General features: G+C 58.6%; 110 protein-coding genes, 4 tRNA genes and 1 rRNA gene (1 of these 115 only partly in view). 34 read left to right on the forward strand and 81 right to left on the reverse strand.

From position 1 onward, the window contains the following. Positions 1 to 846: the 5' portion of a UDP-N-acetylmuramate:L-alanyl-gamma-D-glutamyl-meso-diaminopimelate ligase gene (mpl, locus tag BBI10_RS10120; RefSeq protein WP_065988389.1), read on the reverse strand. It extends 504 nt beyond the left edge of the window; only the first 846 of its 1350 coding nucleotides appear in the window; the start codon lies at positions 844 to 846; its stop codon lies off the left edge, out of view. A gap of 485 nt (positions 847 to 1331) precedes the next feature. Continuing rightward, on the reverse strand, positions 1332 to 3236 hold the full coding sequence (locus tag BBI10_RS10125; protein WP_065988390.1) for a sigma-54-dependent Fis family transcriptional regulator: 1905 nt from the start codon (positions 3234 to 3236) through the stop codon (positions 1332 to 1334). Between the two features lie 313 nt (positions 3237 to 3549). Between BBI10_RS10125 and exaC the strand changes: the two genes are divergently transcribed. From exaC to BBI10_RS26560, 10 genes are all read left to right on the forward strand, one after another. Continuing rightward, positions 3550 to 5070: an acetaldehyde dehydrogenase ExaC gene (exaC, locus tag BBI10_RS10130; RefSeq protein ID WP_065988391.1), complete on the forward strand. Its 1521-nt coding sequence runs from the start codon at positions 3550 to 3552 to the stop codon at positions 5068 to 5070. Positions 5071 to 5438: 368 nt separating this feature from the next. Then, the gene (locus tag BBI10_RS10135; protein ID WP_065988392.1) at positions 5439 to 6086 is read left to right on the forward strand and encodes a DedA family protein; all 648 of its coding nucleotides are present in this window, start codon (positions 5439 to 5441) and stop codon (positions 6084 to 6086) included. A 4-nt stretch (positions 6087 to 6090) separates the two neighbouring features. Then, on the forward strand, positions 6091 to 6909 hold the full coding sequence (locus BBI10_RS10140) for a zinc-dependent peptidase (protein ID WP_065988393.1): 819 nt from the start codon (positions 6091 to 6093) through the stop codon (positions 6907 to 6909). A gap of 107 nt (positions 6910 to 7016) precedes the next feature. Then, entirely contained in the window at positions 7017 to 7544 is a 528-nt protein-coding gene (gene ppa / locus BBI10_RS10145) for an inorganic diphosphatase (RefSeq protein WP_065988394.1), read from the forward strand. A 440-nt stretch (positions 7545 to 7984) separates the two neighbouring features. Further along, complete coding sequence (locus BBI10_RS10150) at positions 7985 to 8707, forward strand: LexA family transcriptional regulator (protein WP_065988395.1); 723 nt, start codon at positions 7985 to 7987, stop codon at positions 8705 to 8707. A gap of 420 nt (positions 8708 to 9127) precedes the next feature. Further along, a complete protein-coding gene (locus BBI10_RS10155; protein ID WP_065988396.1) occupies positions 9128 to 11209 on the forward strand; it encodes a hypothetical protein in 2082 nt (693 codons plus the stop codon). 443 nt (positions 11210 to 11652) lie between these two features. Beyond that, positions 11653 to 12582 carry a PIN domain-containing protein gene (locus BBI10_RS10165; protein ID WP_065988398.1) on the forward strand — a complete coding sequence of 310 codons (930 nt, stop codon included), beginning with the start codon at positions 11653 to 11655 and terminating at the stop codon, positions 12580 to 12582. After that, entirely contained in the window at positions 12579 to 14993 is a 2415-nt protein-coding gene (locus BBI10_RS10170; protein WP_065988399.1) for a hypothetical protein, read from the forward strand. The genes BBI10_RS10165 and BBI10_RS10170 overlap by 4 nt, the downstream gene beginning before the upstream one ends. A 197-nt stretch (positions 14994 to 15190) precedes the next feature. Further along, the gene (locus BBI10_RS10175; protein ID WP_065988400.1) at positions 15191 to 16141 is read left to right on the forward strand and encodes a HamA C-terminal domain-containing protein; all 951 of its coding nucleotides are present in this window, start codon (positions 15191 to 15193) and stop codon (positions 16139 to 16141) included. Further along, positions 16138 to 16734, forward strand: a complete 597-nt coding sequence (locus BBI10_RS26560) for a hypothetical protein (RefSeq protein WP_244160337.1) — start codon at positions 16138 to 16140, stop codon at positions 16732 to 16734. Before BBI10_RS10175 ends, BBI10_RS26560 begins: the two co-directional genes overlap by 4 nt. On the opposite strand, the gene BBI10_RS28570 is transcribed toward BBI10_RS26560, so the two are convergent. From BBI10_RS28570 to BBI10_RS10200, 4 genes are all read right to left on the reverse strand, one after another. Then, positions 16700 to 16993 carry a recombinase family protein gene (locus BBI10_RS28570; RefSeq protein WP_065988401.1) on the reverse strand — a complete coding sequence of 98 codons (294 nt, stop codon included), beginning with the start codon at positions 16991 to 16993 and terminating at the stop codon, positions 16700 to 16702. The two genes, BBI10_RS26560 and BBI10_RS28570, sit on opposite strands and share 35 nt — an antisense overlap. Continuing rightward, a complete protein-coding gene (locus tag BBI10_RS10190; protein WP_065988402.1) occupies positions 16990 to 17235 on the reverse strand; it encodes an AlpA family transcriptional regulator in 246 nt (81 codons plus the stop codon). The genes BBI10_RS28570 and BBI10_RS10190 overlap by 4 nt, the downstream gene beginning before the upstream one ends. 92 nt (positions 17236 to 17327) lie before the next feature. Next, entirely contained in the window at positions 17328 to 17975 is a 648-nt protein-coding gene (locus BBI10_RS10195; RefSeq protein ID WP_141695150.1) for a hypothetical protein, read from the reverse strand. Between the two features lie 40 nt (positions 17976 to 18015). Then, positions 18016 to 19251, reverse strand: coding sequence for a tyrosine-type recombinase/integrase (locus tag BBI10_RS10200; protein WP_065988404.1), 1236 nt, complete (start codon positions 19249 to 19251; stop codon positions 18016 to 18018). Positions 19252 to 19570: 319 nt separating this feature from the next. On the opposite strand from BBI10_RS10200, the gene BBI10_RS10205 reads away from it, so the two are divergent. The 3 genes from BBI10_RS10205 to BBI10_RS10215 are packed head-to-tail and all read left to right on the forward strand — an operon-like array spanning position 19571 to position 21368. Next, complete coding sequence (locus BBI10_RS10205; RefSeq protein WP_065988405.1) at positions 19571 to 20080, forward strand: TIR domain-containing protein; 510 nt, start codon at positions 19571 to 19573, stop codon at positions 20078 to 20080. Continuing rightward, complete coding sequence (locus BBI10_RS10210) at positions 20080 to 20931, forward strand: macro domain-containing protein (protein WP_065988406.1); 852 nt, start codon at positions 20080 to 20082, stop codon at positions 20929 to 20931. The genes BBI10_RS10205 and BBI10_RS10210 overlap by 1 nt, the downstream gene beginning before the upstream one ends. Next, positions 20928 to 21368 (forward strand): HIT family protein, encoded by a 441-nt coding sequence (locus BBI10_RS10215; RefSeq protein WP_065988407.1) that lies wholly within the window; start codon positions 20928 to 20930, stop codon positions 21366 to 21368. The genes BBI10_RS10210 and BBI10_RS10215 overlap by 4 nt, the downstream gene beginning before the upstream one ends. 547 nt (positions 21369 to 21915) lie before the next feature. Here BBI10_RS10215 and BBI10_RS10220 read toward each other — a convergent pair. The 9 genes from BBI10_RS10220 to BBI10_RS10260 all read right to left on the reverse strand — a co-directional run bounded on the left by BBI10_RS10220 (position 21916) and on the right by BBI10_RS10260 (position 30277). Beyond that, positions 21916 to 22275 (reverse strand): hypothetical protein, encoded by a 360-nt coding sequence (locus tag BBI10_RS10220; RefSeq protein ID WP_065988408.1) that lies wholly within the window; start codon positions 22273 to 22275, stop codon positions 21916 to 21918. 40 nt (positions 22276 to 22315) lie between these two features. Beyond that, on the reverse strand, positions 22316 to 22681 hold the full coding sequence (locus tag BBI10_RS10225) for a hypothetical protein (RefSeq protein ID WP_065988409.1): 366 nt from the start codon (positions 22679 to 22681) through the stop codon (positions 22316 to 22318). A gap of 36 nt (positions 22682 to 22717) precedes the next feature. Then, positions 22718 to 23830, reverse strand: coding sequence for an endonuclease NucS domain-containing protein (locus BBI10_RS10230; protein ID WP_065988410.1), 1113 nt, complete (start codon positions 23828 to 23830; stop codon positions 22718 to 22720). A 260-nt stretch (positions 23831 to 24090) separates the two neighbouring features. Further along, positions 24091 to 25146 (reverse strand): ADP-ribosylglycohydrolase family protein, encoded by a 1056-nt coding sequence (locus tag BBI10_RS10235; protein WP_065988411.1) that lies wholly within the window; start codon positions 25144 to 25146, stop codon positions 24091 to 24093. Between the two features lie 107 nt (positions 25147 to 25253). Further along, positions 25254 to 25949 carry a DUF6933 domain-containing protein gene (locus tag BBI10_RS10240; RefSeq protein ID WP_065988412.1) on the reverse strand — a complete coding sequence of 232 codons (696 nt, stop codon included), beginning with the start codon at positions 25947 to 25949 and terminating at the stop codon, positions 25254 to 25256. A gap of 46 nt (positions 25950 to 25995) precedes the next feature. Next, positions 25996 to 26877, reverse strand: coding sequence for a LysR family transcriptional regulator (locus tag BBI10_RS10245; RefSeq protein WP_065988413.1), 882 nt, complete (start codon positions 26875 to 26877; stop codon positions 25996 to 25998). Positions 26878 to 26935: 58 nt separating this feature from the next. Continuing rightward, positions 26936 to 27688, reverse strand: a complete 753-nt coding sequence (locus BBI10_RS10250) for a maleate cis-trans isomerase family protein (protein ID WP_065988414.1) — start codon at positions 27686 to 27688, stop codon at positions 26936 to 26938. Positions 27689 to 27815: 127 nt separating this feature from the next. Continuing rightward, the gene (locus BBI10_RS10255) at positions 27816 to 29201 is read right to left on the reverse strand and encodes an MFS transporter (protein WP_065988415.1); all 1386 of its coding nucleotides are present in this window, start codon (positions 29199 to 29201) and stop codon (positions 27816 to 27818) included. A gap of 134 nt (positions 29202 to 29335) precedes the next feature. Next, complete coding sequence (locus BBI10_RS10260; protein WP_065988416.1) at positions 29336 to 30277, reverse strand: LysR family transcriptional regulator; 942 nt, start codon at positions 30275 to 30277, stop codon at positions 29336 to 29338. 121 nt (positions 30278 to 30398) lie between these two features. On the opposite strand from BBI10_RS10260, the gene BBI10_RS10265 reads away from it, so the two are divergent. Together BBI10_RS10265 and BBI10_RS10270 are read left to right on the forward strand one after the other, a co-directional pair. After that, a complete protein-coding gene (locus BBI10_RS10265; protein ID WP_065988417.1) occupies positions 30399 to 31574 on the forward strand; it encodes a fumarylacetoacetate hydrolase family protein in 1176 nt (391 codons plus the stop codon). A gap of 47 nt (positions 31575 to 31621) precedes the next feature. Next, positions 31622 to 33406, forward strand: coding sequence for an IlvD/Edd family dehydratase (locus BBI10_RS10270; RefSeq protein WP_065988418.1), 1785 nt, complete (start codon positions 31622 to 31624; stop codon positions 33404 to 33406). Between the two features lie 203 nt (positions 33407 to 33609). Here BBI10_RS10270 and BBI10_RS10275 read toward each other — a convergent pair whose 3' ends face one another. Then, on the reverse strand, positions 33610 to 34515 hold the full coding sequence (locus BBI10_RS10275; protein ID WP_065988419.1) for a LysR family transcriptional regulator: 906 nt from the start codon (positions 34513 to 34515) through the stop codon (positions 33610 to 33612). A 116-nt stretch (positions 34516 to 34631) separates the two neighbouring features. Between BBI10_RS10275 and BBI10_RS10280 the strand changes: the two genes are divergently transcribed. The 6 genes from BBI10_RS10280 (at position 34632) to BBI10_RS10305 (ending at position 42287) form a co-directional block, all read left to right on the forward strand. After that, positions 34632 to 35639: a zinc-binding alcohol dehydrogenase family protein gene (locus BBI10_RS10280; protein WP_065988420.1), complete on the forward strand. Its 1008-nt coding sequence runs from the start codon at positions 34632 to 34634 to the stop codon at positions 35637 to 35639. Between the two features lie 69 nt (positions 35640 to 35708). Then, complete coding sequence (locus BBI10_RS10285) at positions 35709 to 36878, forward strand: L-dopachrome tautomerase-related protein (RefSeq protein ID WP_432213746.1); 1170 nt, start codon at positions 35709 to 35711, stop codon at positions 36876 to 36878. Positions 36879 to 37162: 284 nt separating this feature from the next. Further along, complete coding sequence (locus tag BBI10_RS10290) at positions 37163 to 37405, forward strand: exodeoxyribonuclease VII small subunit (protein WP_062384761.1); 243 nt, start codon at positions 37163 to 37165, stop codon at positions 37403 to 37405. Further along, on the forward strand, positions 37402 to 38289 hold the full coding sequence (gene ispA / locus BBI10_RS10295) for a (2E,6E)-farnesyl diphosphate synthase (protein WP_065988422.1): 888 nt from the start codon (positions 37402 to 37404) through the stop codon (positions 38287 to 38289). The genes BBI10_RS10290 and ispA overlap by 4 nt, the downstream gene beginning before the upstream one ends. A gap of 158 nt (positions 38290 to 38447) precedes the next feature. Continuing rightward, a complete protein-coding gene (gene dxs, locus BBI10_RS10300) occupies positions 38448 to 40337 on the forward strand; it encodes a 1-deoxy-D-xylulose-5-phosphate synthase (protein ID WP_065988423.1) in 1890 nt (629 codons plus the stop codon). Positions 40338 to 40403: 66 nt separating this feature from the next. Continuing rightward, positions 40404 to 42287 carry a TonB-dependent receptor domain-containing protein gene (locus BBI10_RS10305; RefSeq protein ID WP_065988481.1) on the forward strand — a complete coding sequence of 628 codons (1884 nt, stop codon included), beginning with the start codon at positions 40404 to 40406 and terminating at the stop codon, positions 42285 to 42287. 17 nt (positions 42288 to 42304) lie between these two features. Here the strand turns inward: BBI10_RS10305 and BBI10_RS10310 are convergent, their stop codons facing one another. From BBI10_RS10310 to nrdR, 11 genes are all read right to left on the reverse strand, one after another. Beyond that, on the reverse strand, positions 42305 to 43102 hold the full coding sequence (locus BBI10_RS10310) for a cobalamin-binding protein (RefSeq protein ID WP_065988424.1): 798 nt from the start codon (positions 43100 to 43102) through the stop codon (positions 42305 to 42307). A gap of 46 nt (positions 43103 to 43148) precedes the next feature. Further along, complete coding sequence (ribA, locus tag BBI10_RS10315) at positions 43149 to 43766, reverse strand: GTP cyclohydrolase II (RefSeq protein ID WP_065988425.1); 618 nt, start codon at positions 43764 to 43766, stop codon at positions 43149 to 43151. A 106-nt stretch (positions 43767 to 43872) separates the two neighbouring features. Continuing rightward, the gene (locus BBI10_RS10320) at positions 43873 to 44664 is read right to left on the reverse strand and encodes a substrate-binding periplasmic protein (RefSeq protein ID WP_065988426.1); all 792 of its coding nucleotides are present in this window, start codon (positions 44662 to 44664) and stop codon (positions 43873 to 43875) included. 11 nt (positions 44665 to 44675) lie between these two features. Then, complete coding sequence (locus tag BBI10_RS10325; RefSeq protein ID WP_065988427.1) at positions 44676 to 45185, reverse strand: phosphatidylglycerophosphatase A family protein; 510 nt, start codon at positions 45183 to 45185, stop codon at positions 44676 to 44678. Then, positions 45182 to 46147, reverse strand: coding sequence for a thiamine-phosphate kinase (gene thiL / locus BBI10_RS10330; protein ID WP_065988428.1), 966 nt, complete (start codon positions 46145 to 46147; stop codon positions 45182 to 45184). Before thiL ends, BBI10_RS10325 begins: the two co-directional genes overlap by 4 nt. A 37-nt stretch (positions 46148 to 46184) precedes the next feature. Next, complete coding sequence (gene nusB / locus BBI10_RS10335; RefSeq protein WP_065988429.1) at positions 46185 to 46685, reverse strand: transcription antitermination factor NusB; 501 nt, start codon at positions 46683 to 46685, stop codon at positions 46185 to 46187. Further along, positions 46682 to 47158, reverse strand: coding sequence for a 6,7-dimethyl-8-ribityllumazine synthase (ribH, locus tag BBI10_RS10340; RefSeq protein ID WP_037017809.1), 477 nt, complete (start codon positions 47156 to 47158; stop codon positions 46682 to 46684). The genes nusB and ribH overlap by 4 nt, the downstream gene beginning before the upstream one ends. Positions 47159 to 47306: 148 nt before the next feature. Next, entirely contained in the window at positions 47307 to 48398 is a 1092-nt protein-coding gene (gene ribBA / locus BBI10_RS10345; RefSeq protein ID WP_065988430.1) for a bifunctional 3,4-dihydroxy-2-butanone-4-phosphate synthase/GTP cyclohydrolase II, read from the reverse strand. A 17-nt stretch (positions 48399 to 48415) separates the two neighbouring features. Continuing rightward, positions 48416 to 49087 carry a riboflavin synthase gene (locus tag BBI10_RS10350; protein ID WP_065988431.1) on the reverse strand — a complete coding sequence of 224 codons (672 nt, stop codon included), beginning with the start codon at positions 49085 to 49087 and terminating at the stop codon, positions 48416 to 48418. A 46-nt stretch (positions 49088 to 49133) separates the two neighbouring features. Then, positions 49134 to 50273, reverse strand: coding sequence for a bifunctional diaminohydroxyphosphoribosylaminopyrimidine deaminase/5-amino-6-(5-phosphoribosylamino)uracil reductase RibD (gene ribD / locus BBI10_RS10355; protein WP_065988432.1), 1140 nt, complete (start codon positions 50271 to 50273; stop codon positions 49134 to 49136). A 2-nt stretch (positions 50274 to 50275) separates the two neighbouring features. Then, on the reverse strand, positions 50276 to 50740 hold the full coding sequence (gene nrdR, locus BBI10_RS10360; protein ID WP_065988433.1) for a transcriptional regulator NrdR: 465 nt from the start codon (positions 50738 to 50740) through the stop codon (positions 50276 to 50278). A 174-nt stretch (positions 50741 to 50914) separates the two neighbouring features. Here nrdR and BBI10_RS10365 point away from each other — a divergent pair, with 174 nt between their 5' ends. The 3 genes from BBI10_RS10365 to trxA all read left to right on the forward strand — a co-directional run bounded on the left by BBI10_RS10365 (position 50915) and on the right by trxA (position 52996). Next, on the forward strand, positions 50915 to 51367 hold the full coding sequence (locus BBI10_RS10365; protein WP_065988434.1) for a hypothetical protein: 453 nt from the start codon (positions 50915 to 50917) through the stop codon (positions 51365 to 51367). Next, positions 51364 to 52020, forward strand: a complete 657-nt coding sequence (locus BBI10_RS10370; RefSeq protein ID WP_065988435.1) for a class I SAM-dependent methyltransferase — start codon at positions 51364 to 51366, stop codon at positions 52018 to 52020. Before BBI10_RS10365 ends, BBI10_RS10370 begins: the two co-directional genes overlap by 4 nt. Positions 52021 to 52123: 103 nt before the next feature. Next, the gene (gene trxA / locus BBI10_RS10375) at positions 52124 to 52996 is read left to right on the forward strand and encodes a thioredoxin (RefSeq protein WP_065988436.1); all 873 of its coding nucleotides are present in this window, start codon (positions 52124 to 52126) and stop codon (positions 52994 to 52996) included. Between the two features lie 88 nt (positions 52997 to 53084). Here the strand turns inward: trxA and BBI10_RS10380 are convergent, their stop codons facing one another. Continuing rightward, positions 53085 to 53438, reverse strand: a complete 354-nt coding sequence (locus BBI10_RS10380; RefSeq protein WP_065988437.1) for a hypothetical protein — start codon at positions 53436 to 53438, stop codon at positions 53085 to 53087. Positions 53439 to 53620: 182 nt separating this feature from the next. Between BBI10_RS10380 and BBI10_RS10385 the strand changes: the two genes are divergently transcribed. From BBI10_RS10385 to BBI10_RS10405, 5 genes are all read left to right on the forward strand, one after another. Further along, positions 53621 to 54199 carry a DUF2796 domain-containing protein gene (locus BBI10_RS10385; RefSeq protein ID WP_065988438.1) on the forward strand — a complete coding sequence of 193 codons (579 nt, stop codon included), beginning with the start codon at positions 53621 to 53623 and terminating at the stop codon, positions 54197 to 54199. Positions 54200 to 54262: 63 nt separating this feature from the next. Beyond that, positions 54263 to 54973: an ABC transporter ATP-binding protein gene (locus tag BBI10_RS10390; RefSeq protein ID WP_065988439.1), complete on the forward strand. Its 711-nt coding sequence runs from the start codon at positions 54263 to 54265 to the stop codon at positions 54971 to 54973. 1 nt (position 54974) lies between these two features. Then, entirely contained in the window at positions 54975 to 56240 is a 1266-nt protein-coding gene (locus BBI10_RS10395) for an ABC transporter permease (RefSeq protein ID WP_065988440.1), read from the forward strand. Positions 56241 to 56256: 16 nt separating this feature from the next. Continuing rightward, positions 56257 to 56772, forward strand: a complete 516-nt coding sequence (locus BBI10_RS10400) for a DUF3299 domain-containing protein (protein WP_083233080.1) — start codon at positions 56257 to 56259, stop codon at positions 56770 to 56772. A gap of 113 nt (positions 56773 to 56885) precedes the next feature. Next, positions 56886 to 57572, forward strand: a complete 687-nt coding sequence (locus BBI10_RS10405; protein WP_065988442.1) for an OmpW/AlkL family protein — start codon at positions 56886 to 56888, stop codon at positions 57570 to 57572. Positions 57573 to 57638: 66 nt separating this feature from the next. On the opposite strand, the gene BBI10_RS10410 is transcribed toward BBI10_RS10405, so the two are convergent. Together BBI10_RS10410 and BBI10_RS10415 are read right to left on the reverse strand one after the other, a co-directional pair. Continuing rightward, positions 57639 to 58568 (reverse strand): NAD-dependent epimerase/dehydratase family protein, encoded by a 930-nt coding sequence (locus BBI10_RS10410; protein ID WP_065988443.1) that lies wholly within the window; start codon positions 58566 to 58568, stop codon positions 57639 to 57641. Further along, positions 58561 to 59445, reverse strand: a complete 885-nt coding sequence (locus BBI10_RS10415) for a sugar nucleotide-binding protein (protein WP_065988444.1) — start codon at positions 59443 to 59445, stop codon at positions 58561 to 58563. The genes BBI10_RS10410 and BBI10_RS10415 overlap by 8 nt, the downstream gene beginning before the upstream one ends. Positions 59446 to 59636: 191 nt before the next feature. On the opposite strand from BBI10_RS10415, the gene BBI10_RS10420 reads away from it, so the two are divergent. After that, positions 59637 to 63950, forward strand: a complete 4314-nt coding sequence (locus tag BBI10_RS10420) for a DNA glycosylase AlkZ-like family protein (RefSeq protein WP_065988445.1) — start codon at positions 59637 to 59639, stop codon at positions 63948 to 63950. 3 nt (positions 63951 to 63953) lie between these two features. Here the strand turns inward: BBI10_RS10420 and BBI10_RS10425 are convergent, their stop codons facing one another. Continuing rightward, positions 63954 to 66071 carry a mechanosensitive ion channel family protein gene (locus tag BBI10_RS10425; protein ID WP_432213747.1) on the reverse strand — a complete coding sequence of 706 codons (2118 nt, stop codon included), beginning with the start codon at positions 66069 to 66071 and terminating at the stop codon, positions 63954 to 63956. A gap of 253 nt (positions 66072 to 66324) precedes the next feature. Between BBI10_RS10425 and BBI10_RS10430 the strand changes: the two genes are divergently transcribed. The 3 genes from BBI10_RS10430 to BBI10_RS10440 are packed head-to-tail and all read left to right on the forward strand — an operon-like array spanning position 66325 to position 69844. Continuing rightward, positions 66325 to 68679 carry an FdhF/YdeP family oxidoreductase gene (locus BBI10_RS10430; protein ID WP_065988447.1) on the forward strand — a complete coding sequence of 785 codons (2355 nt, stop codon included), beginning with the start codon at positions 66325 to 66327 and terminating at the stop codon, positions 68677 to 68679. 57 nt (positions 68680 to 68736) lie between these two features. Continuing rightward, the gene (locus BBI10_RS10435) at positions 68737 to 69315 is read left to right on the forward strand and encodes a TetR/AcrR family transcriptional regulator (protein WP_065988448.1); all 579 of its coding nucleotides are present in this window, start codon (positions 68737 to 68739) and stop codon (positions 69313 to 69315) included. A 49-nt stretch (positions 69316 to 69364) separates the two neighbouring features. Continuing rightward, complete coding sequence (locus BBI10_RS10440) at positions 69365 to 69844, forward strand: DUF1348 family protein (RefSeq protein WP_065988449.1); 480 nt, start codon at positions 69365 to 69367, stop codon at positions 69842 to 69844. A gap of 91 nt (positions 69845 to 69935) precedes the next feature. Here the strand turns inward: BBI10_RS10440 and BBI10_RS10445 are convergent, their stop codons facing one another. After that, complete coding sequence (locus tag BBI10_RS10445; protein ID WP_037017756.1) at positions 69936 to 70475, reverse strand: single-stranded DNA-binding protein; 540 nt, start codon at positions 70473 to 70475, stop codon at positions 69936 to 69938. A gap of 9 nt (positions 70476 to 70484) precedes the next feature. Further along, on the reverse strand, positions 70485 to 71879 hold the full coding sequence (locus BBI10_RS10450; protein WP_065988450.1) for an MFS transporter: 1395 nt from the start codon (positions 71877 to 71879) through the stop codon (positions 70485 to 70487). 189 nt (positions 71880 to 72068) lie between these two features. On the opposite strand from BBI10_RS10450, the gene uvrA reads away from it, so the two are divergent. After that, a complete protein-coding gene (gene uvrA / locus BBI10_RS10455) occupies positions 72069 to 74903 on the forward strand; it encodes an excinuclease ABC subunit UvrA (RefSeq protein WP_065988451.1) in 2835 nt (944 codons plus the stop codon). 72 nt (positions 74904 to 74975) lie between these two features. Here the strand turns inward: uvrA and bfr are convergent, their stop codons facing one another. From bfr to rrf, 48 genes are all read right to left on the reverse strand, one after another. Further along, entirely contained in the window at positions 74976 to 75440 is a 465-nt protein-coding gene (gene bfr / locus BBI10_RS10460) for a bacterioferritin (RefSeq protein WP_065988452.1), read from the reverse strand. Between the two features lie 252 nt (positions 75441 to 75692). Further along, complete coding sequence (rplQ, locus tag BBI10_RS10465) at positions 75693 to 76079, reverse strand: 50S ribosomal protein L17 (RefSeq protein WP_065988453.1); 387 nt, start codon at positions 76077 to 76079, stop codon at positions 75693 to 75695. Positions 76080 to 76121: 42 nt separating this feature from the next. Then, positions 76122 to 77123, reverse strand: a complete 1002-nt coding sequence (locus BBI10_RS10470; RefSeq protein WP_007970428.1) for a DNA-directed RNA polymerase subunit alpha — start codon at positions 77121 to 77123, stop codon at positions 76122 to 76124. Between the two features lie 22 nt (positions 77124 to 77145). Next, positions 77146 to 77766 carry a 30S ribosomal protein S4 gene (gene rpsD / locus BBI10_RS10475; RefSeq protein WP_037017742.1) on the reverse strand — a complete coding sequence of 207 codons (621 nt, stop codon included), beginning with the start codon at positions 77764 to 77766 and terminating at the stop codon, positions 77146 to 77148. A gap of 18 nt (positions 77767 to 77784) precedes the next feature. Further along, positions 77785 to 78174, reverse strand: a complete 390-nt coding sequence (rpsK, locus tag BBI10_RS10480) for a 30S ribosomal protein S11 (protein WP_002555466.1) — start codon at positions 78172 to 78174, stop codon at positions 77785 to 77787. 30 nt (positions 78175 to 78204) lie between these two features. Further along, positions 78205 to 78561, reverse strand: a complete 357-nt coding sequence (rpsM, locus tag BBI10_RS10485; RefSeq protein ID WP_037017739.1) for a 30S ribosomal protein S13 — start codon at positions 78559 to 78561, stop codon at positions 78205 to 78207. A gap of 131 nt (positions 78562 to 78692) precedes the next feature. Further along, on the reverse strand, positions 78693 to 78809 hold the full coding sequence (gene rpmJ / locus BBI10_RS26570; protein ID WP_083233077.1) for a 50S ribosomal protein L36: 117 nt from the start codon (positions 78807 to 78809) through the stop codon (positions 78693 to 78695). A 28-nt stretch (positions 78810 to 78837) separates the two neighbouring features. Further along, positions 78838 to 80169, reverse strand: a complete 1332-nt coding sequence (gene secY / locus BBI10_RS10490; protein ID WP_065988454.1) for a preprotein translocase subunit SecY — start codon at positions 80167 to 80169, stop codon at positions 78838 to 78840. Beyond that, the gene (gene rplO / locus BBI10_RS10495) at positions 80170 to 80601 is read right to left on the reverse strand and encodes a 50S ribosomal protein L15 (RefSeq protein WP_037017733.1); all 432 of its coding nucleotides are present in this window, start codon (positions 80599 to 80601) and stop codon (positions 80170 to 80172) included. 3 nt (positions 80602 to 80604) lie between these two features. Further along, positions 80605 to 80781 (reverse strand): 50S ribosomal protein L30, encoded by a 177-nt coding sequence (gene rpmD / locus BBI10_RS10500; protein ID WP_028621547.1) that lies wholly within the window; start codon positions 80779 to 80781, stop codon positions 80605 to 80607. Between the two features lie 2 nt (positions 80782 to 80783). Continuing rightward, the gene (rpsE, locus tag BBI10_RS10505; RefSeq protein ID WP_037017729.1) at positions 80784 to 81284 is read right to left on the reverse strand and encodes a 30S ribosomal protein S5; all 501 of its coding nucleotides are present in this window, start codon (positions 81282 to 81284) and stop codon (positions 80784 to 80786) included. A 3-nt stretch (positions 81285 to 81287) separates the two neighbouring features. Continuing rightward, complete coding sequence (gene rplR, locus BBI10_RS10510; protein ID WP_065988455.1) at positions 81288 to 81638, reverse strand: 50S ribosomal protein L18; 351 nt, start codon at positions 81636 to 81638, stop codon at positions 81288 to 81290. Positions 81639 to 81648: 10 nt separating this feature from the next. Next, complete coding sequence (gene rplF, locus BBI10_RS10515) at positions 81649 to 82182, reverse strand: 50S ribosomal protein L6 (protein ID WP_065988456.1); 534 nt, start codon at positions 82180 to 82182, stop codon at positions 81649 to 81651. Positions 82183 to 82195: 13 nt separating this feature from the next. Beyond that, positions 82196 to 82588, reverse strand: a complete 393-nt coding sequence (gene rpsH / locus BBI10_RS10520; protein WP_037017722.1) for a 30S ribosomal protein S8 — start codon at positions 82586 to 82588, stop codon at positions 82196 to 82198. A gap of 214 nt (positions 82589 to 82802) precedes the next feature. Then, positions 82803 to 83108 (reverse strand): 30S ribosomal protein S14, encoded by a 306-nt coding sequence (gene rpsN, locus BBI10_RS10525; RefSeq protein WP_003186042.1) that lies wholly within the window; start codon positions 83106 to 83108, stop codon positions 82803 to 82805. A gap of 13 nt (positions 83109 to 83121) precedes the next feature. Further along, positions 83122 to 83661 carry a 50S ribosomal protein L5 gene (gene rplE, locus BBI10_RS10530; protein ID WP_037017720.1) on the reverse strand — a complete coding sequence of 180 codons (540 nt, stop codon included), beginning with the start codon at positions 83659 to 83661 and terminating at the stop codon, positions 83122 to 83124. 20 nt (positions 83662 to 83681) lie between these two features. Further along, positions 83682 to 83996 carry a 50S ribosomal protein L24 gene (gene rplX / locus BBI10_RS10535; protein ID WP_002555478.1) on the reverse strand — a complete coding sequence of 105 codons (315 nt, stop codon included), beginning with the start codon at positions 83994 to 83996 and terminating at the stop codon, positions 83682 to 83684. Positions 83997 to 84007: 11 nt separating this feature from the next. Then, positions 84008 to 84376: a 50S ribosomal protein L14 gene (gene rplN, locus BBI10_RS10540; RefSeq protein WP_002555479.1), complete on the reverse strand. Its 369-nt coding sequence runs from the start codon at positions 84374 to 84376 to the stop codon at positions 84008 to 84010. A gap of 23 nt (positions 84377 to 84399) precedes the next feature. Beyond that, positions 84400 to 84666: a 30S ribosomal protein S17 gene (rpsQ, locus tag BBI10_RS10545; protein WP_003194644.1), complete on the reverse strand. Its 267-nt coding sequence runs from the start codon at positions 84664 to 84666 to the stop codon at positions 84400 to 84402. A 2-nt stretch (positions 84667 to 84668) separates the two neighbouring features. After that, positions 84669 to 84860, reverse strand: coding sequence for a 50S ribosomal protein L29 (rpmC, locus tag BBI10_RS10550; RefSeq protein WP_002555481.1), 192 nt, complete (start codon positions 84858 to 84860; stop codon positions 84669 to 84671). Then, positions 84860 to 85273 carry a 50S ribosomal protein L16 gene (gene rplP, locus BBI10_RS10555; protein WP_003186052.1) on the reverse strand — a complete coding sequence of 138 codons (414 nt, stop codon included), beginning with the start codon at positions 85271 to 85273 and terminating at the stop codon, positions 84860 to 84862. The genes rpmC and rplP overlap by 1 nt, the downstream gene beginning before the upstream one ends. A 12-nt stretch (positions 85274 to 85285) precedes the next feature. After that, entirely contained in the window at positions 85286 to 85972 is a 687-nt protein-coding gene (rpsC, locus tag BBI10_RS10560; RefSeq protein ID WP_003176422.1) for a 30S ribosomal protein S3, read from the reverse strand. A 13-nt stretch (positions 85973 to 85985) separates the two neighbouring features. Beyond that, entirely contained in the window at positions 85986 to 86318 is a 333-nt protein-coding gene (gene rplV / locus BBI10_RS10565; RefSeq protein ID WP_003103908.1) for a 50S ribosomal protein L22, read from the reverse strand. A 13-nt stretch (positions 86319 to 86331) separates the two neighbouring features. Then, on the reverse strand, positions 86332 to 86607 hold the full coding sequence (gene rpsS, locus BBI10_RS10570) for a 30S ribosomal protein S19 (RefSeq protein ID WP_002555486.1): 276 nt from the start codon (positions 86605 to 86607) through the stop codon (positions 86332 to 86334). A 16-nt stretch (positions 86608 to 86623) separates the two neighbouring features. Continuing rightward, entirely contained in the window at positions 86624 to 87448 is an 825-nt protein-coding gene (gene rplB, locus BBI10_RS10575) for a 50S ribosomal protein L2 (protein ID WP_003176423.1), read from the reverse strand. 14 nt (positions 87449 to 87462) lie between these two features. Next, complete coding sequence (gene rplW / locus BBI10_RS10580) at positions 87463 to 87762, reverse strand: 50S ribosomal protein L23 (RefSeq protein WP_065988457.1); 300 nt, start codon at positions 87760 to 87762, stop codon at positions 87463 to 87465. Continuing rightward, positions 87759 to 88361, reverse strand: coding sequence for a 50S ribosomal protein L4 (gene rplD / locus BBI10_RS10585; protein ID WP_065988458.1), 603 nt, complete (start codon positions 88359 to 88361; stop codon positions 87759 to 87761). Before rplD ends, rplW begins: the two co-directional genes overlap by 4 nt. Positions 88362 to 88373: 12 nt before the next feature. Next, a complete protein-coding gene (gene rplC / locus BBI10_RS10590; RefSeq protein ID WP_065988459.1) occupies positions 88374 to 89009 on the reverse strand; it encodes a 50S ribosomal protein L3 in 636 nt (211 codons plus the stop codon). Positions 89010 to 89090: 81 nt separating this feature from the next. After that, positions 89091 to 89402, reverse strand: coding sequence for a 30S ribosomal protein S10 (rpsJ, locus tag BBI10_RS10595; protein WP_003186070.1), 312 nt, complete (start codon positions 89400 to 89402; stop codon positions 89091 to 89093). A gap of 139 nt (positions 89403 to 89541) precedes the next feature. After that, positions 89542 to 90735: an elongation factor Tu gene (tuf, locus tag BBI10_RS10600; protein WP_024646116.1), complete on the reverse strand. Its 1194-nt coding sequence runs from the start codon at positions 90733 to 90735 to the stop codon at positions 89542 to 89544. 31 nt (positions 90736 to 90766) lie between these two features. Continuing rightward, complete coding sequence (gene fusA / locus BBI10_RS10605; protein ID WP_065988460.1) at positions 90767 to 92872, reverse strand: elongation factor G; 2106 nt, start codon at positions 92870 to 92872, stop codon at positions 90767 to 90769. Between the two features lie 30 nt (positions 92873 to 92902). Continuing rightward, positions 92903 to 93373, reverse strand: a complete 471-nt coding sequence (gene rpsG, locus BBI10_RS10610; protein ID WP_002555493.1) for a 30S ribosomal protein S7 — start codon at positions 93371 to 93373, stop codon at positions 92903 to 92905. Positions 93374 to 93490: 117 nt separating this feature from the next. Continuing rightward, positions 93491 to 93862, reverse strand: a complete 372-nt coding sequence (gene rpsL, locus BBI10_RS10615) for a 30S ribosomal protein S12 (RefSeq protein WP_002555494.1) — start codon at positions 93860 to 93862, stop codon at positions 93491 to 93493. A gap of 200 nt (positions 93863 to 94062) precedes the next feature. Further along, on the reverse strand, positions 94063 to 98262 hold the full coding sequence (gene rpoC / locus BBI10_RS10620) for a DNA-directed RNA polymerase subunit beta' (protein ID WP_065988461.1): 4200 nt from the start codon (positions 98260 to 98262) through the stop codon (positions 94063 to 94065). 63 nt (positions 98263 to 98325) lie between these two features. After that, positions 98326 to 102399, reverse strand: coding sequence for a DNA-directed RNA polymerase subunit beta (gene rpoB / locus BBI10_RS10625; RefSeq protein ID WP_065988462.1), 4074 nt, complete (start codon positions 102397 to 102399; stop codon positions 98326 to 98328). Positions 102400 to 102620: 221 nt separating this feature from the next. Continuing rightward, on the reverse strand, positions 102621 to 102986 hold the full coding sequence (gene rplL, locus BBI10_RS10630; protein WP_019409897.1) for a 50S ribosomal protein L7/L12: 366 nt from the start codon (positions 102984 to 102986) through the stop codon (positions 102621 to 102623). Positions 102987 to 103064: 78 nt separating this feature from the next. After that, positions 103065 to 103565, reverse strand: a complete 501-nt coding sequence (rplJ, locus tag BBI10_RS10635) for a 50S ribosomal protein L10 (protein ID WP_065988463.1) — start codon at positions 103563 to 103565, stop codon at positions 103065 to 103067. A gap of 197 nt (positions 103566 to 103762) precedes the next feature. Continuing rightward, positions 103763 to 104458 carry a 50S ribosomal protein L1 gene (gene rplA / locus BBI10_RS10640; protein WP_065988464.1) on the reverse strand — a complete coding sequence of 232 codons (696 nt, stop codon included), beginning with the start codon at positions 104456 to 104458 and terminating at the stop codon, positions 103763 to 103765. Continuing rightward, positions 104458 to 104889 carry a 50S ribosomal protein L11 gene (gene rplK / locus BBI10_RS10645; protein ID WP_037017696.1) on the reverse strand — a complete coding sequence of 144 codons (432 nt, stop codon included), beginning with the start codon at positions 104887 to 104889 and terminating at the stop codon, positions 104458 to 104460. Before rplK ends, rplA begins: the two co-directional genes overlap by 1 nt. Positions 104890 to 105008: 119 nt before the next feature. Beyond that, complete coding sequence (nusG, locus tag BBI10_RS10650) at positions 105009 to 105542, reverse strand: transcription termination/antitermination protein NusG (RefSeq protein ID WP_003317113.1); 534 nt, start codon at positions 105540 to 105542, stop codon at positions 105009 to 105011. Positions 105543 to 105551: 9 nt separating this feature from the next. Beyond that, on the reverse strand, positions 105552 to 105920 hold the full coding sequence (gene secE, locus BBI10_RS10655) for a preprotein translocase subunit SecE (RefSeq protein ID WP_037017694.1): 369 nt from the start codon (positions 105918 to 105920) through the stop codon (positions 105552 to 105554). Positions 105921 to 105964: 44 nt separating this feature from the next. Further along, positions 105965 to 106040, reverse strand: a tRNA-Trp gene (locus tag BBI10_RS10660). A 174-nt stretch (positions 106041 to 106214) separates the two neighbouring features. Next, a tRNA-Thr gene (locus BBI10_RS10665) sits at positions 106215 to 106290 on the reverse strand. Positions 106291 to 106316: 26 nt separating this feature from the next. Then, positions 106317 to 106390 (reverse strand) — tRNA-Gly (locus BBI10_RS10670). A 27-nt stretch (positions 106391 to 106417) separates the two neighbouring features. Then, positions 106418 to 106502, reverse strand: a tRNA-Tyr gene (locus BBI10_RS10675). Between the two features lie 142 nt (positions 106503 to 106644). Further along, positions 106645 to 107082: a hypothetical protein gene (locus BBI10_RS10680; protein ID WP_065988482.1), complete on the reverse strand. Its 438-nt coding sequence runs from the start codon at positions 107080 to 107082 to the stop codon at positions 106645 to 106647. 57 nt (positions 107083 to 107139) lie between these two features. Then, entirely contained in the window at positions 107140 to 108096 is a 957-nt protein-coding gene (gene birA, locus BBI10_RS10685; RefSeq protein ID WP_065988465.1) for a bifunctional biotin--[acetyl-CoA-carboxylase] ligase/biotin operon repressor BirA, read from the reverse strand. Between the two features lie 191 nt (positions 108097 to 108287). Further along, a 5S ribosomal RNA gene (gene rrf, locus BBI10_RS10690) occupies positions 108288 to 108392 on the reverse strand; the annotation flags it as partial.

Raw genomic sequence — 108392 nt, forward strand, 5'->3', positions numbered from 1 at the left:
CGCCACGTTGTGCTGGCCGGTCATGCCCCAATCGACGACGCCTTGGACCGCACCTTCGAAAATCACTTCGAATTTTGAACCGTCTTCGCTGAGCAGGTTCGCCTGCCATTGACCGCCCTCTCCGGTGGTCTGCACCGGCGTCCAGCAGCCCATTTGAATCACGCGCTCAAGTGCGGGCTCGGTGGTCGGGTGGATGACCAGGCCTTCGCTCGGGATGGTGCGCACAAGGTGGTGGAACTGCCGTTCGATGGCCGGGAGATCGGGGAAGATGTCGGCGTGATCGAATTCCAGGTTGTTGAGGATGGCGGTGCGCGGGCCGTAATGGACGAACTTGGAGCGCTTGTCGAAGAAGGCGCTGTCGTATTCATCCGCCTCGACGACGAAGAATGGCGTTTCGCCCAGGCGCGCCGAGACATCGAAGTTCTGCGGCACGCCGCCAATCAGGAAGCCCGGGGCCATGCCAGCGTGTTCCAGCACCCAGGCGAGCATGCTGCTGGTGGTGGTTTTGCCATGGGTGCCGGCGACGGCCAGCACCCAGCGACCGCGAAGGACGTGATCGGCCAGCCACTGAGGCCCGGAAACGTAGGGCAGGCCCTTGTTCAGGACATGCTCGACCGCAGGGTTGCCGCGCGACATGGCGTTGCCGACCACCACCAGATCCGGTGCCGGCTCGAGGTGCGAAGGGTCGTAACCCTGCATCAACTGAATGCCCTGCGCTTCGAGCTGCGTGCTCATCGGCGGGTAGACGTTGGCATCGGAGCCCGTGACTTTATGGCCCAGATCCTTGGCGAGCACCGCCAGCGAACCCATGAACGTGCCGCAGATACCCAGAATATGAATGTGCATGACCGACCTCTTAGAACATGGGCCGCAGGTTAGCGTAGAAGGCAGTGGATGCGCACGGGGGAATTGAGGGTGCTCGATCAGACTGGTTGAAGGGTGGTTGAAGGGGACTGATTTATTTACAACGCTTCACCGTAAATTAATCTGTCCCCGCTTCAGACAGTGCCCCCTGCGGTGTAACGCCTGGCGCCTTCCCGGCTAAAGCCGGTCCCACTAATTGACCGCGATCCCCCTGTAGCACCGGCTTTAGCCGGGAAGACGTCAGATCGCACACTGCAGAATTGATGGCGCTCACCCCGGGGGTTGAAGAGGGTTGAAGGGGACTGATTTATTTACAACGCTTCACCGTAAATTAATCTGTCCCCGTTTCAGACAGTGCCCCCTGCGGTGTGACGCCTGGCGCCTTCCCGGCTAAAGCCGGTCCTACAGGGGACCGTATGCACACGCAGAATTCCGAGCATTCACACCGGTTTCATCCACTCAGAACCTCAGCGGTTGATCCCATGCTTGCGCAGCTTTCTGTACAGCGTATTGCGGCTCACCCCCAGCTCCCGGGCGGCGTGGGTCATGTGCCAGCGCTGGGTGTCCAGGGTGGCGATGAGCGCTGCGCGTTCGGCGTCGTCCAGCGGCGAGTGGACCTCATCGGGCTTTGTCGGCGCACTCACCTGCCGAATCGCCGCCGGCAGATCTTCATAACCAATCCGCCCCTCATCACACAGCGCCGCCAGGGTCCGCAGCACGTTGCGCATCTGCCGCACGTTGCCGGGCCAGTTGAAGTCGAGCAGCGCCTGCCTCGCCTTCGCCTCAATCACAATCGAAAGCCCATCCGCCTCTTGCTTCAGCAACAACTCCAGCAACTGCGCCTTATCACTCCGCTCTCTCAACGGCGGCAAGGCGATTTCCAAGCCATTAAGCCGATAAAACAAATCCTCACGAAAGCTGCCGTCCTCCACCCGCTCCAGCAAATTCCGGTGGGTCGCGCTGATCAGTCGTACATCCACCGCTTGCGGCTCGCCGCCAATCGGCACCACCAGCCGGTCTTCCAGTACGCGCAGTAAACGGGTCTGCAAGGCCACCGGCATGTCGCCGATCTCATCCAGAAACAACGTACCGCCATCGGCCTGCTGCAACTTGCCCCGCATGCCCTCCTTGCGCGCACCGGTAAAGCTGCCGCCGCGATAACCGAACAGCTCGCTCTCGATCAGGCTTTCCGGAATGGCCGCGCAGTTCAGCGCCACGAACGGCTTGGCGGAGCGCTGACTCGCCTGATGCACTGCCTTGGCAAACGCCTCCTTGCCAGAGCCGGTTTCACCGTTGATCAGCAACGGCACGTCGCGCTCGAATACCTTCAGCGCCCTGCGGAAATCAGTTTGCAGCGACGCATCGCCCAGGCAGATGTCGTGCGAAGAAAACGGCACAGCCAACGTGCTGACCACCGGCGCAACAAGGCCCTTCAGCTCGGCACGCGATTGCCCACGCAATACGGCGAAGAATCCCCGCCCGTCCCGCGTGCGCAGCGGCCAACTGGCGGCGGCGTCCGGCGAAGCGCGGCTCAGCAGTTCATCCAGCGAGCAGTCAAATATCGATTCCACGCCCTGGCCCACCAGATCGTCACGGCTCAAGCCCAGCAGATTCAGCGCGCTCTGGTTCAGCGCACTGACGCGGCCCTCGCCGTCTAACGCCAACAGCCCCTCGCTGAACAAACCGACTGCACCGGCCTGAAGATGAAAACGCAGGAGCCACTGACCGTCGAAATGACGCAGGAAATAGCTGCTTTCGATCATCTTCGCCGACAGATTCACCAGCGCCATGGTGTGAAACTGGCTCTGGCGGGACACGTCGTGGCGGGCCGAAGAAACGTCCAGCACCGCAAGCAGATCGCCATGGGGATCGAACACCGGGCTCGCCGAACAAGTGAGGCCGGTGTGACGGCCGCGAAAATGCTCGTCGCGATGGATCGTCACCGACTGACGCTCGACCAGGCAGGTGCCGATGCCGTTGGTGCCCTCTCGCGCCTCGCTCCAGTCGGCGCCCAGCCAGAGGCCGGCGCGCTCAAAAATCCGTCGATCCCCTGGCTCGGTCACGCAGTTGAGGATGATCCCGCGCGCATCAGTCAGGAGCACCGCACTGCCGCCGGCAAGCTGACGGTGCAGGCTGTTCATCTCGTCGCCGGCGATGGTGAGGACTTGCTGCAACTGCTCGCGACTCTCCAGCACGCGCGCATGCTCCAGCACGGTGGGCGCCATCGCTTGCGCGGGGTCGAGGTGGTAATCCTCAAGGCAGCGCAGCCATGAACGCGCAATAGACGGGTCGGTAGCAAGGTGATGGGGGGCTTTGCCTTGGGCAACGGTCAGCACTTGTTCGGCGTGACGCGTCAGGTGATTGCTGTGCATTTTTATTGTTCATCCTGAGCCAGGGCTCTGCGGAGGATTTGCCGATCAGCATCCTCCTCGCCCGGACTCATTGCAATGCTGCGAAAGGCGGGGTCCGCCAAGCTGTCACGCAAAGGGTACAAAGTGTCACCCTTGCCGCCCCGCCGTTGATACACCACTCGGGCATGACCACAGGATTCATCGACAAAACCCCGATAAACCGGGGACCGGACGGCAGTGGCCCGCGCTTTGCTCTACGCTCTAACCATGCGACCTAGTCATGCGCCGCAACGCGTTATCCCCAGACAATCACAAGAGCAAGGAGATATTCACCATGCGTTATGCCCACCCCGGTACTGAAGGCTCAATCGTTACCTTCAAGACCCAGTACGGCAACTACATCGGTGGCGAATTCGTGCCGCCGGTCAAAGGCCAATACTTCGAAAACATTTCGCCGATCACCGGCAAGCTGATCGCAGAATTCCCTCGCTCCACCGCCGAAGACATCGACAAAGCGCTCGACGCCGCCCATGCCGCGGCCGATGCGTGGGGTAAAACCTCGGTGCAGGAACGCTCGCTGACCCTGCTGAAAATCGCTGACCGCATCGAACAGAACCTGGAATTGCTGGCCGTCACCGAGACCTGGGATAACGGCAAAGCCGTGCGCGAAACCCTCAACGCGGACATCCCCCTGGCAGTCGACCACTTCCGTTATTTCGCCGGCGTGCTGCGTGCCCAGGAAGGCTCCGCTGCGGAGATCGACGGCAACACCGTGGCGTATCACATTCACGAGCCGCTGGGCGTGGTCGGGCAGATCATCCCGTGGAACTTCCCGCTGCTGATGGCCGCCTGGAAACTCGCGCCCGCCCTCGCCGCCGGTAACTGCATCGTCCTCAAACCCGCCGAGCAAACGCCGCTGGGCATCACCGTGCTGATGGAGCTGATCGGCGATCTGCTGCCCAAAGGCGTGCTCAACGTGGTGCAGGGTTATGGCCGCGAAGCCGGTGAAGCGCTGGCCAGCAGCAAGCGTATCGCCAAGATCGCTTTCACCGGTTCGACGCCGGTGGGTTCGCACATCATGAAACTGGCGGCCGACAGCATCATTCCGTCCACCGTGGAACTGGGCGGCAAGTCGCCGAACATCTTCTTCGAAGACATCATGCAGGCCGAGCCGGAGTTCATCGACAAAGCCGCTGAAGGCGTGGTGCTGGCGTTCTTCAACCAGGGCGAAGTCTGCACCTGCCCGTCCCGCTGCCTGGTTCAGGAATCGATCTACCCGCAGTTCATGGAAGTGGTGATGAAGAAGGTCCTGAAGATCCAGCGCGGCGATCCGCTGGACACCGACACCATGGTGGGTGCGCAGGCGTCGCAGCAGCAGTTTGACAAGATTCTTTCGTACCTCGAAATTGCTCAGGGCGAAGGCGCCGAGCTGCTGACCGGTGGCAAGGTCGAGAAGCTCGAAGGCTCGCTGGCGACCGGCTATTACATCCAGCCGACCCTGCTGAAAGGCAACAACAAGATGCGCGTCTTCCAGGAAGAAATCTTCGGCCCGGTGGTGAGCGTGACCACCTTCAAGGACGAAGCGGAAGCCCTGGCCATCGCGAACGACACCGAATTCGGCCTGGGTGCCGGCGTCTGGACCCGCGATATCAACCGCGCCTATCGCGTGGGCCGCGCAATTAAGGCCGGTCGCGTGTGGACCAACTGCTATCACTTGTACCCGGCCCATGCTGCCTTCGGCGGCTACAAGAAATCCGGCGTCGGCCGCGAAACCCACAAGGTCGCGCTCGAGCACTATCAGCAGACCAAGAACCTGCTGGTGAGCTACGACATCAACCCGCTGGGCTTCTTTTGATTTAGCGTAAACGAGCGACAAGCAACGGCCTCTTCGGAGGCCGTTTTTGTTGGCAGATAGCGACTATGCACCCTGTAGGAGCGTGGCTTGTCCCGCGATCTCGCGCGCAGCGGCAGCAATCCGGCCAATGCGGGCTATCCATAATCGCGCGGCGGCAGGTTTACGACTGCTTCGCAGCCGATCGCGGGACAAGCCACGCTCCTACCGGTTCGTACCCGCCGTTGACACGTAGCAGACGCAAACCCTGCGGGAGTGAAAGGGGGCGGCATGTCGAGCGCCATAATTGCATTGCATGCCTCTATAATGCCGCGCACATTTCCCCTCTTCGCCCCGCACGACCCGGATCGGGTCTCAAAACCAGGTGCCTAATGGATTTCAATCCGCTTGATCTTATTCTTCATCTCGACGTTTACCTCGACCTGCTTGTGACCCAATACGGCACCTGGGTGTACGCGATCCTGTTCCTGGTGATCTTTTGCGAAACCGGCCTGGTGGTCATGCCTTTCCTGCCAGGCGATTCGCTGCTGTTCATCGCGGGCGCCGTCGCGGCCGGTGGCGGCATGGACCCGGTGTTGCTGGCGTGCCTGCTGATGGCGGCGGCGATACTCGGCGACAGCACCAACTACATCATCGGCCGCACGGCCGGCGACAAGCTGTTCAGCAATCCAAATTCGAAAATCTTCCGTCGCGATTACCTGACCAAAACCCAGGAATTCTATGGTCGCCACGGCGGCAAGACCGTCACCCTCGCGCGCTTCCTGCCGATCATCCGCACCTTCGCCCCCTTCGTGGCCGGTCTTGGCCGCATGCCTTACCTGCGCTTTCTCGGGTTCAGCGTGCTGGGCTCGGTGCTGTGGGTCGGCGGGCTGGTCACTCTGGGCTTCTTCTTCGGCAATATCCCGTTCATCAAGAAGAACCTCACGCTGCTGGTGCTGGCGATCATTCTGATCTCGCTGCTGCCGATGATCATCGGTCTGATCCGCAGCCGCGCAGGTCGCTCCGCCGAGGCGCGCTGAAGCCATGTGGTCGTTCCGGGAATGGCGCAAACGGCGCACGCTGGCCCGCCATCCGGTCGATCCGCAGGTGTGGGAACGCGTACGCCAGCGCCTGCCGATACTCGACGGTCTGAGCGCTGACGAAGACCGTTACCTGCTCGACAGTTGCGTGTTGTTCCTGCAGGCCAAACACCTCACCGCGCTGGAAGGCGTGGAGCTGGATGATGAATCGCGGCTGTTTCTGGCTGCTCAGGCGCAGCTGCCGTTGCTCGCTCTGGGCGATCTGAACTGGTACCAGGGTTTTCACGAAATCATCCTCTACGGCGACGATTTCATCAGCCCGCAACGCTATCGCGACGCCAGCGGTATCGAGCATGAATGGGACGGCGAGCACAGCGGCGAAGCGTGGTCCCAGGGCCCGGTGATTCTGGCCTGGCCCGGTGTGCTGACCAGTGGCGGATGGGAAGCCTATAACCTGGTGATCCACGAACTGGCGCACAAGCTGGACATGCTCAACGGCGAGGCGAACGGCCTGCCGCCGCTGCACCCCGACATGCGTGTCAGTGACTGGGCCAGCGCCATGCAGAGCGCGTACGACGATCTCAACCGGCAACTCGACGCCAACCCGGACGCCGAGACGGCCATCGATCCGTATGCCGCAGAAAACCCCGCCGAGTTTTTCGCGGTCATCAGCGAATACTTCTTCAGCGCCCCCGATTTGCTCGTCGAGCCCTATCCCGCCGTCTACGGGCAGCTGAAAGCGTTCTATCGGCAGGATCCGTTGGCGCGGCTGACGGCACTTCAGCACGACAACCCTGTCTATCAGGCTCAACACGACGCCTGAAGCCCGCCGTCACGCATGGCAACGCTTCAGGAATGTGCCTATAATCCGGGCCACTTTTTGGCGTTGCATGCCAGATTCTGAATGGTCAACCAAGGGGGCAAAGCCCAATGAGCTACAGCAAGATTCCGGCCGGTAAAGACCTGCCGAATGACATCTACGTCGCAATCGAGATCCCGGCCAACCACGCGCCGATCAAGTACGAAATCGACAAAGAAAGCGACTGCCTTTTCGTTGACCGTTTCATGGCCACCCCGATGTTCTACCCGGCCAACTACGGTTTCATCCCCAACACTCTGGCTGACGACGGCGACCCCCTCGACGTGCTGGTCGTGACCCCTTATCCGGTCACCCCGGGTTCCGTGATTCGCGCCCGTCCGGTCGGCGTGCTGAACATGACCGACGACGGCGGCGGCGATGCCAAAGTCATCGCAGTCCCCCACGACAAGCTGTCCCAGCTGTATGTGGACGTGAAGGAATACACCGATCTGCCACCTCTGCTGATCCAGCAGATCGAGCACTTCTTCGCGAACTACAAAGACCTCGAAAAAGGCAAATGGGTGAAGATCGAAGGTTGGGCTGGCGCTGACGCCGCTCGCGAAGCGATCACCAAATCGGTAGCGGCCTACAAGGGCTGATCCGGTTGCGCCCCGCCGAAGCGCTTGCCGCTTCGACGGGGCCACCTTTTACCCGCACGTCCCCGCCTCCTGCTTTTTGCCCCCCCTCCTCCGTACATCCCGCTTTTTTTTCGTCCTCTGTCGTTACGCAAATGTTTAAAACTCGCCTCGTGCACACAGAGTGTTTAATTGCGTCGTATGATTTTCTTCTTTGAACACGATCGGGCGTTTGAAACTTCTCTGGCAGCCGCTTTAATCAGGCCCCTGTGCCCGTTAATCGCCCAAGCCCAAGAAGGACAACGGTTTCAGCCATTGTTGACGCAAACGAAAACAGTGAAAGAAACGGCCTACAAAAACAGCCGAACGTTGTAATCCTTACATTCACGCCCAGGCATGACGGCGTGCTCATTTGAACACTTCGTTCATTTAAACGAGCTTCAACCCGCCGTAAACTTCGGCCCATGAATACATCAGGTGATCGACTGCGCGGCCTTTTGCGAGAGTGCCATCTCTCCGCAACAGACTTTGCCGCCAACCGAAAGGTTACGCCGCAACACGTGAACAACTGGTTCAAGCGCGGCATCCCCATGGCGCGCATTGAAGAAGTCGCCGAACTGCTGAGCGTCAACGCGCGCTGGCTGCGCAGCGGCGAGGGACCCAAGCACCCTGGACACGATCGGGACACTGGCCAGAAGGCAGAGACTCAACCACCCCGGCCCGAGCGAAACGTACGCGAAGAACTGGAAATGCCGGTCTACACCGAACTGGAGACGCGAAGCTCCGGCCGGACCGCGGTGGGCGAAATCCACAACCACAAAGTGCGCTTGTCCCGGCGCGTGCTGGAAACTATGGACGTGGAGCTGCACAACGCGATCTGCGTGGCGATGGTCGGCAACAGCATGGCGGACAAGATCCAGGACGGTTCGCTGATCGGTATTGATCGCGGGCGCTTGCAGATCATCGATGGCGAAATGTACGCCCTCGAGCACGACGGCATGCTGCGGGTGAAATACCTGTATCGCCTGCCGGGCGGCGGGTTGCGTCTGCGCAGCCACAATTGCGCCGAGTACCCGGACGAGATTTTCAGCGCCGAGCAGGTGCAGGCGCAGCACATTCAGATCCTGGGCTGGATCTTCTGGTGGTCGACGCTCAACAACCGCCGCCATCCGGCAACGTTGCGGTGAGGCTAGGAATGAGCGTGTTTCGGAACTGGGCAGACGCGAACAACATGGGTATCCTGCACGCCTTCGTTTCAGCACCCGTCGGCCACACGCGGATGGGTGATCGACCTGGCACCGTCTCCGTGACCTGCCCGGTCTACCTTACAAGCGCCTCCTTGCAGCGCGCACTTTTGCGGACGGGTGCGGTTAGCCAAAAACTAATCAAACCCGTCACCGAGAAGCCGGCCACAAGCCGGCTTTTTAATGCCTGAACGCCACGCGGTTAGGGACCTCCGACACTAAAGCCGCGCCAGCCCATACACCAGCCCATACGTACCAGGACCATTAGAGATAGCTCGGAATGAGTCATCACAAAGAATCGGACCATGTAAGATTGCGCTGCCCCTAGACGGCAGGAACTCGCCGCCCTCATCAGGACAGGACATGGACCTCACGACCTTTCGACAGATTGTTGACCGCTCTCCTCCGGCCATTATGGCCTGCCAAGAAAACCTTCAGCACCTCTACGATTATGTAGGGCTTGAGCACGGTTCAAGCTATACACGCTCCGCTGTATCCAACGCCTTGTACGCCAGAATTCGCGATTGCTTCACCTCCGGCCACGCTGAAGTTTGGCGAGCCTGCCAATCATTACGGACAGATCTCATTCGAGAGCACACACTCTTGAATGCTCCACTCGATCCTTACTTTGAGGTCCTTGAGCATCTCCGAGATGCGGTGCGCACTGACGACAATTCGCGCACCACAATCGAAGGCGACTGGGATACCGCAGTTCGGACCGCATTCGACCATGTGCAGATCCAGAGCTGGGGATCAGAGAACCGCAGAATGACCTATGCCCGTGAGTTCATGGTGGCAGAAGCGGCGCGCGCGCTACGTGATGCGGGATACTCAATTCTTTTCGAGCCGGGAAAATTAGGCTTCGGACCAGAATCTGAAACGGCCCTTGTCGCCAATATTGAACAGTTGGTCTCCTCCATGGGCGGAGTCAATGTGGCACGCCGAATCTTCGCAGACATATCGAAGGACTTTGATCCTGAGCAACAGCGTTATCACATTGTCCGGAGGATTTCTGCAACGGGAGAAGGCCAGCCACAGGTGCCCTGGGGTTATCTGCTCCAGTTAGCTGCCAAACATATTCAGGGTCGTAAGCCCTACATTACGACTGATGCTCACTGGCACAAGCTGCGCGCCTTTGCTCAGGCCTACGCTGCGGTCATCAATGTGCAGCCTTATGCACCAACGTTCTACGGCACGATGGATGCCGTTGATCTTGTACCATACCTACAAGAGATGGCGCTCTACGACACTCTATTTCGCATACCACAAATGCGACCGTCGGATGTCGTTAAGATCGCTCGTGGCATGCTCGGATGGTTTGACTTGAGCGAACCAACCAAGGGAGGCTGGTCAGTAAACCAAGTCCTAGAGGTCATTGGATACTTGCTAAGTCCATCCCTTGATGCACGAGGCCCTATCTTCATAACAGAGACCGAGATCCGACGCGGTTGCCCAGACACTCCGTCAAACGTCGTTGCGAAGATTCTGGATGATGTGTTGAGCCACCCATGTACCGGAGCAAACAAAAACTTCTCACTCCCCACTGATGCGCCAACCTCAGCCCAAAAGAGTTCAGGCCAAGATTTTTTCCTCCGTCCGCTGATTCGCTCTTCCGGCCGGCAATTTATATTGCTAGATCGCTCAGTCTGTGCACCAGCTTGCTTGGAGGCGCTACTGACACAGCTACGCGCTGATATGAAAGACCTTGATGAGAAGATTGGCTTATCTATTGAGGATTTCCTGAAGAGCGAGTTTACATCGCACGGGATTTGCTCCAAAGGTGGTGACTACGACTCCGGAGGGAAGCATGGCGAATGCGATCTTGCGCTGGAAACAGACGAAACGATAATTTTTGCTGAGATCAAGAAGAAGCCACTAACACGAAAAGCCAAAGCGGGCTCTGATGCACATATTCTATTGGATCTCGCTGGAAGCCTTCTTGCCGCTCAGGCTCAGGCCGGATGGCATGAGGTGCGCCTACGCAAGGACGGGCACCTGCACCTCGAGAGCAAGGGGGCGATTTCCTGCATTGATCTGAACGAGCGAGAGGTTGAACGGGTAGCAGTCACTCTCTTGGACTTCGGCAGCTTCCAGGATCGAATCTTACTCAAGCAATTCCTAGAAGGAACGTTGAACGCGACCTTCACTCCGTCCGACGCAAACCTTAAAAAGGGCTTTCAACGAATCAACGAGGCGCTAGCGGAAATTCGCGAGCAATTGATTGAGCTCCGTTCAGGCGGGAGCGACGTTAGACAACCCTTCTTCCACTGCTGGTTCCTCAGTGTGCCCCAACTGTTGGTACTCTTGGACAATGTTACCGACAGCGCCGGTTTCAGGCAGGCGTTATGGAGCTGCCGGCATGTCGCAACAGGTAGCTCCGATCTATATTTCGACCTGTCCTACATGAAGCGTCTTAGAAAGGAAACAACCGCACCCATCAACTGACCCTTAGCGCCCGCAGCCAAGCCTGTCGCCACAATCGATAGAGCCGAAGCAGGATCTCTACTCAGGGCTGCATAGTCTTTTCTATCAGCCCAAATCAACTCACGCGCCGGTCAGAGTGACCGTTGGCTTGCTACTGCTTCTGCAACAGCACGAAGGGATCAACACCAAGAGCTTCTCTATAAATCGCGACCAGGCTCGAATCTGCCTCGAGCTTGGTTGTTGCTCCTTCTCTAGCCCCTCCTTCCCCTGCCGGCCATAGCTGCTTGGCATGCCGACTCCGCCAGGCGCTACACGCCAGCAATGTCAATCGCTTCACCAGCGACCTCATGAGTCACTCCTAACCAGCTTACGGAGACTGCTCCATGAGCTATCTTCTTGACTCGAGCGACCTCGGGACGACCTAATATCGACTATCTACCTCTTCCTAGCTGACCTCATCGACCATGGATGTCTTCCACCTCATCATCGACACCAGCATGCTGCGCAGGCTTCACTTCCAGCACCCAGACTTCAACCGCCTTCTACAGCAGTCCCAGATGGGAAAGCTGAAAATTTACATTCCGCGCATTGTCTTGGAGGAGGAAAGGACCGCCCAGCTTGAGAAGCATTTGCTGATGATCGAGGAAATAAGGACGAGATACGCAAAACTGCAGCGTGGCATGCAAGGCTTGCTGGTGCAGGGTCTAGCGGAGGCTCATATCGAACTGTGGAGTGCTTTAGACGTCGAGCAGAACTCAAGAGCGACTTTCAGTCATTTCGTGGCGCTCAACAAAATCGAGGTAATTGAGATCTCCAAGGATCAAGCAGCCAATGCGTGGGACAGGTACTTCAAAGTAGAACCGCCGTTCAATCCGAAGGAGGAACGCGAGGCCCGACGCAAGGACATACCCGATTCTTGGATTCTTGAAGCAGGAATTGAGGTCAAGGCCAGAAATGGCCAGCATTGTGCACTGGTCGGCGATAACAAGCTCACCAATGCCTTTGAGAAGGAAGGCTTAAGGGTTTACCAAGATGTACAGACACTCCTTGATGACATTGAGCAAGCCACCGCTATCGCACCCATACAGCGTCCTATTGTTGAGGAGGCGCCTGTCCCTCTCGATCAGCTCCGCAGCCTGGAATTTAAGGATCTAGACGTTATCATATTGGGATTGATTGAGACGCTCGATATTCCCCACAAGGAGGCGCTTTTTTCCGCACTTGAGGCGGCAGGTTTTAAGCGCGATATCGCTGAACATGAAGCACGCACGCTGGTGCTATCCGGCAGACTCAAAGATGCCGACACACACTTCATACCCACAAGCCGAGCTTTAGCCAGGCAGGCGGCGGCGACGGATACGGTAACCAATGTGCTACTGAGGATCATGGGATGAGCAACTCTGAGTTGCGCCTAGCGGCGCTTTCAAAGCTCGTAGACATCAAGTCCGAAGCCGTCGATCAACGCCTAAGCGACGAGTTCAATCGCATAGAGGCGTCGCTCCAGCAGAGCAGTGATTACGACGAGCTAGCGGGGTCTCTGAAGGTACTCGCGGTATTGGTCCCTAGGTTTCACATGGTGACGCTGCCATTATTACAGGCCTTTGTGCGCTCAGTACCGAACCGGACATTGACGCAGGATGGATCACCGATCTCCGGCAGCAGGATTCGCTACCGCTCTGCTGAGAGCTTGACTCGTGAGGCCATCGAAGTCGCCGAAAAAGTTCGCTACCTGCACACTGAACAGGTAGTGGATTTCCTGCTAGAGATGTCGCAGGTCGCTGATAAGGAGACTAACGCCAAGGCCGCTCGAGCGCTAGAGTCGCTCGCGACATTCGACTTGGACGTATTCTACGGAGATAGCCCCCTGGGCGCAGAGCCTCAGGCGCGCATGGTCGCTCACCTCGACGCACTCCGAAACGATGCCTTGATGACCAACGCAAACGTCATCCTGCGAGTGCTTGCCATAGTGCTCTCGCCAACCATGGAAGGGACATCCTGGTCGTACCAAAGCGTCACGATCCGGCGTGGCTCAATTGCGAGCTATGGCGGCGTTGCCGACATGCGCCTCGCTGCCATCTGCCTGACTCAGCGAATTTTCGGGCTCGACACCTCCGTCGAACACCGTAAGCAGGCTCTGCTGACTCTGAATTCAGCAACGCGACGTGAAGGCCCCGTTGACCACGCCGAAACCTCTGCCATGTTCGAGCGGGACGCGATTATGGTGCTTGAGTTCATGCTCAGCCTGGTCGGGACTGAGACGCTGCCCTTGGTACAAAAAATAGAGCACCTAGCTTACTGGGACTATTACCATGGAGCTTCTCAAGCAATCAAAAACAAAGCGTTGGAGATACGTGGTGCTATCGCTGAGCACGCTGAGTACCAAGTCTACAAGCAGCTCATCGGCTTTGAGGGCATTTTCGGGGACTGGGAAGAGCTGAAACGCTCTGAGCAAGCCTGGGACTATAGCGATAACAAGCGGCGAGCGGCTGCCCGTCAATATCTCTCGGAAATCAATGAGGCCAGCTATACCATGTGGCGTGATCGGATCTTAGAGTTCTCGAAGACCCGATCGAACGACCTGGCGATGTTTCCGGTTTACTACGACTTTTTGGAGTCCATCGGGAAGGAGAGATCCGATCTTGCGATGGAACTTCTCATTGACCACGAAGAGGTCATGGCTCCCTTTCTCATCGCACTGATGAGTGGCCTCTGGGCCAGTACGACGCCGAACCATCTTGAGGCAGTCGTGAAGCGTTGGATTGAAGCCGGAAAGCACCTGACCAGTATCGCCAAGTCATTGTATAAGGCGGGGGTTCCACGGCTAGAGGTGCTGACGGAGGTTGCCGGTCGCGCTGCTGCGCTCGATGACAAGAGAGCCATGACCCAGGTTATGGGCGTGGCAGCGAGCCTTTATGCCGAAGGTGAGATGGGCGCCAAGTCTATCTTCATGCACACCCTGCGAGAGCTTGTTAAGCGCGATGACGCCAGTTGGGCTAGCGAAATCTGGTTCAGCCGGGACTTCAAAGCGCTGCTTAGCACAATGGAGCAGAGTGAACGCGCTGAGGTGCTAGCCTCTTTGACCGCGCTGCCAGAGCTGGACTATCAGGCTGAGGACATACTCTACGAAATTGGGAAGCACGATCTCCAAGCCCTTATCGACTTTTTGATTGGCCGCCTGAAACACGCTCGAATGCTAGCCAAGCGAAAGCGTGAGACCAATGACAGCAGTCAAGATAGGTTTGAAGCCATTCCCTTCCAGCTCACCAAGCTGGACGAGCTGCTTGCGCAGGCGCCAGCGGCACTTCTGACGGCTATTCGAGTCGACTTCGACTTGGAAGATCGTTACATGTTCAGCTACCGCGGAGCGCGAACTGTCAAATCGGTATTCCCGGAGTTTACGACCACGCTGGAAGAGCCGATTCTGAAGTACGTCAAGACGAGTAATGATGACGACATTGAGTTTGTCATTGGAATCCTGCGCGTCTATGAAGGCTCGCCCGCAATCTTGGATGTTTGCAAGGAGATCATCAAAGCAGTGCCTGAACACTCTAGGACTTGGAATGAAATTGCTGCCGCGATCGAGTCCACGGGCGTCGTTAGCGGCGAGTACGGCATGGTCGAAGCATATAACAGCAAACTGCAGCAGGTGTCTTGCTGGATGAGCGACGAGAACGAGCAAGTCCGGAGTTTTTCCAGGTGGCTTACAGAAGGCCTCCAGAGTCTGATTGAAAAGGAAAGTCAGCGCGCAGATCGAAGCTTAGAGCTTCGCAAATACCAATACGGCAGCGACCCAAAAGAGGACTGAGAGTGGCTCAAGGCAGCTGAAAAACCTGCCGATCTAGTGATAAGGCAGTGAATGTGCCAGAGGCGGCGACTCGAATGATCTCAAACTGGTTTTAAGTGTTTGTGCGCTAGCGAGTCCGTGGACTAAGGAAGCGCGGGCGGTTACATTTGCTGCTAATACCCGTCTGAAGGCAGCCGGGTAGCTGCCATGGAGGCCACTTGTCAACCATCACTCCGATCGATCTCGAATCTGCTCTTACAGGAGATCCAGAAGCGCTTGAGGTTCACCTTGAGCTCGTAGAACGTGACGTGCTCATTGACGGACATTTAGTCAAGATTCACTGCCACTGCCTTTCGGTGGATGGTAACGGCCGTGTTCAACCACGTCGGTTAGCAGAGTTCATGCGGAACGCCGTTGCTGATTATGCGATCCCGCGCTCGAAGCTCGCTGAGGCGAAAGCGCGAGACCTTAGGTTCAACAGCACCGAGGCAGTCACCGAGCTCGTTGAGCGGGCCAAGCGCTCGTTTACTGATTTGACGAACACCGGCGAAGGTGGAGAGATGCTGCTGTTTCTGCTGGCGGAGCGTTTCCTCAAGCTGCCACAGATTCTCTGCAAGATGGATCTCAAGACGGATAATCGTATGCACTATCACGGCGCGGATGGAGTGTATGCGGGTGTGACACCAGAAGGTATCTTGAAACTCTACTGGGGCGAATCGAAAGTTTATGGGGATGCGAGTTCTGCGATTCGCGACTGTTTCAATTCCCTCGCCCCCTTCCTGATCGAGGCCGAACACGAAGAGGCGGAACGGGAAAGTGATCTGATACTCCTGAGTGACAAGGCTGACCTAAGTAATCCAGCACTCACCGATGCGCTCAAAAAGTATTTTGATAAGTCGTCGGTTATGTCTAAACGGGTCCAGTATTGCGGTGTCGCCCTTGTGGGCTTCGACGTACCGTTCTATCCCAAAGGAGATGCGAAAGGGGTTGCGGAAGAGATCGTTAAGGCATCCCGCGCGGAACTGACTAATTGGAGTAAAAGCATCGGGAATCGGCTTAAGCTTGAGAAGCTTGAGCAGATGGAAATTGAGGTGCTCTGCGTACCTCTGCCGTCGGCCGAAGGTTTCCGCGCCGCATTCCTCAAGGCGATGGGGATTAAGGACGAATGAGCCTCGCCAACCTCCAATCGTGGCTTCTCCAAGAAGGTATTCGGGAAGATCTCGATGCGGTCACTCGATTCACCGTGCGCAACGAACTCGATAATTTGGCGTTCGACCTTTCCACATCGACAGCTTCGGTTATTGATTGGCCCAGGTTGTTACTCGCTGGTAGCATTTTGGCGCGATCCGATCAAAGGGGCGATCAAGAAGCAGCGCTCCGAATTGCAACTGCTGCAATTTCATTGACGGACGATCAGGGACTCAAAGACGCAGGTGCGGTACTTTTGGGCAAGCTCTCAAACTTCCGGGCTATGGCATTAGCCACTGATCGGGGCTTGGTGGAATCCGGCCTTGAAGGACGGTTGGGTGTTGCTTTGCGCCTCGAAGCTCAGCGTCGTGAAATGGACCGTTCCATCCTTGTGCAATCTAGCGGCGCCTGGCTACAAGTAAATGACTTTCAGCAACGCTTTTGGATCAATGCGGCCGGTGACCGCTGGCTTTCAGCATCAGCACCTACTGCCTCTGGCAAGACGTTTCTTGTACTTCAGTGGCTGATCGACCAAGTGATTACGGGCGAGACTCGGGTACCGTCACCCCCGTAGACTCAAGCGCTTGCAAAGCCGTAAGCAACTCTGCGGCGCTTGATCCTAGGTGACTGACTAACGAAACAATCAATACGTCTCCCTCTCTCGCAAACCTGAGTAGCTCAACAAAGCCAGGTCGCTCAAGTGCCGCAACAGATGCCATCGATGTCATGTCTGCAAACCATTGGACAGCATGATGAGAGTCCCCGATAACCTCAAATTGAGGCATGGCTTCTTCGCCGTCCGTACCAACAAAGAAATAGGCAAGCGTCTTCATAGCACCCCTCCTATTGCCTGAACACTGCACGAGGAAGCGCCAGCAATGCGATCCTCGACCCACCTCTCGACTGCGAGGGAGTCCCAGCCCACAGCCCTTGGGCCCAGCTGAATTGATCTTGGGAAACGGGCTTGATTCATGAGGTTGTATATGTGAGCCCGCTTGAATCCAGTGCGGAACTCCACGTCTGGGAGTCGCAAAATACGGCGGCTCGGTGATGACTCGTTTGTAGAGATACTCATTGCTTGCTCCTTGGCGCTAATTGGCCGTGTTTGGAAGCTGCAATGTAGTGAGAGGACCGGGCTCCAAGATCCAATTGAGGTAAGGCAAAACCTCATTTGGTAGGATCAGGCACGATGGAAATAGCTGCCATGTCGAAAAACTTCTTAATAGTCCCCTTTGAAGGTAGCGCAACCCTTGCTAGTGGCGCTGCTGTACTCAGCACTTCGTAAGCAGCATAAGGCTTTCCGACATTCAAACCTGCAAGGTGTGCCAGTACCGCGATTATGGCGCTAACGCTCGCCTTTTCTTTGGTGTTCAGATCGTAAGTCTCAGGGATCACACCATTTATGATTTCCGCCAGCGCAGCGATATCGGATGGTCTGAATGCCAGATCACCACTTTTCACATCTACGAGCGCGTGCCATACCCGAGTCACCTCCTCAAAGCTGTCATCGTCTCGAAAAACAGGGCCGGCTAGCGTGAGAGAAACCGGGACACCGGCCTGAGCTAATCGGACAGGTTGGATGTCGAGGATTTTTTGGACGCCGGCCTCCCAAACGGATTCAGGTTCATCGCCAGGCTCCCCGGAAACCTGTGTTAACCCTTGCGCTCCTATGAGCCTACTGTATGCAGTGCAGTGTCCTTGCTCACACTGACTTAGTAGGTCCTCTTCTGTCATGGGGAGCTTTGTCATTGCCCTGAGGTTTTCCAGAGCTTGGGTTACGGTGAGAAATGATAGATGTGCGTGATCTGGGCGCATGGCGTCTCTCGTCAATTAAGTTGGGGATTGGAGGATCGCTTCAATTAGCAAAGGCTTGATGTTCGGCAGTCGGCATCGTTGAGGCGTAATTAGCCCAGTCCTGCATGAGACCACGCCGCTTTTCAAGAAAGTCAGTCCGAGAGTATGCCCCCTCGGTTTGATTGCGCTCGTCATGCGCCAGCGCCATCTCACAGACCTCCCGAGAATGACCCGTGTTTTCCGCAGCCCAATCCCGGAATGTTGATCGAAACCCATGACGGGTAATGTCAGCGTGCTTCATTCGATGCAAAAGTGTACGCACAGCATTGGCATGCATGACACCGCTCTTGCCTCTCCCAGGAAAAAGGAATGAGCTGCCCTCAATTCGCGGGATTTTGGCGAGCATCTTCATGACCTGCTCGGAGAGTGGGATTGCAAATGCCTTCCGCGCCTTCATGCGTTCAGCCGACAGCAACCAGATCTTAGAATCAAAATCGAACTCCTCCCAACATGCAAACCGGATCATGTGAGCCCGCGCACCAGTCAATATCATTAGCTGAGCAGCAAACGATGGGAGGGTGTCATCCTTCCGGAGATTCGCCATCAACGCGGGCAGCTCCGACCACTTCATAGCGGCAAAATGCTGGCGCTGCCGGGCCGTTTTCTTCGCATCTCTGGAGAGGAGATGCTCCAAGTTCCCCCGCCAACGCGCTGGATTCTCCCCCGCTCGCAAGCCGCGCGCTTTTGCAGCATCGAGCACCTGCTCGATTTGCCCCCGAACCTCGTCCCCCGTGCGAGTTTTTTCACCCCATATAGGATTCAAAATCTTTTGCAGATGGCCCACCTCGACCGCCTCAGCAGGAAGGTCACCGATCAATGGAAACGCATATTTCTCCATTTTTCGTACCCACCCCTTTCGCCACTTCTCTGAGTGATTTCCGCTATGCGCTTGGTGGTAATCAAGAGCAAGGCTTTTGAACGAATGACGCTTGGCCTCAGCAGCCCGCGCTACAGCTCTGATAGTTTCGCGTGCGACCTCTCGCTCCGATAGCGGGTCTGCGCCTGTATTCAATACTCGGCGTGCCTCAAGAGCATTTGCACGAGCATCAGGCAGGCCGATGTCTGGATAAGACCCCAGCCCCATATCACGGGACTTGCCGTTCCACTTGTAGCGAAAGATCCAGCTTCCCTTGCCATCAACGTTGTACTTGAAATACAGGTTTCCTCCGTCACCGGCGTAGCCTCGTTTACCGGATTTCAACAACCCGGCGATTCCCTTGACTGTCAGCTTAACCATATATCCACCAGAGGCTCAGCCCATACTCGGGCCCATACCAAGAACGGTAGATGATGTTGGCGGGCACTGGCAAGCAATAGACGTAAATAAGCACCAAAGCCTCTATTTACAGGCATGTTATGCGGCGCCTCCAGATGATTGCAGACTTTGATGGACGCTAGAAAAGCCGCCCACAAGCCGGCTTTTTAACTTCCCATGAATACGTCGAACCGCTAATCCACGCGGCGCCTCCGCGCGCGCGTCAATCGGCAATCAATGGAATGAGCGCTTTGATCAACGAAGCAGACAACCGCCTCCGCTTTACTACAGGAAGTTCATCATGAGTTATCGCAACAAGACTTACATCGCCTTCGCCAGTGAAGACATCAAGCATTACTGGCTGATGAAAGCCTGGAAACAGAACGAGAGAATCGACTTCGACTTTTTCAATGCCCATGACTTGTTCGAAGCACGGGACAGCAGTTCGCCCGAGACCATCAAACGCCGACTGCGCGAGCGCCTCAACAACACCAAACAAGTCATCTTTCTGGGCAGCGAAGATGGCCGTCGCAAAGGCGGCGACGGGGATTCTTTTCTTGCTTATGAAATCGAGGTGGTTCTCGAACTCGATCTTCCTATTGTCATCGCCAATCTCTGCCAGAGCAGAAACATCGTCATGGATAACATTCCCCAGCCGCTGATCGATCAAAAACACTTCAACGTTTCGGTGTCTTTCCAGCCCAAAATCATTCAGTACGCGCTGGACAACTACGTCGAAGGCTACGCGAAGAGCGAGATGCAGGGTCCCCATCGGTATGTCGGGAGAATCTACAACGAGCTGGGCATGTGATGGCCATTCTTCAGGATATGCGGACGTGGCGCTTCTGGCGCCACTTTCTGGTGGCGTTGTTCGCCTGCGTCGGCGGACTGTCGACGATCATGCAGACCTTCAACGTCATTTACCCCGGTAGCCACGCAATGGAAGGCTTCGGCATCCTGATAGCGATCATCGTGGCGTCTGTTTCCGTTGCGCTTTTCAAAGCATGGCCGCGCCCGATTGCCGAGGAATACAACGCGCCGAAAACGCGGATCACCATCGTGCCCGGCGACCTTCTTAAGGAAGACGGCCATCTGGTGATCGGCACCAATGACACCTTCGACACGGAAACGCCGAACATCATTGCCACCTCCAGTCTGCAGGGCCAGGCATTGCAGGTGCTCTACGGCGGCGACCTGAAAGAACTTGATCGTCATCTGGACGACGCCCTGGTCAACACGCCCTGCGTCGGCACACTCAACAAGCCAGGGAAGCACGTGCAATACGGCGTCGGCACCATCGCCACGCTCAAGCACGCGCACCGGCTGATCTTCTTCCTGGCCTACTGCGAAATGGACGCCCAGAACGTCGCGCGCTCCACGCCAGACAAAGTGTGGAAAGGCTTGCTCGCGCTGTGGGCCGAAGTGTCCCGACGCGGCAACGGCGGGACGATCTCTATCCCGGTGATCGGCGGCGGACAGGCGCGACTGTCCAGCGTGCTGCCCGCCCAGGACGCCATCCGCTTCACCCTGCTGTCATTCATGTTCGCCTCCCGCAACTCGAAGGTCTGCGACGAACTGCGCATCGTCGTGCGCCCCGACGACTATCGAAAACTTGATCGTCTGGAGCTGCAGTCCTTCCTCTCGTCATTGAGGTCATCATGAGCGCGAACACCAGCCTGGACATGCCGGACAACTCCGACTGTGCGTTCTGCGCGTACCTGAAAGGCAAACGGCCCTACACCATCCTCTCCTGCACAACGCACACCGCGACTTTCGTGACCCGCGAACAACGGGGTCATCCGCACGTGCTGGTGCTGCCCCAACGCCACGTGCCTTCGTTGCTGGAAATGACCGACGAGGAAGTGGCGGCGGTGGCGGTTGAAGTGCGCAATGCGGCGAGGCTGATTGAAAAGGCGTATGGGAAAGCCGGGATTGCGGTCTGGCAGAACAACGGCGTGCCGGCGGGACAGGCGATCGGGCATGTGCACTTTCATGTGGCGGGGACGCTGGAGGGCGGGGGGACGGAGTTTGGGGAGGTGCAGGAGATCTCGGTGATGGAGACGGATGAGATTGCGCGGCGGTTGCTGGAGGCGAGATAGGCCATCGCCGCAGCGTCGGCCACTTTCATTGCCGCGCACTTTTGAACACGCCCCAGAACAGCGATTTTGCGTTCCACGCGTCGTGGATCAAACCAAGGAAAATGAAGGGCTATGGATCTTTCAGTGTTGCGTGGGCCCGGTTCGGATCTGTTGGCCTGTTTGGGCAGCAGCCTGCTGCCCAATTGTCTTGGGCTTACTTAGAAACCCCGCGCAGGGGCGTCAACGGCTCCATGCTAGGGGAGTGCGAACTCGAAAACCATGAAGCAGTCTCACAGCCACCTTCTCACCTCTCATTCGGTGGAGTACACGTGCTGTTTGCGCGAGAAAAATCGGTTATCTCGCGCCACCTGAAAAGCATCTTTGACAGCAGCGAGTTGCAACGTCAGGCAGTTGTTGCAAAAAAGGCAACAACTGTCGCTGACTGCTGGTGATTCTGAAGATTTTGAAGTCGGCTGGGTTGGATACAGGCGACTACCGTAGCACTTCTTGACCCGCGAAGCGTTGCGACAGACGATCCAGTAGAGGCTTGAGGATGCATATCTCCCAATCAGAATCCGAAAAGTTTTTTTCTTCGGGTTTTGATTTCGCCGTCGAGCAATGCGCATACGGTGGTCAGGAATACATACAAATCGCCTTCGAAGTAGTCTTCGGCGAAGGAAGTATCTTGACCAAATGGAGGGTCGACGTACTCCAACCCTTCGGGCGTCATATGCCTTCGGATATAGACTTTTATTTGCCTTTTGAACAAGATCGCATGCAGCAAATCCAGAAAGCCGTCGCCGATGTATTCGCTGACTATCTGGGGCAGCGTGAGGGGTTCGAATTCTGTCTTTTCCTCCTCGGTTAGAAACTCGCCTACGGCATCGCCGACAGAAAACATGAATCCAGATAGGTATGTGTATCGCATATTCAGCCTTGGATAAATAAATAGCCTGTCAACGGCACGATTAGAGCCGAAGGAGCCTTCCTCGCCTCACCTTGATTTCGGCATCCAGCAAGACCAAGACGCTAGACAGGAAATCGTAAAGATCACCTTCAAAATAGTCTTCTGCGAAGGACGTTTCCTGGCCGAACGGAGGGTACACATACGCCAACCCGTCATCGGTCATGTATCGTCTAATGTAGGACCTAATCTGCCGCTTCAGAATTACGGCGTGGACAAGCTCCACGATCCCGCCTTTACCAAAAGATTTTCTTACGATCTCTGGAAGATTAAGCGGTTGGAACGCTGCCTTTTCTTCAGCTAATAAAAATTCGCCAACGCCTTCGCCGACCTCGTACATAAAGCTGTGCAGATGCATGTAGCTACTCATGAGCCGCCTCATAAGACCGATTCAGCAGCAACCCAGTTAACGGGACTCACCACTGCCCAGGCCGCCCTCATCACACCTTTGAAAAAAGGTTTTCAATCGCTCTACCGTCCATCGCCACTTCGGGGTACTAGGACGGCATATGGTGTTCTGGTTACCAAAAAATCCAACCTCGCGCACGGCTTGCGAAAGCGGGACCGTCTGCAACCATTCAACGCCAACGAAGTATTCGCACCGTTCCAGGTCATCGAAAAATTCAACGTGATAACTGCCGCGTGTCGCCGCTTCCAGTACCGGGACATCAACGCCGTCCCTCATGACTGTAAACGCGCTGGCCGGAGCCGCGGCGGCGATGACCCGGCATACACCGACGTAACCTTGCTGCGGAACGTTTATCCAAATGCGGTCGCCTGGTGCAAGTACGCGCAAGGTTTTGCTGTACCAACTTCCGCCGCCACCAGAGATGAATCCGAATTCGATAGCGTCATCCCACGAGCGCGCCGTTGATACCCCGTAGGAGCAATAAAACTCACCATTCCACGGTTCGTTTTGAGACTCGCCCGTTGATGCTGCATTGACCTGAGTCTGCGCAGGATCGAGCAGCCACGACCGACTGAGCAGTTGACGCTCGCCAGCCTGAAAGATCTGGAAGCACAGGACGTTGATCGGGATGTCTCGCTCGCTTAGATAGGAAACGATGCGCTCGCTGCTTGCATCCAGTTCTGTGGCGACAATGATCAACTGATGGCTGTTGTTCAGATCGCCTTCACCCAGCATGCGCCCAAATCGCTGACGGAAGTCATCGCCCAAGCTGCGTCCCGGCCGGAAACGTTTGTAGATCAATTCGATTTCGTCGCTGCGTAACTTTTCAATCCAGACGGCGTAATCAAGCGCCTGTGCAACGACCTCACGAGGAGTACGATCCCGTTTGAGCTCAATCAGCACTAGCGCACCGTCCGGAGCAACTGCAAGCAGGTCGATTCTTCCGCCCATGCCGGTACTTTCTTGCCGTCCGATGAGCATCCACTCGTCCGAGAGGATGTCCGGCGCACTCACGATCATCTCTTCGAGAAACTGCTCGCTTGGCAACCTACTCGGTATGAGTTTGGCGGGCGCAGCATCTACGGTCCAAATATCCGTTTTGATGGGCAAAGTCAGATCCTTCTGTATTGAAAAAAAACGCTTGAGCTACTTCGTTGAGGAACTACCGAGGGTACCGGCGATTGGCCTTATTTCGCCAATACATGTTTGAAAAAACAGTCCCCTGCCGAGCGTATGATACCGAGGCACAGCATTCGGAATCCGCTAGCCAGGCAAAAGAATGTGAGGCTTGTAGAGCGCTCACATTTGGTCAGCAGGCCGCTGACCAAATTGATTGCCTTGCCGTAGCTGACCCGTTCAATTGGCACCACTCAACCCCCCGGATACCGCTCCCAAATCTCGTCATCAAACTCCCCGCCATAAACCGTAAACACCCTCGGCACCCGCTCTATATCCTCCGCCACCGCCTCAATCACCCCACGCAACTCAAGCGGCGCAAGCCAGCGATCCGGGATCGCTTCAACGCCGTGCTGAATACCCAGCAAATGCCCGGCAATCAGCCCGGTGCTGTCACTGTCCCCGCTGTGGTTCACGGCATTGATCACGCCGTCTTCAAACGATGTCGCAGTCAGTGCGCACCAGATGCCAATGGCCAAGGCTTCCTCCGCGATCCATCCGCCGCCCAGTTCGTCGATCCGCTCGGGGGCTGGGCGGTGGCCTTCGTAGCTAAAGAAGAGCACGCGCTCGACGATCGCTCGGGTTTCCTCCATTCCAGGTTTGTCCCCGTGCTCGGCCAGGCTTTTGGCAATGGCGTCATCCAGACTGTCCTGGCGGTCGACGATGCGCTGGAGAATGTCGGCGAAAAGACCGCCCGCCATGTAGCCCGTCGGGTGACCGTGGGTCAGACGGCCGGAGTCAGCGGCGACGTCGAAGGCGTTGCGGAAGAATGCGCACGGCGCAACGCGCATGACGGCGCCGCAGCCTTTGCTGTCGTTTTGGGCGAAGGAGCCAAATTCCGTACTGGCCTTCAATGCGCTGAGACAGGTGAGGCCCGGCGCGCGGCGGGACCACAACTCGCGCTCCTTCACCAGCCAGCCATCCAGGCTGACGCTTGTGATGGCAGGCGAGTAGTCCTGAGTCATCAACCAGCGCAGCAAAGCGTGGTGAATGACGCCGGGTATGTGGCAAATACCGCGGGAGATACCGCGCACATGGGCGCGCAGCAGGCCTTCAGCGGTGAAGAGCATCATTTGCGTGTCGTCGGTGATGGCGCCCACGCGGCCGTAAGCCGGGGCGAAATCGACGATGCCACGCGCACCGAATGTCGCGTGGATGTCGTTCCATTTGAGAAATTCAACCGGCGCACCCAGCGCATCGCCCACCGCGCCGCCGAGCAGGCAGCCTTTGATCCGTTCAAGTCTGTTCATCTGTGCTTCCTTACACTGGCTGCATCATGGTTTTGAGCGATTCGAGCGTTCTTTCAAATGGCTCAACATAGGCTCTTCTTGCACGCGAAGGCCTGATCTTCTATGTGTTAATCCTCAAATTCAGGCCCAGGATCGTGCTCACGTCGACGTGACCTCCAGCTCTTATACCCCTCCGAAATCTCCACCTCGGTCATCACCATTCCGAACCTCGGAAAAGCCTGCTTCAGCTCCAGCTCAGCCGGAATGAAGTAATCCCCGCCCCTGATTGTTCGAAACATCCCGTTGGGCACCTCACCGAAAGCGATGAGATCCGGCGACTCAACTGGCAGCCCTTCTCCTTCGTAGGCATCGTATGCAGCCATGTAGAGCACATCATTGATATGCGCCTGAACGCTTCGGTCGCTACGCTTGAAAAAATGTACGGGTTGGAGGCTTTCTTCCCACACGTCGACGTGTCGCTGGAGCTCAGCCTGAGGCGGAATTTGCCCGCGAACATTACCCGCCAACACAAGCATTTCAAGAAGGTATCGAGCGTTGAACTGCTGCAGAAAACCCTGCACGTCGTTGGGTTTCAGACCCACAAACATCATCGCGTAGCGCGTGTCGACTTTCATGGCGAGCAGGACATGGGTCCTGCCGAATTTGGTGACGTGCAGTTGCCAGCGATCCACTCGCTCGTGGGCTGCGCTGTCCGCTTCCAGCGATTGGGCAGCGGCGGCGGGCTGCACAGCGCTGATGATTTTGCCCTTCACTTTCTTGGAGAAGAAATCAGCGGCGTGCTGGGTGCAATCAAAAATCAGCATGTCATAGGGTCCGTTCGGCGATGGTCGAGGATACCGGCGATCAACCTCACCCCGCCAACACATGCCGCAAAAACAACGCCCCCGCCACCGACAACCCTTCCCGCGACCTCACGCAAACGTTGAGTTCGCGACTGGCCCATTCCTCTTCCAGCTGAACCACTTTCGCACCGTCCATGCGGTAAATCCCTACGCTGCCCTCGGGCATGACGCCGATGCCGACGCCTGCCTGAACCATCAGGCTCAAAGCGTCATAGCTGGCGACCTCCATGCGGATTCTCAGGGAGCGGCCGAGGTCATTGGCGGCTTTGATCAGCTGGAAATTCAGGTGGGTGCCGCTGCGCAGGGCGACGTATTCGTGGTCGAGGGTGTCGCTGAAACGAACAGATTCGCGGCCTGCCAGCGGGTGGTCGTTGGGCACGATCAATACGAGGCGATCAGTGCGGAACGGGAAGACCTCGATGTCGGCGCCATGGGGCAAGCGCGTGAATATGCCGATCTCGGCGCGGTTTTCGGCGACGGCTTTGGTGATCGCCAGGCTTTGTTGTTCTTCGAGGACGATGTTGATGAGCGGGTACAGCGCCATGAACGACTTGATCAAGCCGGGCATGAATTGGGTGATCGCGGAGATGTTCGCCAGCACGTGCACCGAGCCGCGCGTGCCGTTGGAGTAGTCGCGCATCTGCAGGACGATGTCGTTAAGGTTGTTCAGTGCGCTGCGGGCCATGAACAACAGCGACAGGCCGGCGTCGGTCGGCGTGATGCCTTTATTGGTGCGGGTGAGCAGTCGCGAGTCGAGCAGCTCTTCCAGTTCGCTGAGCCGCTTGCTGACGGCCGCCGCCGCGATGTGTTCGCGCTTGGCAGCGGCAGCGATGGTGCCTTCTTCGACGACGCTGACGAAGAGGCGCAGCGAGACAGGGTCGAGTTTCATGTGGGGTACCGGGCGTGCTGGCCTGAGTGGCCGCCATAGTACCCCGTCAGGCATCGCCTCAGAACGCGCCGGATAACAGATGGCCGGCGTTGGGAACCTGCGCTGTAAGGCCGAGGGTTTTAAGCATCTGGTAGACGGTCGCCACGGACGCGGACAGCACCGGCTTATCCAGCCGATCCTGTACGATCTGGATGGCGGGCAGCGACGGCATCTGCACGCAGCACGACAGCACGACGCCATCGGCTTGCCCGATGTTGAGCCGGTCGGCGTGGGAAACCAGATCCATCGGGTCGAGGCGACCGACTTGCAGGTTGTCGGAGACTTCCAGGCTGATGGCGTCCACCACCTCGATTCCGGCCGCTTCGATGTAGTCGATGACCTGTTGGGTGAGTGGCTTCATGTAGGGCGTGATGATCGACACTTTCTTGTAGTTGAGCATCTGCAGGCTGTCGATCAGCGCGCCGGCCGAGCTGAGCACCGGTGCGTCGGAGGCGTTGGTGGCGACGGTTTTGCTCAAGCGCTCCTGGGAGACTTTATGGTAGCCGGCGCCTTGGCACATGATTGCCACCAGGCAGGCATACGCCATGACATCGACCCGCGCATCGCTCAACTCAAGGGCGCAGCGGTCGCTGTCGATGTCCATCTTCTTCAGTTCTTCGGGGCTGACTTTCATCATGCGCATGCGGGAAGAATGGAAGGTGAAGCGCTCGTCAGGAAACAGGGCGTACCGCGACGTGAGCATTGCCGGGATCTCGGTTTCCATGGTGGTGTTGGAGCTGGGGACGATCTGGCCAATCCGGAAATTTCTCACAAGGTCTTCTCCATTTCGCCGGCGGCGAGGTCATGTGCGACCGATGCTAGGAGTGACCGTGAGCGGCGTATATCAGGCAATGACGAGCCTGCCATCGCGGCTGGCGATGGCAGGCCCTGATTCTCGTCTACGCGTGAGAAAGCACCTCGCCCCGCGCAGGCGCTTCGGCTTTGTGATTGCCCAGCATCGCCCGTGGGATCGACAGAATCAGTCCGGCGCTGATGAACAAGCAGGCGCCCAGCACGTAGGTGCCGTTGTTGATGTTGCCGGTGAGGTTCTCGGCGACGGCGGTGATCATCGAACCGGTGAAGCCTGACAGGTTGCCGATGGCGTTGATCATGCCGATCCCCGCAGCGGCCGCGACGCCGGACAGCACGGTGCCCGGGAGGGTCCAGTAGATCGGCATCAGGCTCAGCACGCCGGACGCGGACACGCTGAGGAAGATGATCGACAGCACCACGTTGCTGGCGAAGTAGGCGCTGAGGATCAAGCCGATGCCGCCGATGATCGCCGGAATCGCTGCGTGCCACCGGCGCTCGCCGGTCTTGTTGGAGTGCCGCGCGTTGAGGGTCATGGCGATCACGGCGATGCCATAGGGAATGGCCGTCAGCAGGCCAATGTCCATCGGGTTGGAGACGCCGGCGCTTTTGATGATTGATGGCATCCAGAACGCCAGCCCGTAGAACCCGGTGTTGAACGTCAGCAGGATCAGCACCAGCAGCCACACGCGTCCGTTGAAAAACACCTCGCGCAAATTCGTCGCCTTGCCTTTGCTGTCATTCTCCAGATTGGCCTTGAGCATGGCCTTTTCCTGAGGCGACAGCCATTTGGCCGCGTCGATGTTATTGGCCATGAACGCCAGCACCACGAATGCCATCACCACCGAAGGCAGGCCTTCGATGATCAGCAGCCACTGCCAGCCGGCCATGCCGTTGACGCCCTGCATTCGGGTCATCAACCAGCCGGAAATCACACCGCCCAGCGTCAGACTGATGGGCATCGCCATGAGGAAACCTGCCATCACCCGGCTTTGCCGACGGGTAGGAAACCAGTAGTTGAGGTAAAGGATGACGCCGGGAAAGAAGCCTGCCTCACAGATGCCGAGCAAAAAGCGCAGCACGTAGAACATGGTTTCCGACTCGATGTGGAAAAACTTCGCCAGCGGCACGGTAAACGCGACGGCCATGGACACGATGGCCCACGTGAGCATGATCCGGGCGATCCAGAACCTTGCGCCGAAGCGATGCAGCAACAGGTTGCTCGGGACTTCGAAGAGGAAATAGCCCCAGAAGAACATGCTCGCGCCGAGGGCATAGATGGTGTTGCTGAATTGCAGGTCGTTGAGCATGTCCAGCTTGGCGAAGCCGATGTTCACGCGATCGAGATACGCCGCCATGTAACACAGGAGCAGGACGGGAAGGATGCGAAGGATGACTTTGCGGTAGGTGCGGTCTTCAAAGCTGGCGTGCCCGGGACCCGAGGACTCGGGCAGGCGCTGGGAAACGGTTTCCATGGTGGGACCTCCAGGCACTCGAGGGCGCCTGTATTGTTGTTATGTGAGGGTCGAAACACGGGCCGATGTTACTGACAACGGCATTGATTAGGATAATGACTTGTTTCCATTGATTGATAACGCCGCGTTATCGCCTATTGATGGGCCAGCCGCGCATTTGCCAGCAGGATCTCGGCAAACTCCGATGCAGCTCCGAGTAACGGCTCACCACGGCGGGTGAGAATTCCATAATCCTGGGGCGCCAGTTTCAGCGGCGTATTCAGCACTTTCAGCAAGCCGGAATCCAGATGCGGCTGCGCCATCGAGGCGGGCAACATGGCGATCATCGGCCCTGCCTGCAGCACCTGGAGAAAGGTCTGCATGGAGATGGTGTCGATGGTGTTCTTTGGGGTGGGGATGCCGGCTTTGGCGAAGGCCTGCTCCATCCGTGCGCGAATGGGCGTGCCCAGCGGATACAGAATCCATGGCCAGTTTCCGAGCGCTTGCAGCGGCGTCTGCGGCAATTCGATCAGCGGGTGACGACTGTTGACGACCATGCAGAATGGCTCCGGCGCCAGCGCCTGAAAGTCATACACCTGCTGTTGGTTTTCGTTGGTGTAGCGCGCCACCGCGAGATCAAGCTTCTTGTCGTCGAGCATTTCCATTAAATGGTCGCTGGTCTGCTCAACCACCTCGATCGACAGCAGCGGCCAGCGCGCTTTCAACTGCACGATGGCTTCCGGCAGCACCACCGCGGTCGCCGCGAAGATCGCCCCCACCTTCAGGAAACCATGCCCGCCCTCGCGCAGACTGCTGATCTGATCAACGAACTTGCTCGCGTCGTTCAGGGCGATCTGCGCATAGCGCACCACGTGTTCACCGAGGGCGGTCGGCGGCATGTTCCGCGGCAGACGCTCGAACACATCAAAACCCAGCAGCCGCTCGATCTCGCGCAGCATTTTGCTCACCGCCGGTTGGCTGAGGTTCATGTGTTGCGCCGCCGCGTGCATGTTGCGAGTGCGCGCGAGGGTTTCGATGAGCACCAGATGCTTGAACTTGAGCCAGTTACAGACCGTGGAAAATGAAATGTCCGACATGAGCGCGGCCTCAATAAGCGATAACCCAATGTTATCGATTCTTGAGCAGATGTCATTGGAGTTTATCGACGGCGCTGATTAGGGTCGTTGATAAATCATAAAAAGCGTTGAGGACTTCACCATGCCGATTCAGCTCACTCCCGAAAACACCCTCCCCGCCGACGGCCTGAATGGCACGCTGATCGGCCGCGCCTGGGTGCCCGGTAAAGTTGGCGGCCCGTCGCCCGTGGTGGTGCGCAGCGACGGGGTGTTCGATCTTTCGTCGAGCTTCGCCACGTTGAGCGACTTGCTGGAGGTCGACTCGCCATTGGCCGCCGTTCGCGAAGCCCAGGGTACGCGCGTCGCCAGTCTCGAAGAATTGCTGGCGAATTCGACCGCAACGCCCGATCCGAACAAACCACACTTGCTGGCACCGGCGGACCTGCAAGTGATCAAGGCCGCCGGCGTCACCTTCGCGGCGAGCATGATCGAACGGGTGATCGAGGAACAAGCGGCGGGCGACCCGGCCAAGGCGGAGAGCGTGCGCGCCATCGTGCAGAACGCGATTGGCGACAACCTGCGCAACATCAAACCGGGCTCCGAACAAGCCCGCACACTCAAGGCGCTGCTGATCGAGCAAGGCATGTGGTCGCAGTACCTTGAAGTCGGCATCGGCCCGGACGCCGAGATTTTCACCAAAGCGCCGGTGCTGGCGGCAGTGGGCAGCGGCAGCCAGGTGGGCATTCATCCGAAATCCGAGTGGAATAACCCCGAGCCGGAAGTGGTGCTGGCGGTGAACAGCCGCGGGCACATCCACGGCGCGACCTTGGGTAACGACGTCAATCTGCGTGACTTCGAAGGCCGCAGCGCGCTGCTGCTGAGCAAGGCAAAGGACAATAACGCCTCGTGCTCCATCGGCCCGTTCATTCGGCTGTTCGACGAAACCTTCTCCCTGGACGACGTGCGCAACTGCGTGGTCGATCTGCAGGTAAAAGGCGATGACGGCTACGTGATGAAAGGCTCAAGCTCGATGTCGCAGATCAGCCGCGATCCGGCCGACATTGCTGGACAGGCGCTCAACGCCAACCATCAATACCCGGACGGCTTCCTGCTGTTTCTCGGTACCCTCTTCGCCCCGACCGCCGACCGTGACCATGCCGGCGGTGGTTTCACCCACAAGTTGGGCGATCAGGTCAGTATCAGCAGCAGCCTGCTCGGCGGGCTGCACAATGAGGTGACCCACAGCAGTGACGCGGCGCCGTGGAGGTTCGGCGTCGGCGCGTTGATACGCAATCTTGCCGTGCGCGGTTTGTTGTAACGCTGAACACCTACGCAGCACACCTAATTCCAAGAGAGACCCGAACCATGTCCGACACGCCGAAACGCCCCCTTCGCAGCCAGCAATGGTTCGATGATCCGGAACACGCTGACATGACGGCGCTGTACGTCGAGCGCTACATGAACTACGGCCTGACCCGCGAGGAGCTGCAATCGGGCCGACCGATCATCGGCATCGCCCAGACGGGTTCTGATCTGGCGCCCTGCAACCGTCATCACCTTGAGCTCGCCCAGCGGGTCAAAGCCGGCATCCGCGATGCGGGCGGCATTCCGATGGAGTTTCCGGTGCACCCGATGGCCGAGCAGACGCGCCGGCCGACCGCGGCCCTGGACCGAAACCTGGCGTACCTCGGGCTGGTGGAAATTCTTCACGGCTACCCGCTGGATGGTGTGGTTCTGACCACCGGTTGCGACAAAACCACGCCGGCCTGCCTGATGGCAGCGGCGACCACCGACCTGCCGGCCATCGTGTTGTCCGGCGGGCCGATGCTCGACGGTCGTCACAAGGGCGAATTGATCGGTTCCGGCACGGTGCTGTGGCACGCGCGGAATTTAATGGCGGCCGGCGAGATTAATTACGAAGGCTTCATGGAAATGACCACCGCCGCGTCGCCGTCGGTCGGCCACTGCAACACCATGGGCACGGCGCTTTCGATGAACGCGCTGGCCGAAGCACTGGGCATGTCGCTGCCCGGCTGCGCGAGCATTCCGGCGGCGTACCGCGAGCGCGGGCAGATGGCGTACATGACCGGCAAGCGCATCTGCGATCTGGTCCGCGAAGACGTGCGCCCATCGCAGATCATGACCCGCGAAGCTTTTGAAAACGCGATCGCGGTCGCTTCGGCGTTGGGTGCTTCGAGCAACTGCCCGCCGCACCTGATCGCCATCGCCCGGCATATGGGCGTCGAGTTGAGCCTCGACGACTGGCAGCGCATCGGCGAAGACGTGCCGTTGCTGGTCAATTGCATGCCGGCCGGGAAGTATCTGGGCGAAGGCTTCCACCGCGCAGGCGGCGTGCCGGCGGTGATGCACGAGCTACAGAAGGCCGGCAAGCTGCATGAAGACTGCGGCACGGTCTCCGGCAAAACCATCGGTGACATCGTGCGCAACGCCGTCGCCCACGACACCGACGTGATTCGTCCGTACGAAGCCCCGCTCAAACACCGCGCGGGCTTTATCGTGTTGAGCGGCAATTTTTTCGACAGCGCGATCATGAAGATGTCGGTGGTGGGCGAGGCCTTCCGTAAAACGTATCTGTCCGAGCCGGGCGCCGAGAACAGCTTCGAGGCGCGGGCCATTGTGTTCGAGGGCCCGGAGGACTACCACGCGCGGATCAACGATCCTTCGCTGGAAATCGACGAGCGCTGCATTCTGGTGATCCGTGGCGCTGGCACGGTCGGTTATCCCGGCAGCGCCGAGGTGGTGAACATGGCGCCGCCGTCTGCGCTGATCAAACAAGGCATCGATTCGCTGCCGTGCCTGGGCGATGGCCGGCAGAGCGGCACCTCGGCCAGCCCTTCGATCCTGAATATGTCGCCAGAAGCAGCGGTGGGCGGTGGCCTGGCGCTGCTGAAAACCAACGACCGGCTGCGCGTGGATTTGAATAACCGCAGCGTCAACGTGCTGGTCAGCGACGAGGAAATGGCCGCACGCCGCGCGCTGTTCGAGCCGAAGATGCCGGCCTCGCAAACCCCGTGGCAGGAGCTGTATCGGCAGTTGGTGGGGCAATTATCCACCGGCGGATGCCTGGAGCCGGCGACGTTGCATTTGCGGGTGATTGCACGCAGCGGCGAGCCGCGGCATTCGCATTGAGCAGCCGCGCGCGTCTTGTAGGAGCGTGGCTTGTCCCGCGATCGGCGACGAAGTCGTCGCAAAACCTGTCATCTCGGTGTGGAAGGTTTCCCGAGGTAGTCAATTTACGGCTGCTTTGCAGCCGATCGCGGGACAAGCCACGCTCCTACAGGGACATCATTGTGCCGAGAGTTGCGCCATGGACGCAGAGGGTTGGACAGCACTCACAACAACGCCGGCAACCCCTTTTCCATGCCGGCAAGGCGGTTTTTCAACAGCGAGTGCAGCTGTTGCACCGCCGGGGAAAACTGTTTGCGGTGCGGGCAGACCAGGTTGAGCGGGGTTGGCTCGCCCGGGTAATCCGGCAGCAACAGTTCCAGCCGCCCGGCGCGCACGTCCTCGCAGACATCCAGCCACGACTTGTACGCCACACCCTGCCCCGCCACCACCCAGCGTCTCACCAGATCAGCGTCATCGGTGAGCAACGGGCCTGACACCGAGAACACCCGGCCACCGAGCCGCCATTTGTCGTACACCCGCCCCGCCAGGGTGAACAGCAAGCACTCATGGCGCAGCAAGTCGTCGGAGACCACGGGTCGGCCCTTGCGCGCCAGATACTCGGGCGATGCCACCAGCACTCGGCGATTCCACGGCGCCAGCGCCAACGCGATGTAGTTAGCGTCTTCGATCACGCCGTAGCGAATCGCAACGTCCACCGGATCGCGAAACAGATCGGCCACTTGATCGGAGATAAACAGGCGCAGATTCAGCGCGGGGTGCTGACTGCGAAAATCCGTCAGCCAGGGCAGCAGCATGTTTCGCCCCAGATCCGAAGGCGCCGCCACTTGCAGCGTACCTTGCAGCTCAGCGCTTTCCCGCTGCAGCTTTTCCCGGCCATCCCGTAAGGCATCGAGCACCGTCTGGGCGGTCGGCAGGTACTGCTCGCCTTCAGCGGTGAGGCGCAGGCTGCGCGTCGAACGGGCAAACAGGCGGATATCCAGCTCTCGTTCGAGGCGCTTGATGGCCGCGGCGACTTGCCCCGGCAACAGATCCACCTCCCGCGCAGCATTGGAAAAGCTACCCAGCGCGGCGGTGCGGACGAAGAGGGTCAGGTCGTCGATGCGGATCATTTTCACTCCAGCCGTGAAAGTGTTGCCGGATTCTGCGGGTTTTTCTGCCCAACGAACAAGAACAAGATGGGTCCAACGTTTCAGCCACCTTTTGTCCACTGACTAGAGAGATCGCCATGAAAGCCATCGCCTTCACCCAGCACGGTCTGCCCATTGAAGACCCCAACGCGCTGCTGGACATGGACCTGCCCAAGCCAACGCCCGGCCCTCGGGATTTGCTGGTCGAAGTCAAAGCGATTTCGGTGAACCCGGTCGACACCAAAATCCGCGCTGGCTCTGCCGTCACCGAACCCAAAGTGGTTGGCTGGGACGCCGTCGGCGTCGTTCGCGAAACGGGAAGGGACGTCACGCTGTTCAAAGCCGGGGACGAAGTGTTCTACGCCGGCTCCATCGCCCGTCCGGGCAGCTACAGCGAATTCCACCTCGTCGACGAGCGCATCGTCGGGCACAAACCCAAGAGCCTCGACAACGCCCACGCCGCCGCGCTGCCGCTGACCTCGATCACCGCCTGGGAATTGCTCTTTGACCGTCTGGGCGTTAAAGAAGGCGGCGGCGAAGGTGACAGCCTGTTGATCATCGGTGCCGGTGGTGGCGTCGGGTCAATTCTGGTGCAACTGGCCCGCCAACTGACCAAACTGACCGTGATCGGTACAGCGTCCCGTCCGGAAACCCGCGAATGGGTCGAAAGCCTGGGCGCCCACCACGTCATCGATCACAGCCAGCCGCTGGTCGAGCAACTGAATCAGATCGGCGTCGGTCAGGTGAGCCATGTCGCCAGCCTGACCCACACTGATTCGTACTTCACGCAGCTGATTGAGGCGTTGAAACCACAGGGCCAGTTGGCGCTGATCGATGACCCGAAATCCCTCGACGTCGTCCCGATGAAACGCAAGGCCCTGTCGCTGCACTGGGAACTGATGTTCACCCGCTCGCTCTACGAAACCCCGGACATGATCGCCCAGCATGAGCTGCTCAATCGCGTCGCCGACCTGATTGACCAGGGCGTGCTGAAGACCACCCTCGGTGAGCACTTCGGCGCGATCAACGCCGAAAACCTGCGCCGCGCCCACGCCGTGATCGAGAGCGGCAAGGCCAAGGGCAAGATCGTTCTCGAAGGTTTCTAACCCTGTCCATTTTTTGAAGGGCCTGCTGCGGCAGGCCGGGAGCCGTTTGTGTCCATGAAGCAGAACATGATGTTGTCAGCGCTGGCCCTGTCAGTCGCTTTGATCAGCCAGACCGGCATCGCAGCCACGACCGCCACCGCACTACCCGCCAATGCACCGGCGGAGAAAACCATCGGTCAGCTTGAGCAGGTGTTCACCTTTCACGACGCCATGCCCACCGGCGTGACCGTGACGGAAACCGGGCGCATCTTCGTCAACTACCCGCACTGGGGCGACGACGTGCCGTTTACCGTAGGCGAAATCCGTGACGGCAAGGGCGTCGCCTACCCCGATGCAGCCATCAACAAAGAAGACCCAAAAGACCCGGCCAAAGGGCTGATCAGCGTGCAGAGCGTGGTCGCCGACGGTCAGGGCCGCGTCTGGCTGCTGGACACTGCCGCCCCGAATTTCGCCGCGCCTAAAGCCGGCGGCGCCAAGCTGGTGGCGGTTGATCTGGCCAGTAACAAGGTGGTCAAAACCCTGGTCTTCCCGGCCAACGTCATCCTGCCGAGCACCTACGTCAACGACATGCGTTTTGATTTCCGCGCTGGCAAGGAAGGCACGGTTTACGTGACAGATTCGTCGGTCTCCGGGCCCGGCGCGATCATCGTCATGGACATCGCCAGCGGCAAGGCGACCCGTCGTTTGAGCGGCGCGAAATCCACGTCGGCCGACCCTGACTTCAAGCCGGTGGTCGAAGGCCAGGCCGCCCTGGTCACCAAAGGTCCGGATGGCAAGCCGAAAACCATGGCCGTTGCGTCTGATGGCATCGCGCTGTCCCCTGACGGCAAGACGCTGTATTTCAGCGCGCTTTCCAGCCGCCACCTGTATGCGGTGCCCACCACCATGCTGCGTGATGCCAACGTCAGCGAGGCTCAACTGAACGGAGCGGTCAAAGACCTCGGCGAAAAAGGCGCGTCCGACGGCCTGGAAGCAGACGCCAACGGCGCGGTCTACGCCGGCGACTACGAGCACAACGGCATCCGCAAACGCCTGGCGGACGGCAGCTGGCAGACCATCGTTCACGACCCTCGCGTGCTGTGGCCGGACACGTTGTCGGTGGGGCCGGACGGGTATCTGTATTTCACCGCCAACCAGCTGCAGCGCCAGGCCGGTTTCCACGATGGCAAGGACCTGCGCGAAAAGCCCTACAGCCTGCTTCGGGTGAAGATCGACGCCGCGCCTGCGCCGACGCGCTGATCGTGCAGGCATAGTCAGTCGCGCGAAAGCGCAGATCCTGTAGGAGTGAGCTTGCTCGCGAAGACGGTATTTCAGCCGCAGAAGATTGAGCCGATGTGCGGCCCCCTTCGCGAGCAAGCTCGACTCCCACACGTCCATCATCTGCGGCCAACATCCGCGAGGCTGATGCAATTCTTGTGGGAGTGATGCACTGCAAGCCGTCACCTGCGTATCCCTTCTCATTTGCCCCGATGCGTGCGCTCTGCTAGTGTCGCGCCGGTTTAACGTCTACCGGGATAGCCGCCATGGCCCGCAAGAAAGCTGCACTGGATTTCGAACAGTCCCTCACGGATTTGCAAACGCTCGTCGAGCGTCTGGAGAACGGTGAGCTGTCGCTGGAAGACTCACTGACCGCCTTCGAACAAGGCATCCGCCTGACACGCGAGTGCCAGAGCGCACTGGCCCAGGCCGAGCAGAAGGTGCAGGTCTTGCTGGAGCGCGACGGCGAACTGGCCGAAGAGCCGTTCGACGCGGAACAGCCGGAATGATCGCGGCGTATCAGGCACTCAGCCAGGCTCGCGTAAATGCGGCGCTGGAGACGCTGTTCGATGCGCCCGCTCCTGAATTGACCCGCCTTTACGCCGCCATGCGCTACAGCGTCACCAATGGCGGCAAGCGCGTGCGCCCGCTGCTGGTCTACGCCGCCTGCGAAGCCTTGGGCGGCAACGCCGAGCACGCCAACGGCGCAGCCTGCGCCGTCGAATTGATCCACGCGTATTCGCTGGTGCACGACGACCTGCCGGCCATGGACGACGACGATTTGCGTCGCGGCCTGCCCACGACCCACAAAGCCTTCGACGAAGCCTGCGCGATTCTCGCCGGCGATGGTCTGCAGACCCTGGCTTTCAGCGTACTGAGCGATAACGCACTGACCCCACAGAACGCCGAGACCCGGCTGAAGATGGTCGCCACCCTCGCCCGTGCATCCGGCCCTGCCGGCATGGTCGGCGGACAGGCCATTGATCTCGGCTCTGTCGGACTCAAGCTCGACCAGACGGCGCTGGAATTCATGCACCGGCACAAGACCGGCGCACTGATCGAAGCCAGCGTCAGGCTCGGCGCCTTGGCCAGCGGCAACGCAACCCAGGTCCAGCTCGATTCGCTGCAGATTTACGCCCGCGCCATCGGCCTGGCCTTTCAGGTGCAGGACGACATTCTCGACGTCGAGAGCGATACCGCCACGCTGGGCAAACGCCAGGGCGCCGATATCGCCCGGGACAAGCCGACCTACCCCGCGCTGCTGGGCCTGGAAGAAGCCAAACATTACGCACTTGAGTTGCGCGACCAGGCCCTCGTGGCCCTGCGACCGTACGACGCATCGGCCGAACCCTTGCGAGCCTTGGCGCGTTATATCGTCGAACGCCGCAACTGAGCGCAGGTCATAAAACTTACCGGGTGTCGGCAGCCTTGCTGCCGCTGCCTGATTTCGCCGGCAATCGTTGCCCCTGAACATCCCGTTGCTGCACATCGTGCGCAGCCGGCAATGCATCAGGTAAACTGCCGCCTCTTTTACTTATAACGATTCGCCTGATGCCCACGACGTTCAAAGAGATTCCCCGCGAGCGCCCGTCCACGCCCCTGCTTGACAAGGCAGTGACGCCGGACGGCCTGCGCCGCTTAGGTGAAGCAGAGCTTGAAGCCCTGGCTGACGAACTGCGCCTGGAGCTGCTCTACACCGTCGGCCAGACCGGCGGCCATTTCGGCGCCGGCCTCGGCGTCATCGAACTGACCGTGGCCTTGCACTACGTCTTCGATACCCCCGACGACCGGCTGGTCTGGGACGTCGGTCACCAAGCGTACCCGCACAAAATCCTCACGGGTCGTCGCGAACACATGTCGACCCTGCGCCAGAAAGGCGGAGTGGCGGCATTCCCGCGTCGCAGCGAGAGTGAATACGACACCTTTGGCGTCGGTCACTCCAGCACCTCCATCAGCGCCGCGCTGGGCATGGCGATCGCCTCCCGGCTGCAAGGCAGTGAGCGCAAGTCCATTGCCGTGATCGGCGACGGCGCACTGACCGCCGGCATGGCCTTCGAAGCGCTGAACCACGCCCCCGAAGTCAGCGCCGACATGCTGGTGATCCTCAACGACAACGACATGTCGATCTCGCGCAACGTTGGCGGGCTGTCGAATTATCTGGCGAAAATCCTCTCAAGCCGCACTTACACGAGCATGCGCGAAGGCAGCAAGAAAGTACTGTCGCGTCTGCCCGGCGCGTGGGAAATCGCCCGTCGTACCGAGGAATATGCCAAAGGCATGCTGGTCCCCGGCACGTTGTTCGAAGAGCTCGGCTGGAACTACATCGGTCCGATCGACGGACACGACTTGCCTATCCTGATCGCCACCCTGCGCAACATGCGTGACCTCAAGGGTCCGCAGTTCCTGCACGTGGTCACCAAGAAAGGCAAAGGCTTCGCGCCGGCCGAGGTCGATCCAATCGGCTATCACGCGATCACCAAGCTTGACCCGCTGAACGCACCTGTCGTGCCCAAAAAAGCCGGCGGCCCCAAGTATTCCGGCGTGTTCGGCCAGTGGCTGTGCGACATGGCCGAAGCGGATGAGCGTCTGGTCGGTATCACGCCTGCCATGAAAGAAGGTTCGGATCTGGTCGCGTTCAGCGAACGTTTCCCGGAGCGCTATTTCGACGTCGCCATCGCCGAGCAGCACGCGGTGACGCTGGCAGCGGGCATGGCCTGCGAAGGCGCCAAGCCGGTAGTGGCGATTTACTCTACGTTCCTGCAGCGCGGTTACGACCAGCTGATTCATGACGTCGCCGTGCAGAATCTGGACGTGCTGTTCGCCATCGATCGCGCTGGGCTGGTGGGCGAAGACGGCCCGACCCACGCCGGCAGTTTCGATCTGTCGTACCTGCGTTGCATCCCCGGCATGCTGGTCATGACGCCGAGCGATGAAAACGAGCTGCGCAAGATGCTCACCACCGGCCACCTGTTCAAAGGCCCCGCAGCCGTGCGTTACCCGCGCGGCAACGGTCCCAATGCCGTGATCGAGAGCCGTCTCGAACCGCTGGAAATCGGCAAGGGTGTGGTTCGCCGTCAAGGCAGCAAAGTCGCCATGCTGGTGTTCGGCGTGCAGTTGACCGAAGCGCTAATCGTGGCGGAGAAGCTTGATGCGACCGTGGTCGACATGCGCTTCGTCAAACCGCTGGACGAGTCACTGGTGCGCGAAATGGCCGGCAGCCACGACCTGCTCGTGACGATCGAAGAAAACGCCATCATGGGTGGCGCGGGCGCGGCGGTCAGCGAGTTCCTGGCGCGGGAGAACATTCTCAAGTCGGTCCTGCACCTGGGCCTGCCGGATGTGTACGTCGAGCACGCCAAACCAGCGCAGATGCTGGCTGAGTGCGGGCTGGATGTCGCTGGCATCGAAGCGTCGATCAACCAGCGCCTGTTGAAGATGTAGCCTCTCGCAAGCGTGACCGAGGTGCAGTCCACCCCGGTCATGCCTGCAAGTTATGCGATCAATCAAATGACCCTTTCCCGTCTTGCCCTCGCCTTCTCCCTGATCCCCGCCACGCAGGTCTTTGCCGATCAGCCTGATCGCGAACGCGCCCTGAAGCTGGACAGTGTGCTGATCAGCAGCAATCGTCAGGTCGAACAGCGGGACGCCAGCAGTGCGGCGAACACCGTGTTCACTCGCGCTGACATCGAGCGGCTGCAACCGAGTAGCGTCACTGACCTGCTGAGTCGTGTCCCCGGTGTGCAAGTGGCGCCCAGCGGCGGCCGGGGCAGTTTGCCGGGGATTTTCATTCGCGGGACCAAGGCTGCGCAGAGTCTGGTGTTGGTCGATGGCCAGCGCATTGCCAATGCCACGTCGGCGGACAGCAACCTGCAATACCTCGACGTCGAGCAGATCGAGCGCGTGGAAGTGCTGCGCGGTTCACGTTCGGTCATCTACGGCGCGGACGCCATTGGCGGGGTGATTCAGATATTCACCCGACGAGGCGCCGAGCAAGGGCTGCAAGCTCGGCTGCATACGGGTTTCGGCAATCGCGGCACGCAGCAGCAGAGCCTCGGTCTGTCGGGCGGCGACCAGCAAACGCGTTTCAACCTCAGTACCAGTTTGGATGAAACGGCAGGCATCAACCGTACCGGCCCGTCCTTCGCCAGCGATGACGACCACGACGCCTACCGCAATAAATCCCTGAGCCTGAACCTCAGCCACTGGCTCAACGACGACGTGGAAGTGGGTCTCAACGCGCTGGATAACCGGGGCAAGACCGAGTTCGACAACCCGTTCGGTCTGTTCGACCCGGTCACGCTCAACACCGTGGGTCAGCAGCAATACAGCAAGTTTGAGCTGAGCAGCCTCGGCACTTACGTCGACGCCCGCATCAACCAGACCTGGAAAACCCGTCTGGAACTGGGCCATAGCGAGAACCGCGAGAAGACGCTGGATAAGCTGAGCGACGATCACTACGTGTTCAACACCTACCGCGACTCGGTCAATTGGCAGAACGACCTGACGCTGGACGAGCGCAACAGCCTGACGCTGGGGGGCGACTGGTACGAGGACCGTGTCAACAGCAGCACGGCGTTCGAAGAGGACAGCCGCTGGAACCGCGCGGTGTTCGTTCAGCACCGTTTCAAAAGCGAGCATTTCTCCACCGAGCTGGGGCTGCGCCATGATCAGAATGAGCAGTTCGGCAGCCAGAACACCTGGAGCGGCACGCTCACCGTTCCGCTCAATGACGCCAACGACGTGCTGCTTTCCTACAGCGAAGGCTTCCGCGCGCCGACATTCAATGACCTGTATTACCCGGATTTCAGCAACGCGAATCTCAAGCCCGAGCACTCCAAAAGCTACGAGCTGCAATGGCGCAGTCGTCTGAGCGAAACCGCCCGTCTTGAGGCTTCGCTCTATCGCACCGACCTGCAGGACGCGATCGCCCTCGACAGCGACTTTCGCCCCCAGAACATCGGCTCGGCACGGATCAATGGTTTCGAAGGGTCACTTGAGCAGCAACTGTTCGGCTGGACCGGCAAGCTTGGGGCGTCGGTCATCGACCCGCGTGACCGAGACACTGGGCACACGCTCAACCGTCGCGCTCGCCGCACCCTGAATCTCGATATTGATCGGCAGTTTGATCGGCTCGGCGTCGGCGCCAGCTGGCAGGCCGTCAGTGACAGCTACAACGACGAGGCCAACACCCAGCATGTCGGAGGTTATTCGTTGTTCGGTTTGCGCAGCAGTTGGAAGGCCAGCGACGACGTGAAGCTGGAGTTCAAGCTGGATAACGCCTTGGACAAACGTTACAGTCGCACGCTGTACAGCTTCGATGGCAGCAATTACGGCTATCGCGAAGAGGGCCGGACGTGGATGTTTGGCGTGACCTGGACGCCGACGCTGTAAATGTATAGCCGCCTGATTTAGCGATCTGGCGCGATCACGCTGCACACTTTCGCCACCGCGCCCACCATTTGCCCGCTGGCTCGTTCGAGGCCTTTGTCGGGCACGGCAAGCAGGCGGCCGGCTTTCACCGCCTTCAACTGCGACCAAGTCTTCCATCCTGGCAACAACACGGCATCACTGGCCAGAATCACGTCCGGGTCGCGCTGCAGCACTGACTCGAGACTGACCTGAGGCGCAGGCAGTTTGAGGTCATCAAAGACGCTGCGTGCGCCGCACACGGTCAGTGCATCGCTGATGATCTGCCCCCCGCCTACCGTATAGAGCGGCTGATCCCACACTTGGTAAAAGACTTTCAAAGGGGCATCGCGTCGATACCGCTCACGCAACGCGGCCAATCGCTCACGGAAGTCCTTCGCTGCCTGTCGTCCACGGTCAGCGCGGCCAAGGCGCTCACCCATCTGTTCGATCTGATCAGCCAGCTCGTTCAGCGTGTGAGGCTCAGCGGTGTAGGTGGGAATGTTGAGGCGCTTCAACTGATCGCGCTGGGCCGCGCTGACGCTGCCGGGCCATAGCAGCAAAAGATCGGGCTGCAAACTGAGCAGGCGCTCGATGTCGAGCTGCCCGTATCGGCCCACCGAAGGCAGGCCCGCGACCTTCTCCGGGCGCGGGCCGCCATCGAGCACGCCGACCAACAGATCGGCAGCATCCAGTTCGATAACGATTTCGGTAAGAGAGGGTGCGAGGCTGACGACCCGCTGTGCAGCGCCGGCCTGAAAAGCGATCAGCAACAGCAGGCAGGCACTCAGTGGGCGCATCAAGCGCGTCGAGCCTGCGCAAGACCACGGCGCAGGCTGCCGCGTGTCATGCCGGGTCGACTTCGCTCTGATGCTCGTTGCCCATCATATGACCCAGCTTGCCGGCCTTGGTCGCCAGATAGAGCTTGTTGTGCGGGTTGTGGCCGGTGTGCAGCGGCACGCGCTCGGCGACGGTGATGCCCATGTCGGTCAGCGCTTTGACCTTGCGCGGATTATTGGTCATCAAACGCAGAGACTTGATGCCCAGGTGCTCAAGCATCGGCAGGCAAATGCCGTAATCGCGCTGGTCAGCGGCGAAGCCCAGGCGCTCGTTGGCTTCAACGGTGTCGGCACCGCCGTCCTGCAATTCATACGCGCGGATCTTGTTCATCAAACCAATGCCGCGGCCTTCCTGGCGCAGGTACAACAGCACGCCACGGCCTTCGGCGGCGATGGCGCGCAACGCCGCGTCAAGCTGGGAACCGCAATCGCAGCGCTGACTGAACAGCGCATCACCCGTCAGGCATTCGGAATGCACACGGCCGAGCACCGGGGCGCCATCGGATACATCGCCCAAGGTCAGCACGACATGCTCGCGACCGTTTTCCTGCTCGAGAAAGCCATTCATCTTGAAAGTGGCAAAGGGGGTAGGCAGCTTGGAAGCCGCGACAAATACGACGGGCACCGGGTGCTCCTGATCAGTATGAGGGCTGGAAATTCGCAACATTGTAACAGCAGGTTCCGACAGACGCTTAGGCTGAATTGTGAGCCAATCAGATCAACTCGTTTGATCAGTGGCTCTCGCCAGCGCGGGACTGAGCATCGCCTGAATCGAATGGATACGCATGCTTCCAGCGCGCGAAGATCGGCCGCAGCTTGCCGCTGCGCACCAGATCGCTCATCCGCACGTCAAACAGATCCCGCAGCGCATGGCCTCGGGGAGTATCCGCGAAGCCGAGATACAGAGGAATGGCAGTGAGGTAGGTCAGTCGATAGCGCTGCGGGTCGCTGGTTTGCGCGAGGATGAAGTCCATCTCCGGCTTGGCATCGATGTACAGATCCGCGCGCCCATATTCAAGCATCGGCACAATGTGGTCACGCCGGGCGACTTCGTTGAAGTGCATCACGTTGGGCAGATAGTGCTGATACTCGTAGCCGCGGACCCAGGCCAGACGATATTTGCCCAGCGTCTGTAGCGAAGGGGGCGGCTTTGACGCCAGACCCAGAGTGTAGATTTCGTCTGTGTCGTAGTGCCACTTTGAATAAAGCGCGCCCTCGACCTCACCCTTGTAGGCGGCAATCCAGGCATCGGCCTCGCCGCGCTGCACCAGCCCGACCGCGCGGGTGTAGGGCTCGATGCGCTGCTCGACCTTGACGCCAGCCGGCTCGAAGATCTCCCGCATCAGGTCCCAACCCAGCCCCGTGCCGTCGGTTTCGGTGTAGCGAATCCAGTGCTCGCTCACCAGCAGGATGTCGGAGGGTTTGTCAAACATCGGTGCAATGGTTGCAGCGCCGGCAGTCGCCCACACACTCGTCATCATCAACGCCAGACTCAGCAGCCATACCCCGCCTGAACGCCTCATGAGCGCAGCCCCTACATCACGGCCCACAACCAGACCAGCCCTTGCATCGCCAGCCATGCGAACACACCGGCCAGCACATCATCGAGCATGATGCCGACGCCCCCGTGCACGTGCTTGTCGATCCAGTGGATGGGCCAGGGCTTGAGGATGTCGAAAAAGCGGAACACCAGGAAACCCACCAGCAGCCAGACCCAGCCTTCGGGCACCAGCCACAGGGTGATCCACATGCCGACCATCTCGTCCCAGACGATGCCTTCGTGGTCGTGGACGCGCAGATCGTCGGCCACCTTGCCGCACAGCCAGAAGCCGAACAGCATGGTCAGGCCGAGCATCAGCCAATAGCCCCAGTCCGGCAGCATTTGCCACAACGGGATGAACGGTACGGCGACCATCGAGCCCCAGGTGCCGGGCGCTTTGGGGAGTGTGCCTGAGCCGAAACCGAAGGCCAGGAAATGCCACGGATTGGTCCATACCGACGGGGGAACGTTTTCCGCCGGGACCTGATTAGGATGATCTGTCACCGTGTCTCCTGAAAATGTTGATAGCCCCGAGTCAACGGGGTGACGTCCTGCCCAAGTGCGTCAACCAGCGCCACGCCGTGGCCTTCGACCACTCGACCCAGAACGAAAACAGGCAAGTCGGCAGCCTGCAGTTCAGCCAGCCATGATGGCGGCAACGTGAAAGCCAGTCTGTAGTCATCGCCCCCACTGAGCGCGGCATTCAACGCCGCGTCAGGCCCGAAAAACGTCAGCAGCGCGTCAGACATCGGCACTTTCTCGCGCTCCACCAGCAAACGCACGCCCGATGCCGCTGCGATGTGTCCACAGTCGGCGAGCAGTCCGTCGGAGATGTCCAGCGCCGCGCTGGCCCGGCCGCGTAACGCAATGCCCAACTCGAACTGCGGCTGCGGCGACCAGTAACGCGCCAGCAAGGCCTGAGTGGTAGACGCCTCGGTGCTGCGCTGGTTCAACACCAACGGCAGCGCCCCGGCCGCGTCGCCCAGCGGACCGCCCACGCACAACAAATCGCCAGGCCGCGCGCCGCTTCGGGTCAAGGCCTGCCCGGTCGGGACTGTGCCGAAGACGGTGAGGGTCAGGCTCAAGGGACCGCGCGTCGTGTCGCCACCGATCAGGCGCAGGCCGCAGCTCTGGGCCATGGTATTCAAACCACGGGCGAACGCTTCCAGCCAGTCGGCGGAAACCTGCGGCAGGGTCAGGGCAAGGGTGAATGCGAGGGGACTGGCGCCCATGGCGGCCAGGTCGCTGGCCGACACGCCGAGTGCGCGCTGGCCAAGCAGGAAAGGATCGCAGCCGTCGGGGAAATGCACCCCGGCGACCAGCGTGTCAGTGGAGATGGCGAGTTGCTCGCCAGCGGCCACCGACAACAGGGCGCAGTCGTCGCCGATCCCCAAGGCAACGCCTTCGCCGGGCTGCGCGCAGGGCGCAGCGGCAAAGTAATTGCGGATCAGCTCGAACTCGCCCATGGCGGAGACGCTCAGGTTCTGGAGAAACCCAGAAGCCTCAGCGCTTGTGCGCCTTCACTTCGACTTCGCGCAGACGCGGAGCCAGCTTGTCGAGCACGCCGTTGACGAACTTGTGGCCGTCGGTCGAACCGTAGACTTTCGCCAGCTCGATGCCTTCGTTGATGACCACACGGTACGGCACGTCGATGCGCTCCAGCAGCTCCCAGGTCGACAGACGCAGGACAGCGAGTTCAACAGGGTCCAGCTCTTCGATGGTCAGGTCCAGACAAGGCGCCAGCGCCGCGTCGATCTTGTCCTGATTGGCCGGGACACCGTGAAGGATGTCGTGGAAATAGCTCGCATCGACGGAGGTGAAGTCGTTGTCGACGCGGAATTGGGCTTCGATTTCGTTCAACGACTGGCCAGCCATGTGGCGCTGGTAAAGGGCTTGCATCGCCATCTGGCGAGCTGCGCGGCGCTTTTCGCTTTTGGAGGGCTTGCCGGCGTCTGCCGCACGTGGATCACGCGGGTTGAACTGATCGCTTTCGTCGTTAATCACTTGGCCTCCAACTGCGCCAACAGGCTGACCATCTCAATGGCGGACAGCGCAGCTTCGGCGCCTTTATTACCGGCCTTGGTGCCGGAACGCTCGATCGCCTGCTCGATGGAATCAACAGTCAGGACGCCGAAGGCGACCGGCACGCCGAACTCCATGGACACCTGGGACAGGCCCTTGGTGCATTCGCCAGCAACGTATTCGAAGTGCGGGGTGCCGCCACGAATGACGGCGCCGAGCGCGATGATGGCAGCAAATTCGCTGCGTTGAGCGACCTTCTGCACAACCAGCGGGATTTCGAACGCGCCCGGTGCGCGGATGATGGTGATGTCGCTTTCGCTCACGCCATGGCGAACCAGGGCATCAACGGCACCGCTGACGAGGCTTTCGACGACGAAGCTGTTGAAGCGGCCAACCACCAGGGCATAGCGACCTTGGGGGGCGATGAAGGTACCTTCGATGGTCTTCAGGGTCATTCGGCTGAGTCTCGTGTTCTCGTATTAAAGAGCATGAAAGCGCGCATAGGGCGCGCGCTTTCAGGGATTTTAGGCCACGAATCGGGCGACTGCCGGGACAAAAACCACCAACGGCTGAATGCTGTCGGGGCCTGTCACCTGCCGGCCTTTATTCGGAGGGCACGTATTCTACAACTTCCAGATCGAAACCGGATATCGCATTGAACTTCATTGGTGAACTCATCAAGCGCATTTTGCGCACGCCGAGGTCACGAAGGATCTGCGAACCGGCACCGACGGTGCTGTAAGTGGTCGGCGTCTTGATCGGTGTGCCGCCGGCGGTTTCACGCACATGGGCCAGAACCGTGTCGCCATCGAGCGGGTGACCGAGCAGCAGCACCACGCCGCTGCCAGCCTCGGCCACAGTCTTCATGGCAGCGCGCAGGCTCCAGCGGCCGGGCTGTCTGACCATCAACAGGTCGCGCAGCGGGTCCATGTTGTGCACGCGAACCAACGTGGCTTCTTCTGCGCAGATCTTGCCCAGCGTCAGCGCCAGGTGGACATCGCCTTCAACGGAATCGCGGTAGGTCACCAGATTGAAATGGCCCAGTTCGCTGTCGAGGGGCTGTTCGGCAATCCGCTGAACGGTACGTTCGTGGATCATCCGGTAATGGATCAGGTCGGCGATGGTGCCGATCTTGATGTTGTGCTCGGCTGCGAAAGCTTCCAGCTCCGTGCGACGGGACATGGTGCCGTCGTCGTTCATGACTTCACAGATCACGCCGGTCGGCTCAAAACCGGCCATCCGCGCCAGATCGCAGGCTGCTTCGGTATGGCCTGCGCGGGACAGTGTGCCGCCGGCCTGGGCCATCAACGGGAAGATGTGGCCAGGGCTGACGATGTCTTCGGCTCTGGCCTCTTTGGCCGCAGCCGCCTGAACGGTGCGCGCGCGGTCGGCGGCGGAGATCCCGGTGGTGACGCCTTCGGCGGCTTCGATGGACACGGTGAACTTGGTGCCGAAGCCCGAGCCATTGCGCGGCGCCATCAACGGCAGTTTCAGGGTTTCGCAGCGCTCGCGGGTCATCGGCATGCAGATCAGGCCACGGGCATAACGCGCCATGAAGTTGATGTGCTCGGCCTTGACGCACTCGGAGGCCATGATCAGATCGCCTTCGTTCTCGCGGTCTTCGTCATCCATGAGGATGACCATCTTGCCTTGGCGAATGTCTTCAACCAGTTCTTCGATGCTGTTGAGCGCCACGCGGCACCCCCTTCGATTCAGGATTTGAGGTAGCCGTTGGCGGCCAGAAAGCTTTCAGAAATGTTGCCGCCCTGGGCCGGCGTCGGGTCGGCCGCTTTGTCACCGAGCAGCAAACGCTCGAGGTAACGCGCCAGCAGGTCGACTTCCAGATTGATCTTACGGCCCGCGCGGTAGTCGCCCATGATGGTTTCGGCGAGGGTGTGCGGGACGATGGTCAGCTCGAACTCGGCGCCATTGACTGCGTTAACGGTCAGGCTGGTGCCGTCGACGGTGATCGAGCCTTTGTGGGAGATGTACTTGGCCAGCTCGCGGGGGGCGCGCAGGCGGAACTGGATCGCACGGGCGTTTTCTTCCCGGGACAGCACTTCGCCGACGCCGTCGACGTGGCCGCTGACCAGATGGCCGCCCAGGCGCGTGGTCGGGGTCAGGGCTTTTTCCAGATTGACCCTGCTGCCGGTTTTCAGATCGACGAACGCAGTGACGTTCAAGGTTTCGCGGCTGACGTCGGCCCAGAAGCCGTCGCCTGGCAATTCAACGGCGGTCAGGCAGACCCCGTTGACCGCGATGCTGTCGCCCAGCTTGACGTCGGAGAGGTCTAGCTTGCCGGTCTCTACGTAGACGCGGACGTCGCCGCCTTTCGGAGTGATGGCGCGGATGCTGCCGATGGATTCGATGATGCCGGTAAACATGGGTGCTCCTGGAAAACAGGGCCAGCGCTGAACGCGAAAGCCGGAATTATACGCCGGGGTGCGACGCGGGTATCGCAATGACTCGCCAGTCATTGCCGACTGCACGCATTTCAACAATCTTGAGCTCGAGCGCTTCGCTCATCTGCGCCAGCGGCAGGTCCAGCAACGGCCGCGCCGACGAGCCCATGAACTTGCCCGCCACGAAGATCTGGTATTCATCCACCAGACCGAGCCGGGTAAACGCGCCAGCGAGCTTGGGCCCGGCCTCGACCAGCACGTCGTTGACGCCACGGGCGGCCAGTTCGACCAACAGTTTGCGCAGATCGACGTGCCCGCCACTGCTTGGCAGCGCCAGCATGTCGTGGCCTTCGTCGTGGTAACGCTCGCGGGCCGAGGCAGCCGCGCAGGTCACCACCAGCGCACTGCCCGCTTTAAAGAAAGGCGCATCGAGGGGCACCCGCAAGCGCCCGTCGATCAACACGCGCAACGGCGGTCGGGTCGCGGCCAATGCGGTGAGCTCGGCGTTCAGGCCCAACTCGTCAGGCCGCACGGTGAGTCGTGCGTTATCGGCCAGCACGGTATCGGCGCCGGTCAGCACCACACTCGACTGCGCTCGCAGGCGCTGCACAGCCGAGCGCGCTTCGGGGCCGGTGATCCACTGGCTTTCACCGCTGGCCATGGCCGTGCGTCCGTCGAGGCTCATCGCCAGCTTGACCCGCACGTAGGGCAGGCCGTGTTCCATGCGTTTGAGAAACCCTTTGTTCAACGCCCGCGCTTCGCTTTCGAGCACGCCGCTCTGCACCGCAATACCCGCGATCATCAGGCGCAACAGGCCACGGCCGGCGACGTCGGGATTGGGGTCTTGCATCGCAGCAACCACGCGCGCCACACCGGCGTTGACCAGCGCGTCGGCGCACGGCGGGGTGCGCCCATGATGACTGCAGGGTTCGAGGGTGACGTAAGCGGTCGCGTCCTTTGCCTTGTCGCCCGTCTGGCGCAGGGCATGCACCTCGGCGTGGGGTTCGCCGGCGCGCACGTGCCAGCCTTCGCCGACGATGGCGCCATCACGCACGATCACGCAGCCGACACGCGGGTTGGGGTGCGTCGAGTAGACGCCCTTGCGCGCCAGTTCCAGCGCCCGCGCCATATAGGCTGCGTCGAGCACGCTTTGCTCTGTGGAGGTCATGCTCACTCTTTAACCGGCTCGCGAGCCAGTCGGTCGATTTCTTCGCGGAATTCGTTGAGGTCCTGAAACCGCCGATAAACAGAAGCAAAGCGGATGTAGGCCACTTCATCGAGCTTTTGCAATTCGCCCATCACCAGCTCACCGACGATCAGCGATTTGACCTCGCGCTCGCCGGTCGCGCGCAGCTTGCTTTTGATGTGTGCCAGGGCCGCTTCCAGACGTTCGACACTGACCGGGCGCTTTTCCAGCGCGCGCTGCATGCCGGCGCGCAGCTTCTCTTCGTCGAAGGGCTGACGGCTGCCGTCCTGCTTGATCAGCCGGGGCAGAACCAGTTCAGCGGTTTCGAATGTGGTGAAGCGTTCTTCGCAGGCGACGCATTCACGGCGGCGGCGAACCTGATCGCCTTCAGCAACAAGGCGCGAGTCAATGACTTTGGTGTCGTTGGCACCGCAAAAGGGACAGTGCATGGTGGCAGGCAACAAAAAAAGGGAGGGCCATGGTAGCGCATCTCGCTGGCAAGACAAGTGCGAGGCTTTGAGGTATATAGACGCGCATTCAGTGCGGTGAAACCGGCCGCACTCAGCGATACTGCGCTATCCCGTGCGTATCCCGCCCGCATTCTGCTTTTTCTGGAGCTGTTCATGACGCTACGTACGCTTGCTGTAATCAGCCTTGTGGGCCTGCTCGCTGCCTGCAGCACGGCCGAGGCGCCGAAACCTGCCGCCCCCGCCAAGCCTGCCCCCAACGCCATTACGCTGCCGGAAGGGCAAGGTCCGCTGCAGCCCTTCCAGCGCGAACTGAGCGGCCAGTTGCTGGGCGTGCCGGCCGGCGCAGAGGTCGAACTGGCGTTGCTGGTCATTGACGATCGCAACCGCCCGCAAAAGCTGCTGACCAGCACCAAACTGGTGGGAAACAACCAGTCGCTGCCGTTCCAGTTGCGCTTCAATCCGGAAGCCTTCCCGTTGGGCGCGCGCGTGGAACTGCGTGGTCGCGCCAGCAAGTCGGGTCAGTTGATTCTGCATCTGCCGTCCGTGCTGATCACTCAACCCACCACTCAGGCGCTGGGTCAGTTGCAATTCGCTCCCGCGCCGTGACCGCTCCGCTTCACCTGCAAGCCGCATTGAGCGAGCTGCTGGGCGATGCGCAACTGGTGGCCGAAGCGCTACCGGGCACGGACCTGAGGTTGTGGCTGATCGACGCGAACAATATGGATCGCGCGTTCAGCCCCGAAGAAACCCGGCGCATTCTTGAAGACCCGCCCTACTGGAGTTTCTGTTGGGCCAGTGGCCTGGCGCTGGCGCGCTTTATTGCCGAGCAGCCGCAGTGGGTCGCGGGCAAGCGGGTGCTGGATTTCGGCGCAGGCTCGGGCGTCGCAGGCATTGCGGCGATGAAAGCCGGCGCCCTTGAAGTGGTTGCGTGCGATCTCGATCCGCAGGCCATCGAGGCCTGCCGGGCCAACGCCGAGCTGAACGGCGTGACGCTTGAGTATTCGGGCGACTTCTTCGCCGAGGAAGATCGCTTCGACCTGATCCTGGTGGCGGACGTGCTGTACGACCGCGCCAACCTTCCGCTGCTGGATCAGTTTCTCAGTCGGGGGAAACAAGCGTTGGTGGCTGATTCCCGGGTGCGGGATTTCCAGCATCCTCTGTATCGGCGGCTGGGCATTCTTGAGGCGCTGACGCTGCCCGATCTGGCCGAACCGTGGGAGTTTCGCAGGGTGAGTCTTTACCATGCGGTCAGGTCATGACTCGCTTAGCGCCTGCAATTTAGCGACAGGCATCAACCGCGCTTCCGACAATCCCCCCAGCCCTTTATAGTTCGCGCCATCAAGCCTTCTTTCGAGACCCGCGATGAGCCAGGACACGCCGTACATCTTCGATGCCACCACCGCCACTTTCGATCAGATGGTCATCGAGAATTCCTTTCACAAACCCGTGCTGGTGGATTTCTGGGCCGAGTGGTGTGCGCCGTGCAAGGTGCTGATGCCGCTGCTGCAGCAGATTGCCGAGAGTTATCAGGGCGAATTGCTGCTGGCCAAGGTCGACTGCGACGCTGAACAGGACATCGTGGCGCGCTTCGGCATTCGCAGCCTGCCTACTGTGGTGCTGTTCAAGGACGGCCAACCGGTGGATGGGTTCTCCGGCGCCCAGCCTGAATCGCAAATCCGCGCGCTGCTTGAGCCCCATGTGCAGATGCCGCCGCCAGCCGCCGCCGACCCGCTGAAAACCGCGCAGGCGATGTTTGCCGAGAGCCATTTTGCCGAAGCCGAAGCGGTCCTGCAGACCATCCTCGCCGAGGACAACACCAACGCTGCGGCGCTGATTCTGTACGCGCGTTGCCTGGCCGAACGCGGCGAGCTGACGGAAGCCCGCACGGTGCTGGACGCGGTGAAAGGCGATGAGCACAAAGCCGCGCTGGCCGGAGCGAAGGCGCAATTGACGTTTCTGGCCGAAGCCGCCGCGTTGCCTGACGCCGCCGAGCTGAAATCGCGCCTGGCGCAGAACCCGCAGGACGATGAAGCCGCGCACCAGTTGGCGATCCAGCAATTGTCCCGTCAGCAATACGAAGCCGCGTTGGAGGGACTGCTCAAGCTGTTCGTCCGCAACCGCAGCTACAACGAAGGCCAGCCGCACAAGACGCTGCTGCAGGTGTTCGACTTGCTGGGTAATGATCACCCGCTGGTGACTACCTATCGTCGTCGGTTGTTTGCGGCGCTTTACTAGCCTTCCCGGCTGAAGCTCGTCCTACATTGACGGGCCGAGCCAGTCCCATAGATCTACGCGGTCCTATGGGGATCCTGCAGGCTGTGTATCACTCAACCCAGTGATACACCGGCGTGTCGCCCTGGCTTTCCACTTTCACGTTGGCGCTGTGACGCATGCGCACCATCAGGCGTTTGCCCGCAGCGGTGCTGCCCGACAGACCTTCCAGCTGACCGAGCAGATCCGGCCCGTTCAGGTGACCTGCCTTGCGCAACAGCGCCTGAGCGATATCCCAGACAGCATCGTTGCGACTGGCGACAGGCTTGACGGGCGTATCAGTGGGCGCAGACGCTTCCCGCACCTGCGTGCCCAACTGAACACCCAGCCGAGCCCAATCGGCGTCGTCCATTTCCACAGTCAGATCCACCGGCAGATCGCCGACGGTTCCACGGATTCGCAGCATGGGGTGTGTCCTCTGATAGGGCGGACCGGCATGGTCCCACAGGAATTGGCGACCTGCACGTGATCCCTGAACCCTCCGCGACGCACCTCCATAAGCGCTGCCTGAAAAAGTTAAGAAACGGCGCCACACATTGTTATAAGATTACATAACACATTTCAGACTCGCTTCCGGAGCTTTCCCCCATGCGTCGTTTGCTACTCGCCCTGCCCTTCGCCCTGCTGCCCCTCGCCGTCGCCTTCGCGGCCGATGAACATGACCATGATCATGAGCACGGCAGTCTCGGCGCGCACGTCCACGGTGTCGCGCGGCTGGATATGGCGCTGGACGGCCGCACGCTGGAACTGGAACTCGACACCCCGGCCATGAATATCGTCGGCTTCGAGCACCCGGCAACCACCGACGCAGACAAAATGACCCTGGCCCTGGCCAAGGAAACCCTGCTCAAGCCCCACGCGCTGTTCAGTCTTCCGGAAGCGGCCGGCTGCACCGCCACCAGACAACGTGTGGAAAGCACGCTGTTCGGCGACAAGGATGACGACGATCACGACCACGCCGATGGCGACGCCGCCGAACACGAGCACAGCGAAATTCACGGCCACTATCAATTCACCTGCAGCGCGCCAAATGTGTTCAACAAGCTCGATCTGACCCAACTGTTCAAAAGCTTCCCGGCCACCCAGACCATTCAGGTGCAGTTGGTGACACCGAAACGCCAGATGGGCGCCGAAGTGCGTCCGAGCAATCCGGCGATCAAGTTTTAACCAACGCCGCTCCATCAGCGACCGGGCTTCCCGGTCGATCACTTTTCAGACGCACGTGTGGCCATGACTCAAGCGCTCATTGAATTGTCCGAACTCGGCTTCAGCTGGCCGGGGCATCCGCAACTGCTGGACATTCCGGCGTTTCGCCTCGATGCCGGCGAAACCCTGTTCCTCAAAGGCCCCAGCGGCAGCGGTAAAACCACGCTGCTGGGTCTACTGGGCGGTGTGCAGCGCCCGAGTCGCGGCAGCGTTCGCCTGCTCGGTCAAGAGCTGACACAGCTCTCGGCCGGAGCGCGGGACCGCTTTCGTGTCGATCACACGGGCTACATTTTCCAGCAGTTCAACCTGCTGCCGTTTTTGTCAGTGCGCGAGAACGTCGAGCTGCCCTGCCGCTTTTCCACATTACGCACCCAGCGGGCGACCCAGCGCCACGGCAGCGTCGACAAAGCGGCTGAAACCCTGCTCGCTCACCTCGGCTTGAAAGACCCTGAAATGCTGGGCCGCCGCGCCGACTCGCTGTCCATCGGTCAGCAGCAGCGCGTCGCTGCCGCACGCGCCCTGATCGGCCAGCCGGAACTGGTCATCGCCGACGAGCCCACCTCGGCGCTGGATGCCGACGCCCGCGAGGCCTTCATTCAGCTGCTGTTCGCCGAATGCCGCGAGGCCGGTGCCAGCCTGTTGTTCGTCAGCCATGATCAGAGCCTGGCGCCGCTGTTCGACCGCAACCTGTCGCTGGCCGAACTCAATCGCGCCGCCGTCGCCGCAGAGGTTTGAGATGTATCTTCTTCGTCTGGCATTGGCCAGCCTCGCCAACCGCCGCTTCACTGCCTTCCTCACCGCGTTCGCCATTGCCCTCTCCGTCTGCCTGCTGCTGGCGGTCGAACGGGTGCGCACCGAAGCGCGCGCGAGTTTCGCCAGCACCATCAGCGGCACGGATCTGATCGTCGGCGCGCGCTCGGGCTCGGTCAACCTGCTGCTCTACTCGGTATTCCGCATCGGCAACGCCACCAACAACATTCGCTGGGACAGCTTCGAGCACTTCGCCAACAGCAAGCAGGTGAAGTGGGCGATCCCGATTTCCCTGGGTGACAGCCATCGCGGCTATCGGGTGATGGGCACCAATGAATCGTATTTCGAGCACTACCAGTACGGTCGTCAGCAGCATCTCGAAATGGCCGACGGCCGGCCGTTTGCCACCGACCCGTTTGAAGTGGTGCTCGGCGCGGAAGTGGCGGACGCGCTGCATTACAAGCTCGGCGACAAGCTGGTGCTGGCCCACGGCGTCGCGACGGTGAGTCTGGTCAAGCATGACGACAAGCCGTTCACCGTGGTCGGCATTCTCAAACGCACCGGCACGCCGGTGGACCGCACGCTGCATATCAGCCTGGGCGGCATGGAGGCCATTCACATCGACTGGCACAACGGCGTGCCGGCACAAGGCGCCGGTCGGATCAGTGCCGATCAGGCACGCAATATGGACCTCACGCCCACGGCCATCACTGCCTTCATGCTCGGGCTTAACAGCAAGATCGCGACCTTTGCCGTGCAGCGCGAGATCAACGAGTTCCGCGGCGAACCGATGCTGGCGATTCTGCCGGGGGTGGCGCTGCAGGAGCTGTGGAGCCTGATGGGCACCGCTGAAAAAGCGCTGTTCGTGATCTCGTTGTTCGTTGTCTTGACCGGGCTGATCGGCATGCTGACGGCGATTCTCACCAGCCTCAACGAGCGGCGTCGCGAGATGGCGATTCTGCGCTCGGTGGGGGCACGGCCTTGGCACATCGCCAGTCTGCTGGTGCTGGAAGCCTTCGCCCTGGCGCTGGGGGGCTCGGTCTGCGGCCTGGCACTGCTTTACATCGGCATCGCCTCCGCGCAGGGTTACGTGCAGGCCAATTACGGTTTGTATTTGCCGCTGTCGCTGCCCAGCACGTACGAGTGGACGCTGCTGACAGGCATTCTCGGCGCTGCCGTGTTAATGGGCACCGTGCCCGCGTGGCGAGCCTATCGCCAGTCGCTGGCAGACGGGTTGTCGATTCGTTTATGAGGTCGTTGTGATGCGGATGGGTTGGATGCTGATAATGCTCGTCGTGACGCCGTTGTGGGCGCAGGACCTGCGCGTGCTGACGTGGCAGGAAATGATCCCGCCTGACGCACCGCCGGTGAAGCTGATCACCGCGCCCATTCACAACCTGTCGAGCATGGCGGACACCCTGTCAGTCGAGTCGGCGCCCGCCGCCCATCAACTGGCGCCCCATGCGCCGGTGGTCAAATCGCTCGATGGCCAGCGAGTGCGGCTGCCGGGGTATATCGTGCCGCTGGAAGTCAGCGAGGAAGGCCGGGTGACAGAGTTTCTGTTGGTGCCCTACTTCGGCGCCTGCATTCACGTGCCCCCACCGCCGCCGAATCAGATCGTCCACGTGACGAGCGAACTGGGCGTGAAGGTGGACGAGCTGTACCAACCCTACTGGATCGAAGGTCCGATGCAGGTCAAATCCTCGACCAGCGAATTGGCCGACGCGGGTTACCAGATGGAAGCGGACAAGATTCTGGTGTACGAAATGCCGGATGAGCAGTGAGTGGCCGTTAACAGGCACACCCTAATCGAGTTTTCATTGAGCCAGGTCAAAAGCCGCGACCTAGACGCTTCGTAACATACGGCATACCTTTTTTATGCCCTTACGGAGCCCCCATGCACAAGTACCTGCTCAGCGCGCCCCTGCTCGCGCTTGCACTCGGTGTCCCACTCGCCGCTCACGCCCACCAGGCCGGTGACTTCATCATTCGCGCCGGTGCTGCCACAACGGCGCCCAATGAAGAGAGCGGCAACCTCAAGCTGGACGGCACCAAAGTCCCGGGGACCAAAGCGACACTGGACAGCGACACCCAACTGGGCCTGGCCTTCGCCTACATGCTCACCGACCACGTGGGCCTTGAGTTGCTGGCGGCAACGCCTTTCCAGCACACCGTTGCGGTCAAGGGCCTGGGCCCGGGTCTGGATGGCAAGCTGGCGGACGTGAAGCAGCTGCCGCCGACCCTGTCGCTGCAGTACTACCCGATGGATGCGACGTCGAAATTCCAGCCCTATGCCGGTGTCGGCGTGAACTACACCTGGTTCTACGATGAAAACCTGAGCAGCGAACGCAAAGGCCAGGGCATGAATAACCTGCACATCAAGAATTCGTGGGGCTGGGCCGGTCAGATCGGCGCGGACTACATGCTGACGGACAAGATCATGCTCAACGCCGCCGTCTGGTACGTGGACATCGACACCCAAGCGACGCTGGACGGCCCGTCGGCGCTGGGCGTCGGCCGGACCAAAGTGAACGTGGACGTCGATCCGTGGGTGTACATGGTTGGCGTGGGCTACAAGTTCTAAGCGCTTGCGCCCCAACGAACAGGCATAAAAAAGGCACCTCATCGGTGCCTTTTTGCTGCGCGGGTTTCAGCGCCCCAGCAGTCGCGCCAGCCCGACCTTCAGCGGCGTGGGCTCTGGCACTTTGAAGCGCTCAAGCAGACGCTGATTGCTCGCCCGGGAATGCTTGATGTCACCCGAACGCGCCGGCAGGTAGCTTACCGCTGGCAGGTTCCCCACCACCTCGGCAAGGGCGGCCAGCAGCTCATTCAGCGAAGTCGTCGCGTTCAGGCCGACATTGACCGCGCCCTCTGCCACCGTCGGCATTTCGATTCCCTGTACCACAAGGTCAACCAGGTCCTCGACGTAGAAGAAGTCGCGGGTCTGCTCGCCATCACCGAAAACGGCAATCGGCAGGCCGTTTACCGCACGCTCCGCGAAGATGCTGATCACGCCGGAGTACGGCGATGAAGGGTCCTGGCGCGGGCCGAAGATGTTGAAGAAGCGGAACACGACAGGCTCGAAACCATGCTGACGGCGATAGAAATCGAAGTAGTGCTCACCGGCCAGTTTGTCTGACGCGTAGGGAGTCAGCGGTGCTTTCGGGGTGTCTTCGGTGATGGGCTCGCCTTCACCGTTGTTGCCGTACACCGCAGCGCTGGAAGCAAACACCACGCGTTTGATACCGGCCTGGCGCATCGCTTCGCAGACATTCAGCGTGCCGATGAAATTGCTCTGGTGCGTCTTCACCGGATCATCCACCGAGGCCTGCACCGACGCGACGGCAGCCAGGTGCGCCACGGCCTGGCAACCTACCGCCGCTCGGGCCACCAGCGCGGCATCGGCCACATCACCTTCGATCAGCTCGACACGCGGGTTGTCCAGCGGCAGGTTGCTGCGCTTGCCGGTGGACAGGTCGTCGAGAATGCGCACGGCATAGCCTTTGGCGAGCAGCGCGTCCGTCAGGTGCGAACCGATGAAACCGGCGCCGCCGGTGATGAGGACAGGAGCATCAGACATGGCGGTAATAGCGGTCCAGTAGGTTGGGCAGGCCGGCACGCCAGGCGCGTGGCTTGATACCGAAAGTGTGGAGAATTTTCTTGCAGGCGAGCACGGCGTTCTGCGGCTCCTCGCTGGCGTCCGGACGTGCGGCGTGGGCCTGCGCGGTAGGTACCTCGATCGCCAGCGGGCGCAGCAGACGGGCTTCGGTCAACACGGCCTGACCGAACGCCAGTGGCGTGGTCGCTTCGTGGCCGGCGTAGTGATAAGTACCCCACAGCGGCGCGGCGCAATCGAGCTGTTTGAGCACCGAAATGATCACCCTCGCGGCATCGTCGACCGGCGTCGGATTGCCACGACGGTCGTCTGCCAGCAGCAATTCACCAGGGGATTCGGCGCGGCTGAGAAAGCGCCCCAGTACACCTTCGGCGCTGTCGTCGAGCAGCCAGCCAAAACGCAGCAGCACATGCTGCGGACAGGTTGCCCGCACGCTTTGCTCGATGCGCCACAGGGCCTGCCCACGGGAACCCAGCGGCACGGGCTCGTCTTTTTCGCTGTAAGCCGTCGCCCGCGAACCGTCGAAAACGCGGTAGCTGGAGGGCTGAACAAGGACGATGTTGTGGTGCTGGCACAGTTCAGCGAGACGCTCCACAGAGCGTTCCTGATTATCCAGCCTGTCAGCGCTTACCCGATCCGCCTGAAACCAGTCGAAGTAGTAAGCGAGATTGATCAAGGCATCCGGGCGGGTGTCATCGAGCAGTTGCGTCAGGCTTGCCGCATCCCAACCGTCTTGCGGTGGGCGCGGCGCGAGGAATCCAATGTTCTCCTCGGCACCTAGACGAATCAACGCCTGCCCGAGGGCATTCCCGCCGCCCAATAGCATAAGGCGCATTCGCATAGAGTCAGCAGGCTCAGTCTTCAGGTCGATTAAAAATAGGTGAAAAACGTCCGCAAACATAACACGTCGACGGGCAAGTCCCAACAGCCTCGGGCGCGCGGGACTGCGTGAAGCTGTTGAGGCGCGCCGCCGATCACTTGGCCCGGTATCTGCCTCTTGCATCTGCCTGCCTGCGCCCGCATTAATTAGCGATGAACCTTCCCCAGACACCCGACCCGGTGCTCGACGCCTTTCATCCGGCGGTCAGCGCGTGGTTTCGCTCGACATTCCCGGCCATTACCGCGGCCCAGGCCCAGGCGTGGCCGCTGATCAAACGCCGCGAGTCCACGCTGATTGCCGCGCCCACCGGTTCCGGGAAAACCCTGACCGCGTTTCTGGCGGTCATTGATGATCTGGTGCATCAGGGGCTGGAGCGGGGTGGCGAGCTGCCGAACGAGACTTTCGTGGTGTACGTTTCGCCCCTGAAAGCGCTGTCCAACGACATTCAGATCAATCTGCAAAACCCGTTGGCGGGCATCACCGATCAGCTGATTCAGCAAGGTCTGCCCGGGCTGCGCATCACCACTGCCGTGCGCACCGGCGACACGCCGCAGAAAGAACGCACCGCGATGCGTAAAACCGCGCCGAACATTTTGGTGACGACGCCGGAGTCGCTCTACGTGCTGCTGGGGTCCGACTCCGGTCGGCGCATGCTCGCGAGCACGCAGACCGTCATCGTCGATGAGATTCACGCGATCGCGGCCGGCAAGCGCGGCAGTCATCTCGCCCTGACACTGGAGCGTTTACAGGCGCTGTGTGCGAAACCGCTGCTGCGTATCGGCCTGTCAGCAACGCAAAAACCTATCGAGCGGGTGTCGCGCTTTCTGGTGGGCAGCGACCCGGTCAGCCGGCCGTGCGCCATCGTCGACATCGGCCACGCGCGCCCCCGGGATCTGGCTATCGAAGTGCCGCCTGTGGCCCTGAGCGCCGTGATGTCCAGCGACGTCTGGCAACTGGTCTACGACCGGCTCGCGGTGCTGGCGCGTGAACATCGCACCACGCTGATTTTCGTCAACACCCGGCGCCTGGCCGAGCGCATGGCGCGGCATTTGAGCGAGCGACTGGGCAACGAGGCCGTTGCCGCCCACCACGGCAGCATGGCCAAGGAACAGCGGCTCGACGCCGAGCAGCGCCTCAAGCGCGGTGATCTGCAAGTGCTGATTGCCACCGCTTCGCTGGAGTTGGGGATTGATATCGGTGACGTCGATCTGGTCTGCCAGATCAGCTCGCCCCGCTCCATCGCGTCCTTTTTGCAGCGCGTCGGCCGCTCCGGTCACCACGTTGGCGGCACACCCAAGGGGCGGCTGTTCGCGGTTTCCCGGGACGATCTGATCGAGTGCGCGGCGCTGCTGGATTGTGTGCGTCGCGGCGAGCTCGACACGCTGGTCATTCCCAAGGCGCCGCTGGATGTGCTGGCGCAGCAGATCATCGCCGAGGTCAGTTGTCAGGAATGGCAGGAGCAGGACCTGCTGGCGCTGTTCCGCAAGGCTTCGCCCTACGCCTACGTCGATGAAGGCCATTATCAGGCGCTGCTGAGCATGCTCGCCGAAGGCTACAGCGGGCGTCAAGGCGTGCGCGCGGCGTACCTGCATCGCGACGCGCTGACCCGCACGTTGCGTGGCCGGCGCGGCAGCAAACTCACGGCGGTCACCAGTGGCGGCACGATTCCGGACAACGCCGATTACAGCGTGGTCTTGGAACCCCAGGCGCTGAACATCGGTACCGTCAACGAAGACTTCGCCGTGGAGAGCGCCGCGGGGGACATCTTCCAGCTGGGCAACACGTCCTACCGGATTCTGCGGATCGAGTCCGGCCGCGTGCGGGTCGAGGACGCCCACGGCATGCCGCCGAATATTCCGTTCTGGATGGGCGAGGCCCCGGGGCGCAGCGATGAGTTGTCGTTCGCCGTCGCCCGCTTGCAGGCCGACATCGACGAGCAGCTCAGCGCCCACCCCGGCAATCTTCAGGCCTGCACGGACTGGCTGGTAAAAAGCCTGGGCCTGGACCTCGCCAGCGCCGAGCAGATCATTGAATACCTCGCCCGCGCGCACTCGGCCCTGGGCGCGCTGCCGTCACAGGACACGCTGGTCATCGAGCGCTTTTTCGATCAGTCCGGCGGCACGCAACTGGTGATTCATTCCCCGTTCGGCAGCCGGGTCAATCGCGCGTGGGGGCTAGCGCTGCGCAAGCGCTTCTGCCGCACCTTCAACTTCGAGCTGCAAGCCGCCGCCAGCGAGGACGCCATCGTGCTGTCGCTGTCCACGGCGCACAGCTTTGCGCTTGACGAAGTCTGGCGTTATCTCAACGCCGCCACCGCCGAGCATTTACTGATTCAGGCGGTGCTGGATGCGCCGCTGTTCGGCGTGCGCTGGCGCTGGAACGCCGGGGTCGCATTGGCCCTGCCGCGTTACACCGGCGGACGAAAAGTGGCGCCTCAGTTGCAACGGATCAAGAGCGATGACCTGATCGCCACGGTGTTTCCGGACCAGATCGCCTGCCTGGAAAATCTGGTGGGCGAGCGGGAAGTGCCGGAGCATCCGCTGATCGAGCAGACCCTGGACGACTGCCTGCACGAAGCCATGGACGCCGAAAGCTGGCTGAAACTGCTGCGGCGCATGGAGAACGGCGAAGTGCGCCTGGTCAGTCGCGATCTGCCTGCGCCCTCGCCGCTGGCGGCGGAAATCCTCAACGCCAAGCCGTATGCGTTTCTCGACAACGCGCCGCTGGAAGAACGTCGCACCCAGGCGGTTCTCAATCGGCGCTGGAGCGACCCGGAATCCACCGACGATCTCGGCGCGCTGGATGTCGATGCGATCAAAGCGGTGGCCGATGAAGCCTGGCCGCAGCCGCAAAACGTGGATGAGATGCACGAGGCGCTCATGAGCCTGGGGTGCATCACCGGCGTGGAGGCCCGCGAGCACAGCGACTGGATGAAATGGCTGGAGAGCCTGGCCCGCTCGGGTCGTGGCACGCGCTTGCAGGTCACCCCGGAACAGGCGCTGTGGATTCCTCTGGAGCGGCTGACGTGTTTGCAGGCGATCTACCCCGCCGCTGAAATGCACCCGCCATTGGCGGCATTGGCCGGGTTCGATGAAGCGTGGACCGAAGACGAAGCGCGCGTCGAAATCGTGCGGGCGCGGCTGGGCGGTTTCGGCCCGCTTACGGTCGCTGACATTGCCGAGCCACTGGCGCTGACGCAGAACGAAGTCGCCCAGGCACTCGCGCAGCTGGAGAACGAAGGTTACGTGCTGCGCGGTCAGTTCAACCCTGACGCCGGCAAGGAAGAATGGTGCGAGCGGCATCTGCTGTCGCGAATCCACCGTTACACGGTCAAACGCCTGCGCCGGGAAATCGAGCCGGTGTCGCTGCAGGATTTCACCCGATTCCTGTTCGACTGGCAGCATCTGTCTGCCACGACCCAAAGCCAGGGCAAAGCCGCGCTGCCGGAAGTCGTCGCGCAACTGGAAGGTTTCTCGTCGGCGGCGGGCGCCTGGGACAGTGATCTTCTTCCGGCACGCCTGAAGGACTATTCATCGATCTGGCTGGATGACTTGTGTCGGTCCGGCAAGGTGGTGTGGATGCGTCTGACCAGTCGCAACAAGGTTGGCAGCGCTGCGTTGCGCAGTACGCCGATTGTGCTGCTGCCGCGACCGCAGGTCCGCCTGTGGACCGGGCTGACCGAACAGCCGGCGCCGACTGAATTATCCCTGCGCGCGCAGAAGGTTCATGAAGTGTTGTCGAGCCAGGGCGCGATGTTTTTCGATGAGCTGACCGGCGAAGCGCACTTGTTGCGGGCCGAGCTGGAAACGGCACTGCAGGAATTGGTCGGTGCCGGGTTGGTCAATGCCGACAGCTTCGCCGGGCTGCGAGCGCTGATCACGCCGGCGAGCAAACGCAGCAGCCACACCAGTCGACGCAATCGCGGCGCGTTCATTGGCGGCATGGACGATGCCGGGCGCTGGGCGTTGTTGCGTCGCGCGCCGGCGAAAGAAGAAGGCGCGTCACAACGGATCGACAGTGACACGCTGGAGCATGTCGCCGTGACCTTGCTGCGCCGATACGGCGTGGTGTTCTGGCGCCTGTTGGAGCGCGAGGCGGACTGGCTGCCGACCTGGCGCGAGCTGCTGCGCACGTTCCACAGGCTTGAGGCACGCGGAGAGATTCGCGGCGGGCGCTTCGTTTCAGGCCTGGCCGGTGAGCAATTCGCATTGCCCGAAGCCATCCCGCTGTTGCGCGAAGTCCGCAACCGCCCATTGGACGGCAGCTTGATTGCCGTCAGCGGCGTCGACCCGCTCAACCTCGCCGGGACGCTGCTGCCCGGCGCGAAGGTCCCGGCGATAGTGGGCAACAAGCTGGTTTACCGCGACGGCATTCCCATCGCCGCCATCATCGCCGGCAAGCCGCAGTACTGGGGCGAGGTGGATGAGGCGCTGATGTTGCAGGTGCGCGATCGGCTGTTCCGGTAGATCTCAAGCCGGGCTTTCGGACCCGTCCTTGTTCACTACCGAGGTCTTGCCGGGCAGCGCTTGTTGCTCGGCGCCCTCTTCCCCCTCAGGTGCCTGACGATTGTGCGGGCTCATTACCAGTTGTGGATAAGTTTGCGCGAAGCGCACATCAGCTGACTTATCCACAAGTCGCTTGAGCCGATCATTGAATGCACGGCTCACCGCGTACTGCCCGCCCGATGACGTACGGAACTGCGCCGTGATGACAATGCCGTTCATGTCCATTCGATCCAGCCCGAACACCTCCAGCGGCCCCTGCAGTTTGCTCGCCAGCAGCAAATCATCGCTGATCGACTGGCCCGCTTCACGAATCAGCGAAGTTGCCGCGTCCACGTCGGTGTCGTAGGTGAACTGGAACGAGAAGAAGGCGTAAGCGAACTGCCGCGACTGGTTGGTGACCGCCTTGATCTGCCCGAACGGCACCGAATGCACGAAGCCCTTGCCGTCGCGAAGACGCAACGTACGGATCGTCAGGCTCTCGACCGTGCCGGCATGGCCTGAATCCAGCACCACCCAGTCGCCGATGGAGATGGTGTCCTCGATGATGATAAACAGGCCGGTAATAACGTCCTGCACCAACTGCTGCGAACCGAAGCCGATCGCCAGACCGACAACCCCCGCACCGGCCAGCAGTGGCGCGACGTTGATGCCCAGATTGGCCATGGTCGTGATGGTGCAGATCACCACGAGGATGATCTTCATCGCGTTGCGCAGCAGCGGCAGGATGGTCTTCACCCGCGTGCTCGGCTGACGCGCGGAACGTCCATTGGCCGCAGGCTTCAGGGCTTCCTGAATGGCCGTGTCCATTACCACCCACAGCAACCAGGTCACTAGCAGAATCAGGCCGATGCTGCTGAGGGAATCGCTGATCACTTTGCCCAGTGCATTGCGTTGGGCAAATTCGAACAGCGAGAAACCCCAGATCCGGCCCAGCAACTCGATGAAGCCGATCGCCAGCGCAATACGCATGACCGCGTGCAACAGGCTCAGCAGACGCTCCTTGTAAACGCTGTCGGTCCGCGTCTCGGTGGGCTTGAACACGTGCTGGAACAAGGTGCTCAGAAATACCGCGCCAATCAACAGGACTGTCGTCAGCAACGCGCAACGCAGGGCTTCCTGACTGCCTTCGCCGGCACCGATCAGATTCACCGCCGATACCAGAATCATCAGCAGGATCGGCAAGTGCCACAGGCTGGAGAAGATCTTCAGCGTCTGCTGCACCGCGGGGCGCGACAGTCGGGCGGCCAGCGGACGGTTGCGGATCAGATGCGCGATCGGCCGGCGCATGCGGATGACGACCATGCCAAACATGACCGACGCCATCAGCCCGGTGAACGCCGCGATGCTGGTGGTCACGTTGCCACCGAACAGCCGGGCAATCTGCGGGCTGGTCAACGCGTCGCTCAACGCCGCGAGAAAGCCGATGATGAACAGCGGATGCGGCGCGTAGTGACGAATGATGCGCACCGCTGGCCGTTTATGGCCCGAGTTGAACAGCACAATCAGGGACAACAGCACCGAGGTGGAGAAAATCCCGCTGCTGGTCGAGTACGCCAGACACAGCGCCAGCGCGCGTCCGACCGATGTCGGCATGAAGTGGCTGACGTACAGGGTCAGCGGAAGGCAGATGAGCGCCGGCACCATATAAGGAAGCATATAACCCAGCACCCCGACCACGCGATCACGGCGAATCAAAAACCGGTGCCGCGATAGCCGGGTGACGAGGAACGCGCCGATGCGATTGAGCAGCAGGAACGCCCCCGCCCACACCAGGGACAGCATCACGAAATCGCCGGCGATCCGCCACGCTGAGCGCGACTGCGGCTTGTTGACCAGCGCGTCGATCTCGTCGGCGGCGCGGTCAGCGCGCAGACGCCAGGAGTCGAGCAGGTGGCCATCCACATCGAGCTTGTCTTGCACGCTGTCGATGCTGGAACTGATGGCGCCGAGCAATCCGCCCTTGACCAGAATCTCCGCTTTGGCGGGATCCTCCGGTGCAGAATCGGCGGGTGCTGCAGCGGCAGCGGTTGTTGCGGCGGGGGCGTCAGCGGCTTGAACATTGACGCTGCAAACGCTTAACAGCAGGCAAAGCAACAGAAAGGGTTTGAAATTCGGCAAAACGCGAGTCACTCCTTCGATCAGGGAACCGTGGAAAAAACGGCCCTCTGACACTGATCGGATTTCACCCGGCAAGTTCGCTCCGACACGCAATCGTCATGTTGGCCGTTGACGGTCCTCTTACCGACAAATGTAACGAACCTTTACCGAGCCGCTTCGTCGTAGCCTTACGAGGGCGACTGTCTCCAGTGCGCCCGCTCCGCCGAGGATCAACTCCATGTCGCTCATCCATCCCAAAGCCCATTTCCGCCCCTACACCTCTGCCGCCGGCGGTTGGGGCTCGGCGAAGTCGGTGATGGAGATCCTCTGGCGTGAGCAGGCACCGATTCGTGCAGGCCTGCCGCTGATCAAGCAGAACAAGCCGGGCGGGTTTGCCTGTGTCAGCTGCGCATGGGCCAAGCCCGGCAAACCCCACAGCCTGGAGTTCTGCGAAAACGGCGCGAAGGCCACCGCGTGGGAGCTGACGTCGCGGAAGACCGACCCGGCCTTTTTCGCCCGGCACACCCTCACCGAGTTGCGCCAGTGGCCCGATTACGACCTTGAGCAACAGGGCCGCCTCACGCACCCCATGCGGTACAACGCTGGAACTGATCGTTACCAGGAAACCACGTGGGAGGAGGCCTACCGCGACATTGGCGCGCAGCTGAAAAGCATGACGCCGGAGAGCGTGGTTTTTTATGCATCGGGGCGGGCCTCGCTGGAAACGTCGTTCATGTACCAACTGATCGCCCGTGCCTACGGCAACAACAATTTGCCCGACAGCTCGAACATGTGCCACGAGAGCACGTCGGTCGGCCTGCAGGAAAGTATCGGCGTACCGGTAGGAACAGTGACGCTGGATGACTTCGAGCACACCGATTGCATCCTGTTTTTCGGCCAGAACGTGGGCAGCAACAGCCCGCGTATGCTGCATCAGCTGCGTGAAGCGCGGCAGCGTGACGTGCCGATCATCACGTTCAATCCGATCCGCGAGCGCGGCCTGGAACGCTTCGTCAATCCGCAGTCCCCGGTGGAAATGCTCGGGCCGAAATCGACGGTCATCAGCACTCAATATCACCAGCTGGCAATCGGTGGCGACACGGCGGTGGTGCTGGGCATTGCCAAATCGCTGTTCGAAATGGACGAGGCGGCGTTGGCTAAGGGTCAGCCCGGAATCATCGATCAGGCGTTTATCGCCCAGCACACCGAAGGATTCGCCGAGTTCTGCAACTGCGCGCTCGAAACGCCTTGGGACACCATCGAGCGTCAGGCAGGATTGAGCCGCAGCGCGCTGGAGGCGGTGGCGACGGTGTATGCCAGACACGAGCGCGTGATGCTGGTTTACGGCATGGGCATCACCCAACACCGGCGCGGCGTGACTAACGTGCAGATGTTGGTGAACCTGCTCCTGCTGCGCGGCAACATCGGCAAGCGCGGCGCGGGCATCTGCCCGGTGCGCGGTCACTCCAACGTGCAGGGCCAGCGCACCGTCGGCATTACCGAAGACCCGAACAAGATTCCTGTGGATAAGATTGAGGCACTGTATGGCTTCGCGGTCCCCTCGAAAAAAGGGCTGAATACCGTTGAGACCTGCGAAGGACTTCTGGACGGGAGCGTGCGCGGATTCATCGGGCTCGGCGGGAATTTTCTGCGGGCGATCCCCGACACGTCCCGCATGGAGCCGGCCTGGAATACCTTGGACCTGAACGTTCAGATCGCCACCAAGCTGAACCGTACTCATCTGGTGCCGGGCAAGAACGCGTGGATCCTGCCCTGCCTCGGGCGCATCGAAAAGGATGTGCAAAACGGCGTCGAGCAGGTTTATACCACCGAAGACAGCACCGGCTGCGTGCGGGCGTGGCAGGGTAATAGCGAACCGGCCAGCGCTCACGCCCGGGCCGAAGTTGCCATTCTCGCTGACATTGCCAAGGCAACATTACCCGGTGCCACCCGGATCGATTGGGACACATGGCGCCGCGATTACGCGCTGATCCGTCAGGGCATCGCTCAGGTCTATCCCGAGATTTTCCACGACATGGAAACCCGCATGTGGGAAACCGGCGGCTTTCATCGCCCCATCGCGGCAGCGAAGCGTGAATGGAAAACCGAGAGTGGCCGCGCGATGTTCATCACGCCCGAATTGCTCGAAGAAAACGATGATGTGTACCCGAACCACACACGCCGCGACGTGTTGCAACTGATGACGTTGCGCAGCAATGACCAGTTCAACACCACGATTTACGGCTACGAAGATCGCTTCCGTGGCGTGAGCGGCACCCGCGCGGTCATCTTCATGAACCGCAACGACGTCCTGCGAATGGGCTTCAAACCGGGAGACTGGGTCAACGTCACCACCGCCATCGAGCCTCAGGTCACGCGTTCGGTAGGACCTCTGCAGATCATTGCCTATTACATCCCCGAGAACTGCTGCGCGGCGTACTACCCCGAGTGCAATCCACTCGTTCCGTTGTGGCATCACGCTGAACGCAGCAAGGTGCCTGCGGCTAAATCCATCCCGGTAACGCTGGCCAAGGCTTCACCCAGTGCAGAGGATTTGAAACGCGCGCTGCCGGAGTCTGACCAGGTGCGCTGAGCCTGTTCTTGAAGGAGCGGCTTGACGCGGGAGAACGGACGTTCTACCTTCCGCATCATGAATACATCAACGGCCAATACCCGCGAGAAAATCCTCGCAACCGCCGAACAGCTTATTTACCAGAATGGCATTCAGGCCACCGGCATGGACCTTCTGGTAAAGACGTCGGGCGTCGCGAGGAAAAGCATCTATCGCTACTTCGCTACCAAAGACGAGGTCGCGGCTGCTGCGCTCAACGCACGTGACGTACGCTGGATGGACTGGTTTCGGACTGAATCAAGCAAGGCCGACACCCCTGAAGCGCGCGTTCTAAATATGTTTGATGTGCTCAAAGGCTGGTTCGAGTCCGAAGGCTTTCGCGGCTGCGCGTTTATCAATACCGCCGGCGAAGTTGGCGATCCACAGGACTCCATCCGTCTTATTGCCAAGCTGCACAAGCAGAAACTGCTGGATTACGCGCTGGAGCTCTGCGAGCAGCTCGGGATTGCCGATCCGCACACTCTTGCCAGACAGCTGCTTATCCTCATGGAAGGCGCGATCACCGTCGCCCGCGTCATGGGCGACTACAGCGCTGCAGAGAGCGCCAAGGCAGTTGCCCAGTTGATGCTTGAACAGAGCTTGCGTTCCAGTTCCTAGCCACACACGTCCCACCCACCGCCGAATCATCACCGCCTGGAGGTCCATCATGTCGTCCAATGCCCAAACTCGCCCGCCACTTCCCCCTTTCACCCGAGAATCCGCCATTGAAAAGGTTCGCCTGGCTGAAGATGGCTGGAACAGCCGTGACGCTGAAAAGGTGTCGCTGGCCTACACACTCGACACCCAATGGCGCAACCGCGCCGATTTCGTCGAAAACCGTGAAGAGGCGAAAAATTTCCTGATCCGCAAATGGAACAAGGAGCTCGACTACCGCCTGATCAAAGAACTCTGGGCGTTCACCGACAACCGCATCGCGGTCCGTTACGCCTACGAATGGCACGACGATTCAGGCAACTGGTTCCGCTCGTACGGCAACGAGAATTGGGAGTTCAATGAAGACGGCTTGATGGCGCGGCGTTTCGCCTGCATCAATGACATGCCGATCAAAGAGGCAGAGCGCAAGTTTCACTGGCCGCTGGGACGCCGTCCTGACGATCATCCCGGGTTATCGGATCTGGGTTTGTAACCCTCGAACGCGACCCAAAACAAAGCCCCCGACAGCTGAGCTGTGCGGGGGCTTTTGTTTGCTGCGTTATCGCGGCTGGATCACGCGGTGTTTAGAAAGGAATGTCGTCATCGAAGCTGTCGAAATCAGGCGCTGGCTGCGGCGCTTGTTGCGGCGCAGGGCGTGATTCACGCTGTGGCTGAGGAGCGGATTGCTGTGGGCGTGCCTGCTGCTGCGGACGCGGTGCCGAGTTCTGGGAGTTCTGATAACCACCACCACCCTGGCCCTGTGGAGCGCCGTCGCCTTGAGGACGGCCACCGAGCAACTGCATGGTGCCTTGCATGTCGACGACGATTTCAGTCGTGTAACGCTTGATACCGTCTTTTTCCCATTCGCGGGTCTGCAGCTTGCCTTCGATGTAAACCTGCGAACCCTTGCGCAGGTACTCGCCGGCGATTTCGGCGACCTTGCCGAACATCGAAACACGGTGCCATTCGGTCTTCTCGACCTTCTGACCGGTTTGCTTGTCAGTCCACTGTTCGCTTGTTGCCAGACTCAGGTTGGTCACGGCATTACCGTTAGGCATGTAGCGGACTTCGGGATCCTGGCCGCATGTGCCGACCAATATGACTTTGTTAACCCCACGGGCCATAACGTTCTCCTAGGCTTCACACGTTTCCGACGCTGGATTGACCACTTCGTCGAAAGACGCCCGATCCAACAGTTCTTTGTCAAATTTGATATAGATGGCAGCCTCATCGGCGACCACTACTGCATCTGTTACTCCGCGTACGGCCAACACGCGATCGGCAAGGCCTGTGTCGCGTTGAGCCTCGGGCGACAACGGCAAGCGAAGGCTGGTTACGTAGGGAGGTTCGCGCATGGTAACAGCAAACGCCAGCCAGATGGCGGCGAGCCCGGCGCCGCCGAGGAACACAACATCCAGTCCGCCGTGCTGGAAAAGCCACCCGCCGAGGATGCCCCCCGCCGCCGAACCCAGGAACTGACTGGTGGAGTAAATCCCCATCGCCGTGCCCTTCCCGCCCGCCGGAGACACTTTGCTGATCAGCGACGGCAGCGAAGCTTCGAGCAAATTGAATGCGGTGAAAAAGACCACAGTGCCGATGACCAGCGCCCGCAGCGTGTCTCCGAACTCCCAGAAGAATAGCTCAGTGAGCATCAGCACCAGCACGGCGCCGAGCAAGACCCGCTTCATCTGACGCTTCTTTTCGCCGTAGATGATGAAAGGGATCATCGCGAAGAAAGAAATCAGCAGCGCTGTGAGATACACCCACCAGTGCTGCTCCTTGGGCAAGCCGGCTTTTTCGACCAGCGCCAGCGGCAATGCAACGAAACTGGACATCAGCATGGCGTGCAACGCGAAGATACCCAAGTCCAGACGCAACAGGTCGGGATGACGAAGCGTCGCGCCCAATGCCTGTCGTGCCAGACCGGATTCCCGGTGCTGCAGGGTCACCGTGGACTTAGGCACGACGAAGGCAACGATCGCCACGCCCACCAGCGCCATCGCGCCGGTCGCCAGAAAAAGTCCGGACAATCCGAATGCACTGGTCAGAATGGGGCCGACCACCATCGCAACGGCGAACGACACGCCAATCGTCATGCCGATCATCGCCATGGCTTTGGTGCGATGCTGCTCGCGGGTCAGATCGGACAGCAACGCCATGACCGCCGCGGAGATAGCACCCGCGCCTTGTAGGATCCGACCGGCGATCACACCCCAGATCGAGGTGGACTGGGCGGCCAGCACGCTGCCGAGCGCAAACACGATCAGCCCTAAATAGATGACGGGGCGACGGCCGATGCGATCGGAGATAATGCCAAACGGAATCTGCAACACCGCCTGTGTCAGGCCATAAGCGCCGATCGCCAGACCGATGAGTGCCGGGCTCGCGCCGGCCAGGTCCATCCCGTAAGTGGCGAGTACGGGGAGCACCATGAACATGCCAAGCATACGGAAGGCGAACACCAGCGCCAGACCGCCCGCCGCGCGGGTTTCGCTGCCGCTCATGCGCTCGCTGTGAGAATCGTGCATGAAGAAACCTCGTATGAACCGGCGGCGATTCTACCAGTCCCATCGTTTAGAGCACATACGACGGTTTGCCGCGCATCGCAGGAATATTCTTTTTTCCGCGTGAGGCGGCACGCCCTTCAATAGTGTGTATCCATCCAGTATTTCCCCGTATACTTCCACGTTTTACACGCCCGCCGTGCGAGGCCAGCTTTGGACAAGATCTTGATTCGTGGGGCTCGAACCCACAACCTGAAGAACATCGACCTGACCCTTCCACGCGACAAGCTGATCGTCATCACCGGATTGTCCGGCTCAGGAAAATCGTCCCTGGCGTTCGATACGCTCTACGCCGAGGGCCAGCGCCGCTATGTTGAATCGCTGTCCGCCTACGCGCGTCAGTTTCTGTCGATGATGGAGAAGCCGGACGTCGACACGATTGAAGGCCTCTCCCCGGCCATTTCCATCGAGCAGAAGTCTACGTCCCACAACCCGCGCTCGACCGTGGGCACCATCACCGAAATCTACGACTACCTGCGCCTGCTCTATGCACGAGTGGGTCAGCCGCGCTGCCCGGATCACGACATTCCTCTGGAGGCGCAGACCGTCAGCCAGATGGTCGACCTGGTGCTGGCACAACCCGAAGGCGCGAAACTGATGCTGCTTGCTCCCGTGGTTCGGGAGCGTAAAGGCGAGCACCTGGCGGTTTTCGAAGAGCTGCGCGCTCAGGGTTTCGTACGTGCCCGGGTCAACGGCCGTCTGTGCGAGCTGGACGAGCTGCCGAAGCTCGACAAGCAGAAAAAGCATTCGATCGACGTCGTGGTTGACCGCTTCAAGGTACGCTCAGACCTGCAACAGCGTTTGGCCGAATCCTTTGAAACCGCGCTGAAGCTGGCAGATGGCATTGCGCTGGTCGCGCCGATGGACGATGAGCCAGGCGAAGAGATCATTTTCTCCGCGCGCTTCGCCTGTCCGATCTGCGGTCATGCGATCAGTGAGCTGGAGCCAAAGCTGTTCTCGTTCAACAATCCTGCCGGCGCATGCCCAACCTGCGACGGCCTGGGCGTGAAGCAATTCTTTGACACCAAGCGGCTGGTCAATGGCGAACTCACGCTGGCAGAAGGCGCGATCCGTGGCTGGGACAGGCGTAACGTCTACTACTTCCAGATGCTCGGCTCGCTGGCCAAGCATTACCGCTTCAGCCTCGAGGTGCCGTTCAAGGAGCTCCCTGCCGATCTGCAGAAGGTCTTGCTGGGCGGCAGTGGCAAGGACAGCGTCGACTTCCGTTACTTGAACGACCGTGGCGACATCGTCAAACGTGCGCACCCGTTCGAAGGCATCGTTCCCAATCTGGAGCGCCGTTACCGGGAAACCGAATCGACCACAGTCCGCGAGGAGCTGGCGAAATTTCTCAGCACCCAGCCCTGCCCCGAGTGCCGCGGCACGCGGTTGCGCCGTGAAGCGCGTCACGTGTGGGTCGGCGAGAAGACACTCCCCGCCGTGACCAACATGCCTATTGGCGACGCTACCCATTATTTTGGCGAGTTGAAGCTGACAGGCCGCCGCGGTGAAATCGCTGACAAGATTCTCAAAGAGATTCGCGAGCGCCTGCAGTTCCTCGTTAATGTCGGGCTGGACTATCTGACACTGGACCGTAGCGCCGATACGCTCTCTGGCGGTGAGGCGCAGCGGATTCGTCTGGCCAGTCAGATCGGTGCCGGGCTGGTCGGCGTCATGTACATCCTCGATGAGCCTTCAATCGGCTTGCATCAGCGCGATAACGATCGTCTGCTGGAGACGTTGCGACACCTGCGAGACATCGGCAACACGGTGATCGTGGTTGAGCACGACGAGGACGCCATCCGACTGGCCGACTACGTAGTCGACATCGGTCCGGGCGCAGGCGTGCATGGCGGCAAGATCGTCGCGGAAGGCACGCCGCAGGAAGTGATGGATCATCCGGACTCGTTGACGGGTAAGTACCTGTCGGGCCGGGTGAAGATCGCTGTGCCTGCCAAGCGCACGCCGCGTAATAAAAAGCTGTCGCTCAAACTCAAAGGCGCGCGCGGCAACAACCTGCGCAACGTCGATCTGGAAATTCCAATCGGCCTGCTGACCTGCGTGACCGGTGTATCGGGCTCGGGCAAGTCGACGCTGATCAACAACACGCTGTTCCCTCTCAGCGCCACCGCACTCAATGGTGCAACGACGCTTGAGGCTTCGGCACACGACAGCATGGACGGCCTGCAGCACCTGGATAAAGTCGTCGACATTGACCAGAGCCCAATCGGGCGTACACCACGGTCGAACCCTGCGACGTACACCGGGCTGTTTACACCCATCCGTGAGTTATTCGCGGGCGTGCCTGAATCAAGGTCACGGGGTTACGGGCCTGGCCGATTCTCCTTCAACGTGAAAGGGGGTCGCTGCGAAGCGTGTCAGGGCGACGGCCTGATCAAGGTCGAGATGCATTTCCTGCCTGACATCTACGTCCCTTGCGATGTGTGCAAGAGCAAGCGATACAACCGTGAGACGCTTGAGGTCAAGTACAAGGGCAAAAACGTCCACGAAGTACTGGAGATGACGATCGAAGAGGCGCGGACGTTCTTTGAAGCCGTACCTGCTCTCGCCCGGAAGTTGCAGACGCTGATGGATGTGGGTCTTTCCTATATCAAGCTGGGTCAGTCGGCGACCACGCTTTCCGGTGGCGAAGCCCAGCGTGTGAAGCTGTCTCGCGAGCTGTCCAAGCGTGACACCGGCAAGACCCTGTACATCCTCGATGAGCCCACCACGGGTCTGCATTTCGCGGATATCCAGCAATTGCTGGACGTCCTGCATCGCCTGCGAGATCACGGCAACACGGTCGTCGTGATCGAGCATAACCTGGACGTGATCAAGACCGCGGACTGGCTGGTCGACCTGGGCCCGGAAGGCGGTTCGAAAGGCGGACAGATCATCGCTACCGGTACGCCCGAGCAGGTGGCGGAAATGAAACAGTCCTACACCGGCCACTATCTGAAGCCGCTCCTGGAGCGTGATCGCGCCTAATCGCATGCTCCTAATAAAAAGCCCCTGTCGCGATCTGCGGCAGGGGCTTTTTTGTAGCGAGCTTTTCAGTCCTCAGAACTGCGACCGAAGGTAATTCTCGAGGCCGATGGATTTGATCAGGCCCAGCTGCTTTTCAAGCCAGTAGGTATGGTCTTCTTCCGTGTCGGCGAGCTGAATGCGGAGGATGTCACGGCTGACGTAATCCCTGTGCTGCTCACAGAGCGCAATACCTTTGCACAGCGCGGCTCGGACCTTGTATTCCAGACGAAGATCGCTGGCGAGCATCTCGGGGACCGTAGTACCCACATCAAGGTCGTCCGGACGCATGCGTGGGGTGCCTTCGAGCATCAGAATCCGGCGCATCAACGCATCAGCGTGTTGAGCCTCTTCTTCCATCTCGTGATTGATACGTTCGTACAGCTTGCTGAAACCCCAATCTTCGTACATCCGCGAGTGGACAAAATACTGGTCGCGCGCAGCCAGTTCTCCAGTCAGCAGGATATTGAGGTAATCAATTACATCCGGGTGGCCTTGCATCGCCGTCCATCTCCTCGTGAAAGGCGTTAGTTTGAACCAACCAGACTGGTTGGTCACCCTATGGGATGGCAAATAAAGTCAGAAATACTGCGAAATTCGGCCATTTGGTACCGAAAAGGGTGGGAAATGAGGAGGGTTCCGATTATCACTTAGAGTCACCCCATATTCGAGACAATCTGGTTACCAGGGGACGATTATCGCAGGCAACAAAAAACCGGGCACTGGGCCCGGTTCTTTGTAATGACTGATGTCTTATTCAGCGGTTTCTACAGAACCACCGACAGGACGATCAACCAGTTCGACGTACGCCATTGGCGCGTTGTCGCCAGCGCGGAAGCCGCACTTGAGGATGCGCAGGTAGCCACCCTCACGAGTTGCATAACGCTTGCCCAGATCGTTGAACAGTTTGCCGACCATTTCTTTCGAACGGGTACGGTCAAATGCCAGACGACGGTTAGCAACGCTGTCAATCTTGGCCAAGGTGATCAGCGGCTCAGCAACGCGACGCAGTTCTTTGGCTTTCGGCAGGGTAGTTTTGATCAGCTCGTGCTCGAACAGCGACACCGCCATGTTCTGGAACATGGCCTTGCGGTGAGAGCTGGTACGGCTCAGGTGACGTCCACTTTTACGATGACGCATGGTTCATTCCTTACCAAACACTACGTTCGGTGATTACGACGATCAGGCAGTCGCCTTGTCGTCCTTCTTAAGACTTGCAGGCGGCCAGTTGTCGAGGCGCATGCCGAGGGAGAGACCACGAGAAGCCAGAACGTCCTTGATCTCGGTCAAGGATTTCTTGCCCAGGTTCGGAGTCTTCAACAGTTCTACTTCGGTGCGCTGAATCAGGTCGCCGATGTAGTAAATGTTCTCCGCCTTAAGGCAGTTGGCCGAACGTACGGTCAGTTCCAAATCGTCAACCGGACGAAGCAGGATCGGATCGATCTCGTCTTCCTGTTCGACTACAACGGGTTCACTGTCACCTTTGAGGTCGACGAACGCAGCCAACTGCTGTTGCAGGATGGTTGCTGCACGACGGATAGCCTCTTCAGGATCCAGAGTACCGTTGGTTTCCAGATCAATAACCAGCTTGTCCAGGTTGGTACGTTGCTCGACACGGGCGTTTTCGACCACGTATGCAATGCGACGGACCGGGCTGAACGAAGAGTCGAGCTGCAAGCGACCAATGCTGCGGCTTTCGTCTTCATCGCTCTGACGCGAGTCTGCTGGTTCATAACCGCGACCACGAGCTACAACGAGCTTCATGTTCAGGGCGCCGTTAGACGCCAGGTTAGCGATTACGTGATCGGGGTTAACGATCTCGACATCATGATCCAGCTGAATATCGGCAGCGGTAACCACCCCCGAACCCTTCTTCGACAAGGTCAGCGTAACTTCGTCTCGACCGTGCAGCTTGATAGCCAGACCTTTAAGGTTCAACAGGATTTCAATGACATCTTCCTGTACACCTTCGATGGCGCTGTACTCATGGAGCACACCGTCAATCTCGGCCTCGACTACTGCACAGCCGGGCATGGAGGACAACAGGATGCGGCGCAGCGCGTTGCCCAGGGTATGGCCGAAACCACGCTCGAGAGGCTCGAGGGTGATTTTGGCGCGGGTCGGACTGACAACCTGCACATCAATGTGGCGGGGTGTCAGGAACTCATTTACCGAAATCTGCATGGATGCACCTATTTTCTAGCCCTTACTTGGAGTAGAGCTCGACAATCAGGCTTTCGTTGATGTCGGCGGACAGATCACTGCGAGCTGGAACGCTTTTGAAGACGCCAGATTTTTTCTCAGTGTCTACTTCTACCCATTCTACGCGGCCACGTTGGGCACACAGATCGAGAGCCTGGACAATACGCAGTTGGTTCTTCGCTTTTTCACGAATTGCCACTACGTCACCAGCACGAACCTGGTAGGACGGAACGTTAACGGTTTTGCCGTTTACGCTGACCGACTTGTGCGATACCAGCTGACGCGATTCGGCACGAGTCGAACCAAAGCCCATGCGGTATACAACGTTGTCCAGACGGCATTCGAGCAGTTGCAGCAGGTTCTCACCAGTTGCGCCTTTCTTGCCGGCAGCTTCTTTGTAGTAGCCGCTGAACTGACGCTCGAGAACGCCATAAATACGACGGACTTTCTGCTTTTCACGCAGTTGAGTGCCGTAGTCGGACTGGCGACCGCGGCGTTGGCCGTGGATACCAGGTGCTGCTTCGATGTTGCACTTCGATTCGATCGCGCGCACGCCGCTCTTCAGAAAGAGATCGGTGCCTTCGCGACGAGCGAGTTTGCATTTTGGACCAATGTAACGAGCCATTCTTTACAATCTCCTGGATTACACGCGGCGCTTCTTCGGCGGACGGCACCCGTTATGCGGGATTGGCGTCACGTCGGTGATGCTGGCGATCTTGTAGCCGCAGCCGTTCAAAGCACGGACAGCAGATTCACGACCTGGACCTGGACCTTTGACGTTGACGTCGAGGTTTTTCAGGCCGTATTCCAGCGCAGCTTGACCAGCACGTTCAGCAGCTACTTGAGCAGCGAACGGCGTGGACTTGCGAGAACCGCGGAAACCCGAACCACCGGAGGTTGCCCAGGAAAGAGCGTTACCTTGACGGTCGGTGATGGTCACGATTGTGTTGTTAAAAGATGCATGGATGTGGGCGATGCCATCAACCACTGTCTTTTTAACTTTTTTACGAGGACGAGCAGCAGGTTTTGCCATGATTTAATTCCTGTCGATTCGCTGGGGCGATTACTTGCGGATCGGCTTACGCGGACCTTTACGGGTACGCGCGTTAGTCTTGGTACGCTGACCGCGCACTGGAAGACCACGACGATGACGCAGACCGCGATAGCAACCGAGGTCCATCAAGCGCTTGATTTTCATGTTGATTTCGCGACGCAGATCACCTTCAGTGGTGAACTTCGCGACTTCGCCACGCAGCTGTTCAATCTGCTCGTCGCTCAGATCTTTGATCTTTACCGCCGGGTTAACCCCGGTAGTAGCACAGATTTTGTGTGCAGTTGTGCGACCAACACCATAGATGTAGGTCAGCGAGATAACAGTATGCTTGTTATCTGGAATGTTAACGCCTGCAATACGGGCCATTCAGTGGGACTCCAATTGACAGCTACCTACGCCCCGGAAGCCAAGAAATAGGGCGCGAGATAATATCGCTGTAATAACAAATAATCAACCCAGCAGCGCACTAGCTGCTGGGCTTTTAGCACAGATCACATTTAGCCTTGGCGCTGCTTGTGACGTGATTCCGCGCTGCAAATTACTCGAACAACACCTTCGCGGCGAATAATCTTGCAGTTGCGGCACAGCTTTTTCACCGATGCACGAACTTTCATCACCAACTCCTCGAACCTTATGGGTGCTTCAGCGCAGCATGCCGCTGCCGTAGCCCTTCAGGTTGGCTTTCTTCATCAGGGATTCATACTGGTGCGAAACGAGGTGCGATTGCACTTGGGACATGAAGTCCATCACAACCACGACCACGATCAGCAACGAGGTCCCGCCAAGGTAAAACGGCACGTTTGCAGCGACCACGAGAAACTGTGGGAGCAGACATACGGCCATCATATAGAGAGCACCGAACATGGTCAGACGAGTCAGAACGCCATCAATATAGCGCGCCGACTGCTCACCAGGACGAATGCCCGGAATAAAGGCACCGGACTTCTTCAGGTTTTCCGCTACGTCTTTCGGATTGAACATCAACGCCGTATAGAAGAAGCAGAAGAAAATAATCCCTGCACTAAACAGCAGAATATTCAACGGCTGACCAGGTGCGATCGACTGCGAGATGTCCTGCAACCAGCCCATACCCTCAGACTGACCGAACCAGGCACCCAGCGAAGCCGGAAACAGCAAGATGCTGCTTGCGAAGATGGCAGGAATAACACCCGCCATGTTCACTTTCAACGGCAAGTGGCTCGTCTGCGCAGCAAAAACCTTACGGCCCTGCTGACGCTTGGCGTAATGAACAGCAATACGACGCTGACCACGCTCGATGAACACCACGAAACCGATGATCGCTACTGCCAGCAAACCGATGGCGACCAAAGCGAAGATATTGATATCACCTTGACGTGCAGACTCGAAAGACTGCCCGATCGCTCTCGGAAGACCGGCGACGATACCCGAAAAAATCAACATCGAGATACCGTTGCCAACACCGCGCTCAGTGATCTGCTCGCCCAGCCACATCATGAACAGCGCACCAGCAACAAACGTGGTGACTGCAACGAAGTGGAAGCCGATATCTGCTGAGAACGCAACGCCCTGCCCGGCCAAGCCAATGGACATGCCAATGGCTTGAACCAGGGCCAGGACGACGGTGCCATAGCGGGTGTACTGGCTGATCTTACGACGACCAGCCTCACCTTCCTTCTTCAACTGCTCCAGCTGCGGGCTGACGGCGGTCATGAGCTGCATGATGATCGATGCCGAGATATACGGCATGATCCCCAGTGCGAAAATGCTCATGCGCTCCAGCGCACCGCCGGAAAACATGTTGAACAAGCTAAGAATGGTCCCCTCATTCTGTCGAAACAGGTCCGCCAGCCGGTCAGGGTTGATACCTGGAACTGGGATATGCGCACCGATCCGATAGACGATAATCGCCAGGAAAAGGAAACGCAGACGAGCCCAGAGTTCGGACAACCCGCCGCTTTTGCCGAGCGCTGAGAGAGCACCTTGCTTAGCCATTTATTCCTCGAACTTGCCGCCAGCTGCTTCGATAGCCGCACGCGCACCTTTGGTGGCTGCGATACCTTTGAGGGTGACTGCGCGAGTAACCTCACCGGACAGCATGATTTTCACACGCTGCACGTTTTGGTTGATCACGTTGGCATCCTTCAGGGACTGCACAGTGACGACGCCTTCAACTTTAGCCAGCTCGGAGGTGCGAACTTCTGCACGATCCATAGCCTTCAAAGAGACGAAGCCGAACTTAGGCAGACGACGATGCAACGGCTGTTGGCCGCCTTCGAAGCCCGGAGCGATGGTGCCACCGGAGCGGGAGGTCTGACCCTTGTGGCCACGGCCACCGGTCTTACCCAAACCACTACCGATACCACGGCCCGGACGATGCTTTTCGCGACGGGAACCCGGCGCTGGACTCAGATCATTGAGTTTCATCGATTAACCCTCGACTCGCAGCATGTAGTAAGCCTTGTTGATCATCCCACGGTTTTCCGGGGTATCAACGACTTCTACAGTGTGACCGATGCGACGCAGACCCAAACCCTTAACGCACAATTTGTGGTTAGGGATGCGGCCGGTCATGCTTTTGATCAGCGTTACTTTAACGGTAGCCATGATCAGAAGATCTCCTGGACGTTCAGGCCGCGTTTAGCGGCGATGGACTCAGGGGACTGCATGGTTTTCAAACCCTTGAACGTTGCGTGAACAACGTTGACCGGGTTAGTCGAACCGTAGCACTTGGCCAGAACGTTGTGGACGCCAGCAACTTCGAGGACGGCGCGCATTGCACCGCCAGCGATGATGCCAGTACCTTCCGACGCAGGCTGCATGTAAACCTTCGAAGCCCCATGAGCGGACTTGATGGCGTACTGCAGCGTAGTGCCGTTCAGATCAACCTGGATCATGTTGCGGCGAGCAGCTTCCATTGCCTTCTGAATCGCGGCAGGCACTTCACGTGACTTACCACGGCCGAAGCCAACGCGCCCTTTACCATCACCAACCACGGTCAACGCGGTGAAAGTGAAGATACGGCCGCCTTTAACGGTTTTTGCTACGCGATTAACTTGTACCAGCTTCTCGATGTAGCCTTCGTCGCGTTTTTGGTCGTTATTTGACATAACTTAGAACTCCAGCCCGCCTTCACGAGCAGCATCAGCCAGCGCCTTAACGCGACCGTGGTACTTGAAGCCAGAACGATCAAAAGCCACTTTCGATACACCGGCGGCTTTCGCACGCTCAGCGATCAGCTGGCCAACTTTAGTGGCCGCGTCGATGTTGCCAGTGGCGCCATCACGCAGTTCTTTGTCCAAAGTCGAGGCGTTTGCCAAGACTTTGCTGCCGTCGGCCGAGATGACCTGGGCATAAATGTGCTGCGAAGAGCGGTACACGCAGAGACGCACGACTTCGAGTTCGTGCATTTTCAGGCGTGCTTTGCGAGCGCGACGCAGTCGGGTAACTTTTTTGACGGTCATTTGCTATGCCCTACTTCTTCTTGGCTTCTTTACGACGGACGACTTCGTCCGCGTAACGCACGCCTTTGCCTTTGTACGGCTCTGGACGGCGGAAGTCGCGGATCTCAGCGGCCACTTGACCAACCAACTGCTTGTCGATACCGCGGATGACGATATCGGTTTGGTTGGGAGTCTCAGCGGTGATGCCTTCCGGCAATTCGTAGTCCACTGGGTGCGAGAAGCCAAGGGCCAGGTTCAGCACCGTGCCTTTTGCTTGCGCTTTGTAACCAACACCGACCAGCTGGAGCTTGCGCTCAAAGCCTTGGCTTACGCCTTGGACCATGTTGTTTACCAACGCACGAGTGGTACCAGCCATTGCGCGAGTTTGTTGATCGCCATTGCGAGCAGCAAAACGCAACTCACCGGCTGCTTCAACAATTTCAACGGCCGAATGAATGTTCAGGTCTAGAGTGCCCTTGGCACCCTTCACCGAAAGCTGCTGGCCGACGAGTTTAACTTCGACGCCTGCTGGCAACTTAACGGGGTTCTTAGCTACGCGTGACATGCTTATCCCCCCCTTAGAACACAGTGCAAAGCACTTCGCCGCCGACACCGGCAGCGCGCGCAGCACGATCCGTCATCACACCTTTGTTGGTGGAGACGATAGACACACCGAGGCCGCCACGAACTTTTGGCAACTCATCGACGGACTTGTACTGACGCAGGCCTGGACGGCTAACGCGCTTCACTTCTTCGATGACCGGACGGCCTTCGAAGTACTTCAGCTCGATGGATAGCAACGGCTTGGTTTCGCTGCTGATCTGATAACCCGCAATGTAACCTTCGTCCTTCAGGACTTTGGCTACAGCCACCTTCAACGTGGAGGATGGCATGCTTACGACGGGCTTTTCAGCCATCTGGGCATTACGGATACGAGTTAGCATGTCCGCTAACGGGTCCTGCATACTCATGGGCTAGACGCTCCTGATACAAAAAAAATGAGCCTTACGGCTACAACCTATCGCCTTAAAATTTCGGGCACGTGCAAGCACGGGCTCTGGCGAGCCGGCAATTCTAGGCGCACCCCAGAAATGAATCAAGCCCCAAAAGGGGCTTGATTCAAATTCAGGCTCTACGCCCATCGGTTCATGGTGATCACGATGGACGCAGTGCGAGAATAGCTGCTTACCAGCTGGCTTTAACCAGACCTGGTACGTCGCCACGCATTGCTGCTTGACGCAGCATGTTACGGCCGAGGCCGAACTTGCGATATACGCCGTGCGGACGACCTGTCAGGCGGCAACGGTTACGCATGCGCGAGGCACTTGCGTCACGTGGTTGCTTCTGCAGTGCGACCGTTGCTTCCCAACGTGCTTCTGGACTTGCGTTCAGATCCACGATGATCGCTTTCAGCGCAGCACGCTTGGTAGCGTACTTGGCAACGGTGAGCTGACGCTTCAGCTCACGGTTTTTCATGCTCTTCTTGGCCATGGTCCTACTCCAATCAGTTGCGGAACGGGAACTTGAAAGCACGCAGCAATGCGCGACCTTCTTCGTCCGTACGAGCAGTGGTGGTCAGGGTAATGTCCAGACCGCGCAGGGCATCGATCTTGTCGTAGTCGATTTCCGGGAAAATGATCTGCTCTTTAACGCCCATGCTGTAGTTACCACGACCATCGAAGGACTTGGCATTCAGGCCGCGGAAGTCGCGGACCCGAGGCAGGGAGATCGACAGCAGACGATCCAGGAATTCATACATACGCTCACGGCGCAGAGTCACTTTGACACCGATCGGCCAACCTTCACGGACTTTAAAGCCTGCGATAGATTTGCGAGCGTAAGTCACAACGACTTTTTGGCCGGTGATTTTTTCCAGGTCTGCAACAGCGTGCTCGATGACTTTCTTGTCACCGATCGCTTCGCCCAGACCCATGTTCAGGGTGATCTTGGTAACGCGTGGAACTTCCATCACGTTCGAAAGCTTAAGTTCTTCCTTAAGCTTCGGTGCGATTTCTTTCCAGTAAATCTCTTTTAGTCGTGCCATGGTCTTCTACCTAGCAGTGTTCAAGCATCAACCGCTTTTTGGGTCGACTTGAAGACACGAATTTTCTTGCCGTCTTCAACTTTGAAACCAACGCGATCAGCTTTGTTGGTTGCGCCGTTGAAAATGGCGACGTTAGAAGCGTGCAGTGGCGCTTCTTTCTCGACGATACCGCCCTGTACGCCCGACATCGGGTTTGGCTTGGTATGACGCTTCACCAGGTTGATCCCACCAACGACCAGACGGTCGTCAGCGAGAACCTTGAGCACCTTACCGCGCTTACCTTTGTCTTTGCCGGCGATCACGATGATCTCGTCGTCACGACGAATCTTTTGCATGTCGGATCTCCTTACAGCACTTCTGGGGCGAGCGAGACGATCTTCATGAACTTCTCAGTACGAAGTTCACGGGTCACTGGCCCAAAGATACGGGTGCCGATCGGCTCTTGCTTGTTGTTCAACAGAACAGCAGCGTTGCCATCAAAGCGGATGATGGAGCCGTCTGCGCGACGAACACCGTGGCGAGTGCGGACTACTACGGCAGTCATCACTTGGCCTTTCTTCACCTTACCGCGCGGAATTGCTTCCTTGACGGTAACTTTGATGATGTCACCGATACCAGCGTAACGACGATGAGAGCCACCAAGCACCTTGATGCACATAACGCGGCGTGCGCCGCTGTTATCGGCCACATCGAGCATGGATTGAGTCTGAATCATATAATTTCTCCGACCCCTAGCCCTTAGACTTCCACAGCGCGTTCGAGAACATCAACCAGCGCCCAAGATTTAGTCTTGGCCATCGGACGAGTTTCACGAATAGTGACCTTGTCGCCGATGTGGCACTGATTGGTTTCGTCGTGCGCGTGCAGCTTAGTCGAACGCTTAACGTATTTACCGTAGATTGGGTGCTTGACGCGACGCTCGATCAGTACGGTGATGGTCTTGTCCATCTTGTCGCTGACGACACGGCCAGTCAGCGTACGGACGGTTTTTTCGGCTTCAGCCATGATTACTTACCTGCCTGCTGGTTGAGCACAGTCTTCACGCGAGCGATGTCACGCTTAACTTGCGAGAGCAGGTGAGACTGCCCCAACTGGCCAGTTGCTTTCTGCATGCGCAGATTGAACTGGTCGCGCAGCAAGCCGAGCAGTTGCTCGTTCAGTTGCTGTGCTGATTTTTCACGAAGTTCATTCGCTTTCATCACATCACCGTCCGCTTAACAAAGGAGGTGGCGAGCGGCAGCTTTGCAGCAGCCAGGGCGAAAGCCTCACGCGCCAACTCTTCGGAAACACCCTCGATTTCATACAGGACTTTGCCTGGCTGAATCTGGGCAACCCAGTACTCCACGTTACCCTTACCTTTACCCATCCGAACTTCGAGGGGCTTTTTGGTAACAGGCTTGTCCGGGAATACACGGATCCAGATCTTGCCGCCACGTTTAACGTGACGGGTCAGTGCGCGACGCGCTGACTCGATCTGACGAGCGGTGAGACGACCACGAGCAACAGACTTCAGCGCGAACTCGCCGAAGCTGACTTTGCTACCGCGCAGTGCCAGACCACGGTTGTGGCCGGTCATCTGCTTGCGGAACTTCGTACGCTTAGGTTGCAACATTTGGCGTACCCCTTACTTAGCAGCTTTTTTACGAGGCGCTGGTGCTTGCGGCTTCAGCTCTTCTTGGCGACCACCAATTACTTCGCCTTTGAAGATCCAAACCTTTACACCGATCACACCATAAGTGGTGTGAGCTTCGTAGTTGGCATAGTCGATGTCGGCACGCAGGGTGTGCAAAGGCACACGACCTTCGCGATACCATTCAGTACGTGCAATTTCAGCACCGCCGAGACGACCGCTCACTTGGATTTTGATGCCTTTGGCACCAATGCGCATGGCGTTCTGCACTGCGCGCTTCATAGCGCGACGGAACATTACACGACGCTCCAGCTGCTGAGCTACGCTCTGCGCAACCAGCATACCGTCGAGCTCCGGCTTACGGATCTCTTCGATATTGATGTGCACAGGCACACCCATTTGCTTGGTCAGGTCCTGACGCAGTTTCTCAACATCTTCACCTTTCTTCCCGATAACGATACCTGGACGAGCGGTGTGGATGGTGATGCGTGCAGTCTGCGCCGGACGATGGATATCGATACGGCTTACGGACGCGCTTTTTAGTTTGTCTTGGAGATACTCTCGCACCTTCAGATCAGCGAACAAATAGTCCGCATAAGTCCGACCGTCTGCGTACCAGACGGAGGTGTGCTCCTTGACGATTCCCAGGCGAATGCCAATGGGATGTACTTTCTGACCCATCTCTTCGACTCCGTTACTTGTCAGCAACCTTGACAGTGATATGGCAAGACCGCTTGACGATGCGATCAGCACGGCCTTTGGCACGTGGCATGATTCGCTTCAGCGAACGCCCTTCGTTGACGAAAACGGTGGAGACCTTAAGGTCATCAACGTCTGCGCCTTCGTTATGCTCGGCGTTGGCTACGGCCGACTCCAGCACTTTCTTCATGATCTCGGCGGCTTTCTTACTGCTGAAAGCCAACAGGTTGAGCGCTTCGCCCACCTTCTTCCCGCGGATCTGGTCGGCGACCAAGCGGGCTTTCTGGGCGGAGATTCGAGCGCCCGACAACTTAGCGGCTACTTCCATCGTTCCTTACCCCTTAACGCTTGGCTTTCTTGTCTGCCACGTGCCCACGATAAGTGCGGGTACCGGCAAACTCGCCTAGTTTGTGGCCGACCATGTCTTCGTTCACGAGAACAGGAACATGCTGACGACCGTTATGCACAGCAATGGTCAAACCGACCATTTGTGGCAGGATCATAGAACGGCGCGACCAGGTCTTAACTGGTTTGCGATCGTTCTTTTCCGCCGCCACTTCGATCTTCTTCAGTAGGTGAAGATCAATAAAAGGACCTTTTTTCAGAGAACGTGGCACTGTCGTATCCCTCTATTTACTTGCGACGACGGACGATCATTTTGTCGGTACGCTTATTACCACGAGTCTTCGCGCCCTTAGTCGGGAAGCCCCACGGCGATACCGGATGACGACCACCAGAGGTACGACCTTCACCACCACCATGTGGGTGGTCAACCGGGTTCATGGCAACACCACGAACGGTTGGGCGAACGCCACGCCAGCGTTTGGCACCAGCTTTACCCAGCGAACGCAGGCTGTGCTCGGAGTTCGAGACCTCGCCCAGAGTCGCACGGCATTCAGCCAGAACTTTACGCATCTCACCGGAGCGAAGACGCAGGGTCACGTAGACACCTTCACGAGCGATCAGCTGTGCAGATGCACCAGCGGAACGAGCGATCTGGGCACCTTTACCCGGCTTCAATTCGATGCCGTGAACGGTAGAACCCACTGGAATGTTGCGCAGCTGCAGAGCGTTGCCTGGCTTGATTGGAGCCAGAGCGCCTGCGATCAGCTGGTCGCCAGCACTCACGCCTTTAGGCGCGATGATGTAACGACGCTCGCCGTCTGCGTACAGCAGCAGTGCGATGTGAGCAGTACGGTTTGGATCGTATTCAATACGCTCGACGGTGGCAGAAATGCCATCCTTGTCGTTGCGACGGAAATCGACCAGACGATAATGCTGCTTATGACCACCACCGATGTGACGAGTAGTGATGCGGCCATTGTTGTTACGACCACCAGTCTTCGATTTTTTCTCGAGCAGCGGTGCGTGAGGAGCGCCTTTGTGCAGCTCCTGGTTGACCACCTTGACCACAAAACGGCGGCCAGGGGAAGTCGGTTTGCATTTAACGATTGCCATGATGCACCCCTTCCTTACTCAGCACTGCTGCTGAAATCGAGATCTTGGCCTGGCTGAAGGGAGATAACTGCCTTCTTCCAGTCATTACGCTTGCCCAGACCGCGAGCAGTGCGCTTGGTCTTACCCATAACATTCAGGGTAGTGACACGCTCTACTTTCACGCTGAACAGGCTTTCGACGGCCTTCTTGATTTCCAGCTTGGTTGCATCAGTAGCAACCTTGAAAACGAACTGACCTTTTTTGTCTGCCAGAACCGTAGCCTTCTCGGAAACGTGCGGGCCAAGCAGAACTTTAAATACGCGTTCCTGGTTCATCCCAGCAGCTCCTCGAATTTCTTCACGGCCGACACAGTGATCAACACTTTGTCGTATGCGATCAGACTAACTGGATCGGAACCTTGAACATCACGCACATCAACGTGCGGCAGGTTACGAGCAGCCAGGTACAGGTTCTGATCAACAGCGTCCGACACGATCAAAACGTCGGTCAGGCTCATGTCGCTCAGCTTGCCCAGCAGATCTTTGGTTTTCGGCGATTCAACAGCGAAATCCTGAACCACGACCAGACGATCAGTGCGAACCAGTTCAGCAAGGATGGAGCGCAGTGCAGCGCGATACATCTTCTTGTTGAGCTTCTGAGAATGATCCTGAGGACGTGCTGCGAAAGTGGTACCGCCGCCGCGCCAGATCGGGCTACGGATAGTACCGGCACGAGCACGGCCAGTACCCTTTTGACGCCAAGGGCGCTTACCGCCACCGGATACGTCAGAACGGGTCTTTTGCTGCTTGCTGCCCTGACGACCGCCAGCCATGTAGGCCACGACTGCCTGGTGAACCAGCGTCTCGTTGAATTCGCCGCCAAATGTCAGTTCGGAAACTTCGATCGCTTGGGCGTCATTTACATTTAATTGCATGTCAGCTTCCCCTTAACCGCGAGCCTTGGCTGCTGGACGTACAACCACATTGCCGCCAGTAGCGCCAGGAACAGCACCCTTGACCAACAACAGATTGCGTTCAGCGTCCACGCGCACTACTTCCAGGGACTGCACGGTCACGCGCTCAGCGCCCATATGACCGGACATTTTTTTGCCCTTGAATACACGACCAGGAGTCTGGCACTGGCCGATAGAGCCCGGGACGCGGTGGGACACGGAGTTACCGTGAGTATTATCTTGGCCACGGAAATTGTGGCGCTTGATAGTACCTTGGAAGCCTTTACCTTTGGACTGACCGGTAACATCTACCATCTGGCCAGCAGCAAAGATTTCTGCATTGATCAGATCGCCAGCCTTGTATTCGCCTTCTTCAAGACGGAATTCCAAGACAGTACGACCAGCGGCAACGTTCGCCTTAGCGAAGTGACCTGCTTGAGCAGCAGTCACACGGGAAGCACGACGCACGCCGACAGTGACTTGCACTGCACGATAGCCATCGACTTCTTCGGTTTTGAACTGGGTGACGCGATTCGGCTCGATCTCAATGACCGTAACCGGAATGGAGACACCTTCTTCGGTGAAAATACGGGTCATACCGCATTTACGACCGACTACACCAATAGTCATGTTGTAAACCTCATGAGTGTACGGGGCTTTCACCCGCTATGGCCGCCCATTTCAGAGCGTTACACGACCAAGACCCGAGTCTTAGCCGAGGCTGATCTGTACTTCCACACCTGCCGCAAGATCAAGCTTCATCAGCGCATCAACGGTTTTATCCGTTGGCTGGACAATGTCCAGAACACGCTTATGAGTACGGATCTCGTACTGGTCGCGCGCGTCTTTGTTGACGTGCGGAGAAACCAGAACGGTGAACCGCTCTTTACGGGTAGGGAGTGGAATCGGACCACGCACTTGAGCACCAGTACGTTTCGCGGTTTCCACGATTTCCTGGGTGGATTGGTCGATCAGGCGATGGTCAAAAGCCTTCAACCTGATACGGATTTGCTGATTTTGCATTGGATTTCAGACTCCAGGCTACTTCCCACCGAGCGCAATACGCCCGTTTAAAGGAGGCGCAATTCTATAGACGAGCTAACAGGGTGTCAACCCAATAAAAAAGCCCCCGCAAGCGGGGGCTCTTTTTGAAGATCATCGCTTACGCGATGATTTTGGCTACGACGCCAGCGCCGACGGTACGACCGCCTTCACGGATAGCGAAACGCAGACCGTCTTCCATTGCGATTGGCTTGATCAGGGTAACGGAAACTTTCACGTTATCACCTGGCATAACCATCTCAACGCCTTCCGGCAGTTCGCAGCTACCAGTTACGTCGGTAGTACGGAAATAGAACTGTGGACGGTAGCCTTTGAAGAAAGGAGTGTGACGACCGCCTTCTTCTTTGCTCAGAACGTAGATTTCAGCTTCGAACTGAGTGTGAGGCTTGACGGTACCTGGCTTGACCAGAACCTGACCACGCTCAACGTCGTCACGCTTGGTGCCGCGCAACAGAACGCCGCAGTTCTCGCCAGCACGACCTTCGTCGAGCAGCTTACGGAACATTTCAACACCGGTGCAGGTGGTGACGGTAGTGTCACGCAGACCAACGATTTCCAGTGGATCTTGAACCTTGACGATACCGCGCTCAACACGACCAGTCACAACAGTACCGCGACCAGAGATCGAGAATACGTCTTCGATTGGCATCAGGAACGGCTTGTCGACAGCACGCTCTGGCTGAGGGATGTAGCTGTCCAGAGTTTCAACCAACTTCTTGACGGCAGTGGTGCCCATCTCGTTGTCGTCTTTGCCTTCCAACGCCATACGGGCGGAGCCGATGATGATTGGAGTGTCGTCACCTGGGAAGTCGTAAGTGCTCAGCAGATCGCGCACTTCCATCTCAACCAGTTCCAGCAGCTCAGCGTCGTCTACCAGGTCAGCCTTGTTCAGGAAGACCACGATATACGGAACGCCTACCTGACGGGACAGCAGGATGTGCTCACGAGTCTGTGGCATCGGACCATCAGCAGCCGAACAAACCAGGATAGCGCCGTCCATCTGGGCAGCACCGGTGATCATGTTCTTGACGTAGTCAGCGTGACCCGGGCAGTCAACGTGTGCGTAGTGACGTACAGACGAGTTGTACTCAACGTGAGCAGTGTTGATGGTGATACCGCGAGCCTTCTCTTCTGGTGCGCTGTCGATCTTATCGAAGTCAACACGAGCCGAACCGAAGACTTCGGAGCAGACGCGAGTCAGAGCAGCGGTCAGCGTGGTTTTACCATGGTCAACGTGACCGATGGTGCCAACGTTGACGTGCGGAAGGGAACGATCAAATTTTTCTTTAGCCACGACAAATAACTCCTAGCCTAAAGGCGCTGAATCAGCCTTGTTTTTTGGTTACAGTTTCGACGATGTGCGACGGAGCTGTATTGTATTTTTTGAATTCCATAGAGTAGCTTGCGCGACCTTGGGACATGGAGCGAACGTCGGTCGCATAACCGAACATCTCACCCAACGGAACCTCGGCACGAATTACCTTGCCGGAGACCGTATCTTCCATACCCAGGATCATGCCGCGACGACGGTTAAGGTCGCCCATCACGTCACCCATATAGTCTTCAGGCGTAACAACCTCTACAGCCATGATCGGTTCAAGCAACTCACCGCCGCCCTTCTGGGCCAGTTGCTTGGTCGCCATGGAAGCAGCCACCTTAAACGCCATCTCGTTCGAGTCGACGTCGTGGTAAGAACCATCAAACACGGTAGCCTTCAGGCCGATCAGCGGATAGCCGGCGACAACGCCGTTCTTCATCTGCTCTTCGATACCCTTCTGGATAGCCGGGATGTATTCCTTAGGAACCACACCACCCACTACTTCGTTCACGAATTGCAGACCTTCCTGACCTTCGTCAGCAGGTGCAAAACGGATCCAGCAGTGGCCGAACTGACCACGACCGCCGGACTGACGAACGAACTTGCCTTCGATTTCACAGTTCTTCGTGATGCGCTCACGATACGAAACCTGAGGCTTACCGATGTTGGCTTCGACGTTGAACTCACGGCGCATCCGGTCAACCAGGATGTCCAAGTGCAGCTCGCCCATGCCAGAGATGATCGTTTGACCAGTCTCTTCATCAGTTTTGACGCGGAAAGACGGGTCTTCTTGAGCAAGCTTGCCCAGTGCGATACCCATTTTTTCCTGGTCATCCTTGGTTTTAGGCTCTACGGCAACCGAAATAACCGGCTCCGGGAAGTCCATCCGAACCAGGATGATTGGCTTGTCAGCGTTGCACAAGGTTTCACCAGTGGTGACATCCTTCATGCCGATCAAGGCCGCGATGTCGCCAGCGCGTACTTCCTTGATCTCTTCGCGAGCGTTTGCGTGCATTTGCACCATACGACCCACGCGCTCTTTCTTGCCCTTGACCGAGTTGATCACGCCGTCGCCGGATGCCAACACGCCCGAGTAAACACGGACGAAGGTCAGCGTACCCACGAATGGATCGGTAGCGATCTTGAACGCCAGAGCCGAGAACGGCTCGTTGTCGTCCGCGTGACGCTCCATTTCCTCTTCCTCGTTATCAGGGTTCGAACCCTTGATAGCAGGAATGTCGACTGGAGCCGGCAGGTAGTCGATCACAGCGTCGAGAACCAGGGGAACACCCTTGTTCTTGAAGGAAGAACCGCAAACAGCAAGAACGATCTCACCAGCAATAGTACGCTGACGCAGAGCAGCCTTGATTTCCTCGTTGGTGAGTTCCTCACCCTCAAGGTATTTGTTCATCAGCTCTTCGCTGGCTTCAGCCGCAGCCTCAACCATGTTGCTGCGCCATTCGTCAGCCAGCTCCTGCAGCTCTGCAGGGATAGGCTTGCGAACAGGGACCATACCTTTGTCGGAATCGTTCCAGTAGACCGCTTCCATAGACATCAGATCTATCTGACCTTGGAAGTTGTCTTCAGAACCGATTGCCAACTGGATCGGCACCGGAGTGTGACCCAAACGCTGCTTGATCTGGGCAATTACCCGCAGAAAGTTTGCGCCAGCACGGTCCATTTTGTTCACGTAAACAATACGTGGAACGCCGTACTTGTTGGCTTGACGCCATACGGTTTCGGACTGAGGCTCTACGCCAGAGGTACCACAGAAAACAACGACCGCGCCGTCGAGTACACGCAGGGAACGCTCAACTTCAATCGTGAAGTCTACGTGGCCCGGGGTGTCAATCACGTTGAAGCGATATTGGTCTTTGTGCTGCTTCTCGGAACCCTGCCAAAAGGCAGTAATAGCAGCAGAAGTAATGGTAATACCACGCTCCTGCTCCTGAACCATCCAGTCGGTGGTCGCGGCGCCATCATGCACCTCGCCCATCTTGTGGCTTTTGCCGGTGTAAAAAAGGACGCGCTCGGTGGTGGTGGTTTTACCAGCATCCACGTGAGCGACGATACCAATGTTACGGTAACGGCTGATCGGTGTAGTACGAGCCATAAAGCCCTCGCAAAATTAGTGACGCTGAAATTAGAAGCGGTAGTGCGAGAAAGCTTTGTTGGCTTCAGCCATACGGTGCACGTCTTCACGCTTCTTGACCGCAGCACCTTTACCTTCGGCGGCGTCCAACAGTTCGCCAGCCAAACGCAGAGCCATAGACTTCTCACCGCGCTTGCGCGCGAAGTCTACCAGCCAACGCATTGCCAGAGCATTACGACGGGACGGACGAACTTCGACCGGGACCTGGTAAGTAGCACCGCCTACACGGCGCGACTTCACTTCGACCAGCGGAGCGATGGCGTCGAGAGCTTTCTCGAAGATTTCCAGGGGATCGGAGTTCTTGCGTTCTTTAACCTTTTCCAGCGCGCCATAAACGATACGCTCGGCGACGGCTTTCTTGCCGCTTTCCATAACGTGGTTCATGAACTTGGCCAGAATCTGGCTGCCGTATTTTGGATCGTCAAGCACTTCGCGCTTGGCTGCTACGCGTCTTCTTGGCATGGATAAGCCCTCAAACGGTCTTCAGGTTCGCTCGGAATCAGCACCTAATGGCGCCTCCGACCTTACTCTTATCGACTCAGAAAATAAGATGATTCAATTTTTTTCAAAAAGCCGCTACTACTTAGGCTTCTTGGTACCGTACTTCGAACGACCCTGGTTACGACCTTTGACACCGGAGGTATCCAACGAACCGCGGACGGTGTGGTAACGAACACCTGGCAAGTCTTTTACACGGCCGCCGCGAATCAGTACGACGCTGTGCTCTTGCAGGTTGTGGCCTTCACCGCCGATGTACGAGGAAACCTCGAAACCGTTGGTCAGACGCACACGGCATACTTTACGCAGTGCCGAGTTAGGTTTTTTCGGCGTAGTTGTGTACACGCGAGTGCACACACCACGACGCTGCGGGCAGTTCTGCAGCGCAGGCACGTCGGATTTCTCGACGATACGCTTACGCGGCTGACGTACCAGCTGGTTGATAGTTGCCATCTACTAGCTCCACTGTTGTCTTGCGACGCTATTGTCTTACAAGAAAAGCAAAATGGCAGGACATACGTCCCGCCAGATTTAGGGGTACAAGAGTCTAAAGAGGATCCTGCCCCCAGTCAAGGCAAAGCCCCGATGTCCACAGCCACTGGCAACCCATCAACCGGTTGAGACCAATGACTGTGAAAATCGGGGCCCTACTCTCAATTACTGCTTGAGTTCAACGCTTCAGTGAGCGCGGCTTCAACTTCGCTCGCACTTACACGCATCGGCTTGTCGGCTTCACGACGACGCTTGCGCTCGCTGTGATATGCCAGACCGGTACCTGCAGGGATCAGACGACCCACTACCACGTTTTCTTTCAGGCCGCGCAGATAATCGCGCTTGCCGGTAACCGCCGCTTCGGTCAGTACGCGAGTGGTCTCCTGGAAGGAGGCCGCCGAGATGAACGATTCGGTGGACAGCGACGCCTTGGTGATACCAAGCAACACACGAGTGAATTTGGAAACAAATTTCTCGTCGGTCGCAAGGCGCTCGTTTTCAACCAGGACATGCGTCAACTCCATCTGGTCACCCTTGATGAAGCTGGAGTCGCCAGACTCAGCGATCTCGACCTTACGCAGCATCTGACGAAGGATCGTTTCAATGTGCTTGTCGTTGATCTTCACGCCTTGCAGGCGGTAAACGTCCTGAATCTCGTTGACGATATATTTCGCCAGAGCGCTGACACCCAGCAGGCGCAGGATATCGTGCGGATCGCTTGGGCCGTCGGAGATAACCTCACCACGGCTGACTTGCTCACCTTCGAAGACGTTCAGATGACGCCATTTTGGAATCAGCTCTTCGTACGGATCGGTACCATCGTTTGGCGTGATAACGAGACGACGCTTGCCTTTGGTCTCTTTACCGAACGCGATCGTACCGCTGACTTCAGCCAGGATCGATGCTTCTTTAGGGCGACGCGCCTCGAACAAGTCGGCAACGCGCGGCAGACCACCAGTGATGTCACGGGTTTTGGAGGTCTCTTGCGGGATACGGGCGATAACGTCACCCACACCCACTTGCACACCATCCGCAACACCGACGAGGGCGTTTGCCGGCAGGAAGTACTGAGCCGGTACGTCAGTACCCGGCAGCAGCAGATCCTTACCGTCAACACCAACCATCTTGACCGCAGGACGAATGTCTTTACCTGCTGCAGGACGATCTTTGGCATCCAGTACTTCGATGTTCGTCAAACCGGTCAATTCGTCCGTCTGGCGCTTGATCGTAATACCTTCCTCCATGCCCACGTAGGTCACGGTACCTTTCATCTCGGTGACGATTGGGTGAGTGTGTGGGTCCCACTTGGCCACGATGGACCCGGCGTCGACCTTGTCACCTTCCTTCACGAGAATCACAGCACCATACGGCAGCTTGTAGCGCTCGCGCTCACGACCGAACTCGTCGGCGATTGCCAATTCACCGGAACGCGACACCGCGACCAGGTGACCATCAAGACGCTCAACGTGCTTCAAGTTGTGCAGACGAACGATACCGCCGTTCTTCACCTGAACACTGTCAGCAGCAGAAGTACGGCTTGCCGCACCACCGATGTGGAATGTACGCATGGTCAGCTGGGTACCCGGCTCACCGATCGACTGAGCCGCGATAACGCCGACCGCCTCACCGATGTTCACCTGGTGACCGCGCGCCAGATCACGGCCATAGCACTTGGCGCAGATACCGAAACGTGTTTCACAGCTGATCGGAGAGCGTACGATCACTTCGTCGATGCTGTTCAGCTCGATGAATTCAACCCACTTCTCGTCAACCAGTGTGCCGCCCGGAACGATGACATCTTCAGTGCCAGGCTTGAATACGTCACGGGCGATCACTCGACCCAATACGCGTTCGCCCAACGGCTCTACGACGTCGCCACCTTCAATGTGCGGCGTCATGACCAGACCGTGTTCAGTACCGCAGTCAACCTCGGTAACGACCAGATCTTGTGCCACGTCTACAAGACGACGAGTCAGGTAACCAGAGTTCGCGGTTTTCAACGCGGTATCCGCAAGCCCCTTACGAGCACCGTGCGTCGAGATGAAGTACTGAAGAACGCTCAAACCTTCACGGAAGTTAGCAGTGATCGGTGTCTCGATGATCGAGCCATCCGGCTTGGCCATCAGACCCCGCATACCTGCCAACTGACGAATCTGTGCTGCGGAACCCCGCGCACCCGAGTCAGCCATCATGTACATCGAGTTGAAGGATTCCTGATCAACGGTCTCACCGTGACGATCGACAACCTTCTCTTTCGAGAGGTTCGACATCATCGCCTTGGAGACTTCATCGTTGGCCTTGGACCAGAGGTCGATCACCTTGTTGTACTTCTCGCCCTGGGTAACCAGGCCGGAGGCGTACTGACTCTCGATTTCTTTCACTTCATCGGTTGCTGCGTCGATGATGCGAGCTTTTTCATCAGGGATAACAAAGTCGTTAACGCCGATGGAGACACCCGAGATCGTCGAATAGGCAAAACCGGTGTACATCAGCTGGTCAGCGAAGATTACAGTCTCTTTCAGGCCAACCACGCGGTAGCACTGGTTGATCAGCTTGGAGATTGCCTTCTTCTTCATCGGCTGATTGACGACGTCGTATGACAAGCCGGCCGGAACCACTTGGAACAGCAGCGCACGGCCGACGGTTGTGTCGACGATACGAGTGTTCTTGACGCTGCCACCGTCACGATCATTGATCGTTTCGTTGATGCGCACTTTCACTTTTGCATGCAGAGCGGCTTCGCCCGCACGGAATACACGGTCCACTTCCTGCAGATCCGCGAATACACGACCTTCGCCTTTGGCGTTGATCGCTTCACGAGTCATGTAGTACAGACCCAATACAACGTCCTGCGAAGGAACGATGATTGGCTCACCGTTCGCTGGCGACAGAATGTTGTTGGTCGACATCATCAGCGCACGGGCTTCGAGCTGGGCTTCCAGCGTCAGCGGCACGTGAACAGCCATCTGGTCACCGTCGAAGTCGGCGTTGTATGCCGCACAGACCAACGGGTGCAGCTGGATCGCTTTACCTTCGATGAGAACCGGCTCAAACGCCTGGATCCCCAGACGGTGAAGCGTCGGCGCACGGTTCAGGAGCACCGGGTGTTCGCGAATGACTTCGGCGAGAACGTCCCAGACTTCTGGCAGCTCGCGCTCGACCATTTTCTTGGCAGCTTTTATGGTGGTAGCGAGACCACGCATCTCGAGCTTGCCGAAAATGAACGGCTTGAACAGCTCCAGTGCCATCTTCTTGGGCAGACCGCACTGATGCAGACGCAGGGTCGGACCTACGGTAATTACCGAACGGCCAGAGTAGTCAACACGCTTACCGAGCAAGTTCTGACGGAAACGGCCCTGCTTACCCTTGATCATGTCAGCCAGGGATTTCAGAGGACGCTTGTTCGAACCTGTGATGGCGCGACCGCGACGACCGTTATCAAGCAACGCATCCACAGCTTCCTGCAACATGCGCTTTTCGTTGCGCACGATGATGTCAGGAGCAGACAGATCGAGCAGGCGCTTCAAGCGGTTGTTACGGTTGATCACTCGACGATAGAGATCGTTAAGGTCGGAAGTCGCGAAACGACCACCATCCAGCGGGACCAGTGGACGCAGATCTGGCGGCAGAACCGGCAGGACGGTCAACACCATCCATTCTGGAAGGTTGCCGGAACCCTGGAAGGCTTCCATCAACTTCAGACGCTTGGACAGCTTCTTGATTTTGGTCTCGGAGTTGGTTTGCGGAATCTCTTCGCGCAGCCGGCCAATCTCGTGTTCCAGATCAATAGCGTGCAGCAGCTCGCGGACAGCCTCGACACCCATACGGGCGTCGAAATCGTCACCGAACTCTTCGAGAGCCTCGAAGTATTGCTCGTCGTTTAGCAGTTGCCCTTTTTCGAGCGTGGTCATGCCCGGATCGATAACGACATAGCTCTCGAAGTAGAGAACGCGTTCGATATCACGCAGGGTCATGTCCATCAGCAAGCCGATACGGGACGGCAGCGATTTCAGGAACCAGATGTGAGCTACCGGCGAAGCCAGCTCGATGTGAGCCATGCGCTCACGACGGACTTTGGCCAGCGCGACTTCAACGCCACACTTCTCGCAGATGACGCCACGATGCTTCAAGCGCTTGTACTTACCGCACAGGCACTCGTAATCCTTGACCGGGCCAAAGATCTTGGCGCAGAACAGGCCGTCACGCTCAGGTTTGAACGTACGGTAGTTGATGGTTTCCGGTTTTTTAACTTCACCGAACGACCACGAACGGATCATCTCAGGCGACGCCAATCCAATACGGATAGCGTCGAACTCTTCGACTTGACCCTGGTTTTTCAGCAAATTCAGTAGGTCTTTCAAGGCCTTTCCTCCTGGCGGAGCAGAGGGCAGTCATACCGACCCACCCTCGATTCGCGTCACGTGTTATTCGGTTTCCAGATCGATATCGATACCGAGCGAACGGATTTCTTTGATCAACACGTTGAAGGACTCGGGCATGCCCGGCTCCATACGGTGATCGCCGTCCACGATGTTCTTGTACATCTTGGTCCGACCGTTCACGTCGTCCGACTTCACTGTGAGCATTTCTTGCAGAGTGTACGCCGCGCCATAAGCTTCCAGCGCCCAAACCTCCATCTCCCCGAAACGCTGACCACCGAACTGAGCCTTACCACCCAGCGGCTGCTGGGTAACCAGGCTGTACGAACCAGTGGAACGCGCGTGCATCTTGTCGTCCACCAAGTGGTTCAGCTTCAGCATGTACATGTAGCCAACGGTGACCGGACGCTCAAACTTGTTGCCGGTACGGCCGTCGAACAGCTGCATCTGGCCACTGTCCGGCATGTCCGCCAGGCGGAGCATTGCCTTGATTTCGGATTCCTTCGCACCGTCAAATACCGGGGTAGCCATTGGAACGCCGCCACGCAGGTTCTTCGCCAGATCCAGAATCTCCTGATCAGACAGGTCATCTAGACTCTCTTGACGGCCGCCAATCTCGTTGTAGATCTCGTTCAGGAACTTACGCAGCTCAACGACTTTACGCTGCTCTTCAAGCATGCGGTTGATCTTCTCGCCCAACCCCTTAGCCGCGAGGCCGAGGTGGGTTTCGAGGATCTGACCGACGTTCATACGCGAAGGTACACCCAACGGGTTGAGGACGATATCCACCGGAGTACCGTTGGCATCGTGCGGCATGTCTTCAACCGGCATGATCACGGAGACCACACCTTTGTTACCGTGACGACCGGCCATCTTGTCGCCAGGCTGGATACGACGGCGGATGGCAAGGTAAACCTTGACGATCTTGAGTACACCTGGAGCAAGATCATCGCCCTGCTGCAGCTTGCGCTTCTTGTCTTCGAACTTGTCGTCAAGCAGACGGCGACGATCGACGATGTAAGCCTGAGCTTTCTCGAGTTGCTCGTTCAGCGCATCTTCGACCATGCGCAGCTTGAACCACTGACCGTGTTCCAGGCCGTCCAGAATTTCATTGGTGATTTCCTGCCCCTTCTTCAGGCCAGCACCACCTTCAGCGGTACGACCCACCAGAGCGGAACGCAAACGTTCGAACGTTGCGCCTTCAACAATGCGGAACTCTTCGTTCAGGTCCTTGCGGATCTCGTCGAGCTGGCTCTTCTCGATGGACAGCGCACGAGCATCACGCTCAACGCCATCACGAGTGAAGACCTGAACGTCGATAACGGTGCCTTTGGTACCGGTAGGCACGCGCAAGGACGTGTCTTTAACGTCGCTTGCTTTTTCACCGAAGATCGCACGCAGCAGCTTCTCTTCCGGGGTCAGCTGGGTCTCGCCTTTCGGAGTGACCTTACCTACCAGGATGTCGCCAGCGCCGACTTCAGCGCCTACATAAACGATACCAGCTTCATCCAGCTTGTTCAGTGCTGCCTCACCCACGTTAGGGATGTCGGCAGTGATCTCTTCAGGCCCGAGCTTGGTATCACGCGCCACACAGGTCAGTTCCTGAATGTGGATCGTGGTGAAGCGGTCTTCCTGAACAACACGCTCGGACAGGCAGATGGAGTCTTCGAAGTTGAAGCCGTTCCACGCCATGAACGCGATGCGCATGTTCTGACCCAGCGCCAGTTCACCCATATCGGTGGACGGGCCGTCAGCCATGATGTCGCTACGCTGAACGCGGTCACCCTTGCTCACCAGCGGACGCTGGTTGATGCAGGTATTCTGGTTCGAACGTGTGTATTTGGTCAGGTTGTAGATGTCGACACCGGCTTCGCCTGTCTCAACTTCGTCATCTGCAACACGAACCACGATACGGCTGGCGTCTACCGAGTCGATCACGCCGCCACGACGGGCCACGACGCAAACACCGGAGTCACGCGCAACGTTGCGCTCCATGCCAGTACCAACCAGCGGCTTGTCAGCGCGCAATGTTGGGACAGCCTGACGCTGCATGTTCGAACCCATCAACGCACGGTTGGCGTCGTCGTGCTCAAGGAACGGGATCAGCGATGCCGCGACCGATACAACCTGCTTCGGCGAAACATCCATCAGGGTGACGTCTTCCGGCGCCTTGACGGTGAACTCGTTCAAGTGACGAACAGCAACCAGCTCGTCAATCAGGATCTTCTTGTCGTTCATTGCGGCAGAAGCCTGGGCAATGACGTGATCTGCTTCCTCAATAGCCGAGAGGAAAACAATTTCGTCAGTTACCAGAGCATCTTTAACCACACGGTACGGGCTCTCGAGGAAGCCGTACTGGTTGGTGCGCGCATAGGCAGCCAAGGAGTTGATCAGACCAATGTTCGGACCTTCCGGCGTTTCAATCGGGCACACGCGCCCGTAGTGAGTCGGGTGTACGTCACGGACTTCAAAGCCAGCACGCTCACGCGTCAGACCACCAGGGCCGAGTGCAGAGACGCGACGCTTGTGAGTGATCTCGGACAGCGGGTTGTTCTGGTCCATGAACTGTGAAAGCTGGCTGGAACCGAAGAACTCTTTCACCGCCGCCGCTACAGGCTTGGCGTTGATCAGGTCTTGAGGCATCAGGCCTTCGCTTTCCGCCATCGACAGACGTTCTTTGACCGCGCGCTCAACACGCACCAGACCTACACGGAACTGGTTCTCGGCCATCTCACCTACGCAACGAACGCGACGGTTACCAAGGTGATCGATGTCATCGACGATGCCTTTACCGTTACGGATGTCGACCAGGGTCTTCAGCACAGCGACGATGTCGTCTTTGTGGAGCACGCCAGAACCTTCGATCTCGGTACGACCGATACGACGGTTAAACTTCATCCGACCTACAGCCGACAGATCGTAACGCTCTGGGCTAAAGAACAGATTGTTGAACAAGGTCTCGGCAGCATCCTTGGTAGGTGGCTCGCCAGGACGCATCATCCGATAGATTTCGACCAGGGCTTCAAGCTGATTGCCGGTCGAGTCGATCTTCAAGGTGTCGGAAATGAACGGGCCGCAGTCGATATCGTTCGTGTATAGCGTCTCGATACGGACAACCTGAGCCTTGGCAATCTTCGCCAGGATCTCGGTGTTCAGTTCGGTATTGCACTCGGCAATGATCTCACCCGTCGCCGGGTGCACGATCGCCTTGGCGCTAGTGCGGCCGATTACGTAGTCGAGCGGAACTTCAAGGGTCTTGATGTTCGCTTTTTCGAGCTGGTTAATGTGGCGAGCCGTGATACGACGGCCTTGCTCAACAATGACCTTGCCCTTGTCGTCCAGTATATCCAGAACGGCAATTTCGCCACGCAGGCGCTGAGGCACCAACTCCAGATTCAGGTTCTCGCCATGAACGTGGAATACGTTGGTGGTGTAGAAGGCATCCAGCACTTCTTCAGTGGTGTAACCCAATGCACGGAGCAGAACCGATGCAGGGAGTTTGCGGCGACGGTCGATACGTACGAAGACACAGTCTTTCGGATCGAATTCGAAGTCCAGCCACGAACCACGGTAAGGAATGATGCGAGCCGAGTACAACAGTTTGCCAGAGCTGTGCGTCTTACCGCGGTCGTGGTCAAAGAACACGCCTGGGGAACGGTGCAGCTGGGAAACGATCACTCGTTCGGTACCGTTGATAACGAAGGTACCGTTCTCAGTCATCAGGGGGATTTCACCCATGTAGACTTCTTGCTCTTTGATGTCCTTGATCGCTTTATTCGACGATTCTTTGTCGAAAATGATCAGACGTACTTTTACCCGCAAAGGTACGGCGTATGTCACACCGCGGAGCACGCATTCCTTGACATCAAAAGCCGGTTCGCCCAGACGATAACCCACATACTCCAAAGCAGCATTGCCGGAGTAGCTGATGATCGGGAAAACAGATTTGAAGGCCGCATGCAGGCCCACGTCGCGGAACTGATCTTTAGTCGCTCCCGCTTGCAAGAATTCACGATACGAATCCAGCTGGATGGCCAGGAGGTAAGGCACATCCATGACGTCCGGCAACTTGCTAAAGTCCTTGCGGATACGTTTTTTCTCAGTATATGAGTAAGCCATCAGCGTTCCCCAGCTTGGTCACCTGCTTGTTTGGCTCCTCCCGACGGGAGCAGCCAGAAAAATCTTGCGAACCCCATGGTTCGCGCCACCGTTCAAGGTGGGTAGATCACGTAATCAGCGCTAACCGAATCAGCTGCCAACAACGGAAAAAGGCCGGTGGCAGAAGCCACCAGCCATCAGCCTTTCGCTTAACGCTTGGGCTGGAAACGCAAAGTCGATGCTTACTTCAGCTCGACTTTAGCGCCTGCTTCTTCCAGGGTAGCCTTGGCTTTGTCAGCAGCGTCTTTTGCTACTGCTTCCAGGACCATTGCTGGAGCGCCGTCAACGACTGCCTTGGCTTCTTTCAGGCCCAGACCGGTCAGTTCACGAACTGCTTTAATGACGTTAACTTTCTTCTCGCCCGCTTCCAGCAGCATGACGTTGAATTCGGTTTGCTCTTCAACAACGGCAGCAGCAGCAGCTGGGCCAGCGGAAGCAGCGGCAGCGCTAACACCGAATTTCTCTTCGAATGCTTTGATCAGCTCTACAACCTGCAGAACGGACATTTCAGCTACGGCGTTGAGGATATCGTCTTGAGAGATAGACATGACTCTAATTCCTGAATTGGGGGACGGCCTACGCGACCATCGAAATAAACAAAAATACGCGAGAGGAAGTGCCTGCCCTTAGGCTGCAGCGGCTTCTTTCTGTTCGCGGATGGCCGCCAGTGTACGAGCGAGCTTGCTGGTAGCGCCTTGAATCACGCTCATCAGCTGCGAAATCGCTTCGTTGCGGGTCGGCAATGTTGCCAGTACGTCGATCTGATTAGGTGCGAGGAACTTGCCCTCGAACGCAGCTGCCTTGATCTCGAACTTATCCTGACCTTTAGCGAACTCTTTGAACAAACGGGCAGCAGCGCCAGGGTGTTCATTGGAGAACGCGATCAAGGTCGGGCCGGTGAACACATCGTTGAGGACACTGTATTCAGTGTCAGCAACGGCGCGCTTGAGCAGGGTGTTACGTACGACACGCACGTATACGCCAGCTTCACGAGCCTCTTTACGGAGTCCGGTCATCGCGCCTACTGTCACACCGCGGGCATCAGCCACAACAGCAGACAGAGCGTTTTTGGCAGCCTCGTTGACTTCAGCGACGATGGCCTTCTTGTCTTCGAGTTTAATTGCCACGGGTTTAACTCCTGCTTGTTACCGTTTCATCTGACCTGAGCCGGATGTCGTTTTGGTGTCTGATTCGGTAAGGAACCGGGAGCACCATCTGCGTAGGCTTGAGGTTTAAGACTTTCGCCGCCTACGGTCTTGGATAGCCCCCGCCAGGCAGGGACCCCAATTTTCGCAACGGCGCGGTTACCCGCGCCGTGCCAGTCTCACGCGTCCAACGAACCTTGGTCGATGACCAAGCCTGGGCCCATAGTGGTGCTCAGGGTTACGCGCTTGACGTAGATACCTTTCGAGGAAGCAGGCTTGATACGCTTCAAATCAGCGATCAGTGCTTCAACGTTCTCACGCAGCTTGTCTGCTTCGAAGCCGACCTTGCCAACGGAAGTGTGGATAATGCCGTTTTTATCGGTGCGATAGCGAACCTGACCAGCCTTGGCATTTTTAACGGCAGTGGCTACGTCTGGAGTAACAGTACCGACCTTCGGGTTAGGCATCAGGCCACGCGGGCCGAGGATCTGACCCAACTGACCAACAACACGCATTGCGTCCGGGGAGGCAATAACGACGTCATAGTTCAGATCGCCGCCCTTCATTTCAGCAGCCAGATCGTCCATACCAACGCGGTCAGCACCGGCAGCCAGAGCAGCTTCAGCAGCTGGACCCTGAGTAAATACGGCTACACGAACGGTCTTGCCAGTGCCGTGTGGCAGTACGGTAGCGCTACGTACAACCTGGTCGGATTTACGTGGGTCAACACCGAGGTTCACAGCAACGTCTACGGACTCGCTGAACTTCACTGTCGACAACTCAGCCAGCAGGGCAGCAGCTTCGTTGAAGTTATACGATTTGCCAGCTTCAACCTTGGAAGCGATAGCCTTTTGGCGCTTAGTCAGCTTAGCCATTACACACCCTCCACGTTAAGGCCCATGCTGCGAGCGGAACCGGCGATTGTACGCACGGCGGCGTCCATATCAGCAGCGGTCAAGTCGGCATTTTTTGCCTTGGCGATTTCTTCAAGCTGAGCACGGGTCACAGTGCCAACTTTTACGGTATTCGGACGAGCCGAGCCGCTGGTCAAGCCAGCTGCTTTTTTCAGCAGTACCGAAGCCGGGGTGCTTTTGGTTTCAAATGTGAAGCTGCGGTCACTGTAAACAGTGATGATCACAGGAGTAGGCAGACCTGGCTCAATACCCTGAGTACGGGCGTTGAACGCTTTGCAGAACTCCATGATGTTCACGCCGTGCTGACCCAGCGCAGGACCAACGGGCGGGCTCGGGTTAGCCTGAGCGGCTTTCACTTGAAGCTTGATGTAAGCGGTAATCTTCTTGGCCATGAGGCACTCCAATTACGGGTTCTAGCGCCTCGAGAGGCTCCCCGGTTACTTGCGCGTTTATCCCGGTGACGAAAAAACCCCACAGCCCAAGGCTGCGGGGTATGGGATTCTGAGATCAGTTACGCCTTTTCGACCTGACTGAACTCCAGCTCCACCGGAGTGGAGCGTCCGAAAATGAGCACGGCAACTTGGATCCGACTCTTCTCGTAATTGACCTCTTCAACGGTACCGTTGAAGTCAGCAAACGGACCGTCTGTAACACGAACGACTTCGCCCGGCTCGAACAGAGTTTTTGGCTTTGGCTTATCGCTGCCATCAGCGACGCGACGCAGAATGGCTTCAGCTTCTTTATCGGTAATTGGGGCAGGCTTGTCTGCAGTGCCGCCAATGAAGCCCATGACACGAGGAGTATCCTTAACCAAGTGCCAGGTACCTTCGTTCATGTCCATCTGGACAAGCACATAGCCAGGGAAGAACTTACGTTCACTTTTGCGTTTCTGGCCGTTACGCATTTCCACTACTTCTTCAGTAGGGACCAGAATTTCGCCGAAGCCATCTTCCATGCCTGCAAGCTTTACGCGCTCAACCAGTGAGCGCATGACATGCTTCTCGTAACCCGAGTAGGCATGCACTACGTACCAACGCTTAGCCACGGGACACCCTTAGCCGACAATCAAGGAAACAAGCCAGCCGAGCAGGGAATCCAACCCCCACAACAGCAGCGCCATCACAAGAACCACTGCAACCACGATCAAAGTGGTCTGGGTAGTCTCTTGGCGCGTAGGCCACACGACTTTACGAATCTCAGCGCGCGCTTCCTTGGCCAAAACAAAGAAAGCCTTGCCCTTCCCCGTCTGCAGCGCCACATAGGCTGCCACGGCGGCGATTACAAGCAGGGCAAGAACGCGATACAGGATTGGTTGCGCAGAATAGTATTGATTTCCAACGACACCCACGACCACCAGAAGCACTACTACAAGCCACTTCACGAGATCAAACCGGGAGTCTTGGGCTTCAGCCTTTGGATTCATCTACTAAAATCCTGTGAAAAGAAAGCCAGATACATTTGAGAATCTGGCAGGTCAGGAGGGAATCGAACCCCCAACCTACGGTTTTGGAGACCGTCGCTCTGCCAATTGAGCTACTGACCTAAAAGCAAAATCAGGCCGAACATTATGCGGACCTGACAGGAAGATTTCAACAGCAACTCGATAATGCGATGGCAAAAATCGACTCACTGCAGCACCAGCTCACCAAGAGCGTAAAGATCCCGGGATTCTTGGCGCCTAAAACAAAGGCAGATACTCACATATCTGCCTTAGTAATGGAGCTCTTGAGCGGATTTGAACCGCTGACCTCACCCTTACCAAGGGTGTGCTCTACCAACTGAGCTACAAGAGCAAAACACATTGCACAACCAGCAAACTTGGAGCGGGTAGCGGGAATCGAACCCGCATCATCAGCTTGGAAGGCTGAGGTTCTACCACTAAACTATACCCGCTGAGCTTTGCTGCTTACGCTCAAAATATGGTGGAGGGGGAAGGATTCGAACCTTCGAAGTCGTAGACGTCAGATTTACAGTCTGATCCCTTTGGCCGCTCGGGAACCCCTCCTAAGCGAGGCAGCATTCTATATCATGCCACCCTTCTGTCAACCCTTTTCTCAATAAAAACTTGAGGTTACAAGCATTGACTCTTGCTACATCAGTACGAATCAAGCGATCTGCACTGCGAAGCGGGCGCCATTCTATTCAAACTAATCTGGGGTTGCAATGCCTTCACACGACATTATTTCATTTTTTAGCATGGGAAAATCTCTACGGAGCTCGGCGATAAGCGCATCGCTCACCAGCCGCCTACTCGCAGGCGCAATTTTTAGCCAAAACACGCTGCCTTGCTGATCCAGGCGCTTTCCCAGGTGAGTATCGATATCCAACGCAACAAGGCGCTGCTCGAGAAGCGTCACCTCAGCCCGCTTGGCGGTGCCGCCCAAATAGAGGCATTTCTCTTGCTCTGCGTCCATCCGCTCCTTACCCCTACCCAATCCGGACTCGCTAAGCAGCCGAATATCCTGGCCATATGATCGATGGGTTAACAGCGGCTCGACCTCTTTCGGGCGTAGCGGCGCATCCTGCTGCTGCCAGACAAAATAAAGACCGTTCAACATGAGCAACAAAAAAAACGCCCAGGGCATAATCACCTCATAGACAACACGCATCCGAATGCATATATACCAACTCCTATCTCTACCCTAATTACCCTCGAGCCTCAGACTCACCTCCCCCCCGGCAAACCGCTCCTCACGGCCACCTACCTCCAGCCGTAGCGCTCCATCGTCACCAACTCCCAAGACCACACCCTGGGTGATCTTCGCACCCGTAGTGAGAGCGACCGCAAGGCCCTGCCATAAGTGCTTGTCTTCCCAATCTCTTCGGTAGGCCGCAAAGCCTTTCTCCTGATGACCAGCAAGATAAACGCTGAGATTTCGACTGAGCGCGCAAGCAACACGATTCCGATCCTGAACATGCACAAGCTCCAGAGCCAATGAAGTCCAAGCCTGGTCTACGTTAATGGATTCACGCATATTTACGTTGATCCCAATACCAATCACTACATGACATACATTGGCAGGATCGCCGGTGAGTTCGAGCAGAACCCCAGCAATCTTCTTACCGCCAACCAGAATGTCGTTAGGCCATTTCAGCCCCGCAGTACCAATACCGAGCTCTCGCAGCGTATCTACCACAGCAAGGCCTACGAGAAGACTGAGGCCATCCAGGCGGCGCGTCCCGCCATCCAGACGCAAGGCGAGGCTGTAATAGAGATTTTCAGCGAAAGGACTTACCCACTGACGGCCACGCCTTCCGCGGCCAGCCGTCTGCCGCTCTGCAAGAACCAAGCAAGGAAGTTCAGCGCCTGAATTCGCTACTCGCATGGCTTCAGCATTAGTTGAGTCGATAATTTCGTGAATCCTGCACGTCCAACCCAACCCGATATGCTCCCGGCGCAGCGCCTCATAGTCCAGCAAGGACAGCGGCGACGCCAATCGGTAGCCACGACCGCGCACCTTGTAAATTTCTATGCCGAGGTCAGCCTGGACCTGCTGCAGCTTCTTCCAGACGGCGCTCCGGCTGACGCCCAGCGCAAGCCCCAGATCCTCGCCGGAGTGAAACGCACCGTCTTCAAGTAGCTTTAGCAGTGTATGCATGAGTGAGAGTGCCTAGTAGTAAGACGCGCATGATAGCCATACAGAAGACCTGCGCAAGCATACGTTTCACCACTTGGGCCGCAGGCGTGCTGCGCTTGAGCTCTAATTGGTTGGGAGGGTTAGTTGGCAGCTTTTTCCACGCGCCAAAACAAAACCCCATCTGCTTTCGCAAATGGGGTTCTGGAATTTAATCTTGACGATGACCTACTCTCACATGGGGAAACCCCACACTACCATCGGCGATGCATCGTTTCACTGCTGAGTTCGGGATGGGATCAGGTGGTTCCAACGCTCTA

The organism is Pseudomonas graminis (genome assembly GCF_001705435.1).
Lineage (GTDB): Bacteria > Pseudomonadota > Gammaproteobacteria > Pseudomonadales > Pseudomonadaceae > Aquipseudomonas > Aquipseudomonas graminis_B.

Coding starts and splice junctions, on each gene's coding strand:
- BBI10_RS10125 (WP_065988390.1), bottom strand. CDS start 3,236: ATGCACAGCAATCACCTGACGCGTCACGCCGAACAAGTGCTGACCGTT.
- exaC (WP_065988391.1), top strand. CDS start 3,550: ATGCGTTATGCCCACCCCGGTACTGAAGGCTCAATCGTTACCTTCAAG.
- BBI10_RS10135 (WP_065988392.1), top strand. CDS start 5,439: ATGGATTTCAATCCGCTTGATCTTATTCTTCATCTCGACGTTTACCTC.
- BBI10_RS10140 (WP_065988393.1), top strand. CDS start 6,091: ATGTGGTCGTTCCGGGAATGGCGCAAACGGCGCACGCTGGCCCGCCAT.
- ppa (WP_065988394.1), top strand. CDS start 7,017: ATGAGCTACAGCAAGATTCCGGCCGGTAAAGACCTGCCGAATGACATC.
- BBI10_RS10150 (WP_065988395.1), top strand. CDS start 7,985: ATGAATACATCAGGTGATCGACTGCGCGGCCTTTTGCGAGAGTGCCAT.
- BBI10_RS10155 (WP_065988396.1), top strand. CDS start 9,128: ATGGACCTCACGACCTTTCGACAGATTGTTGACCGCTCTCCTCCGGCC.
- BBI10_RS10165 (WP_065988398.1), top strand. CDS start 11,653: ATGGATGTCTTCCACCTCATCATCGACACCAGCATGCTGCGCAGGCTT.
- BBI10_RS10170 (WP_065988399.1), top strand. CDS start 12,579: ATGAGCAACTCTGAGTTGCGCCTAGCGGCGCTTTCAAAGCTCGTAGAC.
- BBI10_RS26560 (WP_244160337.1), top strand. CDS start 16,138: ATGAGCCTCGCCAACCTCCAATCGTGGCTTCTCCAAGAAGGTATTCGG.
- BBI10_RS28570 (WP_065988401.1), bottom strand. CDS start 16,993: ATGAAGACGCTTGCCTATTTCTTTGTTGGTACGGACGGCGAAGAAGCC.
- BBI10_RS10190 (WP_065988402.1), bottom strand. CDS start 17,235: ATGAGTATCTCTACAAACGAGTCATCACCGAGCCGCCGTATTTTGCGA.
- BBI10_RS10195 (WP_141695150.1), bottom strand. CDS start 17,975: ATGCGCCCAGATCACGCACATCTATCATTTCTCACCGTAACCCAAGCT.
- BBI10_RS10200 (WP_065988404.1), bottom strand. CDS start 19,251: ATGGTTAAGCTGACAGTCAAGGGAATCGCCGGGTTGTTGAAATCCGGT.
- BBI10_RS10205 (WP_065988405.1), top strand. CDS start 19,571: ATGAGTTATCGCAACAAGACTTACATCGCCTTCGCCAGTGAAGACATC.
- BBI10_RS10210 (WP_065988406.1), top strand. CDS start 20,080: ATGGCCATTCTTCAGGATATGCGGACGTGGCGCTTCTGGCGCCACTTT.
- BBI10_RS10215 (WP_065988407.1), top strand. CDS start 20,928: ATGAGCGCGAACACCAGCCTGGACATGCCGGACAACTCCGACTGTGCG.
- BBI10_RS10220 (WP_065988408.1), bottom strand. CDS start 22,275: ATGCGATACACATACCTATCTGGATTCATGTTTTCTGTCGGCGATGCC.
- BBI10_RS10225 (WP_065988409.1), bottom strand. CDS start 22,681: ATGAGTAGCTACATGCATCTGCACAGCTTTATGTACGAGGTCGGCGAA.
- BBI10_RS10235 (WP_065988411.1), bottom strand. CDS start 25,146: ATGAACAGACTTGAACGGATCAAAGGCTGCCTGCTCGGCGGCGCGGTG.
- BBI10_RS10240 (WP_065988412.1), bottom strand. CDS start 25,949: ATGCTGATTTTTGATTGCACCCAGCACGCCGCTGATTTCTTCTCCAAG.
- BBI10_RS10245 (WP_065988413.1), bottom strand. CDS start 26,877: ATGAAACTCGACCCTGTCTCGCTGCGCCTCTTCGTCAGCGTCGTCGAA.
- BBI10_RS10255 (WP_065988415.1), bottom strand. CDS start 29,201: ATGGAAACCGTTTCCCAGCGCCTGCCCGAGTCCTCGGGTCCCGGGCAC.
- BBI10_RS10260 (WP_065988416.1), bottom strand. CDS start 30,277: ATGTCGGACATTTCATTTTCCACGGTCTGTAACTGGCTCAAGTTCAAG.
- BBI10_RS10265 (WP_065988417.1), top strand. CDS start 30,399: ATGCCGATTCAGCTCACTCCCGAAAACACCCTCCCCGCCGACGGCCTG.
- BBI10_RS10270 (WP_065988418.1), top strand. CDS start 31,622: ATGTCCGACACGCCGAAACGCCCCCTTCGCAGCCAGCAATGGTTCGAT.
- BBI10_RS10275 (WP_065988419.1), bottom strand. CDS start 34,515: ATGATCCGCATCGACGACCTGACCCTCTTCGTCCGCACCGCCGCGCTG.
- BBI10_RS10280 (WP_065988420.1), top strand. CDS start 34,632: ATGAAAGCCATCGCCTTCACCCAGCACGGTCTGCCCATTGAAGACCCC.
- BBI10_RS10285 (WP_432213746.1), top strand. CDS start 35,709: ATGTTGTCAGCGCTGGCCCTGTCAGTCGCTTTGATCAGCCAGACCGGC.
- BBI10_RS10290 (WP_062384761.1), top strand. CDS start 37,163: ATGGCCCGCAAGAAAGCTGCACTGGATTTCGAACAGTCCCTCACGGAT.
- ispA (WP_065988422.1), top strand. CDS start 37,402: ATGATCGCGGCGTATCAGGCACTCAGCCAGGCTCGCGTAAATGCGGCG.
- dxs (WP_065988423.1), top strand. CDS start 38,448: ATGCCCACGACGTTCAAAGAGATTCCCCGCGAGCGCCCGTCCACGCCC.
- BBI10_RS10305 (WP_065988481.1), top strand. CDS start 40,404: ATGACCCTTTCCCGTCTTGCCCTCGCCTTCTCCCTGATCCCCGCCACG.
- BBI10_RS10310 (WP_065988424.1), bottom strand. CDS start 43,102: ATGCGCCCACTGAGTGCCTGCCTGCTGTTGCTGATCGCTTTTCAGGCC.
- BBI10_RS10320 (WP_065988426.1), bottom strand. CDS start 44,664: ATGAGGCGTTCAGGCGGGGTATGGCTGCTGAGTCTGGCGTTGATGATG.
- thiL (WP_065988428.1), bottom strand. CDS start 46,147: ATGGGCGAGTTCGAGCTGATCCGCAATTACTTTGCCGCTGCGCCCTGC.
- ribH (WP_037017809.1), bottom strand. CDS start 47,158: ATGACCCTGAAGACCATCGAAGGTACCTTCATCGCCCCCCAAGGTCGC.
- BBI10_RS10350 (WP_065988431.1), bottom strand. CDS start 49,087: ATGTTTACCGGCATCATCGAATCCATCGGCAGCATCCGCGCCATCACT.
- ribD (WP_065988432.1), bottom strand. CDS start 50,273: ATGACCTCCACAGAGCAAAGCGTGCTCGACGCAGCCTATATGGCGCGG.
- nrdR (WP_065988433.1), bottom strand. CDS start 50,740: ATGCACTGTCCCTTTTGCGGTGCCAACGACACCAAAGTCATTGACTCG.
- BBI10_RS10365 (WP_065988434.1), top strand. CDS start 50,915: ATGACGCTACGTACGCTTGCTGTAATCAGCCTTGTGGGCCTGCTCGCT.
- trxA (WP_065988436.1), top strand. CDS start 52,124: ATGAGCCAGGACACGCCGTACATCTTCGATGCCACCACCGCCACTTTC.
- BBI10_RS10380 (WP_065988437.1), bottom strand. CDS start 53,438: ATGCTGCGAATCCGTGGAACCGTCGGCGATCTGCCGGTGGATCTGACT.
- BBI10_RS10385 (WP_065988438.1), top strand. CDS start 53,621: ATGCGTCGTTTGCTACTCGCCCTGCCCTTCGCCCTGCTGCCCCTCGCC.
- BBI10_RS10390 (WP_065988439.1), top strand. CDS start 54,263: ATGACTCAAGCGCTCATTGAATTGTCCGAACTCGGCTTCAGCTGGCCG.
- BBI10_RS10395 (WP_065988440.1), top strand. CDS start 54,975: ATGTATCTTCTTCGTCTGGCATTGGCCAGCCTCGCCAACCGCCGCTTC.
- BBI10_RS10400 (WP_083233080.1), top strand. CDS start 56,257: ATGGGTTGGATGCTGATAATGCTCGTCGTGACGCCGTTGTGGGCGCAG.
- BBI10_RS10405 (WP_065988442.1), top strand. CDS start 56,886: ATGCACAAGTACCTGCTCAGCGCGCCCCTGCTCGCGCTTGCACTCGGT.
- BBI10_RS10410 (WP_065988443.1), bottom strand. CDS start 58,568: ATGTCTGATGCTCCTGTCCTCATCACCGGCGGCGCCGGTTTCATCGGT.
- BBI10_RS10415 (WP_065988444.1), bottom strand. CDS start 59,445: ATGCGAATGCGCCTTATGCTATTGGGCGGCGGGAATGCCCTCGGGCAG.
- BBI10_RS10420 (WP_065988445.1), top strand. CDS start 59,637: ATGAACCTTCCCCAGACACCCGACCCGGTGCTCGACGCCTTTCATCCG.
- BBI10_RS10430 (WP_065988447.1), top strand. CDS start 66,325: ATGTCGCTCATCCATCCCAAAGCCCATTTCCGCCCCTACACCTCTGCC.
- BBI10_RS10435 (WP_065988448.1), top strand. CDS start 68,737: ATGAATACATCAACGGCCAATACCCGCGAGAAAATCCTCGCAACCGCC.
- BBI10_RS10440 (WP_065988449.1), top strand. CDS start 69,365: ATGTCGTCCAATGCCCAAACTCGCCCGCCACTTCCCCCTTTCACCCGA.
- BBI10_RS10445 (WP_037017756.1), bottom strand. CDS start 70,475: ATGGCCCGTGGGGTTAACAAAGTCATATTGGTCGGCACATGCGGCCAG.
- BBI10_RS10450 (WP_065988450.1), bottom strand. CDS start 71,879: ATGCACGATTCTCACAGCGAGCGCATGAGCGGCAGCGAAACCCGCGCG.
- bfr (WP_065988452.1), bottom strand. CDS start 75,440: ATGCAAGGCCACCCGGATGTAATTGATTACCTCAATATCCTGCTGACT.
- rplQ (WP_065988453.1), bottom strand. CDS start 76,079: ATGCGTCATCGTAAAAGTGGACGTCACCTGAGCCGTACCAGCTCTCAC.
- BBI10_RS10470 (WP_007970428.1), bottom strand. CDS start 77,123: ATGCAGATTTCGGTAAATGAGTTCCTGACACCCCGCCACATTGATGTG.
- rpsD (WP_037017742.1), bottom strand. CDS start 77,766: ATGGCTCGTTACATTGGTCCAAAATGCAAACTCGCTCGTCGCGAAGGC.
- rpsK (WP_002555466.1), bottom strand. CDS start 78,174: ATGGCAAAACCTGCTGCTCGTCCTCGTAAAAAAGTTAAAAAGACAGTG.
- rpsM (WP_037017739.1), bottom strand. CDS start 78,561: ATGGCCCGTATTGCAGGCGTTAACATTCCAGATAACAAGCATACTGTT.
- rpmJ (WP_083233077.1), bottom strand. CDS start 78,809: ATGAAAGTTCGTGCATCGGTGAAAAAGCTGTGCCGCAACTGCAAGATT.
- secY (WP_065988454.1), bottom strand. CDS start 80,169: ATGGCTAAGCAAGGTGCTCTCTCAGCGCTCGGCAAAAGCGGCGGGTTG.
- rplO (WP_037017733.1), bottom strand. CDS start 80,601: ATGAAACTCAATGATCTGAGTCCAGCGCCGGGTTCCCGTCGCGAAAAG.
- rpmD (WP_028621547.1), bottom strand. CDS start 80,781: ATGGCTACCGTTAAAGTAACGCTGATCAAAAGCATGACCGGCCGCATC.
- rpsE (WP_037017729.1), bottom strand. CDS start 81,284: ATGTCAAATAACGACCAAAAACGCGACGAAGGCTACATCGAGAAGCTG.
- rplR (WP_065988455.1), bottom strand. CDS start 81,638: ATGACCGTCAAAAAAGTTACCCGACTGCGTCGCGCTCGCAAAGCACGC.
- rplF (WP_065988456.1), bottom strand. CDS start 82,182: ATGTCACGCGTAGCTAAGAACCCCGTTAAGTTGCCAGCAGGCGTCGAA.
- rpsH (WP_037017722.1), bottom strand. CDS start 82,588: ATGAGTATGCAGGACCCGTTAGCGGACATGCTAACTCGTATCCGTAAT.
- rpsN (WP_003186042.1), bottom strand. CDS start 83,108: ATGGCCAAGAAGAGCATGAAAAACCGTGAGCTGAAGCGTCAGCTCACC.
- rplE (WP_037017720.1), bottom strand. CDS start 83,661: ATGGCACGACTAAAAGAGATTTACTGGAAAGAAATCGCACCGAAGCTT.
- rplX (WP_002555478.1), bottom strand. CDS start 83,996: ATGCAAAAGATTCGTCGTGACGACGAGATCATCGTGATCGCCGGCAAA.
- rplN (WP_002555479.1), bottom strand. CDS start 84,376: ATGATTCAGACTCAATCCATGCTCGATGTGGCCGATAACAGCGGCGCA.
- rpsQ (WP_003194644.1), bottom strand. CDS start 84,666: ATGGCTGAAGCCGAAAAAACCGTCCGTACGCTGACTGGCCGTGTCGTC.
- rpmC (WP_002555481.1), bottom strand. CDS start 84,860: ATGAAAGCGAATGAACTTCGTGAAAAATCAGCACAGCAACTGAACGAG.
- rplP (WP_003186052.1), bottom strand. CDS start 85,273: ATGTTGCAACCTAAGCGTACGAAGTTCCGCAAGCAGATGACCGGCCAC.
- rpsC (WP_003176422.1), bottom strand. CDS start 85,972: ATGGGTCAGAAAGTACATCCCATTGGCATTCGCCTGGGAATCGTCAAG.
- rplV (WP_003103908.1), bottom strand. CDS start 86,318: ATGGAAGTAGCCGCTAAGTTGTCGGGCGCTCGAATCTCCGCCCAGAAA.
- rplB (WP_003176423.1), bottom strand. CDS start 87,448: ATGGCAATCGTTAAATGCAAACCGACTTCCCCTGGCCGCCGTTTTGTG.
- rplW (WP_065988457.1), bottom strand. CDS start 87,762: ATGAACCAGGAACGCGTATTTAAAGTTCTGCTTGGCCCGCACGTTTCC.
- rplD (WP_065988458.1), bottom strand. CDS start 88,361: ATGCAATTAAATGTAAATGACGCCCAAGCGATCGAAGTTTCCGAACTG.
- rplC (WP_065988459.1), bottom strand. CDS start 89,009: ATGACTATTGGTGTAGTCGGTCGTAAATGCGGTATGACCCGTATTTTC.
- rpsJ (WP_003186070.1), bottom strand. CDS start 89,402: ATGCAAAATCAGCAAATCCGTATCAGGTTGAAGGCTTTTGACCATCGC.
- fusA (WP_065988460.1), bottom strand. CDS start 92,872: ATGGCTCGTACTACACCGATCAGCCGTTACCGTAACATTGGTATCGTC.
- rpsG (WP_002555493.1), bottom strand. CDS start 93,373: ATGCCAAGAAGACGCGTAGCAGCCAAGCGCGAAGTGCTTGACGATCCA.
- rpsL (WP_002555494.1), bottom strand. CDS start 93,862: ATGGCAACTATCAACCAGCTGGTACGTCAGCCGCGTAAGCGTATCGTC.
- rpoB (WP_065988462.1), bottom strand. CDS start 102,399: ATGGCTTACTCATATACTGAGAAAAAACGTATCCGCAAGGACTTTAGC.
- rplL (WP_019409897.1), bottom strand. CDS start 102,986: ATGTCTATCTCTCAAGACGATATCCTCAACGCCGTAGCTGAAATGTCC.
- rplA (WP_065988464.1), bottom strand. CDS start 104,458: ATGGCTAAGCTGACTAAGCGCCAAAAGGCTATCGCTTCCAAGGTTGAA.
- rplK (WP_037017696.1), bottom strand. CDS start 104,889: ATGGCCAAGAAGATTACCGCTTACATCAAGCTTCAAGTGAAAGCCGCT.
- secE (WP_037017694.1), bottom strand. CDS start 105,920: ATGAATCCAAAGGCTGAAGCCCAAGACTCCCGGTTTGATCTCGTGAAG.
- BBI10_RS10680 (WP_065988482.1), bottom strand. CDS start 107,082: ATGCCCTGGGCGTTTTTTTTGTTGCTCATGTTGAACGGTCTTTATTTT.
- birA (WP_065988465.1), bottom strand. CDS start 108,096: ATGCATACACTGCTAAAGCTACTTGAAGACGGTGCGTTTCACTCCGGC.